This window comes from Bartonella sp. CL266QHHD, assembly GCF_042195355.1.
In the GTDB taxonomy this organism is placed as follows: Bacteria; Pseudomonadota; Alphaproteobacteria; order Rhizobiales; family Rhizobiaceae; genus Bartonella.
Genome location: NZ_JBHIOD010000068.1, coordinates 1 through 115,343, shown reverse-complemented (window position 1 = coordinate 115,343; position 115,343 = coordinate 1). Strand labels below are relative to the sequence as shown.

Sequence of the window (115,343 nt, the reverse complement as noted above, 5' to 3'; positions counted from 1 at the left end):
AGCATATATTATACTTCTTGATGTTGTTTTTTCACTTTTTAAAAACTCATTGGACCTCGTGCAAATGGGTTTGGCCGTCCTCTTTTCCCTGGTCTTCTTTTAGGATAATGATCTCTTTTTTTACCAGAATGTAACACAGGTACTAACTTAGCTGCTGTTATGCATTCGCTGTTATTTGTGCAAGAAAGTTCTATCTGAAAAACTTCAGATAATAACTTGCGAAGCTGTTCAGCAGAAAAAAGACCTATTGGAGGAACAGCCGAAGATGCTCTCTGTATAAGGTTTTGAGACGCTAAAAAACTTGCACCTTGAGCCATAGAGATTGAAGCAAAAGTAGCAAAAGCTGTAATAAAATATTTTATATTCATAAATTTAACCTCATCAAATATTCATAATGGATTTTATCTAGTACCTTCATTGCAAATTTCTAGAGAAAAATAATATGTTTATAGATAAAAAGTGAAAATCCTTAAAAATAAAGCTTTGGAGCATTTTGCTTTTAAAATAAAAGCAAATTGCCCTGCTCTGCCAACATAGAAATTACTTATTGAGTAATAAATAAAGGCACGAAGTATCGTCTGAAAATAATAAACTATACGAACTTCATATAATATACTGATTTATAATGATAATTTAGCGTTATTCATATTGACTGAGAACCCTAAACATCATAAGATTCTCTCATTCAAAATCTTTTTCATGTTGAATCAATTAAAACCATTTGTTTGCACGTTATAAGTTGGAAGAGCTGTGTGGATAAAAAACACTAAAAAGACTAAAATGTCTCTTATGAACCGTGCCAAGGGCTACACAACATTGGGAGTTGGCAAAGTGGTGTGATGGTAGCAGCTTGTTACTCCGTAAGCGTAAAAATGGGAGTGCTCAATGAATTTTATATCATATTTTTGGGGGCTTTATCGTTATACCATTCATAAGCGCCGCCGTAAAATGGATTTGGGTGCCGGTTTCTTTAAAAAAGCACATGAATTAGCAACACAAATATATTCCGTTTAGGGCGTTCTGTTTTACACGAAGAACGTAAATCCATTAAAAACATGAGGCAATGCGTAATCTCTATTATTTAACAGACATTGCTTTAAATACTTTTGAAAGTCGTAAAGCCGAATTAAAAATGATGGTAAAGATGAGTTTTGGTTTTTACATTTACACATTCATATTCTCCCCCAATTAGGCTGTATACCGGTTGCAGAGATTTAAGTCTTCCAACCTACCGTATGTTTTCAGCCTCTCCTCAAAATTGCTTTGTTTCAAATAAAAGCTGTTACAAAAATAAAAAATATGAATTCGCAAAAGTACTTTTATTACCTAAACTTCAAATGAAATAGCACTTAAGAATTTATTATAATTCTTATCAGAAAAGATGAGAGGATAAAATGTCCATAATGTACAAGCATTTTGTCCTCTCACATCAATAATTAACTCCATTAAAAGCCAATTTTAAAGTTAGCTATGCGCAAAAATATCAACTTCCGCCCATCCTAAAAGATCAAGCCTAGCTCTCATAGGCAAAAATTGAAAGCATGCCTTGGCAACATTTTCTCGCTCTTCACGTCTTAAACGTTCTTCAAATATAACCTTTAAACGATGCAAATATAACACATCCGACGCAGCATATTCAATTTGCGCCTGTGATAACGTTTCTGCCGCCCAATCCGAAGATTGTTGCTGTTTAGAAATATTCACATTCAGCAATTCATTACAAATTTCTTTCAAGCCATGACGATCCGTGTAAGTACGCGTGAGTTTCGAAGCAATCTTTGTACAAAAAATAGCCTCTGGCATAACACCAAATGTATGTGCTAAAATAGCAAGATCAAAACGCCCAAAATGGAATATTTTTACGACTGCTTTATCTTTAAGAAGCTTGACCAAATTAGGTGCATTCTTTTGTCCTTTAGCAATCTGTATAATATCGGCAGTACCATCTCCAGAAGAAAGCTGAACAACGCATAAACGATCACGATGGGGTTGTAATCCTAAAGTTTCGGTATCAATCGCAACAGCATCAGTTTGATAATTATCTAAGTTTGGTAAATCACCTTGATGAACACGAATCTCAGCCATTTACCCTCCTATTTGCTAAAGCTGCAAGAATACGCGCCCAAGACCGCTGCCCCTTATGAAATGATTTTAAATTATACTTTTCATTAGGCGAATGAATACGGTCATCAGCCAGTCCAAAACCAACCAAAAGAGTTTCCATGCCAAGAATTGACCGAAAATCTGCTACAATTGGGATCGAGCCCCCCATGGCTGTCAAGACAGCAGGCACTTCCCACTCTTGTGATAAGGCATCCTTCGCCTCCTTGATAAAAGATGAATCATCAGAAATCTGAAGTGCCGGAGAAGAACCGTGATTCTTAAACTCAACCTTACAATCAGCAGGAATTGAGCTACGTACATAATCACGCAACGCTTGGCGTATTTTCTCTGGATCTTGCTTATGCACCAAACGACACGATACTTTTGCACTCGCTTGAGAAGCAATAACCGTTTTCATCCCTTCCCCTTCATAGCCGCCACTAATACCATTAATTTCCATGGTAGGACGTGCCCATACAAGCTCTAAAATGCTCCGCCCTTTTTCACCAGCTGGAACGGAAAGTCCTATAGGACCAAGAAAATTTTCAGCAGTACAATTAAGCGCATTCCATGATTGTAAAATATGTGGAGGTGTTTCTTCTACTCCATCATAAAAGCCAGGAAGTGTTGCCCTATTATTTTCATCGTGAAGTCCTGCTAAGATTTTCGTTAAAATACGAATGGGATTAGCTGCTACTCCTCCAAAATAACCAGAATGCAAATCACGATTAGCTGCTGTGATAATAATCTCTTCTGCCATAATTCCCCGAAGAGAAAGAGCAATAGATGGAGTATTCGCATCCCACATTGACGTGTCACAAACCAATGCATAATCTGCCTTAAGTTCATCTGTATTTGCTTTTAAAAAAGGAATAAGGGAAGGAGAAGCACTCTCTTCCTCGCCTTCACATAAAATAGTAACTTTAATGGGTAGCTGCCCTGTTTCTTTCTTAAATGCACGACATGCTTCAATAAAAGTCATCAACTGACCTTTGTCATCTGAAGCTCCACGAGCACAAATAACTTTCTCTCCATCTCTCTCTTTTAAAGAAGGTGTAAATGGATCATCCTCCCATAAACTCAATGGATCAACAGGTTGAACATCATAATGTCCGTAAAACAACACATGCAAACAATCATCTGAAGGTCCAGGATGATGCCCAACAACCATTGGATGCCCCAGTGTATCACGGCGTGAAGCCTCAAAACCGATGCTTTTTAAATCCTCTACTAACCAATCAGCTGCTTTACGACATGCATCCTTGTAAGCCGAGTCTGTAGAAATCGATTGAAAACGTAAAAGAGAAAAAAGGCGTTCAAGGCTCTTCTCTATATTTCCATCAAGATGTGTTAGTACTTTATTCAGCATAAAAAAAACCTTTCAAGCCTTGTGTAATTATATTATAGATACGATGACTTTAAGCCTCTTGTAAGATTTTGCAAGACGCCTTATTCATTTTTGACATTGTGAGCAGTAAAAACTTGAACGTCCAGCCTGTAAAATGCGCATAATAGGCGCTCCACATTCCAAACATTGCTTGCCTTCTCGTCCATAAACTGAAAAAGCATGCTGAAAATAACCAAGTGAACCATCTATATGCATATAATCACGTAAAGAAGAGCCACCAGACAAAATGGCTTCAGAAATCACATTGCGTATATTTTGTGCTAAAGAATCTGCAAATTCACGTGCCCGTGCCGTTTGTGATGCCAATGTAAATGCACCACGTTGTGGAGACAAACGACTCCGCCAAAGTGCTTCGCAAACATAAATATTCCCAAGACCTGCAACAATAGACTGATCAAGTAAAACACCCTTGAGAGACATTTTTTTATTAACAAAAGCCTTTTGTAAATAACGACCAGAAAACGAATTACTCATAGGTTCAAGACCTAGCTTATTTAAAAGTGGATGTTCATAAAGCTTATCCGTATCGACTAAAAGCATAAACCCAAAGCGACGCACATCATTATAAATAAGACGATAAACGTCACCATTCTTTGTCTGAATATCCATGACAAAATGATCATGCTTAACCAATTTACTTGTCGTTGAAAAAACTGTTCTTAAAAGATCATTCTCTATACGCCATGAACCAGACATTCCTAAATGGCTTAAAATCGTTTCATTCTGAGAAAGATGAAATAATAAATATTTTGCACGCCGACCAAGTTCTATAATTGTTCTGCCAATAAGGCGCTCAGAAAAAGCCTCAGGAAAAGGAAAGCGCAAATCTCTACGATTAAGTTTGACAGATACTATCTTTGCATCAGTTACAACGGACTCAAGTCCACGACGAACTGTCTCTACTTCAGGAAGCTCAGGCATTACTCTTCTTTAATAATTATACACTTTCCAATCGTATCTCTGATAAATTGACTTCTTCCCACCCCCCTCAAAGAACGAAGACTTCCTCTACATCTACTAAACAAATTCTTGATGAGTGGATTTTACTTGGATTCCTACTCATGTGAATCATTTAACTAAATGCTTTATGGACAAACCCTGCCTTGAATATATACCACACACTCTAAAATACTTAACGTATCAATGAGGCTTACATCCCACCCCACCTCAAATGACCGTGTTTTATGGTAACAAAATTAAGCCCATTCACCCTTACGAAATACAGGAACTCTTACACCATCTTGGGTAATGCCATCTATGTCAATTTCGCCAGAACCAATCATCCAGTCAATATGAATGACACTTTTATTCCCACCACGTGCTGCAATCTCTTCTGACGTCAATGATGCCCCATCTAAAAAGCATTTGGAATAACACTGACCTAAAGCAATATGACATGCAGCATTTTCATCAAATAAGGTATTATAAAAAAGGAGGCCACTCTTAGAAATTGGTGAAGAATGGGGCACAAGGGCAACTTCGCCCAACCGGCTTGCACCCTCATCACTTTGCAAAACCTGCTGTAAAACTTCTTGGCCTGTTGATGCACGAGCCTCAACAATACGCCCTGCGTCAAAACGTACTTCAATATTATCAACCAGAGTTCCTTGATAGGAAAGGGGCTTTGTTGAGCGAACGAAACCTTCAACCTTATGAGCATGAGGAGTCGTGAAAACTTCTTCTGTCGGAATATTCGGATTGCAAATAACACCATTTTGAGCAACAGATGCACCGCCATGCCATTCATGATCATCTGCCAAACCAACCGTCAAATCAGTTCCTGGCCCTGTAAAGTGTAAGGCAGAAAAACGCTGCTCATTAAGCCAAGATGACCGTTTTTTCAAATGTGCATTATGGACAGTCCACGCCTGTACCGGATCTTCTTCTGTAACACGTGAAGCAGAAAAAATTGCATCAGCTAATTTTTTAATCGCCTCATTAAGCGATAAAGAAGGAAACATTGCCTCAGCCCATCCTGCTGTTGGATAAGCAACAATCGACCAATTCATAGCAAAATTTGATATTTGCTTGAGTGCCGGCTGATAAGCTATTGAAGTGGCTTTATTTAAACGTGAAACCTTATCAAAATCCTGATTAGAAAGGAGCAAAGGATTATCCCCAACAATCGCTAAACGCGCTGCCCCATTTTCAAAAGCCTTCGCCATTCCCTCATAAAGCCAAGAAGGAGCACAATCAAAACTAGCTGTATGGGCATTTTCAAACCGTGTAAGCGATAATATATCATCACTAAAAATTGGTGTAATGACACCAGCACCAACCTTATAAGCATGATATGCAATACGCCGAACAAAAGGTAACGCTGAAACTGGAGCAGTTAAAACAAGATCCTGCCCCTCTTGTAAATTCAACCCCACTTTCACTGTAATTTCTGCAAGACGATTAAGCATTTCAGGCAAAATCGTCTCATGAATATCAAAGTACATTACCAATACCCTTCTTTAAATAGAATGCGTTCTTTATGTTGTCATATTATAAATTGTTTTTCAGATCCTTTGAGTTCGCTTTCTCTATGTATATTTATGCGTATCATTATCGCTAAAATTCACTTAATTCATAAACCGCAATGGGTATATCATCCTTCTTTGGTCATGAAAAACTTACTAGTTCCTGTGTCGTTTTTCTAACATTGCAACAATTGCATTTAACTGATCAGATGAAGGTAAAGCCATAATCGTTTTATTTTCCTCTTTCCTAGCTAGATGTTGAGGTGCATAGGCAGGGATAGGAACTTTATCAAGCTGTACCATAGCAAAAGGCGCTGGATGTGACGTCTTGGATTGTGCTACTTCTGTCGAATGAGATGTACTTTTCTCTGCCTTTACTCCCCTACTCTCTAAGCCTTCATCTATAAAGCTTGGCGCATGACCAGAACGTTCTTGAGCAAAAGCATAAGCAACATCATAAGGGCGATTATTTGTAGGAACTTGAAGTGCCCCATCACTTGATCGTTTTTCATAAAAAGCATTTCCCCCTGCAACCTGAACATAATGCATGTTTTTATACGGAAAAGACAAACCAGCGGTATGAAAAAACTTAGCGTGTTTAACTTTCTTATCTCGTTCACCCCGTAAAACGGCATCAGCTGCCTCTCTTACACGAGCAACAGATGCTTTCTCCGTCATAGGACGCGTTAAAACACCAGGAGCAAATTGCCTATATTGACCAACAACACCACAAATCGTCTTAGGATAGGCGGTTGAATTAACACGATTCATAACAACCGTCCCAACGGCAATCATTCCTTCACGGCTTGTGCGATTTGATTCAAAATACATCGCTCGCATAAGACATTGACGCTCTGTCAATGGATATGTAACCGTTTTTGTCTTATTATTATTTATTTTTCCAGTATCTAAATGATTTGAAGCACACCCCACAACAACTAACGGCGCTACACAACAGGTAACAAATACATTCCAACGATTTTTTTTCATCTTATGCAACACATTCCTATAATCTCTGAGATATTCAAGTCTTGAAATGAGCTTTAAATGTATCTCTCAATAAAGTACATAGCTAATTGTTACCACTCAGCAAAATTTTAATACAAGAGGTAATCAAAAAGTATCTATGCAAAATAAAAAATAAAAAACTCTTAATTTACAGATCGATATTGTTATTCTTCATGGTTCAATATAGGCTATAATAACCCATACGTTTCAATTATAGTAAAATAACGCTATCCATTTCTTCTACATACGAAAAATAATACAGATACCCCCTTTAATATAAAATTTTAACAAAATGATCTGAAAGGAAATTCCCCTAGAAAACTCCCCTCCGGCCACAATACGAGTGATGATATCATCTAATATACAAATATGTCAAACCAAGAGTTAGCAATCTGCCACGCTTCTCTGAAAAAACTCTTTGTTGCTTCTTTGTGCTTTTCCATAAGACGGTTATCTTATTCTTTCTATAGCTGCACTGTAAGAAAATACTCACATATCTACAAACTTATTTTATACATATAAGAAAAATTTTAATCTATTTTCTTCTCACCTACTCCAACTTTATAAGTAAGGTCATCGCGAGGACGATCAGAGGACATATGGTAACCCGTTATGATATAATGCAGCATTTCAGCAATATTAGTAACATGATCACCAATTCGTTCAATATTCTTTAAACAAAACAGTAAGTGCGTACAAACCGTAATATTGCGCATATCTTCCATCATATACGTCAAAAGTTCACGAAAAAGAGAAGTATACAAAGCATCAATCTTCTCATCACGCTCACGCACCGCGTCAACACGCTCTAATAGGCGACTCGTATAAGCATTTAAGACTTCTTTTAATTGATTGAGTGCTAAAGCTGTAATTGTTTCAAGCCCATGATAAACAGAAGCAGATTGTCGTATTTCTGAAAGTGCAACCGTCCTTTTAGCAATGTTTTTGGCCATATCCCCAATCCGCTCAAGATCAGAAGAAATACGAATGGCTCCAATAATTTCACGCAAATCGACAGCCATCGGTTGGCGTTTGCAAATAATAGCAACCGCTTTTTCATCAATGTCACGTTCTGCTTCATCTAAAAATACATCATCGGCAATCACTGTCGTTGCAAGTTGAAGATCACTACACACAACCGATGCGACAGAACGTTCAATCATCCTTTCTGCATGGCTCCCCATTTCTATAATCCTTGCTCTTAAATATTTTAGTTCTGCATCATAAGAACGGACAGTATGGTTCATAGACATATCTTACACTCCTCAATTCACCTATCCAAAACGCCCCGTAATATAATCTTGTGTCCGTTGCTCTTTTGGTGAGGTAAAGATCATTTCAGTCGCACCAACTTCTACCAAATGCCCTAAATGAAACATAGCCGTATATTGAGAAACACGTGCAGCCTGTTGCATAGAATGCGTTACGATAACAATTGTATAATTTTGCCGTAATGCATCGATAAGCTCTTCAATCCGTGCTGTCGCAATAGGATCAAGAGCTGAACAAGGCTCATCCATCAAAATAACTTCAGGACTAACCGCAATAGCACGTGCAATACACAAACGCTGTTGTTGTCCCCCTGATAAACTTGTTCCAAGATCATGAAGACGGTCTTTTACTTCTTCAAACAAACCTGCCTGCCTCAAACTCTTTTCAACGACATCATGCAATTCAGAGCGCGTTTTTACTAAACCATGAATGCGTGGACCATACGCAACATTCTCAAATATAGATTTTGGAAAAGGACTGGGCTTTTGAAAAACCATTCCAACACGAGCGCGCAATTCTACAACATCAATCCGTGTGTCATAAATATTCTCCCCATCTAAGGTAATAAGACCGGTTGTTTTAGCGCCTTCAATCGTATCATTCATACGGTTAAAACAACGCAAAAAAGTCGACTTTCCGCATCCTGATGGACCAATCAAAGCAGTTACTTGATGTTCAGGAATATCAAGTGTAATACCGTGGAGTGCTTCTTTGTCTCCATAAGAAACCTTCACATCCTCACCACGCATTTTAATCTTCATTACAAAAATTCACCTTACAAAAATCTTATCAAAGTTGTTATTTTATTAAAATTACTGGCGGCGTTCAAATCGTCGTCGTAAAAAAACCGCAGAAATATTCATGATCGCAAGAAAAATCATCAATACAATAATAGCACCTGATGTCTTTTCAACAAAAGCACGCTCTGCTTCCCCCGCCCACATAAAAATTTGAACAGGCAAAGCCGTTGCTGGATCCATGGGGGTCGTAGGAATATTAACAACAAAAGCAACCATTCCAATCAAAAGCAAAGGAGCTGTTTCACCCAAAGCCTGAGCAACTCCAATAATTGTGCCTGTCAAAATGCCAGGCGCTGCTAAAGGAACAACATGATGAAAAATCATTTGTGTTTTTGATGCTCCCAGTCCTAAAGCTGCTGCACGAATAGAGAGAGGAACAGCACGCAGAGCAGAACGTGTTGCAATAATGATCGTGGGAAGAGTCATGAGCGCTAAAACAAGACCACCAACAAAGGAGGCTGAACGTGGTAATCCTAAAAAATTAACAAAAAAAGAGAGTCCTAAAAGACCAAACACAATCGAAGGAACAGCTGCAAGATTATTGATATTAACCTCTATAAAATCTGTAAATTTATTTTTGCGTGCATATTCTTCCAAATAAAGAGCCGTTGCTATGCCTATTGGAAGTGAAACTAATAAAACGATGCCTATCATATAAAGAGAACCAATAATCGCAACACCTAATCCCGCAGTCTCAGGACGACTTGAAGCGCCAAATGTAAAAAAACCAATATTAAATGTTTTATGAAGCGTACCATCATGCGCTAAACGTTTTATCCATTCCACTTGTCGATTAGAAACTTTACGGTTTTTTTCTGCTACACGCAGATCAATCTGTCCCTTATAAGCAGAATCAATATCCGCAGATGCCAAAACTTTAACTTTTTGCATTGTGCCAATCAATTTTGGATTCTTTGTCACCATTTCACGTAGTTGAACGCGGACACCATTTGAAAACATACGGTTAACGTCCCGAAGAGAGGCTCGATCATTTTGATTGATATTAAGTTTCTTCGCTAAAGCATTGCGTACAAGAAGTGGATAATTCGCCGTCATGAGAACTTGTGGTTTTGTTTTACGTTGACCACTTGGATCGATGATCTTTTCATCCAAATAAATCGACAATGTCATTTCACTTTGAAAAAAAGCTGTATAACCCTGACTAATGATAGACCATAAAAGCGCAAATAAAAAAAACAAACCAATAAAAATGGCAATCAAACCATAGGCACGAAAACGACGTTCAGCCCAATATCGACGCTTGAGACTAATATTGCGACGAGGAAAAAAATCTTCATTCATTCATATTGTTCCCGATATTTACGCACAATATAAAGAGCCAGAATATTCATCAAAAGTGTCATAACAAAAAGCGTCATCCCTAAGGCAAAAGCCACCAGAGTTTGTGGAGAATTAAACTCAAAATCACCGGTCAATTGATTAACAATCTTAACAGTCATCGTAGTCATTGCTTCGAAAGGATTGAGTGTTAAGTTTGCTGCAACACCTGCCGCCAAAACCACAATCATTGTTTCTCCAATTGCACGCGATGCCGTCAACAAAATAGCCCCCATAATCCCTGGAAGCGCTGCTGGTATAACAACTTTTTTAATTGTTTCAGATTGTGTTGCGCCTAAACCATAAGAACCTTCACGTAAAATGCGTGGAACAGCCGTAATAACATCATCCGATAAAGAGGAAACAAAAGGTATCAACATAATTCCCATCACAACTCCAGCGGTCAAAACACTTTGTGCCATAATAAAACCAACCCCACCTGAGAGAGAAACAGAAAGATCACGTAAAAATGGTCCTACAACCTTCAAAGCAAAAAAACCATAAACAATGGTTGGGATGCCAGCAAGAACTTCCAATAATGGTTTTACAATTGCTCGCAATCGCGCAGAAGCATACTCAGCCATATAAAGAGCTGAAAATAGTCCTATAGGTACAGCAAAAAGCATGGCAACAAATGCAATATAAAGCGTACCAGCAAGAAGCGGTATTAAACCAAATTGTCCTACTTCATCGCCTGAACCGCTCGCGGAAAAACGTGGATCCCAAACTGTTCCTAAAAAGAAATTTGAAAAGGATACAGACTGAAAAAAGCTTACTGTCTGAAAAAGCATAGAAAGCGCAATGGCTATTGTTGTCAAGACTGCAACAATAGATGCACAAATCAATCCAATAATAATAAAAGATTCAACCTTATTACGCGCACGTTGATGAGGCGCAATTTGCATCATTCCACAGATAAAACCAAAGGACGCAATAGCAAAAAGGAAAACATAACCTATAAATTTAAGCTTTTCAGAAGAAAATACCCACGACTGTGCTATTTTGAACACATCATCCGATGCTTCATCGGGTAAAATCCATCCCTTCGCGAGTAATTGTGCCTGCACTTCCTTATAGGAAGCGCTAGAAAGATTCCCCTCAAAACGATGAATCTTTTTGACGAGACTTCGAAGTGTCTCCCAAAGTAGATCGTGATTTACAGGCTCTGTTACATGCGCACTATACGCCTCAAGCTCTCGAGAGGCATTATATTCTAAATAAATTGTACTCCCAGCATCCCAAACAATTAAAAAAATAAAAGCTGGAATAACAGTAATCAAAAATGTCCACCAGCCATAATAATACGCACGAGAATGCATTTTATGTTGTCTGTATTCAAGAATGCGTGCTCGCATATAAGAAATACAAAAACCACAAAATCCAAAAATCAATAATAACAAAATAATAAAGGAAATGCGCATTTTATCTTTCAGTTTTTATAAAAAAATAGCATCCAAATTTCCTATCCCAGAAATCCAACAATTTTTCCCTGCAAATTATTTCAATGTCATTACTCGACCAGCAGAAAAATCAGAACGCTGTGCTTGACGCTCCTTTTCAGGAGAAACAATCAAACCATATTCAGCCAAAGGACCCTCTGGACCAATCATTTGATCAGAAAGAAAAAAGTCAACATACTCTCGCAAACCTGAAATAATACCTAAATGTGCTTTCTTAATATAGAAAAAAAGCGGACGAGAAACCGGATATTGTCCACTAGAAATCGTCTCAACTGTTGGCGCAAAACCGTTAATATCGGCAACTTTTAGTTTATCAGCATTATTTTGATAAAAAGACAAACCAAAAATACCAACCCCTGTTTTATTAGAAGTTAGACGCGCAAATGTTTCAGAATAATCACCATCAATATCAACCGCTTTTCCATCCTTACGTACCGCAATACAAGCAGTGTGTATCTCCTTATCATCCATTCCTAAAGACTTCATCACTTCAACTGCCCCACTCTCTTTACACCCCTTAGTAAGTAATTTTTCCTCAAAAACTTCACGTGTCCCATGCTTCTCCCCAGGAATATACGCTGCTATCGTCCAATCAGGAAGAGCACTATTGACTGCACTCCATTTCAAAACATTATTCGGTTGCAACTTTCCGTCTATAATAATTCGAGCAGCAAGGGCTTTATAAACATCTACTGGCTGTAATTTCCAATCAGGTCCCTTAATATCAGTTGCAAAAACAATGCCATCATACCCAATACGTATTTCCTCAACATCTTTTACACCAGCATCAAAACAAGACTGTAATTCACTCGGTTTCATTGCTCGCGAAGCATTAACAATATCAACAGTGTTCTCCCCAATACCACGGCAGAATTCCTTAATACCAGCTCCTGTTCCACCCGATTCGATAACAGGAACCTTAAAATGAGGATAAATTTCTCCAAATGTTTCAGCAACAATCTTTTGATAAGGTAAAACTGTAGATGAACCAGTAATCTGTATTTGATCGCGCGCATTGCCTCCATTTGCTGACAGCAGTAGCGCAAAAAACAATCCCACTCCAATTGATAATACTCTGTTCATCTATAAGCTCCCTAAAAATTGAGGATAAAGCCTCTTAATTTATATCATACGGTCATTCTAGTTCACATTTGCAACATAACAAATATAAAAAACAACATGGATCATTTTTTAAAACCATGTTTTTGTCCTCTGTCAAATAAATTCATTTGAACGCTTGAACTCAATAACATCCCAAAACAAATGAGCAACATCTGTACCGCAGAAGCGTTTAATTTCACGAATTCCCGTAGGAGACGTCACATTAATTTCTGTTATATAATCTCCAATCACATCAATCCCCACAAAAAGAAGACCTCGTTCCTTTAAAGCTGGACCAATGCGTTCACAAATCTCATAATCACGTTTTGTTAACTCAACATTTTCCGCGCGGCCTCCAACATGCATATTAGAGCGCACATCTGTTTCTGTCGGAATTCGATTAATAGCTCCAACAGGTGTACCATCAAGCAAAATAATCCTTTTATCTCCTTTTCGTACTGCCTCTAAATAGCGCTGAACAATAAAAGGTTCGTGATAAATTTCTGCAAACATTTCCAACAATGATGCTAAATTGCGATCATCTTGTTTTAAATAAAAAATACCAGCGCCCCCATTTCCATAAAGTGGTTTAACAATAATATCGCCAAATGTCTCTCTAAAAGCTGTTATTTCTTCAATATCTTTGGTAATTAATGTTTCTGGCATCAGATCAGAAAATTCAGTCACAAAAATTTTTTCTGGACTGTTGCGTACCCATGCCGGATCATTCACAACGAGTGTTTTAGGATGAATACGTTCTAACAAATGAGTCGTTGTGATATAATTGAGATCAAAAGGTGGATCTTGGCGTAAAAGAACCACATCCATATCTGTTAATTCCGTGCGAACAGGCTTTTCTAATTTATAGTGGCTTCCCTCTTTATCATGTACAATCAATGGCTCTAGTCGTGCAATCACACAACCATCATACAGAGATAAACGATCTGGTGTATAATGGAAGAGAGAGTGTCCACGTTCTTGTGCTGCTAAAGCGAGTGCAAATGTCGTATCTCCTTGAATCCGAACTGTTGAAATATGATCCATCTGAATGGCAATTTTCATAAATAAATCCTCCCTATCCTAAAAGCAGACTGGTCTAAGCATCATAAACTTAGTAAACAATAAAAGAACTATGACAAGAGAAAATTTATGACAAAAGAAACAGATACAAAATTAAACAACAAAGAAATCGAACGCTATGCACGCCACATCATTTTGCCTGAAATTGGTGGTGCAGGGCAACAAAAGCTAAAAACAGCACGTGTTCTTGTTGTGGGCGCTGGTGGTCTTGGTGCTCCTGTCTTAACCTATTTGGCTGCCGTAGGTGTTGGAACCCTTGGAATTGTCGATAACGACATCGTTTCACTTTCCAATTTACAACGCCAAGTTATTCATAAAACAAATGCAATAAACAAAAGCAAAACAGACAGTGCCGAAACCACTATAAAAGCAATAAATCCCCATGTTGTAGTTGAAAAACACACCCTACGCTTAGATAAAAGTAATGTGGATAAACTGCTCAATGCTTACCACATCATTGTTGATGGAAGTGATAATTTTACGACACGCTATCTTCTTGCTGATCACGCTGCCCAATGCAAAAAACCCTTAATAAGTGGTGCTGTAGAACGTTTTAATGGCTCATTAACCGTCCTTATGCCGTATAAAGACAATAATCCTCACTATCGCGATTTATTTCCCACCCCTCCAGCTCACGGGACTATCCCAACATGCGCTGAAACTGGAATAATCGGTGTTTTACCTGGCGTTATTGGGACCCTACAAGCAATGGAAGTTATTAAAATGATCACAAACATCGGAGAGCCATTAGTAGGAAAGATTCTTCTCTATAATGGATTATTAGCGCAATTTAATATTATTACTTATAAACGCTCAAATTATAAAGAAAATGCCGTAGCTCTTAAGAATCTTGGAGAATCATGATTATGTTCTCTCTTCCACTAATTTTTAGCACTCTCGCAATATGTATTAAAATACTAATATTTTATCGCAAGTCATCAAAACATTGTAACCAATGAAACCTATTAAATTTATCACAAATATGGAAAACCTTTTGTGAAAAAATAATTCTCTATAATGGATTATCAGCATAATTTCATGTCATCGTCTATAAATGGACAGAGACTCGTGGGAACGTAGCTGCTATCAGTATTCTTGTGTAAAAAATTTTCGACGTAGATAAAAATACAATCAGCAGAACTCTATTCAACTATTTTACTATTCACACATAAAAATTGTTTCACATGAAAGTGCTTACTTCAAACCATAACCTATAAATAAATAATCTAAGTCACATTTTAGTGATTGATACTATAGAAGGTCAATGATCTGTCCGTACATCTCTAACCTCAAGAGAAAACGTCTATTCATCAAGCATCATAAAATGCAGCTTAGGATTATTGCACGTATAAGAACAATCAATTGTCTCTGATACATGGAAATTGATGTAAAAGTACATGGGGATTGATGTGCATAGAAGGATTAAGATAAACCTCATGGAGAGCTTTAATTACATAATTATCGCATTCAGAAGCAGAAAGTTGCGGCTCATGAATTGATAATCCTTCAGCAATAATTTCACAGACAAGTATATGTAGAAAAAGTGAAGCAAACAAATCTTGAAAACCAATCTGCAGATGACAGCGTAAAGAGTGCATTTTTATAAAAGAGCTCTTTTTATAAAACCGTGAAACTAAAATTACAAAAAGTCAGACTTCTTTCTAAAATTAACATCTATGGTATAAGTTAATTTGGCTCGTTCGCTTTATTATTATCCATTGGTAAAGGAACAGGATGATCGGATAAACTGCGTAAATAAAGCAAAAGATCGGCACGATCTTGATCATTTTTAATTCCACGAAAAGACATAATGGTCCCAGGAAAAGCTTCACGTGGAGAATGTAAATAACGATCTAACGTTACAAAATCCCATTTTTGATCAGAATGAGCACGTAATGCCCGTGAATAAGCAAAACCTGCTGCTGATGCCAAAGGGCGGTTAACAATCTCCCAGAGGACTGGACCAACACGCCCTGCTTCATTGCGTCCAGATGTGTGGCATATGGCACATTGGCGAAAAACTTTACGGCCATTTTCAAAATTGCCTTGTTGAAGGCGGCTATTTAGTGATAGGGAAACATCAGGTGCTTTTTGTTTTTCTTGAAATATATCATTCTTGGCAACTGTATGATGATATTGGACTGATGTAGGATGATCGTAAATTATATTGCTGAGTGTGGAAATCCCCACAACAGCGACCAGCACACATAAACAAGCACAAATAAAATAAATAAATCTCCGGCGATTCATAAAAACTCAAATGTTCACGGTTTCATTACCATTTTTAGTCTAAGCTTTTTCTTTATAACACACAACATCATAAATGCATCACAGATGACATTTGGAATCTTACAATGGCTCTTAAACCAATTATTCTTATTCCTGCCCGTATAGGCTCAACCCGTCTTCCTCAAAAAGCTCTCGCTGAAATTGGCGGAAAACCGATGATTGTTCATGTCGCAGAACAAGCCAAAAAAGCTGGAATAGGACGTACAATCGTTGCAACAGATCATAATGATATCGCTAAAGCTGTTGCAGATTATGGACATGAATATATCATAACACGAGGTGATCATAAGTCTGGATCTGATCGTATTTATGAAGCTTTAATGCGCATTGATCCGGAACAACGTTATAATGCCATTTTAAATGTACAAGGTGACTTACCAACAATAATGCCTCGTGAAATCATTCGTGCGCTACGCCCTTTAGAAAATAGCTTTACTGATATTGCAACCTTGGGTGCCAAAATCATTGAAGAAAATGAAACAAGAGATCCCAATGTTGTCAAAATCATTGGTACACCGCTTTCTCAAAATCGCCTTCGTGCTCTTTATTTTACGCGCGCCACAGCACCCTATGGAGACGGTCCTCTTTATCACCATATTGGAATATACGCCTATAGGCGCGAAGCACTTGAGAAATTTGTATCATTCAAACCCTCACCACTTGAGAAACGTGAAAAACTTGAACAATTACGTGCATTAGAAAACAACATGCGTATTGATGTGGAAATAGTCGATACAATTCCCTTAGGTGTAGACACACAACATGATCTCGATAGAGTTTGTGAGATTTTAGCATGAAAATACTTAAAAAAACCAATAAAATTTCTTTCCAAGGAGAATACGGCGCTAATTCCCATATTGCTTGCTCCAATATGTTCCCCAATATGGATGCTGTTCCCTCTGCTACTTTCGAAGACGCCCTTAATTTAGTGGAAAGCGGGAAAGCTGATCTTGCTATGATCCCTATTGAAAATACCCTTGCGGGACGCGTTGCAGACATTCATCATCTTTTACCGCAGTCATCTCTTTATATTATTGATGAATATTTTTTACCTATCCATTTTCAACTCATGGTTTTACCCGGCGTTACACATGACGAAATTAAAACTGTCCACAGCCATACGCATGCCCTTGCACAATGCCGAAAAATCATACGAAACAACGGTTGGAAACCTGTTGTTTCTGCTGACACCGCTGGAGCTGCAAAATTTATTAAAAAAAATGCTAAACGTTCACAGGCTGCCTTAGCACCTTTAATCGCAGCAGAACTCTATGGACTTGATATTCTTGAAAGAGATGTTGAAGATAACCCTCATAATATTACCCGTTTTGTCATCCTTTCACGCTCCAAACGACATGTCCCCAAACCTCAAAATGGCGAAAAAATCATCACCAGTCTTCTTTTTCGAGTGCGCAATGTCCCCGCTGCTCTCTATAAAGCTATGGGAGGATTTGCAACGAATGGTATCAATATGACAAAATTAGAAAGCTATCAAATTGGTGGAAATTTCAATGCAACACAATTCTTTGTTGATATTGAAGGGCATCCTGAAGACCCGATGATGAAACTTGCCTTAGAAGAATTATCTTTCTTTTCTGCAGAACTGCGTATTATCGGTACTTATCCAGCACAAAACGATCGAACATCGTATATATAAAAGCAATTAGGCTGCTATCATTCTTTGCTGATATCAAAGAGCATCGTAAAAATTTCATAATGCAACGTATCTTGAAAGAGCTCGGTTTTTTTCTACTCAACACCCTTCATAAACACTGAAGAAGAAAAAACGGCTCATAAAAGAATATATAAATTATTTCCATAATATTTTTTCACAAATTATATCATGATAAAAAGCACTTCAACTTGTATAAAAACCAGTGTAAAAAAACACAGTAACCAAAAATAAAAACGCTTGTACCATCTATTTCCCTTTATATATTCAAAGAGAGCTTCTTGAGAAAAGTCATTTCCTCTGACAATATTCCAATAAAGATAACGAACTTCTAAATTAGCTCTCAAAACAATTCAAATTATTATACATAATAGAGCATTCAAATCTCTTAGATTAATGTCATTCTAAACATGGTTTAAAGCTAGAAAATGCAACTTAGCCCTGATTTTAGCGTTAAGTTTGAGCTTTTATCTTTATAAAAATTGATTTATGATTCACCTCACTTTAGAAAAAGGAGAGGATAATGAAAAAAATCTTCATGCAAGGATTATTAGCCGCAAATATTCTCGCCTACTCTAGTGGTGCGTTTGCTGGCTTTGGTGAGAGAAAATGGAATTTTGGGCTGGATGAAAGTGTTGTGATCATCCCATCCGATACAATCCATCAAGGAGCTGAATACTCTTGTAGTATCTTTGAACCAAAGAAAGTATCCTTTACTTTATCGTACTCTACCCCTTCTGATTTAAACAAATTGAGAATTGCTGTTGATGATGAAAAGAAAATAACCCATGATAAAGAAAAGAAGATCTTTATCCTAAAAAATATAAAATCTCTTCATATAAGTTTTCCTTCGTCAGGACATTATATTTTTAAAAATATTACGAAGAAAAAAGTTGTTGGAACAAATTGTGACACAGGAGATTATGATTAACAATATTTCTATAACATCTAAATTTTAGTAGATTTATTTTTTTTCAGTTATTTTTTTCAAAATACAGCATAATGAGCCATTAAAACTTATCGCTGAAGAGGTGTTTTTATCCTAATATGGCAAACCTTAAGTTGCTCATAAGGTTAGATATTAAGGAACTTTTACGAAAACTAAAAGACTAAATTTAAATTGTTCTGTATTTTCTACTATCAGAGCTATTTTTTTAATAAGAATATGCTTCTCTCTTCGCAACTGCTTCATTTTAAGTGATATAAAGCACATCGTACCCAAATCACTTAGATAAACGGAAAAGTAAAATTTGCTCTACAGATGCATTCCTCACTGCACTTTAAGTCATACTCATTCAGCTTTTTATAAAAATTATCTCGCTTTTCCCTCCTTATTAAAGAATATATTATTTGAAACTATAAAATGTCGCTTACTATCGAATAAGAACCATTTTTATGCTTATAAAATCAGTATCCCCTTATTTCTATAGCGTTGAATGTTGCATCTTCTCTTGTATGAGTACAGCCCCTTAAAAAATATATGAAATCTTTTCTCAAATAATGAAACTTCATATATTGACCCACCTTGTGATGAACATCAATGTTTTTTAATTAAAAGAACAAGCACGCAAAAAAAGAGCGATAACATCTATTCAGTATTTATATATTTATATTATGTTAAAAGAAAAAATATTACATATTTTATATTCTCATTCACTATAGAAATGAGGTGGTACTCTTATAAGATACTGGCTTATCATTATACGACTTTGATTTTCTTATACTGAATTAAAACCACGAATAAAGTAAGATCCTCCCATCTTAAATCTCATATTAAATCCATTAAAATCGTTTCTTTGAAAGTTACAAATGGGATTGGTGTGTGAGTAAAAACGATTAAAAAAAGGAATAAAAATGCTTCTTATAAAGCCTCTCAAGTACAAGGGATCGCAACATTGGGAGTTGTTAAATAGCATGAGGGCTAAAATTTATACTTTGTATTAAGCATAAAGAGGGTAGCGCAACTATAGATTTATAACTCAAGGGAAGCATGTATACTATTTATGAGTGGCGTTTGAAATATAGTTAAGAGTATTGAGCAATCGCTCTTTAAAAAGCCTATGAATGTACAACATTAAATATATTCTGTTTGGGATGTTCTGTTTTGTGTGAGATGAGAAACACCATTAAAGCAATATTTTATAATTCTTTAAATAGCACTCTTCCCCCTGACTTTCGAATGTTAGCCAATTACATGATCTATCTGCTTTATTTGCTTCTTTGACTATTGTAAATTTTTGATGATTCAATTTCGTAGTTTTAGAACAGATGTATCTATCCTAAAACTCTTACATGTTTCAGCGAATGAGAATAATTATACATTCAGACTATCTTAAGCGAAAAAATATTTTCATACCAAATAAATATGAAGAGCTACTGCTATAAAAACTGGTAAATCCACAATCTCTTTGTTGTTTATATGTCAATAAATTAAACGCAAAGGAAAATTCTTCGTCGTTCTTAGGATATTTTTCGTTTCTGATCTTGATTTTTCATTCCAAATCGACAATATGAGCTTGGGAGGTTGGTGGTGGACGAACTACTCGCCAACTGGGTCAGGTCTGGAAAGAAGCAGCCCCAACGAGTTCTGGTACGGGTCATCGTTCCAACCTCCTATTTTGCTGAAGAAATTATTTTTTATGCTGTCTTTTAGCGAGGTATTTTTAATCTTCAGAGCAGCATTTGTATGCAGCAAATAAAGGGGTTTTGTTATTTTTAAACAAATTGTCCCATAAATAATTTGATTAAGAAAAAATCCTTTTATATGAGACTACAGTATTGATCTATGCTTTTGTATTATCAAAATGTACGCATAAAGAACTTCGAAGTTGGAAATACTCATGGAAAATTTACCGGTAGAAACAGCCTATCGTGTTCTTGCTCGTAAATATCGACCAAAAAACTTCTCTGACCTCATTGGTCAGGAAGCTATGGTGCGTACTCTCACCAACGCCTTTGAAAAAGGTCGTATTGCACAAGCGTGGATGTTAACAGGGATTCGTGGCGTAGGTAAAACCACAACAGCACGTATTTTGGCACGTGCGCTTAATTATAAAACAAAAGATATTGATCAACCAACAACCGTATTGGACTCTCTTGGAGAACATTGCACACAAATTATCGAAGGACGCCATATTGATGTTATAGAAATGGATGCCGCTTCTCATACGGGCATTGATGATATTCGTGAAATTATTGAACAAATACGCTATCGTCCTGTTTCTGCACGCTATAAGGTTTATATTATAGATGAAGTACATATGCTCTCAACACAAGCCTTTAATGGTTTATTGAAAACTCTTGAAGAACCACCGTCCCATGTGAAATTTATTTTTGCCACAACAGAAATTCGCAAAGTTCCTATTACAATTCTTTCGCGTTGCCAACGTTTTGATTTGCGACGTATTGAATCAAAAGCTTTGAGTGCACATTTGCGTCAAATTGCGAAATATGAAAAGGTAGAAGTAGAAGATCAAGCACTCTCTATGATTGCCCGTGCTGCAGAAGGATCAGCACGTGATGCATTATCCATTTTTGATCAAGCAATCGCCCATAGCAATGGCAATGTTAATGCTATTGCGGTGCGTACAATGTTAGGATTAGCGGATCAAGCACGTATCATTGATCTTTTTGAATTTATTATGAAGGGCGATGTTGTCAATGCGTTACATGAATTACGCAGTCAATATGAAGCAGGTGCTGATCCTCTTACTATATTGACAGAACTAGCCGATTTTAATCATCTGGTCACACGTTTACGTTTTACACCAGAAATAGTGGAAGATTTCTCTCTAACTGAAGAACAACGTTTAAGAAGTTTAGACTTTTCAAAAAAACTTTCCGTTCCTATTTTATCCCGAAACTGGCAAATGTTACTCAAAGGTTTACAGGAAGTTAATCAAACTGCACGTCCTCTTCAAGCCGCTGAAATGCTTTTAATTCGTCTTGCTCACACGGCTGACTTACCAACTCTTGATGAGGCTTTAAAAAAGCTTACGCAAGAAAAAACGCCTCTCACACTGGTTAAAAACTCTTCTCATCAAGAATCTACAAATGCAAATAATATAACAAAAGAAACAATGGTCGGAGCCCATGCTTCCTCGAGCGTTTCAAATACATTACCCGATCAATCAGATTTAAAAAGCTCTTTGAAAAACCAATTAGATCATTCCTTACAACCGGAAAATTTAGTTAAAAATCAAAACTATGACAAAATCAACGCCCAAGAAGTAACAGAAATTCTAGAAACTTCTCCATCTACTGATCTTTCTGAAAAGATTGTAAATTTATCGCATTCTGTCACGCAAACAACAGAAAAGATTACTGAACCTAAAACTCTCGTGATTAATTCTTTGCACGATATTGTTCAATTAGCCGAACAGCATAATGACACTCCTTTCAAACTCCTTATTAAAGAATTTGTTCATCCTGTTTCTTTTGAAGCTGGGCATATTACCTTAAGACTTTCTGAAAATACCCCACAATTTCTTGCTCATGATATAGAAAAAAAGATATCTCAATGGACAGAAAAACGCTGGACAATAACTTTTGTTAATGAAGGAGGTGGCCCAACCTTACAGGAGGAAAGTATAGCGATTCAAAAGACTCTTTTTTCTAATGCAGAAACAGATCCTGATATTGCGAAAATCCTCAATCATTTCCCAGAAGCAAAAATTGTCGATATTCGACTCAATAAAGAAGAAAATGATCTTGATTTACTCTCCAATACCTTTAAAAATGCTGATATTTTTAAAAATAAAAATGATATCAATGATGAATAAGGATACCTATTCCTATGCGTGAAATGATGAGCATGATGAAAAAAGCCAAAGAAATGCAAGAAAAAATGCAGAAGATTCAGGAGGAAATAGCTAATCTGCAAGCTGTGGGCACTGCAGGGGGTGGTCTCGTCAATATCACTTTAAGTGGCAAAAATATTATAACAGCAATTCAAATTGATCCTTCATTACTCAAACCTGAGGAAGGTGAAATTCTTGAAGATCTCATTATGGCAGCTTATAATGAAGCAAGAACAAAAATCGAAGTTGCAATAGAAGAAAAAACCAAAAGTATAACGGCAGGGCTACCACTCCCATCAGGTTTCAAGCTTCCATTTTAATGAAACGGTTTTTTCCCGTGAGACAAAAATATGTCTAAATACATTGCAGGACCTGAGATTGAACGTCTCATTCAGATTTTATCACGGTTACCAGGTCTTGGTCCACGTTCAGCGCGTCGTGCTGCGCTTCATCTTATCAAAAAAAAGGAGACATTGCTGGAGCCTTTGGGAGCGGCTATACAAGCAGCTATCGAAAAAGTCGGTATTTGTTCTGTTTGTGGAAATGTCGATACCATTGATCCTTGTTCAATTTGTACAGATTTGCGCCGCGATGATACAACAATCATCGTTGTTGAGGATATTGCTGATCTGTGGGCCCTTGAGCGCGCAAAAACTTTAGCCGCACGTTATCATGTGTTGGGTGGACGACTCTCCCCCTTAGATGGAATAGGTCCTGACGAACTCAACATTGCCACCTTAATACAGCGTGTTGTACAAAACCCTATTACGGAGATTATTCTTGCTGTCAATGCGACTGTCGAAGGTCAAACAACTGCTCACTATATCACTGATCAGCTTTCTAATTTTCCAGTTAAAATTACGCGACTTGCTCATGGTGTTCCTGTAGGAGGTGAGCTTGATTATCTTGATGATGGAACTTTAGCAGCAGCTGTACAAGCAAGAACAAATCTTTAAAACTTTTTCTTCTTAACCTTTAGCTCTTTAATGACGGGGGAATATTAAAATGATCAAGAAAAATCTCTCACTTTTAAACGACTTTGGTCCTGGTATTTTAGTATGTTTACTCATATCAGCCTTAGCTTATGGCTTAGAAGTTGTAGAAAAACAGTTTTTCACGGAAGCGTGGCTTGAAAGCCTTGTTTTGGCAATTCTTCTAGGATCAATTATCCGTAGTTGTTTTTCTTTGCCAACATATTTTCAAAAAGGTATCACCTTTTGTGCAAAAACACTTCTCGAAATTGCTATCGTTCTTCTAGGAGCAAGCATTAGCATTAACGCAGTCCTTTCAGCTGGCTGGAATTTGCTTGCTAGTATCATATTCGTGATATTCGTAACGATTATCCTGAGCTTTGCCATCGGCCGACTTTTCGGGCTTTCTACACATTTGGCAATGCTGGTCGCTTGTGGGAATGCTATTTGTGGCAATTCAGCTATTGTCGCCGTTGCACCTGTTATAAAAGCAAAACATGACGATGTAGCCGCGTCAATTGCCTTCACTGCTCTTTTAGGAATTCTTATTATTTTATTTCTACCCTTTTTACATCCATCTCTGAATTTGTCATTTAGCCAATATGGTGTGCTTGCTGGCATGGTTGTGTATGCTGTACCACAGGTTTTAGCAGCAACAGCACCTATCTCTTTTCTAAGTGTTCAAATTGCAACAATTGTCAAATTAGTACGGGTTCTCATGTTAGGCCCTGTTATTTTTACTCTATCAATCATTTATCGCCGATCAGCAGAAACACGCTTGCGTTTACATACCCTCGTCCCATGGTTTATCATTGGCTTTATTATCATGATGCTTGTTCGCTCAAGTGGTCTTATCCCTGAAAAGGCTATCAATCCCATCAAATTTATTGCCCAGTTGTTTACTGTTATCTCAATGGCTGCACTAGGATTAGGTGTTGATATCCGATCACTAAAAAAAGCAGGATGGCGCGTCATTTTGGCTTCAACCTGCTCCATAATTATTCTCGGTATTTGTAGCCTTATTATGATACAATTGAATGATTTAAATCATATAACATTTTAAAATGTGCATTGATTATTATTTTTCAACGTAGTATGCAATCAACCCAAAGTCCTCATTATTATTAAAATCAGTTCTTTCATAAACCAGAAAAAGTTCTAAAATATTGCTCATTATTCTATACAAAAAATTGAAAGAGCTGATATTTAAGTGAAAACTGTCAATTTTGCTTTTCAGTCCATAATGATTTGCAACGGGGTAGTATCAAAATACGTAACTCATACAAAACAATACCATTTCTTTCATCTGCTCTCATTACGCTGAGGTTTTTATACAAAGACTGATAAAATATATTCTTATTTGGAAAAAATGTGAGGTCATGACTTTTCCTCTTTTAAATTACTTTTACTTACTATGTGATACAAGTGGCATCAACGTACTATTTGATAGCTTAAAAGTTGTGACAACCCTTACATTTAAATGATTCGTGAAAGGAGTTTTGATTCATACGCTAACTCCGCTTGTAATATACAAGCTAATAAATTTAATTGTTTCACCATAAGTAAATTTAAAATAAGAGAATCTTACAATACTCAAGGTACTCATTCAAAAAGTGAAATAATAAGGATTAAATTAACATCTCGTTCTATCTCATAAAAAGATATTGTTGCTTATTGGCACTAGTAACTTTCTTACAAATGAAATATACGATAATGAAAAGATTAAAAATACAGCAGGACTTTTATTTATCGTTTTATTCAACTAAAATATTTTTATGCTTATCCTTGCTATAGATACTGCTTCAATTTATTGTGCTGTTGCGCTTATTCGTCATAAATCTGTTATTGCGCGTATCAATGAACGCATGAACAAAGGACATGCCGAAAAAATTATTGGGCAGATTACACAAATAATGAAACAAGCCAATATGACGCTTGATCAAGTTGAGCGTATTGCTGTCAATATTGGACCTGGATCATTTACTGGTGTACGTGTCGGTGTTGCAACAGCACGCGCTTTGGCATTAGCACTTGAAATACCAGCTGTTGGAGTGAGTGCTCTTGAAGCGTTAGCAGCACAAGTCATAAACAGTAAAAGTACAGTATCGGCAATTACTGTTGTCATTGAAGCAGGGAGAGGAATGTTCTACCATCAAAATTTTCATAATGATCTCACACCTTTGGGAGAGCCGGGATTAAAAACAATTGAAAATATCCTCGAAAATTTGCCCAAAAAAACCCGACTGACTGGCCCAGCTGCTGATGTCGTTATGGAACATATTAAAAACCATAAAATACACGAAAAAATTGTCCTAGAAAAAATCCCCTGCGAAGCGGCCGATATTGTAAACTATGCTTATCTTGCTGCAAACAAACAATCAAAAAATTCGCCTCGCCCACTCTATCTACGCAGCGCTGATGCAAAACAACAAACCAATTTTGCTTTGCCACAAAAAAAATAATGCCCAAATTTTCATTGACAAAAAAGATTTTTGGAATTGCTCCGCTACAAGTTAATGATAGTGCTTCTCTTCATCAAATTCATCAACATTGTTTTACCCCTTCTTGGGAAAAACAAGCTTTTGATAATTTCTTAACAGATCACTCTATCTTCGGATACAAAGTTTTTCTCATTGATCGCTCTGATCAAATTTTAGGCTTTTGCCTATGCCGTCTCATCCTTGATGAAGCAGAAATCATCACAATTGCTGTTCATCCTCATTATCGTCAACAAGGAATTGGTACCTTTCTTATCGATCGTACAGTTCACCATCTTCACGACAAGGGCGCTATAAAATTATTCTTGGAAGTAGAAGCCACAAATCTTTCTGCTTTGAACCTTTATCAACGCTTTGAATTTCAAAAAATTTCTGAACGTCTTGCCTACTACGCGTCAAAAAATGGTCGTGGTGATGCAATTATCATGCAAAAAACTTTTAAGCAAATAGATTGAGATTTGTGTAAAAAACATTTACACATGCGCTATGAATAAAGTAAATCCTAAAAATACCCCTCCTGTTGCTCCTAAAAAGGTTTTTATCAAAACCTATGGATGTCAAATGAATGTTTATGATAGCCAACGGATGACTGATAGCCTCAGTTCGCAAGGCTATGTGACAACACAAATTCCCAATGATGCCGATCTTATTCTTGTTAATACCTGTCATATTCGTGAAAAAGCAGCAGAAAAACTTTATTCTGATCTTGGTCGTTTGCGCGTTATGCGTCAAGAGCGCACACCTGATAAACCCCTGATGGTTGGTGTAACAGGTTGTGTTGCACAAGCTGAGGGAAGTGAAATCTTGCGCCGTGCTCCAACAGTGGATCTTGTTATTGGTCCGCAAATGTATCATCGCTTGCCAGAATTGTTAGAAAAAGCAAAACAAGGAAAAAAAATTATCGAAACAGACTATGCTGTTGAAGATAAATTTGCTCATTTGCCGCCCCATAATAAACATGCGGTAAGAAAACGAGGTGTTAGCGCATTTTTAACAGTACAGGAAGGTTGCGATAAATTTTGCACTTTTTGTGTTGTTCCTTACACACGCGGTGCTGAAATATCACGGTCTGTCGAGCAAATTACCGAGGAAGCCCGCCAACTCATCGAAGCGGGTGTCAAAGAAATTACGCTGCTTGGACAAAATGTCAATGGTTGGCATGGACAAAGTGCTGATGGCAAAACTTGGCGTCTTGGCGATCTTCTTTATCATCTTGCAAAACTCAATGGTTTAAAGCGTTTGCGTTACACAACCAGCCACCCACGTGATATGGATGATAGCCTTATTGCCGCGCATCGAGATCTTGATATGTTAATGCCTTACCTCCATCTTCCTGTTCAATCAGGTTCAGATCGCATCTTAAAAGCCATGAATAGACAACACAAAAGCTCTCATTATCTTCATCTTATCGAAAAAATTCGAAACGCACGGCCAGATATTGCCTTTTCAGGCGATTTTATTGTAGGGTTTCCAGGAGAAACAGATGAAGACTTTGAAGAAACCATTAAACTTATTCAACAAGTACAGTACAGTTCAGCTTATTCTTTTAAATATTCCCCCCGTCCTGGAACAGTGGGAGCCACAATGAAAAATCATGTTGATGAATCTGTAAAAGATTCCCGACTTCAACATTTACAAGCCCTTCTCCTTGAGCAACAAAATGCGTTTTTGCGTTCTAAAATTGATCAAAAAACGAACGTTCTCATCGAAAAACCTGGACGTCACTCAGGGCAAATGGTAGGGCGTTCCCCTTGGCTTTTACCTGTTGTTGTCGATACAGAAGCCTCTACAGGTAGCGTGATAGAAATTCATATTAAAAATGCCAGCTCAAACAGTTTTGTTGGTGAAGTGACAAATAGATAAACATGCCTCTAACACCTTGTTCAAAAATAAATATTTTTGAAAACTCTTTTATTTTAAAAGAAAATGATTACATCTAAAGCGTGCACTTTTTGTAAAAATTGTCTTTTATAAAGTTTACTTAACAAAATGTGCAATATTTATGTAGATATGGAGAATAGGCTGAAAGCTTCAACCGAAAAAATAAAGCGTATTAAAGAAAAAGTAAATATGTCCCTTGAAAAGGCTGATACCTTGAAACAAACAAGCGCTTCAGATGTGAGCCAAGTTGTTTTGATTTTCGAAAATAATAAATATGCAAAAGCAGTTTTTGGTAAATTTGACGAAAATCTCGCTTATATCGAAAAAAAACTCGAACTTAGTATTCATCCGCGTGGTAATGAAGTCTTAATCCGTGGAAATATTTCTGTTATAAAACATGCGCAATATGTATTGCAGCAGCTTTATGAACGTGCCAAAACACATCAAGAGCTCACTTTATCAGATATAAAAGGAGCGATTGCTATGGTAAATATACCAAAGAAGCAGAAAGAAGACACAATAACACACAAATCTGCAACGAAACGTATACCAGCACGGTTGAGTACCCATAAAAAAATAATTCATGCAAGAACTCCAACACAAGACGCTTACATAAGCGCTATGGAGCATACTGAACTTGTGTTTGGTGTAGGACCAGCAGGAACAGGAAAAACGTATCTTGCTGTTGCTCATGCTGCAATGCTTCTAGAACGTGGTATCATTGAGCGAATTATTCTCTCACGTCCAGCTGTTGAAGCTGGAGAACATCTTGGTTTTCTTCCCGGTGATCTCAAAGAAAAAGTCGACCCATATTTACGACCACTTTATGATGCTCTTTATGATATGATGCCCGCTGAAAAAATAGAACGCATTTTAGCTTCTGGTGTCATAGAAATTGCTCCTCTCGCCTTTATGCGCGGACGAACACTTGCCCATGCTGCTGTTATTCTTGATGAGGCACAAAATACTACCCCCATGCAAATGAAGATGTTCCTCACACGTCTTGGAGAAGGAACGCGTATGATTGTTACCGGTGACGTAAGCCAAATTGATTTGCCTACAGGGCAAAAATCAGGTCTCATTGAAGCAATTCGCATTCTTTCAAATGTAGAAAATATTGCAATTGTGCATTTTGATGAAAAAGATGTTGTACGCCACCCACTTGTTGCTGCTATCGTTCGTGCTTATGATCGTGATTCCGAAATACAAAATAAAAAAAAATCATTCGCATGCGATGCATTAAAAAATGAATTTGATTCGTCATGATTATTATTGATATAATGATTAAAAGCGCAGGGTGGAATGATGAGAAAATGCTTTATAATATCACTGAAAAAGCATTAATGGCGACTATGCATCATGTTTCATTGGAAAATGTTGTAAGCGAGATTAGCCTGCTTTTTACGGATGATGAACATATGGCACAAATCAATGCACAATGGCGCAACAAAAACAAATCCACTAATGTATTATCCTTTCCTGCTTTTCCACTTAAAGCTGGAAATCAACCTGGTCCCATGCTCGGTGATATTATTATTGCCCGAGAAACTGTTGTTTTCGAAGCAGAGAACGAAGGAAAAACATTTCAAGATCATTTAACGCATATGATTGTTCATGGTATCTTACATCTGCTTGGTTATGACCATGAAACTGATGATGAAGCATATAAAATGGAAAAGCTCGAAAGAGAAATTCTTCAAAAGCTTTCCATAAAAGATCCTTACGCATAATTGTCTATCAATGATAAAATTTAACTTTTAAAATCAATATTACCAGCATACCATTTAAAGCCTCTTATTTATCTGTTATAAAAAGAAAGTCTAAAAGATTTCAAAACCATGGCAAACAAAATAAATGCACAAAATAATAGTCAAGCATCTTCTAATAATGAAAAAGACCCCTCTCAACAGACGAATCATACAGAGAAATATTCCCTGATGAATCATTTATTTTCATTCTTACGGGGTCGTAATTGTGCATCTACGTCACTGCGCGATGATCTTACCGTTGCACTCACGACTAACAATGAAAAAGATACCGCCCTCTTCTCACCTGAAGAACGTACTATGCTGCATAACATTTTACGCTTACGTGAAGCACGCGTGGATGATGTTATGATACCTCGTTCTGAAATCGAAGCATTAGAAATAAACACCTCTCTTGGAGAAACCCTTCAATGTTTTGCAAAAATTGGTCATTCTCGTATACCCGTTTATGCTGAAACTTTAGATGATCCGCGCGGCATGATCCATATCCGCGATATTCTTAACTACATCACTCGCTTTATTATCAACCCAACAAAAACCGAACAAAAATCCGATTTGCTTCAATTAAACCATACAGACTTGCATACTCCAATCGGTGAATTGGATTTGATCCGAACAGTTCTCTTTGTTCCCAGTTCTATGCTTGCGAGCAAATTATTAACACGGATGCAAACTACACGAACTCAAATGGCTTTAGTTATTGATGAACATGGAGGAACAGATGGTCTCGTTTCAATGGAAGATATTGTTGAGTTAGTCGTTGGGGATATCGAAGATGAACATGATAATGTCGACAATGCTATCGTACGTGAACCAAATAATAAATGGCTCGTTGATGCAAGAACTGAACTAGAAGATGTGGAGAAAGCTCTTGGTCCTGATTTTATCGTAGGGGAATATGGTGATGAAGTTGATACTATTGGTGGTTTGATCGTCTCCATTCTTGATCGCATTCCTGCTAAAGGTGAAATTGTCGAAGCTGTACCTGGCTATAGATTTCGTATTTTAGAAGCTGATAAACGCCGGATTAAACGATTGCGCATTTTTCGCATTCCCAAAAATGAGAATCTTGAGAACAATGCCATCCCTAAAGAATAGTCCAGCGTTTTTAAACAATTTCATCGTTTTTTTGTTCTCTGTTACAGGCTGGAAGCGCCAAGCATGGATATTTCTGTGTGGTGCTCTTACTTCTTTTGCACTTCCACCCTTTTATTTAACACCTCTTTGCTTTTTAACTTTCCCTCTCTTTATTGTTTTACTTGACTCAATACGGGCCACCAAAAACAATAAAAAACATTTTTTTACTTACGCTTTAAGCTGTGGAACCTTTGGTTTTAGTTATTTTATTTGCGGCCTTTGGTGGCTATGCAATGCTTTGTTAACAGATCCAGATTCTTTTGGTTGGGCAGTCCCATTAGCCATTTTATTCCCTCCACTCTACCTTTCTCTTTATTGGTTTTTTTCTGGTTTCATTGTCGGTTTATTATGGACAAAAGGAATAGCACGCTTTTTTGTTTTAGCCTTTGCATTAGGATTATCCGAGTGGTTGCGTGCGTTTTTATTCACAGGATTTCCATGGAATTCTCTTGGCTATACAGCCATGCCAACCCCAATGTTCATGCAATCTGATGCAATCGTAGGACTTTACGGAATGAATATTCTTGCTGTATTAGCCTACAGTTTGCCAACTGTTTTATTAACGAATGAAAAAAAGAAAGTGGCACTTTCTCTTTGCTTATCACTTATATTCATTCACTGTGGTTTTGGGTTTTATCGTCTTCATACTATAGAAAACACAGCTGAAGATCAAAAAAGTGCTTATTGGGTGCGTATTGTTCAACCGTCCATCCAACAAAATATAAAATTGCGTGATAATACACGAGAAGCTATGTTGGAAGCGCATATGAAGCTAAGTGCAACACCAACAACCGATCAAAATTCAGAACCCGATTTTATCGTATGGCCGGAAGCTTCCGTTCCTTACCTTCTTTATGATAACTCATCTATCACAATGCGCATTGCCTCTCTTTTAAAACCTAAACAATGGGCTATTATCGGAGCAATACGCGCCAGCAATGATCTACCTCATTCCCAAACACAATATTTTAATACAATTGCAGTCATTAATGCTCAAGGTAATATTTTAAATACCTCTGATAAACTTCATTTGGTTCCTTTTGGTGAGTATCTTCCTTATCAGAATTTATTGAAAAAAATTGGATTGCGTACCCTTGCCGATAATATTGGTGGATATAGTACTGCAAGTGTGCGCAAAATTGTTACAATGCCAAACGGATTTTCTTATCTACCCTTAATTTGTTATGAAGCAATATTTCCCCATGAAATGACTTTTCAAGGCTCCCCGCCTCAAGCAATTATTAATATTACAAATGATGCATGGTTTGGTGTAACACCTGGACCCTATCAACATCTTCAACAAGCACAGCTTCGTGCCGTTGAACTGGGAATCCCCCTCATACGGGCAGCTAATAATGGCATATCAGCTGTTATTGATTCTTATGGACGAATCGTTGTAGCTCTTCGACAAAATGCTGTGGGCATTATTGATTCACAAGTTCCATCATCCATTACCCCTATAGGAAGCAATGAATACAGAACTTTCTCTACTTTTATCTTATTCATCCTTATGCTATTGTGTCGTGTTGGTTTTGGTTCTACAAAACAGCTTAAATGATTCAAGTGCCCTTTGTACGGCATTATGTTGCGTGTACCAGTAGTATTGGGAAAAAATATTACATATTGTTTTAATTATATGATAAATCAGCTTCGCATAAATATGATGTTGATTTAGAAGAAAAGTGCTGGAAATAAAGAGTTGCATTATGACCGAAACTAGAAAAAAACCTGACCCTATAGATATCTATGTTGGAACTCGTATCCGTTTACGTCGTAATATTTTAGGACTCACTCAAGAGAAACTAGGTGAAAAATTAGGAATTACTTTTCAGCAAATCCAAAAATATGAAAAAGGAACAAACCGTATTGGTGCCAGTCGTCTTCAAGCGATAGCAGAAATTATGGATGTTCCTGTTTCTTACTTTTTTGATAAAGGTATTACCTCCCAACAAGTAGAGGGTTTTGCCGAAAGTGATCACAATTTTATAGACTTTTGTTCTAGCAGCGAAGGGATTCAGCTCATGCGCGCTTTTACAAATATATCTGATGCTAAAGTGCGTCGAAAAATTATTGACTTGGCAAAAGCACTTTCTGAGGAAGATGTGACAAATAAGTTATAAATTAAAATTATATCTTTTCTCTTTTATTCATATAAATTTGCATTGACGATTTGCTACAGAATTAGCAAATGGTAGCGACTTTAGTAAGCAATTAATTAAATCGTTGGTTTTCTTTTTTGAAGGAGTTCCTATGCCGCATCAAGATTATCTTTTTACGAGCGAATCGGTATCGGAAGGACATCCTGATAAAATTTGTGATCGTATTTCCGATGAAATCGTTGATATGATCTATAAAGAAGCTGAAAAGACTGGTACTGATCCATGGTTAGTACGCGTTGCCTGTGAAACGCTCGTCAGTGTCAACCGTGTTGTTATCGCTGGTGAAGTACGTGTTCCCGATACGCTATTAAAAAAAGATAAAAATAAAGAATTCATCTACGATGAAACTAGCTTTCCACTCATTAATCCTACACGTTTTCGTACAGCAGCGCGCCGTGCTATTCGTACCATTGGCTATGAACAAGCAGGATTCCATTGGAAAACTGTTAAAATTGATGTTCTTTTGCGCCCCCAATCAGCTGATATAGCAAGAGGGGTTGATAATGCTACGGATCGGCACGGTGAAGAAGGAGCAGGTGATCAAGGCATCATGTTTGGATATGCTTGCCGTGAAACACCTGATCTCATGCCTGCACCAATTTATTATGCGCATAAAATTCTCAAACTTCTTGCCGCAGCCCGACATAAAGGAGAGGGAGAAACTGGAAAATTAGGACCAGATGCTAAAAGCCAAATAACCATACGCTATAAAAATGGAAAACCAATAGAGGTCACATCCATCGTTCTTTCAACGCAGCACCTTGATGAAAGCTGGGATTCCAATAAAGTACGTACAGTGGTTGAGCCTTACATTCGCCAAGCTTTACATGACATTCCCATTGCAGCTCAATGCAGTTGGTATATTAACCCAACAGGAAAATTTGTTATTGGAGGCCCTCAAAGCGATGCCGGATTAACGGGACGCAAAATTATTGTGGATACTTACGGAGGTGCAGCACCCCATGGAGGCGGTGCTTTTTCAGGAAAAGATACAACAAAAGTTGATCGTTCTGCTGCCTATGCGGCACGCTATCTGGCTAAGAATATTGTTGCTGCTCATTTAGCAGAGAGATGCACCATTCAACTCTCCTATGCAATTGGTATTGCACAACCTTTATCTATTTATCTTAATCTTCATGGAACAGGAAAAGTCGATGAAAAAGTTATTGAAGCAGCCATCCGCAAAATAATGGACCTTTCACCTACCGGCATTCGAAAACATCTTGACCTCAATAAACCTATTTATGCAAAAACAGCTGCCTATGGTCACTTTGGTCGTAAACCAAAAAACGATGGTTCGTTTTCATGGGAAAAAACTGATCTCGTGAAAACGCTTCAAACAATGATCCAAATCCCATGATTAAACATAATATACGTAAGAGTGAAGCATTTTTTGGACGCCGACAAGGAAAACAACTTCGAAACAGTCAGCTTACACGTATAAAAATGCTTCTCCCCAATTTTAATATTGATTTAAATGTTCCTCCTCCTTCAAACCTTACATCCTTATTTTCAAGCAAAGTAAGAGAAATTCGACTTGAAATCGGCTTTGGTGGAGGTGAACATTTACTTCATGAAATGGAATATTTTCCAAAAACTGGTTTTATCGGCGTCGAGCCCTTTATCAATGGCATGGCAAAAATATTGTTGTCTCTTGAACAGCATCAAAACCATCAAAATCGTCTTCGCCTCTATAATGATGATGCTACACGCCTCCTTGATTGGCTCCCTGATAACTCGCTTGATGGAATAGACCTCTTCTATCCTGATCCTTGGCCGAAAAAGAAACACTGGAAACGACGTTTCATCAACATAAAAAATCTTAACCGTTTTGCTCGTGTTCTTAAAATAGGGAAATTTTTTCGCTTTGCTAGCGATATAGACAGTTATGTAAACTGGACTTTGTACCATTGTGCACAACATGATCACTTTGAATGGAAAGCAGAAAGCCCTCAAGACTGGAAACTCCCTTATCCACTATGGAGTGGAACCCGCTATGAAGCAAAAGCTTTACGCGAAGGACGAACGCCTGCCTATCTTACCTTTATCAAGAAATAAATGATCAAGCGCTTTTCTCATAAACAACTTGAAAAATTTTGAATTTAAGAGTATCAATAGTTAAATTCTTGGTCTTATGATGAAGAGTGGGCCGTTGGACCCGCTCTTTTTTAATATCATAAAACTGATGAAAACAACTTGGATAAAATGTATGAACGAAGCTGAAAAAATAAGCAATCTTGACGAACCGCGCTTGTTTGAAGAAGAGGGTATCGAAGCACAGGTTGCTGCTCTTGTCATACCACTACTTAAACCTTTAGGTTTTCGTTTGGTTCGTGTAAAACTCCTTGGTCAAAATGGTTTAACACTTCAAATTATGGTTGAACGTGCCGATGGTTCTATGACCATAGAAGATTGTGAAACTGTTAGTCGAACTGTTTCCCCACTCCTTGATGTCCAAAATGTTATTGAACGCAAATATCATTTAGAAATCTCATCACCTGGAATTGATCGTCCATTGGTAAGAAAATCTGATTTTTTTCATTGGCAAGGGCATCTTGCAAAAATTGAAACAAAAATAATAATTGATGGGCGCCGAAAATTTCGCGGGACACTTACAAATATCACGCAAGATGGATTTATTTTAAACACCGATAAAGCTGCTTATGGAGAAGCCATGTATACCCCTATTTCCTTTTGTGATATCATAAATGCACATTTAGTGCTTACCGATGAGCTTATTCGCGATGCATTGAAACAAAATAAAGATTTAAGTCAACAATTCATTGCCGAAGAGAACGCTAACGACTCTATACAGACGCTCAATTTCAAAAAATAATATCACAGGGGAATACCCATCGTGTGGCACAAAGAAGGAGAAAATTGATGGCTACAAGCGCTAACAGGCTTGAGATTCTGCAAATTGCAGATGCTGTTGCACGTGAAAAGTCAATCGACCGTGAAATTGTCATTTCTGCGATGGCTGATGCTATTCAAAAAGCAGCACGTTCTCGTTATGGTCAAGAAACCAATATCCGTGCTGAAATCAATTCTAAAACAGGTGAAATTAAATTACAGCGCCTGCTTAAAATCGTTGATGTCGTTGAAGACTATACAACGGAAATTACTTTGTCTGATGCTCTCAAACATCAAGCAGAAGCAAAAATTGGTGATTTTTTTGCTGATCTTTTACCTCCTATGGATTTTGGACGTATCGCAGCACAATCTGCTAAACAGGTTATTGTACAAAAAGTACGCGACGCAGAGCGTGATCAGCAATATGAGGAATTCAAAAATAAAGTTGGTGAAATTATTTCTGGTACAGTTAAGCGTGTGGAATATGGTAACGTCATCGTTGATCTAGGGCGCGGTGAAGCTATTGTGCGCCGTGATGAATTAATTCCTCGTGAATCATTCCGCTATGGAGATCGCATTCGTGCTTTTGTCAATGATGTACACCGTGAAACGCGTGGGCCGCAAATCTTCCTTTCACGCACACATCCCCAATTTATGGTAAAACTTTTCACTATGGAAGTGCCAGAAATTTATGATGGTATTATAGAAATCAAATCTGTAGCTCGTGATCCAGGTTCACGGGCTAAAATCGCCGTTGTTTCACGCGATGGTTCCATTGATCCTGTTGGAGCATGCGTTGGAATGCGAGGAAGTCGTGTACAAGCTGTTGTTGCTGAATTACAAGGCGAAAAAATTGATATTATTCCTTGGTCGCCTGATGCGGCAACATTTGTCGTTAATGCACTGCAACCTGCTGAAGTTTCTAAAATTATCCTTGATGAAGATGCTGAACGGATTGAAGTTATTGTGCCAGATGATCAACTTAGCCTTGCTATTGGACGACGTGGGCAAAATGTTCGCTTGGCTTCACAGCTAACAGGATGGAACATTGATATTTTAACGGAAAAGGAAGAATCTGAAAATCGTCAAAAAGAATTTACTGAACGGAGTAAATTGTTTATGGAAGCCTTAGAGGTTGACGAAATGATCGGACAGGTTATGGCATCAGAGGGTTTTTCTTCTATTGAAGAAATCGCCTATATTGATCTTGAAGAAATCGCTTCTATTGATGGTTTTGACCATGATACCGCCGCTGAAATCCAAAGTCGTGCCCGTGAATATCTTGATCATCAAGAAAAAGAACTTGATGAAAAACGCAAAAAGCTCGGAGTTTCTGACGAATTGCGAACACTTCCTGGAATGACAAGTGCTATGTTGGTTGCTGTAGGTGAGGATGGTGTAAAAACAATAGAAGACTTTGCTGGCTATGCCGTTGATGATTTAGCTGGTTGGAGAGAACGCAAAGAAGGTCAAACACAGAATTTTTCTGGTATTTTAACCCCTTTTGACATTACACGCGCAGATGCAGAAGCTATGGTTTTAGCCGCACGTGTACAAGCAGGCTGGATAGACCAAGCTGATCTTGTTACAGAAAATCCTGTAGAAGATGAAAATTCTACAGAAAATGAAAAAATAGATGATTTGGATGTGGATACACTTTAAATGAATGAACGGACTTGCATTGTGACCCGAAAAAATGCTTCAGCACAAACGCTGATCCGTTTTGTTATTGGTCCCAATAACCAAATTGTTCCTGATCTTAAAGCGAATTTACCAGGGCGTGGTGTTTGGATTTCCGCCCATCACGCTGTTATTGAGAAAGCAATAAAACAGAAAGCTTTTCATAAAAATTTTAAAACAGATGTTGAGGTTGCACCAAATCTTGTGCATGTTATTGATACGCTTTTACTAAAAGCCGCTCTTTCAAGCCTTTCCATGGCACGAAAAGCGGGAGCAATTGTTATGGGAGCAACAAAGGTTGACGCTGCTATCCGCTCTGGTAAAGTTATTCTTGTACTTCATGCTAAAGAAACAACAGAAGATGGGAAACGAAAAATTGCACAGGCCATCCATTCAATACAACAACAAACAAATCGGACTATAAAAACCATATCTTTATTTACAAGTGATGAAATGCGAGTGGCTTTTGGCTCTAATCCTGTAATGCACGCGGCCTTACTGGACACAAAGGCTGCTGAAGGATTTCTCAAAACGACATGTAAATTGATCAGCTATCGTGACGACAAGCATAGTAAGTCTAGTGAGATGACGGCACAAGCCGTGAAGGAAGTACAATGAGTGAAAATAACAACGACAAAACAACCGTCAAGAAGACACTAACTCTCAAGAGGTCTGTCTTGGAAACGAGCACGGTTAAACAAAATTTTAGTCATGGCCGTACGAAGGCTGTCGTTGTCGAAACCAAACGGCGTAAAATTACGCGACCTGATGAAAAAGCTGAAACCCTACAGCCCATTACAAAGCCGCATGTGGCCCCCCAGCGTTCTAAACCGCGTTTTGAGGGAAAAAAGCCTCAAGAATCTGTGGCCAAAAGCAATCTTTCATCAACTGAAATGGAAGCGAGACTTCGCGCGTTAGAAGAAGCACATATCCAAGAAAGAATAACGCGAGAACAAGCCGAAGAAGAAGCAAGACGCGCTAAAGAGCGTGAAGAAATTTTACAGCAAGAAAGTAAAGAAAAAGAAATACATCTCCAACAAGAAGAAGAAATATCACCAGTACAGACTCCACCTGTTCCCCCTCTCATTGAACAGACAGATATTCCTATTGCGCCTAAAAACACAACCGTGATTGAAAAACGCAAAATAGATGACAATAAAGAGGAAGAACGGCATAGTCGACGTGCTAATCCTGCTAAATCAGAAATACGTGTACCAAAAGTTGTCAAAGGAGCTGATGAGCGGCGGCGCGGAAAGCTAACTCTGAATAGTGCACTGGATGAAGAAGGAAACGCACGTGGGCGCTCAATGGCTGCAATGCGGCGTAGACAGGAAAAGTTTAAGCGTGCACAAAATCAAGAACCAAGAGAAAAAATTTCTCGCGAAGTTGTTCTTCCTGAAACGATTACCATTCAAGAGCTCGCACAACGTATGACGGAGCGTTCTGTTGATGTGATTAAATTCTTGATGAAACAAGGACAAATGATGAAACCTGGCGATGTTATTGATGCAGATGTTGCCGAACTCATCGCTGTTGAATTTGGCCATACTGTTAAACGTGTTTTAGAATCTGACGTAGAAGAAGGTATCTTTAATATAAAAGATAATCCTCAAAACATGCAGCAGCGTCCCCCTGTTGTAACCATTATGGGCCATGTTGACCACGGAAAAACTTCTCTTTTGGATGCTATTCGTAAAGCAAATGTTGTTTCTGGCGAAGCAGGAGGTATTACGCAGCATATTGGTGCCTATCAAGTAGAACAAAACGGTCAAAAAATTACCTTTATTGATACACCTGGTCATGCTGCATTTACGGCTATGCGTGCACGTGGAGCTCGTGTTACTGATATTGCTGTTCTCGTTGTAGCCGCTGATGATAGTGTTATGCCCCAAACGATTGAATCAATCAATCATGCGAAAGTCGCTGGTGTACCTATCATTGTTGCTATCAACAAAATTGATAAACCAGCTGCGAATGCACAAAAAGTACGTACAGAACTTCTACAACATGAAGTGTTTGTTGAAACTATGGGCGGTGAAACTTTGGACGTTGAAGTTTCTGCTAAAACTGGTCAAAATCTTGATAAACTTCTCGAAGCTATCCTTCTTCAGGCTGAAATGCTTGATCTGAAAGCAGATCCTCAACGAACTGCAGAGGGCGTTATCATTGAAGCCAAATTGGATCGCGGACGTGGATCTGTTGCAACAGTTCTTGTTCAAAAAGGTACATTACACCCTTCTGATATTATAGTTGCCGGAAATGAATGGGGTCGTGTGCGTGCTTTGATTGACGACCATGGCCGCCATGTCAAAGAAGCCGTTCCCTCTACACCGATTGAAATTTTAGGAATGCAAGGAACACCACAAGCCGGAGACCGTTTTGCTGTTGTCACACATGAAGCAAAAGCACGTGAAATTTCTGAATATCGTCAACGATTAGCACGTGATAAAGCTGTTGCGCGGCAAACTGGTTCGCGTGGTTCTCTTGAACAGATGATGACAAAATTGCAAACGACTGGTGTTAAGGAGTTTTCTCTTATTATAAAAGGGGATGTGCAAGGATCAATTGAAGCAATTGCTTCAGCATTGGAAAAACTCGGAAATGATGAGGTTCGTGCGCGTATTGTACATTCTGGTGCTGGCGGAATTACCGAAAGTGATATTTCTCTTGCGGAAGCTTCTAACTCTGCTGTAATTGGCTTTAATGTTCGAGCCAATAAGCAGGCACGTGATTTTGCTAAAACACAAGGAATTGAAATTCGTTATTATAACATCATTTATGATCTTGTTGACGATATCAAAGCTGCCATGTCTGGATTACTCTCACCAGAACAGCGTGAAACTTTCCTTGGTAATGCTGAAATTCTAGAAGTCTTTAACATTACAAAAATTGGAAAAGTTGCAGGATGTCGTGTTACAGAAGGTAAAATAGAACGAGGAGCCGGTGTTCGCCTTATCCGCGATAATATCGTTATTCACGAAGGAAAGCTGAAAACACTCAAACGCTTTAAAGATGAAGTCAGTGAAGTGCAAAGTGGTCAAGAATGTGGAATAGCCTTTGAAAATTATGACGACATGCGCGCAGGAGACATCATTGAGACCTTCCGTATCGAACATATTAATCGCACATTATAAAATAATCCAATAACCTTATTCTGTTATAAAATGAGAAAAAGTTATTAGATTTTATACACAATATCTTTTTTTCCTTATCTAAATGGTCAAAAAAAGAGATCTTGTAGCAAGGATAAAACTTTGATGAAAAATGCAGGACCATCACAACGGCAACTTAGAGTAGCAGAGCAAGTACGTCATGCAATAGCGCATATATTACAGCGTGATATTTTGCTTGATGATATCTTAAAAGATATTGTTATTTCTGTCTCTGAAGTACGCATGTCACCAGATTTAAAAATTGCTACTTGCTTTGTATCACCTCTCAGCACTCTTAAAAATGCTTCTCATACCGATGTTGTTGATACCCTCAATAAACATAGTCGTTTTCTCCGTGGAGAAATCAGTCATGCGTTGCGACAAATGAAATATATGCCAGAACTGCGTTTCCGACTTGATAATAGTTTTGATAATTTTTCAAAAATTGATGCTCTCCTTCGCTCGCCTGAGGTTGCACGCGATCTTCACCATAGTGATACAGATGAGGATTAAAGATATGGCGCGGCAACACAAGAAAAAAGGGCGTCCTGTTTCTGGCTGGGTCATATTTGATAAACCAAAAGGAATGAAATCAACAGAAGCTGTCTCACAAATCAAATGGCTCTTTCATGCTCAAAAGGCAGGACATGCGGGTACACTTGATCCTCTTGCTTCTGGTCTCCTTCCTATTGCATTGGGCGAAGCAACCAAAACCGTTCCTTACGTGATGCAAGGCAAAAAAACTTACCGTTTTCATATTGCTTGGGGGCAAGAGCGCTCAACAGATGATCTAGAAGGAGAAATAACGAAAACTTCTCTCATACGTCCAACACAAGAAGAAATACTTGCTCTTCTTCCTCAATATACGGGTATTATTTTGCAAACACCTCCACAATTTTCAGCAATCAAAATTGCTGGAAATCGTGCCTATGATTTAGCGCGTGAAGGGGAAGTTGTTGAAATTCCGCCCCGTGAAGTGGAAATAGAAACTTTCAAGTTATTAGAAATGCCTACTAAAGAGCATTCTGTCTTTGAAATAACCTGCGGAAAAGGAACTTATGTGCGCTCTTTAGCACGCGATATGGGACGTGATCTCGGTTGCTATGGGCATATTGCTGATTTAAGACGTATTGCCGTCGCACCTTTTGATGAAGAAGATCTCATTACATGGGAGGAACTAAAAGCGGCCATTCCGCCAAATAAAAATACTACAGATGAAAATAATCGTTCTTTTGAAAAAAACTTCTCAACACTCGATGAGCTCTTAATTGACACAAGTGCCGCATTAGATTGCCTCCCTCACTATATCCTTAATGAAACTCAAGCACAGAGAATTATCAAGGGTCATTCTATCCTCTTGAATCATCACAAAGTACCTCTTGATGAAGAGGAAATTTGTGTCCTCTATAAGGAACAACTTCTTGCTATTGGCATTCTCGACAAAGGTCTATTTAAACCAAAGCGGATTTTCACAATTTAATCGATTCTTTTCCACAACCACCTTTTGCGAAAAGATATTTTTCTCTATCAATTAAGAAAAATATGGTGCTTTTCATTGTCTATATTTACCGTATTCATATCAAAATTTAAGTCAGTGCTATAAGCTAACACCACCACACACTTTTTCCTCTTAATGTCGCAATAATCCTTGCATTTGAAGGGATTCATAAGAGGCTTTTTATTTCTTTTTCAATCATTTTTACTCACACTTTAGCCCTCGTTTGTAATGTGCAAGCGAAGATGTGGACTGATTTACTCTAAATAGATTTGAAACGAGAAAAGCTTAAGACTTTCAGAACTATCACTCAACATGAAAAATGGTAAATAACCGTTATAAATCAATTCATTAACTATTGAAGCAGCAATTTTTTGTTATGATTAAGCTAACAAGTTGATCGAAATAATATTAACATATTTAATATTTACAAAAACTGTTTTAACCCTAAGGGAGATGATCAGAGGAAACTTTTAAAAGCATCTCATTGGCTTGAGGTATTGTTTGGCGTTCAATCATGCGGTGCACTCTTATACCGTTAGGAGCACAATTTAAATGACGCAGACGCTTATTGACTTCTGCATCTGCTTTTGTACGACGATGATTATGGCGTAAATAATCTACCCATGTTGGCATATGATAAGCCTCTGTCCAATATTCAGGTCTTTCAAGATCTCGTAAAAGGACCCACTGACGCGCACCATCACGTAATCGAATATGGCGTCGACGCGTCATCACTTTGAGAAACTCTTCGAGTTCATTTTCATGAATTTGGTAATCAATCATTATCATGATCGGGCCACTTCTTGCTTTGAGGTCGAGTAATAATTCCGGCTCTCTAAAATGATCAAGAGGATTTAAATCTATCTGAGGAATTTCTTGAATTCTAAATTTTACCCCTGCAAGAGCACCAAAAATCAAGAATAAAGAACAAACGCTCAAAGCAATTGTTGGAGAATAACCATCAGCTAAACCTCCCCAGATTGCACTTCCAATAGCCATCCCCCCGGCAGTTGCCGTTTGATAAAGAGCTAAAGAACGTGCAACAACCCAGCGTGGTGTAGAGAGTTGTACAGATGTATTAAACAATGATAAGGCCAAAACCCAACATAACCCTGCAGGAAATAAAGCAATATGGCTTATAATCAGTGAACGGCTGATTCCCAATAAAAAGCAAGAAAAGGCGAAACCAATAAATGCACTTGCAATAATTGTTTCTGAACGAAAATGATGCCGTACAACTGCATTAATAATACCTGCTGTCATGGCTCCTAACCCAAAACAACCGAGCAATGTACCATAAAGAAGGGCACTTCCTCCAAGAACTTTATGCGCAACAATTGGCAAAAGTGCTAAAATAGAAGTTGCTCCTATACCAAAAAGGAACGCTCGAACCATAATACTTAAGAGATTAGGTGACATCGCAACATAACGCAAACCATCTGAGACAGCTCCTAACAGCCTTTCTCGTGGCAATGAGTTGTTTTCATAATTCGACTTCCAGAAAAACAACGCACCAATAAGAGGAATATAGCTTATAGCATTAAACAAAAAAGCAGCCGATGCCCCTAAAGTTGCAATGATGGCACCACCAATCGCAGGACCAACACTCCGCATCAAATTAAAGCCGACACTATTCAAACTAACAGCAGCAGGAATATTTTCCCTGCTCACAATATCTCCTATCGTTGCTTGCCAAGAAGGATTATAAAAAGCTGTGCCACATCCAATCAAAAACGTAAAACATAACAAAAGCCAAGGTGTTAGAAATCCCATATAGGCTAAAACAGATAAACTCATCGATATGACCATCATCATAATCTGTACACACAACATAATTTGACGCCGATTAAAATTATCAGCTAATGCCCCTGCCATCAAAGAAAACATAACAAGTGGTAATGTTGTGGCACTTTGAACGAGCCCAACCATGGAATGCGAAGAACTAATCAACGCCATTAACCACCCTGCTCCAACAGCTTGTATCAGCCCCCCTAAACTAGAAATAAGAGTAGATGACCATAAATTTCGAAATACCGAATTACGAAAAAGTTTTAATGTTGAAATGCTCTGCATCTTTTCCCTCCAACGCTATTTATCACTTTTGTTACCACTCACACACACTCATAATCTTTGTATCAAAAGGATGCATAATTGTTTAAAACACTTCTCATAAAACTCTATTTAAATCAATATTTCAAAACAAAAGCTTTTATTTAAAGAAAGACTTCAAAATGCTGTCAAGGACTAGTATTTTAACCTTCTTTCCTATATAAGAACGAAATTAGGTAAGAGTCTTCGACTTTTCCTGTTTTCTCACAGACCCTAGCTGAACGACATCTCGGCTATGGGTGACTTTATGTTTCTTCGTTTTTGGAAAGGATAATACGATGTCGATTACAGCTGAACGTAAACAAGCTCTTGTCGCAGAATACGCAAACAAAGTTGGTGATACAGGATCACCAGAAGTACAGATTGCTGTACTTTCTGAACGTATTTCTAATTTAACAAACCACTTTAAATCTCACAAAAAGGATAATCATTCTCGTCGAGGTCTTTTGAAGATGGTGTCTCAACGCCGGCGTCTTCTTGATTATCTTAAAGGAGTTGACCAAAATCGTTATCAGACACTTATAAAGAAGTTAGGTTTACGTCGCTAAAAGAAAAATGGAGGTGGTATTTAAAAAAACCACCCATTTTTTCAATGTGTTGCTTTTAATTAAAAATTTTAAAAACTGATAAGTTATTATGGGATAGGACTGCTCATCGTTTCACATTTAATGCGATTTACTTCTCTCTTCTCGCAACAAAGGAAGTAATTTGTTGTCCACCCCAAAACTTGCAAATATGCTGCGCACAACCAGAATGTAAGCAATCAAAGATTTAAACACTGGTCATTAAGGATAAAAAATGTTCAAAACGCACAAGATAGAAATTGAATGGGCTGGGCGTCCTCTCACCCTTGAGACAGGGAAAATAGCGCGTCAAGCTGATGGTGCAGTGATTGCTACCTATGGAGAAACTATTGTCTTAGCAACCGTTGTATCGGCCAAAAACCCAAAACCAGACCAGGACTTTTTTCCACTCACTGTTAATTATCAAGAAAAATTCTATGCTGTTGGTAGAATACCTGGGGGCTATTTAAAACGTGAAAGTCGACCAAGTGAAAATGAAACTTTGGTTTCACGTTTGATTGATCGCCCAATTCGTCCCCTTTTCGTTGAGGGATATAAAAATGATACACAAGTTATTGTTTCCGTTATACAGCATGATCTCGAAAACAATCCCGATATCCTTGCGATGATTGCATCTTCTGCCGCATTGACCCTGTCAGGTGTTCCTTTCATGGGACCTATAGCTGGTGCACGCGTTGGCTATTGTAATGGACAATATGTTCTTAATCCTCATATCGATGAAATGCCTGAATCAAAACTTGATCTTGTTGTTGCTGGAACAGAAAGTGCTGTTTTGATGGTTGAATCAGAAGCACAAGAATTACCGGAAGATATCATGTTGGGGGCCGTGATGTTTGGTCACCAAGGCCTTCAACCTGTCCTTGATGCCATTATAAAGCTTGCTGAAGTTGCTGCAAAAGATCCTCGTGATTTTGTTCCTGAAGATCTTTCTGAACTTGAAAAAGCGATGCAGAAAATGGCAGAACAGGATATACGAAAGGCTTACACAATTACTGATAAGCAAGAACGTTATGCTGCAATTGATGCACTAAAGACAGAAATCCTCAATAAATTTATGCCAGAAACAGAAAAAGACTGTCAATTTAGTACAGATCAAATTGCAACCGTATTTAAACAGTTGCAAGCAAAAATTGTTCGTGGGAACATTCTTGATACCCAAAAGCGGATTGATGGACGCAATCTTTCTACCGTGCGCCCTATCCAATCAGAAGTAAGTATTTTACCCCGCACACATGGATCAGCACTCTTTACCCGTGGAGAAACACAAGCTATTGTCGTTGCAACGCTAGGAACTGGTGAAGATGAACAATATGTTGATTCCTTAACGGGAATGTATAAGGAAACATTCCTTCTCCATTACAATTTCCCACCATTTTCAGTGGGTGAAACGGGACGCCTTGGTTCTCCTGGTCGTCGTGAAATTGGACATGGTAAATTGGCATGGCGGGCAATTCACCCCATGTTGCCAACGAAAGAATCTTTTCCTTATACCATTCGTGCTGTCTCAGAAATCACTGAATCCAATGGCTCTTCTTCTATGGCAACGGTTTGTGGAACCTCACTTGCTCTTATGGATGCTGGTGTTCCTCTAGCACGCCCTGTTGCTGGTATTGCTATGGGCTTGATTAAAGAAGGAGAACGCTTTGCTGTTCTTTCTGATATTTTAGGGGATGAAGATCATCTTGGAGATATGGATTTTAAAGTCGCAGGAACAGAAAATGGTATTACTGCCTTGCAAATGGATATCAAAATTGATGGTATTACCGAAGAGATTATGAAAATCGCGCTTGAACAAGCCAAAGGAGGCCGAATTCATATCCTTAATGAGATGGCGAAAGCTTTAACCAGTGCACGTGCTGAGCTGAGTGAATTTTCTCCACGAATCGAAGTTATGAATATTTCTGTCGATAAAATCCGTGATGTTATCGGCTCTGGTGGTAAAGTTATTCGGGAAATCGTGGAACAAACTGGAGCAAAAATTAATATTGAAGATGATGGTACCATTAAAATTGCTTCTGCTGATGCTAAAACCATTGAAGCGGCAAAACGCTGGATCCATTCTATTGTCGATGAGCCTGAAGTTGGTGCTATCTACCAAGGAACAGTTGTAAAAACTGCAGAATTTGGTGCATTTATAAACTTCTTTGGTTCTCGTGATGGACTCGTTCATATCTCTCAGCTTGCATCAGAACGCGTCAGCAAAACAACCGATATTGTAAAAGAAGGTGACAAAGTTTGGGTTAAATTAATGGGCTTTGATGAGCGTGGAAAAGTTCGGTTATCAATGAAGGTCGTTGATCAAACAACCGGAAAGGAAATCACCGGTGATAAAGCGATGAATGAAGAAAAGTGCGTGGATGAAAAAAAACAACCTGAAAATAAGCGCCGCCGTAAGAAAAAAGAAGAGTAAGTTTTTCTTCTTATCGTATCATGAAATGCCATCCCAATATTGGAGTGGCATTTTTTTCTTTGAAAGAGTCATATGTGTTATTATTTTTGCCTTTTGAAAATCATGAACTCCCGTATCCTGATCCAAACCAGTGTTGGCTAAGTTTTGGTTTAACAGAAATCCCAACTCAAGAATGGGCACAAAATTTAAGAGTTATTACGCCTTGGCGACCAGATTTTTTAAAATTTGTCGATACTCAATTTCACTGCTCTCCTCAAATAGATAAAACCTTCAGCTATGATGGTGCATTTTTACATTTGAGCAAATATCGTGGTTTGAACCAAAATTGTTTTCTTGATTTATTAGAATGCGTTAAACCCAATGGATGGATTGTAATCAGTGGGAATAAAACTGCTGGTGCTGCTTCAATGATGAAATGGGTCAAAACAATTGTTCCCATCACCAATAAATTATCTAAAAATCATGGTCTTGTATTTTGGTTGCAAGTTCCTCAACAAATTGAGAGACATAACATTGCGCAATTGCGCTCACCACCGCTCACTTTTGGTAAATTTCAAACCGCTTCTGGTATGTTCTCACACGGACGTATTGATCCAGGATCTGCTGCGCTTGCGTCTTATATGTTCAAAGTTATTTCTGGAAAAACGGCTGATTTTGGTGCTGGATGGGGCTATCTTTCTCACGTTGCACTTGAAAGAAGTGAAAAACTCACCGCTCTAGACCTTTATGAAGCCGACTACAACGCTTTGAGAGCAGCAAAACGGCACCTTAAATCCATAACAGCTCCTTTTCCAATTCATTTTTATTGGCATGACCTTGTACATGAACCTATCACAAATCTATATGACACAATCATTTCAAATCCACCGTTTCACACACAACAAACGACAGATGTTTCATTAGGAAAAAATTTTATTATAAATGCTGCAAAGTGCTTAAAACCAAGCGGCAGTCTGCTTTTTGTTGCAAACCGCCACCTGCCTTATGAAACATTATTAAAAAATATTTTCCGCACAGTGTTGATACATGAACAAGCCCATGGTTTCAAAATTATCGAAGCGCGCAGATAAACAAAACAAGCAATAACTTTCAAAGAATAAAACGGGAAAGATCGATATCAGCAGCAAGCTCGCCAATAGATTTTCTTACGTAAGCAGCATCAATTTTAAACGATGTTCCAGCTTTATCTGGCGCCGTAAAAGAAATCTCATCCAAAACGCGCTCCATCACTGTTTGCAAACGACGTGCCCCTATATTTTCAATCCTTGCATTTAAATCTACAGCAATATCTGCTAAAGCATCAATTGCATCATCGGTAATTTCCAAATGAACCTCTTCCGTTGCCATAAGAGCAATATATTGTTTAATCAAACTGGCTTCTGGTTCTGTTAGAATGCGTCGTAAATCTTCCCTTGTTAAAGGATTGAGCTCCACACGGATGGGCAAACGTCCTTGAAGTTCGGGTAATAAATCAGATGGCTTGGAAACATGAAATGCACCTGAGGCAATAAAAAGAATATGATCTGTTTTGATTTGCCCATATTTTGTAGCAATTGTTGTTCCTTCCACCAAAGGCAAAAGATCACGTTGAACGCCCTCACGCGAAATCGCAGCACTGGCTCCACCGTCTCGAGTTGCAATTTTATCAATCTCATCAATAAAAACAATACCATCATTTTCAGCAACACGAAGCGCCTCTTGAATAATTTGCTCCTGATCAAGGAGTTTTTCAGATTCATCATCAATGAGCGGTTTAAAAGAATCCTTTACCGTCGTCTTACGGACTTTTGTACGACTGCCCATTTTGCCCAAAATATCTGATAAATTCATAATACCCATTTGTGCCCCAGGCATACCAGGAATATCAAAGGTTGAAGCACTATTGCTATTATTATCGGCGACTTCAATTTCAATCTCTTTCTCATCCAGCTCACCTTCACGCAATTTTTTACGAAAACTATCACGGGTAGCAGGACTTGCTGTTTTACCAACAAGGGCGTCTAAAACGCGCTCTTCAGCATTCACGTGAGCCTTTTCTTTTATTTCATCTCGTTTCTTTTCACGTACAAGAGAAATGGCAATTTCAACAAGATCTCGAATAATTTGCTCAACATCACGTCCCACATAACCAACTTCAGTAAATTTCGTCGCTTCTACTTTAACGAAGGGTGCTCCAGAAAGTTTTGCTAATCGACGTGCGATTCCTGTTTTACCAACACCTGTTGGCCCTATCATTAAAATATTTTTTGGCATAACTTCTTCACGCATCGGCTCATCAAGCTGTTGCCTACGCCACCGATTGCGCAATGCAATAGCTACAGAGCGTTTGGCATCATTTTGGCCAATAATAAAACGATCAAGTTCAGAAACAGTCTCACGAGGGGAAAATACAACACACATTTAAATAGCTTTCTCTAAAGAAGATAATTCTGCATCCAATGTTTCAATCGTAAAATGATCATTGGTGTAAACACAAATTTTAGCGGCAATAGCCATAGCTTTACGAGCAATAGTTTCTGCATCCAAATCCAAATCCATGAGTGCACGCGCTGCTGAAAGAGCAAAATTTCCTCCAGAGCCAATTGCCATAACCCCATCTTCTGGTTCTAAGACATCACCAAGCCCTGTTAAAGCCAAAGTTACTTTCTTATCAGCCACGAGCATCATTGCTTCGAGACGACGCAAATAGCGATCTGTTCGCCAATCTTTTGCAAGTTCTACACAGGCACGCATAAGCTGATCAGGATATTGTTCAAGCTTTGTTTCCAATCTCTCCAGTAATGTAAAAGCATCTGCCGTAGCACCTGCAAAACCAGCAATAACCACTCCGTTCTTTCCAAGACGACGCACTTTACGTGCATTGCCTTTCATAATTGTCTGTCCAAGAGAGACCTGACCATCACCGGCCATCACGACTTTTCCACCTTTTCGTACCGTAATAATTGTTGTACCATACATTATGTCTGGCTTATGTTCTGTCATAAGGAAACTCCTTAATATTAACTTTACTTTTTAATATTGATTTCTTTTCATACAATGTAAAACTCAATTACTATTGTCCTATTTAAGAACATATACAGCAAAACACAATGATTCAGCATAACTCAATTTGTTGAAAATGGAAAAATGATATCATTGTTGTCAATGTAAATTACTGCTAAATAGCTTTATATAAACAGTTTGTGCTTTTTAGAGGAAAATTATGAAAAAAATAGCCATAGGGACCTTAGGTGGAACAATTGCAATGACTGCTGATAGTTTTGGTCACATGCAACCGACTTTAACTTCAGATAACCTTATAAAAAGTGTTCCTGATTTAAATAACGTTGCTGATATTCATGCACAAACATTAATGCAAATACCAAGTGGATCTTTATCGTTTCAAATGCTTTTTGAAATAATTAAGTGGGCAAAACAACAAATAAACGCTGGTGCAGAAGGTATTGTTTTAACACAAGGGACTGATACTCTGGAAGAAACAGCTTTTTTTCTTTCTCTTTATTGGAAGGAGGCTGAACCACTCATCATAACCGGCGCTATGCGCATGCCTCATGAAGCAGGCGCGGATGGCCCCGCAAACATTTTAGCAGCCACTCGTGTCGCAGCAGCCACACAAAGTCGTAACAGGGGCGTTCTCGTTGTCATAAATGATGCAATTCATTCACCTTATTGGCTCTATAAAAGCCATACCGTCAAAGTCGAAACATTTCAATCAGGTCTTGCAGGTGTTTTAGGAACTATTTTAGAGGGAAAACTTATTTATTTCAATGATCGAAAATTTTTTCCGACAACGTTTGATCTTCCCCAAAATCATGATCATCAAATTGCACTCCTCTATTCCTCTTTATCATCTGGTGCACAATTAATGAAACTATGCCTTGAAAGTGGGTATTATGCTGGAGTTGTTATTGCTGGTTTTGGTGCGGGGCACTGTAGTTTTCAAGAAGCAGACCTTGTACAACAATATGCACAAAAAATACCAATCATTATTGCTAGTCGTTGTTGTAATGGCTCAACAACTCGTATAACTTATGGCTATAAAGGCTCCGAAATCGATATGATTGCTTCTGGTGCTCTCATGTCTGGTTATTTATCAGCCGTAAAAGCGCGTCTACTTTTATGGGCTTTTTTGGCGCAAGGGCACGCATTAGCACAAATCCGTGCAAACTGGAATGACTGGACTATAAGTTAATGAAAAATGATCTATTATCTTAAAAGAAGAGAGCATGCAAAACAAAATTTATTTGAAAATAAAGCCGCTCTTCTGTCTGCTCTTAATCAATTGCTGCTGCAAAAAAATCTCGACAAATACAAATGATTGATACAACTATACAAAAAATTAATCAGAAAGATAATCTGGTCAAATCTGTTTCTGACCGATATTCACCCTATCGTGTTTTTACTGCACAAGAATGGTCAGAGTTTCGTGAAGACACACCTCTTACTTTGACTTTTGATGAAATTAAGCGTTTACGCTCTATTGATGATCCTATCGATCTTAAAGAAGTCCAACGCATTTATCTTTCTTTATCGCGTCTGTTATCATGCCATGTTGAAGCAGTACAGGAACTTTTCCACAAACGTCAGCAGTTTCTCCATCAAGAAGAGAGTAGAAAAACGCCCTTTATTATTGGAATTGCTGGTTCTGTAGCTGTAGGAAAATCAACCACGGCTCGCATTCTTCAAGAACTGTTGAAACGTTGGACATCTAGTCTTAAAGTTGATCTAATCACAACGGATGGTTTTCTCTATCCTAACGCAATCTTACAGCAAAAAAATCGTATGAATCGTAAAGGATTTCCTGATTCCTATGACATTAAAAAGCTGCTGTGCTTTCTTTCGGCTATAAAAGCAGGTATCGGAAATGTCCGTGCCCCACTTTACTCACATATGACCTATGATGTTCTAGAAAATCAGACAATTACCATCGATCGTCCTGATATTTTAATTGTTGAAGGTATTAATGTATTACAGGTCAGTGATCTTCCTAAAGATGGAAAAGCTATTCCTTTCGTATCAGATTTTTTTGATTTTTCAATCTATGTCGATGCCGAAACAGAAGTCATTCGTCACTGGTATTTGGAGCGCTTTAAACGTTTGCGTAAAACAACTTTTCAAAATCCTGAATCCTATTTTCATCGTTATGCCCACCTCAATGAAAAAGAAGCCTCAAAAATCGCTGAGGATCTTTGGCAAACGATTAATTTAAAAAATTTACAGGAAAATATATTGCCAACACGACCACGGTCCAATCTCATTCTACGAAAGGGAAAAAATCATTTGGTCGAATATGTCGCACTTAGACGACTATAAGGATCTCATAACTATGCAGCACCACCACATTCATTTTACCTCAACGCGTATCGATAACAGTTGCCCTATCATCTTGGTAAACCAAAGAAATCTTGCTAACTTATCACTTGATGCGTCAACAACAGCATGGATAAAAGTTAATGACTTTACTGGAAAAGCGGGACAAATACTCTTTGTTCCTCACGAAACGGGGCATTTAAAAAAAGTTTTATTTGGAATTGGCAATAATAGCGATCCTTTTATCACAGGAGTTCTTGCTCAAAAACTTCCTGCTGGTCAATGGCATTTAGAAGGTACAACCTCTGATGAAATAAATACCTATCTTGGATTAGCATTCGGTAGCTATCAATTTAATCGCTATCGTCAAAATTCTTCTTTCAAATCATTATCCATCCATGTCAATGAGGCCGTTGATCTTAATGAACTCCAACGAATTTATGAAGCTGTCTTTTTCGTCCGTGATCTCATTAATATTCCAGCCAATGATATGACCCCTGATGCTCTCGAAAAAGAAGCTCGAAAACTAGGAAAAACCTACGGTGCTCACATCAAAAGTATTTGTGGAGATGATCTCTTAACCCATAACTTTCCGATGATTCATGCTGTAGGACGAGCAGGCAGCACTGCACCACGACTGATTGAGTTACTCTGGGGGAAAGAACATCATCCTAAAATAACGTTGGTGGGCAAAGGCGTAACTTTTGATACTGGAGGACTCGATATTAAATCAGCCAATAACATGTTGCTTATGAAAAAAGACATGGGGGGTGGAGCAAACGTTTTGGGATTGGCTAAACTTATCATGGATGCAAAATTGCCTTTCCGTCTACGTATTTTGATTCCAGCTGTAGAAAATGCAATTTCTGCGAATGCTTACCGACCAAGTGATATCCTCAGAAGTCGTAAAGGTTTAAGTGTTGAAGTAGGTAATACAGATGCTGAAGGGCGTCTTGTCCTTGCCGATGCACTCGCCTATGGTGATGAAGAAAGTCCACAATTCATGCTTTGTATGGCTACTTTAACAGGGGCAGCGCGTATAGCATTAGGACCAGATCTTCCCGCATTTTATTGTAATGATTCAATATGGGCACAACAAATTTCTGAATCTGCTCACGCTGTCTTTGATCCTCTTTGGCAAATGCCCCTTTGGAAACCTTACCAAGAAATGTTATCATCACCAATTGCTGATCTTAACAATGTAACTGGAAATAGCTTTGCTGGTTCTATAACAGCTGCTTTATTTCTTAATTCTTTTGTTGAAAAAGCTGAACATTTTGCGCATTTTGACCTTTATGGATGGATTCCAAAAGAAAAACCAGGATACCCTATTGGTGGATCAGCACAAACTATTCGTGCCCTTTATAATATTTTTAAAAATGAAGTTTGACACACAATATTCAAAAAAATAGACAATTTTGCAGCTTAAAGAATAATTGGTCTTACACAGTGTTCTTAGTTTTGTTTGAGGATAAAAATCTTACCAATACAGCTTTCATGAGTTTGTTTAAAGGTAAGAAGTAACAAAATGGAAAGCAAAAAGATGATCTCTAAAGACCCAAGACTTCATGCATTCAGAGATGATCTAGCAGATCAACGTCTTGAAACAGAAATTACAGCTCAGCGCTTTGTTCAAGGTGAAAAAAGACGTGTTAATACAGCGGTCGCTGGACTTTTTAAAGAAAATAGTAAAAAAAGTGAAAGACAAACAGAATGCTTATTCGGAGAAGAACTTCTCATTTTTGAACAAGGGGAAACAATGTCGTGGGGACAATCACTCAAAGATGGTTATGTTGGTTATATTGATACAAAAGTTCTTTGTACATCAATCATAAAACAAACACATGTGGTTTCAGTACCACGTACATTTAAATATTTACACGCTGACTTACGTGGACCAATAGTGTCCCCTTTATCTATGGGAAGCAAAGTCAGTGTTGTTGATGAAATTGAAGTCCGTGACACAATGTATTCTATTCTTGAAAATGGAACAGCAATCATTACGAGCCATCTCAGCCCCATTGGACGCGTATATGAAGATTATGTCACAGTTGCAGAAACCTTTATCCGTACACCTTATCTTTGGGGTGGTGTCAGCGGTTTTGGAATTGATTGTTCGGGACTCATTCAGCTCTCTATGATGATGACCGATCAAATAGTTTTACGTGATACCGATATGCAGCAAGAAACTATAGGCAGTCCTCTTACAGATACTGATAAACTTCAACGAGGCGATTTAATTTTTTGGAAAGATCATGTTGCTATTATGGTCGATCACGCAAATATTATTCACGCAAATGGTTTTTCTATGGACGTTATGATTGAGCCATTGGAAAAATCAATTACGCGTATCGCTAAAAAAAATCAATATCCCATCGCAAAACGCCGTCCAATTCAAGAAACTTCATACATGCCTCCTATAAAAAATTAATTGAATGTTTTATTATACAATATATTGATTTATAAGGATAATTATCCATCATTCACTCTACGTCAAGCATTCTAAATATCGTAAAATTTTTTATTTCAAATCTGTTTTTATGTTGGATCAATCAAAGCCGCTTGTCTGTTCATCACAAGCGTAATTGATGTATAAGTAAAAATGATTATGAAAAGAAAAATATTCCTTCTGAATGCCCTCAAATGCCAAGAGCTATCGTAATATTGGGACCAGCTTACTTCTTCATAAGCGTAAAGATAGTGGCGCTCAATAGATTTTACATTATTTCCATAGGGGCTTTAACGTTATATCATTCCGGGCACCGTCGCGAAATGGGCTTTGGAGCATTGCGAGGTGCCTCTTTTAAAAAAGCTCGTGAATATGCAACACAATGCCATTCTACATTACGTAAAGAACGTACCCCTCTTAATCAAAAGCAACATTTTTTGAAATTTTTCCTATTATCGATATCTCATGAAATAAATACCCCTTATACCTCTCAGTGCACCCAAACCCATCTCACAATGATACACGTGAAAAGTATAACATACATTGTCTACCACTATCTTTATACTTATGAATCGTGTAAAGACATCATTATACACTTTGCCAATTCTCAATGTTGCGATAACCCTTGGCTATTGGAGAGTGTTCTTTCAGCACGTATTTTATTTCTTTCTTAAATAATTTTATCCACATAACCCTCCCCGCTTGGAACGTGCAAAAGAATGGTTTTGATTAATTTAACATAAAACAGATTTGAAATGAGAAAGTTTTTTACGACTCTGGACTTCCCCATTCAACATAAAAAATTATAAATTATCATTTTAAATCAATATATTGAATTATATTTTCTTCTTATAACACATTAAAGAAGATGATTTTTCAATACCTGAACCAATGGTTTATCAGCATCAGGCATAGAGTATTTATCAAGATCATTAATAAAAACCCATTCTAAATTTTGCCCCTCTCGTCCTTGCGCAACACCCTCATAATGGTCACAAAGATACAATGGCATTAAGAGATGAAATGTTTTATAGTTATGACTTGCAAATGTTAAAGGGTGTAAATTATTTGGTTGAACATAAATACCAAGCTCTTCCTCTAATTCACGAATCAATGATGCTTCCGGAGTTTCACCTTGCTCAACCTTGCCACCAGGAAACTCCCATAAACCAGCCAGTGATTTTCCTTCAGGACGCTGTGTAAGCAAAACACGATTATTCTGATCGAACAATGCGCATGCAACAACAAGAAGAATAGAACTTTTCATACACATATCACTCCCCAATAGGGAACATAAAAATAACTGACTTTCCTATCATATCCCCTCTGCTCCTAAAAGAGCTCACATACCCCATTTGCTCTGAAAAATAATAAGCTGTTAAATATAAAGTGCATCCATTAACTTCTGTAATCGCTATTGATCATAACGTACTCTTTTGTTAAATCGCAAGACCAAACCGTCGCCGTGCTCTTACCCAAACCGATATCAACACGAATTGTGATGTGTTTACCTTGCATATAAGCACCTATTGTCTCTTCACAATACTCAGGATCTCGTACGCCATTCACGGCCACACGATGCTCACCAAACCAAATCGTCAATAGATCACGATCGACTTCAACACCGGCCTTCCCAACTGCCATAACGACCCGCCCCCAATTCGCATCTTCACCGGCAATAGCCGTTTTTACGAGCGGTGAATTTGCAATTGATAAAGCAATAGTTTTAGCTGCATTGTTTGTTGTAGCGCCCATCACATTAACCTCAATTAAATGACGAGCACCTTCACCATCACAAACAACTTGTAGTGCAAGTTCATGCAGAAGTGCACTCAATTGTTTCACAAAAACCCTATAACGCGGATCAGATTTACTTGTAAGACATGGAAAATGTTCTTTTCCTGTCGCAAACAACATAAGCGTATCTGAAGTTGAGGTATCGCTATCAACAGTAATTGAATTGAAAGAACCCTCAACTGCCTCTGATAACATGGATTGGAGTGCATCCGAAGAAATAGTCGCATCACTAACCACAAATGACAGCATTGTCGCCATATCTGGTGCAATCATACCAGAACCTTTTGCAATTCCATTAATGGTAACACGCTCTCCCCCACAGTCAAAAGTGCGCGTCGCAAGTTTTGGAAATGTGTCCGTTGTCATTATGGCTTTTGCAGCTTCCAACCAATTGCCCTCTTCTGCTGTCTCTGCCATACTTGGTAAAAGATTGACAATACCCGATGCATCCATTGGCTCACCAATAACACCCGTAGAAGCTATAAAAATTTCATCTTCTCTAACCTTTAAAGCGTTCGCTGCTGCACAAATAATTGCATCGGTTGTGTGCTTTCCTTTGCTTCCTGTAAAAGCATTTGCATTTCCAGAATTCACAACAACGCCCCTCGCAACCCCATGAGGAAGCGATGCACGACAATGCTCTACAGGGGCAGATGGACATTTTGAACGAGTAAAAACACCGGCCACACTCACTGGCTTATCGAATATGATGAAAAGAAGATCTGTACGATCTTTATATTTAATCCCAGCTTCAGCTGTTGCTATCCGTACACCAGATAATGGAGAAAGCTCTTGGATCTTTTGAGGCGACAAAGGAGAGATTTTCAAAACCACAATATGCTTTCTATAAAAAAATGAAATGATTGCAGATCAATAACCTCTCATAGAAAACTGCTAGGCTTTTTGAACAAAACTAACCTAGCAAATTATCTATTAAAGAGGCTATCTACTTATTTTTCCTAGCTATTCCGTATCTTCTTCATCTGATGTCTCATCGGGAAGTAGCGTCCCATTTTGATGAAGCGATTCCATGATTTTTGTAACATTAGGATCAGGGTATTTCACATCTATCTTGCTACGCAAATCAACAATCAGTTCTTGATAGCGCTTTTTTATTAGCTGTGTCCGCAACATCTCTTTAACATCATCAAATGCAGGCGGTTGTTTTACACGACGATCTTCTAATTTAATAATATGCCAACCAAAAGGACTTTCAACGGGTTGTTTTGTGTATTCGCCAACTTTCAAACCAAATGCGGCATCTTCAAAAGGCTTGACCATTTGACCATGGCTAAAATAACCAAGATCACCCCCAACGGCAGCAGAACCATCTGTTGAACTTTTCTTTGCAATCTCTTCAAAATTTTCGCCTTTATTTAAATGCTTAATGATAGCTTCTGCTTCTTTTCTCGTTTTGACCAAAATATGACGCGCTTTAACCTCATCCTCTTTAGGTAAAGCAGCAACTTCTTGCTTATAAAGAGCTTCCAAATCAGTATCCGATATTTTATCAACAATCTCCTGTTTAAAATAAAGCTGTTGAAGAACATTGTCACGCATGACTGCCATACGTTTATCGTAAGCTTCTGTCTTATCAAGACCCTTGCTTCTTGCTGCTTTTGCGAGTGCCTGCATATCTAAATAAGCTTTTAAAACCATCATACGGCGTTGTTCATCAGGAAAACGTGCTAAATTAGGATTTATTTCAAGCGCTAAATCATCCAATTGGCCTGCTGTAATATTTTTCCCATCAATAACCGCCATAACATGAGAAGGAGAAACGGCTTTTTCAGAAGCTTTCTCTAAAGTCTTTAAATCACTCGACGATGAATTCAAACCTTCTTGAGCACTCACCCCTAAACTTGTACTTGCCAATAAAGTTGATGCTAAAAAAAGCGTGATAAAGTTAAATTTCATAAATATACTCCTTAAAAATGAAGGCAGGTTCAAGATTCCAATTTTCTTTACCATAACACTTTAATCTTTAAACATAGAGAAATAAATTAGTAATTTTATTTTAAAAAAGTATAAAATCATCCTTTTATCTCAGTTTCTCCAATCCTATCTAATGCAGATGAAAAACATGATAATAGAGAAAAATGACATATTGTATCTTAAATTACTTTGTATTGTATCAGTTAAATAGCATACTTAAAGTTGACATAAAGCGCTTAGCCTCTTATCTCTACTTTACAATTAGAGTGAAAAATTGCACACCAGCAAGTATAATGGTACCATCTGCATTTCATGATGTCTCCAATGATATCAGACAACTTGAAGGAAATGTAGAGTATGGGGAGAGCATATGAATTTCCCAACAAGAGTGACAACAATTAAAAGAAAGGGCCAGAGATGGTCAGTTTAGGTGTTTTTGCCCGTAAGTTTTTTGGTTCAGCTCATGAGCGACATCTCAAAGCACTCCGCCAAAAAGTTGCACAAATTAATGCTTTGGAAGAACAATTCGTAAAATTAAGTGATGAGCAGCTTTGCCAAAAAACAGATGCCTTTCGTAAACGTCTTAGTGAAGGTGAAAGTGTTGATTTGCTCTTACCAGAAGCTTTCGCGACTGTTCGTGAAGCCGCAAAACGTGTTTATGACATGCGTCCTTTTGACGTACAACTTATTGGTGGAATGGTCCTTCACGATTGCGGCATAGCTGAAATGCGTACTGGTGAAGGTAAAACCTTAATGGCAACTCTACCAATTTATCTCAATGCATTGGAAGGTAAAGGCGTTCATGTTGTGACAGTAAACGATTATCTCGCCAGTCGTGATGCTGAAACAATGGGAAAAATTTTTAGTTTTCTAGGGCTTACAACAGGCGTGATTCTTCATGATCTTGATAGTGATGCCCGCCGAGAGGCCTATGCATGCGACATCACCTATGCCACAAATAATGAACTAGGTTTTGATTATTTGCGTGATAATATGGCCTTCGATCGTAGTCAAATGGTCCAACGTGGACATCATTACGCAATTGTCGATGAAGTTGATTCGATTCTTATTGATGAAGCCCGTACCCCCCTTATTATTTCTGGTCCTCTAGAAGATCGTACTGACTTCTATAACCTTATTGATACATTTATTCCTGCCTTAACTCCAGAAGACTATGAAATAGACGAAAAACAAAAAACAACGACCTTTACCGAAGTTGGTACTGAAAAAATTGAAAAAATGCTCGAACAAGCTGGGCATCTTAAAGGTGAGAGTCTTTATGACATAGAAAATGTCGCTATCGTTCATCATGTCAATAATGCTCTAAAAGCTCATAAACTGTTTGCTCGCGATAAAGATTACATTGTTCGCAATGATGAAATCGTTATTATTGACGAATTTACAGGGCGAATGATGCCTGGGCGGCGTTATTCTGAAGGACTTCATCAAGCGTTAGAAGCTAAAGAGCATGTTGCTATTCAACCAGAAAACCAGACACTTGCTTCCATCACTTTCCAAAATTACTTCCGTATGTATAGGAAATTATCTGGCATGACTGGAACTGCAACAACAGAAGCCGAAGAATTCAGAAATATTTATGGTCTTGACGTTGTCGAAATCCCTACAAATTTGCCAATACAACGTATTGATGAAGATGATGAGATTTATCGAACAGCAGAAGAGAAATATCGGGCAATTGTGCGTGATATCCGTCAAGCGCACGAAAAAGAACAGCCTATTCTTGTTGGAACAACCTCTATTGAAAAGTCAGAACAATTGGCAGAGCGTTTGCGAAAAGAAGGCATTACCGATTTTAGAGTCTTAAATGCTCGCTATCACGAACAAGAAGCATATATCATTGCGCAAGCAGGCGTTCCTAGAGCTCTCACCATTGCAACCAACATGGCAGGACGCGGTACGGATATACAGCTTGGTGGTAATGTTGAAATGCGCATCCGACAAGAGTTACAGGATATCCCCGAAGGTCCAGAGCGGACAGCTAAAATTGAAGAAATAAAAAAAGATGTTCAGAAGCTTAAAGAAAAAGCTTTAGCGGCTGGAGGGCTTTACGTTATCGCTACTGAACGTCATGAAAGCCGTCGTATTGATAACCAGCTTCGTGGACGTTCTGGTCGCCAAGGCGATCCTGGTCGCTCAAAATTCTTTCTCTCTCTTCAAGATGATCTTATGCGTATCTTTGGCTCTAACCGTATGGATGGTATGCTGCAAAAACTTGGATTGAAAGAAAATGAAGCTATTATCCATCCATGGATTAATAAAGCCCTTGAAAAAGCACAAAAAAAGGTCGAAGCACGAAACTTTGAAATTCGTAAAAATCTGCTAAAATATGATGATGTCATGAATGATCAACGCAAGGTTATTTTTGAACAGCGTATGGAGGTCATGAACGCAGATGATTTATCAGAAATGATCCTTGAAATGCGCAATGAAGTCGTAGAGGATCTCGTAGAGGCTTATATTCCATCAGGGACATATTCTGAAAAATGGGATGCAAAAACTCTTGAAGAAGAGCTTCAACAACTCTTTAATCTTGAGCTTCCAGTGGAAGAATGGGCAAAAGAAGATGGAATTGCCGAGGAGCAAATTCTAGAGCGTGTATCAGATGCTGTTACAAAACTTGAAAATGAGCGTACTGAACGATATTCTCCAGAAGTTATGGCTTATTTTCACAAAGCAGTATTGCTCGAAACTATTGACACGTTATGGCGTGAACATCTGGTGAGTTTAGACCATTTGCGTTCTGTTGTTGGTTTTCGTGGTTATGCGCAGCGGGATCCGCTCAATGAATATAAGACAGAATCATTTGAACTCTTTCAAAGTATGTTGAGAAATTTGCGCCGAATTGTCACTTCTAAGCTTATGCGCTTTGAAATCATTCAACACCCCACAGAACCGACCATACCTGAGCAAACTGATGCTGCTTCTTCTGTCTTTAATGATCAAAGTCAAGAAAATGCTCCCACCTTATCGGCACGATCACAAGAAAATAGATTTGTTAATCCACAAGATCGTGACCCTAACGATATAACCACATGGGGAAAAGTTGGACGTAATGAGCGTTGTCCTTGCGGTTCAGAGAAAAAATACAAACACTGTCATGGAGCCTTTATTTGAAAAGCAAATTATGCAAATGAATAAAAAGCGAAATTATGAGCAAGAATTGCGCACCGCTGGTTTAAGAGTAACACGTCAACGACGAGTTATTCTTGATATTTTGACTGATACAAATGATCATCCCAATGCATTTGAAATTTTTCAGCGTGCAAACAAAATAGATTCGAATATTTCACTCTCAACTGTTTATCGAACCATGAAAATATTAGAAGGAAATGGAACAATTCATCGCCATAGCTTTAGTGGTGGTCCATCTCGTTTTGAGCAAGCAGATGGGCAACATCATGATCATCTCATTGATATAGAAACAGGACAAGTCATCGAGTTTCATTCTGATGTTATTGAAAAGCTACAAGAGGAAATTGCAAAATCTCTTGGCTATGATATTATTCATCACCGCCTTGAACTTTACGGAAAAAAAAACTCTTAAAAAAGTGATCATATATCATTAGATAAAAGACCTCAGGCAAATCAAATTTTATAAAAATTTACCTTTAAAATATAATAGTTTTCATTGGCAAAAAAAAAGAATTGCTTTATTACCCCTCTTTGTATGATGCTATACGGTAATTCATTGCCAATATTATAACAAAAAATCATTGCAACAAAATATTATAAAAAATTGTATTATAAAAAATTAGGCCAATATTATCATGGTTTCCTTGCCACAAGATCGTATGAGACAGCTTGAAAAGCGCTTTGAAATAATTGAAAGCCAAATGACGACGAATCCAAATGCTGAAACATATGTCAAATTAGCTTCTGAATATGCAGAACTACAACCCGTTATTGCCTCTATACGCGCATTAAATGCTCTTTACGAAGAGATTACAGAATTAGAAACGATTATCAACGATAAACAAACAGATATAGAGATGCGTAATCTTGCCCAAGAAGAGCTACCATCGTTATATAAAAAAGTAGAGCAATTTGAAAAAGAACTCCAGATTCTGCTTTTGCCTAAAGATGTTGCTGATGAAAAAAACGCTATTGTTGAAATTCGTGCAGGAACGGGTGGATCAGAAGCAGCACTTTTTTCCGGTGATCTTTTCCGCATGTATGAACGTTATGCCCATGCTCACCATTGGAAAGTAGAAGTTATTTCACTTAGTGAGGGGGAAGTTGGCGGATATAAAGAGATTATTGCTACCATTTCAGGAAAAGGTGTCTTTTCTAAATTGAAATATGAATCAGGGGTTCATCGTGTGCAACGCATCCCTGAAACAGAAACAGGTGGACGTATCCATACATCTGCTGCTACCGTTGCTGTGCTTCCAGAAGCTGAAGATATTGATATTGATATTCGTCCTGAAGATATTCGTATCGACACAATGCGTGCATCCGGAGCAGGAGGACAGCATGTTAATACAACGGATTCAGCTGTTCGTATCACGCATATTCCAACAGGAATTATGGTCGTACAAGCAGAAAAATCACAACATCAAAACCGAGCAAGAGCCCTTCAAATTTTACGGGCACGCTTATTCGATATCGAACGACAAAAAGCGGAAAGTGAACGTTCAGCTTCTCGTAAAAGCCAAGTTGGTTCTGGTGATCGCTCAGAACGTATTCGTACCTATAATTTTCCACAAGGACGTGTCACGGATCACCGTATTAATCTAACCTTGTATAAGCTTGATCGCATTCTAGAGGGAGATCTTGATGAGCTTCTTCATGCACTCATCTCAGATCATCAAACAACACTGCTGATGGAAATGGATAATAATTGAGCAAATATTCTTTCAAGAATGTCATCCAACAAATGCAAGAAAAATTGCGCACGAAAGGAATTGCTGAAGCCGATCTCGATGCGAAAATACTCGTTGAATGGATAACAGGAATAAATGCTGCTGAAAGAATTTCTAAACCAGATATGCATCTATCTTCTGAGCATATTATACAAATAGAACAAGCTTTACAACGGCGTATTGCAGGCGAACCCGTTTACCGTATTATAGGAGCACGAGAATTTTATGGTATATCTTTTACATTGTCTCAAGAGACGTTAGAACCTCGCCCTGATACAGAAACGCTGATAGATCTTGTTCTCCCTTTTCTCCAAAAACAGGTCGAAAATTCGAGAAAAACAACATTCCTTGATATGGGAACAGGAAGTGGCGCCATTGCTATTGCACTCCTTAAACAAATTCCCCAATCCTATGCGGTGGCAGTCGATATTTCTGAAGATGCCCTTAGAACAGCAAAAAAAAATGCAAAAAATGCTGAAGTAGCACACCGCTTCACACCTCTTCTTAGCGACTGGTTTGTTTCTGTCGCAGATCGCTTTGATTTTATTGTTTCCAATCCACCTTATATTCCCGCAAAAGATATCAAAAAACTTGCAAAAGAAGTGCGCTTACATGACCCATTGCGCGCTCTGATAGGAGGAGAAGATGGACTTGATTTTTATCGAAAACTCGCCCATGAAGCAGCCAACTACTTAAAAGAAAACGGCTATATCGCTGTTGAAATTGGTTTCTCTCAAGAAAATGAAGTCTGCAATTTGTTCGAAAAAAATGGTTTTCAATGTTTAGAAGTGCGCAAAGATCTAAGTGGAATACCCCGCGCACTTCTATTTGCATGCAAACATTAAAATTCCCAATCATCATCCGTGGTAGCAACCGCCTTGCCGATGACATAAGAAGAACCTGCCCCTGAAAAAAAGTCGTGATTTTCGTCAGAGTTTGGTGATAAAGCTGCCAAAATAGCGGGATTAACACGACAAACCTCAGGGGGGAAAAGAGCTTCAAAACCTAAATTCATTAAAGCCTTGTTTGCATTATAATGAAGAAAAATTTTAACATCTTCTGTCAATCCAAGCGCATCATAAAGATCTTCAGTATATTTGCACTCAATGTTATAAAGATCAAAGAGCAGGTTAAAAGCAAAATCTTTAATTTCTTGTCTTTTGGCTTCATCAAGCTTTGCAAAGCCCAATTGGAATTTATAACCTATATAATAACCATGGACTGCTTCATCACGAATGATTAGTCGAATGAGGTCTGCTGTATTGGTCAACTTAGCGCGACTGGCCCAATACATGGGCAAATAAAAACCAGAATAAAATAAAAAGCTTTCCAGCAAAGTCGAAGCAATTTTTTTCTTAAGTGGATCATTTGCTTCATAACGCTCAAGTACTAATCTAGCCTTTTTCTGCAAATGAATATTTTCTTCTGACCATCTAAACGCGTCATCAACTTCTACCGTCGAACAAAGGGTTGAAAAAATAGAGGAATAAGAACGTGCATGAACCGCTTCCATGAAGGCAATATTCGTCAAAACTGCCTCCTCATGCTCTGTTATCGCATCAGCCAGAAGCGAAATGGCCCCTACAGTGTTTTGAATTGTATCTAAAAGCGTTAGTCCTGTAAAAACACGAATTGTCAATTTACGTTCTTCATCCGTTAAGCTTGACCATGAGGGAATGTCATTGGAAAGTGGAACCTTCTCAGGTAACCAAAAATTCCCAGTTAAGCGATTCCATACTTCAAGATCCTTCTCATCATGTAATCTATTCCAATTAACAGCGCACACAACAGGATTTTTGGTTGTAATCTTTGTCATATGATGATCTCCTATAAACTGCAAGAAACACAGCCATCAACTTCCGTTCCACTTAATGCTACTTGCCGTAACCGTACATAGTAAATACTCTTGATACCCTTTTTCCAAGCATAAATTTGTGCGCGGTTAATATCACGTGTGGTCGCTGTATCAGGAAAAAATAATGTTAATGAAAGACCTTGATCAACATGCTGTGTTGCAGCAGCATAGGTATCTATAATTTTTTCAGGGCCAATCTCATAAGCATCTTGGTAAAAATTCAAATTCGTATTATCCATATAAGGAGCGGGATAATAAACGCGTCCAATTTTTCCCTCTTTGCGAATTTCAATTTTTGAAGCAATTGGATGAATAGAAGAAGTGGCATGATTAATATAGGAAATAGATCCCGTAGGTGGAACTGCCTGCAAATTGCGGTTATAAAGCCCATACTCAATAACTAATTTTTTGAGTTCCTGCCAATCCTTTTGATCTGGGATAACAATATTATTCCGTGCAAAAAGCTCTTGCACAAGCGCAAATTGCGGTTTCCATTCTTTTTCAATATATTTTTCGAAAAAACTTCCATCTGCATAAGCTGATTTTTCAAACCCTGCAAACATTTCTTGACGTTCGTGCGCAATTAAATTGGAAGCCCGTATGGCATGATATGTCACAATATAAAAATAGATATTGGTAAAATCAATCGCTTCTGGAGACCCATAATAGATCTGCTCACGCGCTAGAAACCCATGCAAATTCATTTGTCCCAAACCAATCGCATGACTTTCAGCATTGCCTTTCGCAATGGAAGGCACACAGGCAATATTGCTCATATCCGAAACAGCAGTAAGAGCACGAACAGCAGATTCCACGGTCTGTCCAAAATTAGGACTTTCCATTGCTTTGGCAATATTCATGGATCCAAGATTACAGGATATATCACTTCCAATCGTGCGATAAGTTAAATCTGTCTCCAGTTCACTCGCCTCACTCACCTGCAAAATTTCTGAACATAAATTGCTCATACTTATGCGCCCAGCTATCGGATTCGATCGATTAGCAGTATCCTCAAATAAAATATAGGGATAACCGGACTCAAATTGAATTTCCGCTAATGTCTGGAAAAAAACGCGTGCACTTATTTTCTTTTTACGAATCTTTGCATTATCAACAAAAGAACGATAATGCTCCGTTAAAGAAATATCGCTAAAAGGCTTACCTGTCACACGCTCGATATCATACGATGAGAAGAGATACATATCCTCATTATTCCGTGCAAGCTCAAAAGTAATATCAGGAATAACGACACCAAGCGAAAGCGTTTTAATTCTAACTTTTTCATCAGCATTTTCACGCTTTGTATCCAAAAATTTCATAATATCTAAATGATGAGCATGCAAATAAACAGCTCCAGCCCCCTGTCGTGCCCCAAGCTGATTGGCATAAGAAAAAGAATCTTCCAAGAGTTTCATCACCGGTAAAACACCTGAGGACTGATTTTCTATTTGCTTAATTGGTGCCCCTGCTTCCCGCAAATTCGTTAAACAAAGCGCCACACCTCCACCACGTTTTGAAAGCTGCAAAGCCGAATTAACCGCACGACCTATCGATTCCATATTATCTTCAACACGTAGCAAAAAACACGAAACCAATTCACCTCGTTGTTTTTTCCCAGCATTTAAAAATGTCGGTGTTGCCGGTTGAAAACGTCCTGTAATAATTTCATCCACAAAATTTTCAGCAAGAGCTTTATTCCCTTGTGCCAAATATAAAGCTACAAGACAGACGCGATCTTCATAACGTTCAAGATAACGTTTCCCATCAAAAGTCTTCAGTGTATAGCTGGTATAATACTTAAATGCGCCTAAAAAGGTAGGAAAACGAAACTTAAATGCATAAGCACGTTTAAAAAGTTTTTTAATAAAAGAAAAATCATAAAGCTCAAATAAAGCTTTTTCATAATAACCTTCTTCTATTAAGTAATCTATTTTTTCCTTCAGGTTATGAAAAAAAACTGTATTTTGATTAACATGCTGAAGAAAATATTGCCGTGCGGCAAGCCGATCCATATCAAATTGAATATGACCATTTTCATCATAAAGATTAAGCATTGCATTCAGCGCATGATAATCAGTAATCTGATCCGATTTCTGCGATTGTCCTATACCAATTGTTTCCAAAATATTTCCAATCCCTTTTTTACATAAATAACGTCTTCATCAGTTCCACGCAGCTCAAAACGATAAAGGCAAGGTACACAACATTTTTCAGCAATAATTTTACTTGCTAAATTATAATAGCGACCAAAATTACGATTCCCACCGCCAATAACACCACAAATTAATTTTCGGTTCTCAGCTTCATTAAGAAACTGGACAACGGCTTTCGGCACTGCCCCTCTTCCTTCACCATCTGCATATGTAGGAACAACCAGTACATAAGGTTCACCAACCAATGCAGAAGGCTTTCTTTTATCAATTTTGAAGAGTCGTTGACCAAGCTGCGAGACAAAATGCTGTGTATTACCCGTTGCACTCGAATAATAAACAATAAGCCCCATTAAGCACAAAGACCACTAATCATATCTGGTCTAAAACCAGACCAATGATTTTCACCACAAACAACGACAGGAACCTGACGATACCCCAGAGATTGAACAAAACTGTATGCTTGTTCATCACAGGAAATATCAACAACACGATAACGAATGCCTTTTGCATCAAAAGCGCGGCGTGTAGCATCACATTGGACACAAGATGGTTTACTATAAATAGTGATCGACATTTTCTTCAACTTTCACAATTCCAAACAATCAACCCTCAAAGGTCAATCTAATAATTTTATAGGTACTCAAGAATAACAAAAAATAGAAATTGTACGCAAAGCATGTGGTTATTTTTCAAATAGTACACAGCTTCCTGAATATAACAGAATTCCTCATCAAATAACTTCAAAGACTATGATGAGAATAAGAGATTATTCTACAACTTAAATGGCAAAGTCCCCTAGTTATAAAACAATCTTTTGCTTGCATTACAATTCCCTCCTGCTGTCTAAAAAACTAACGTTCTAAACTACCGTTTTCCAAGAGCTCTGTTTTACTCTTTTACGGCAAAAATCAATTACAAAAATGAAAGGGAATCCTTCCAAAAGAGATCCTTCAGCAAAAATACTGTTATACCCTTGGTCAATAAACTCTTTACAATAATGGAAATAACTTAGATACCAAACGAAACACACTAACACCCTCTCTTGTGCTTATTTAGAATCACCAATCATTTTGATACTATATATAGTATATACTCTCTCTCTTTCGTCAAGGTGAATTCAATTATTATTTTTAATTTTCCACGATCTTCCCACTAAAATTTTCAGTACTCAAAACTATGTAATAATATAACATTTTGTTGACAAACGTTATATTATTACATAGTTTCCAAAATAATAAGCAACGATGGTAAAAAATATGGATCTGCTCTTCAATAAGACAACATTAGGCTATAGGAATAGAATAGCAATAAAGAACTTTTCAGCAAAGTTAAAAGCTGGTTCATTGGTCGCAATAACAGGTGATAATGGCGCTGGAAAATCGACACTGCTAAAAGCCATCGCCGGATTGATTAAACCTCTTAAGGGAAAAATTATAAAACAAAAAAAAAGTCGCATTGCTTATCTTGCTCAGCAATGTGATATAGATCAAACATTTCCAATTGATGTGAAAACGCTTGTAAAAACAGGACTGTGGTCTTTTTGTGGATTATGGAAAAATCAACGCCCTTATGATTCTAAGATTCAAAATGCGCTTAAAATGGTTGGGCTTACAGAACTCGCACCCCGTTCACTTGAAACATTATCAGGCGGGCAATTACAACGCGCTCTTTTTGCACGTATCATTGTGCAAGATGCCAATATTATTTTGCTTGATGAACCTTTCAATGGTGTAGATCATAGTACCCAAAAAGACCTTCTTGCACTGATCACATACTGGCAACAGCAAGGACGCACAATTCTCACCGCACTCCATAACCCTCTCATCGTGCAAGAATTTTTCCCCCAAATGATTCAAATTGATCAACAAAACGCCTTTTATGGAGAAACAACACAGTTTTTAAACAACACCATTCATCACGTTATGCCACCTCTCTCATCCAATTCTTTCCCTGTTAGCGCACAAAAACAAAATCTTCCCATCAATGATCCTCTCTTTCTTAGGTTATAAGACGTGTATGCATTTTTTCTTGCCCCCTTTGTTGATTTCCAATTTATGCAAAACGCCCTTATCGGTTCTATTTTCCTGTCTATTAGCGCTTGTCCTGTTGGTGTGTTTTTGATGCTCCGTGGAATGAGCTTGACAGGAGATGCTATCTCTCATGCCATTCTTCCTGGTGTTGCAACTGCTTTTCTGATTTGTGGTTTTTCCCTCATATCTATGACACTTGGTGGCATCTTCGCTGGTCTTATTGTTGCTTTAGCAACCATTTTGATTTCACGAAACAGCTTTCAGAAAGAAGATGCATCCATGACCGTCTTTTATCTTATTGCACTCGCGGCAGGTGTCATTATTATCTCACTGAAAGACTCAACAATTGAGCTGCTTCATCTCTTATTCGGATCGGTTCTTGCACTTGATGCACAAGCCCTTTGGTTAATCGCTACTATAATGCTGATTACACTATGCAGCCTTTGTATTTTTTGGCGTGCACTCGTTTTAGAAAGCTTTGACCCCCTCTTTTTTAAATCACTCTCTCCATTGAGTAAATATATTCATATTTCATTGCTTGGACTTGTGGTGTTGAATCTGGTTGGAGGCTTTCAATCACTAGGAACATTACTCTCCGTTGGCATTATGATGATTCCAGCCATTACAGCCCGTTTTTGGTTTTCACGGCTAGGCCCTATTTGCGCGCTTTCCACTCTTTTTGGAATCATTTCTAGCGTATGTGGTCTTCTGCTTTCTTTTCATCTTTCACTTCCCTCCGGCCCTGCTATCATCATTGCCGCAGGGTTTATTTATCTTGTTTCCTGTTTGATAAGTCCACGTGGCTTTATTGTAACATGGTTTCCCCACCTCTTTTATACCTCCTCACTTTAAGGAAAAAAATGTGCCTAAGTTTGCTCAAAAATTTGCTCTTCTTGGAGCTTTATTGCTTGCCCTTTCTCCATTTTCTGCTTCTGCACACAATAAAATCAAAGTTGTTGCGAGCTTTTCTATTCTCGCAGATCTCGTCAAAAATGTAGGAGACAACCATATCTCTATGACCACTTTTGTAGGTCCCAATGCGAATACCCACACTTATGAACCTACCCCCCATGATGCTCAAGCTCTTAGAAATGCTCAAATTATTTTCATCAACGGGCTTCATTTAGAAGGATTTATTGATCGCCTCATTACAGCAAGTGGTACAAAAGCACTTCTTGTCGAAGTTAGCGCTAACATTCCCTCCCTCAAAATGAAAAATCAAGAACATAATGCCCATCACCACCACAGCGTTATTGATCCACACGCTTGGCAAACCATTCCCAATGTCAAAATCTATGTGAAAAATATCGCTGCTGCTTTTTGTAAAATCGATCCACAATCCTGCACCAGCTACAAAAAAAATGCCGAAACCTACATTCAAAAACTTAAAATAGCACAAGATACCCTGAAAACAAAAATTGCTACCATTCCTAAAGATAAACGTATCATTATCACATCTCATGACGCCTTTGGCTATTTTGCCAAGGAATATGGTTTTACTATCCTTGCCCCTCAAAGTGCTTCAACAGAAGCTGAAGCATCCGCAGCCGATGTTGCTAAACTTATCAAACAAATTAAAGCGAATAAAGCAGCTGCACTATTCGTTGAAAATATCTCTAATCCCCGTCTCATAAAACAGATTGCAAAAGAAACAGGTTTGACAATTGGTGGAACACTTTATTCTGATGCATTGTCAAACAAAAATGGTCCAGCAGCAACTTATCTCGATATGATGGAACATAATGTGAATACCATCATTGATGCCATCACAAAACATTAAGATCTTCTACAAAAGAGATAAAAAAGAGTTCATAAAATCATAAGTCTATGATTTTATTACTAATGATGCCCAACATCTATAATTGATAACATTGATATGAAATAAAGTGACTTTTACAGAGAAATTTATATTCTATAGATTCTAAGATAGATAAAGTAAGTGGATTTATTACCTCATGGTGCCCAAACCATCAGCAGTAGCACTCTACTTTTCAATGATTCTTTTACAATAACTCTCGACACTTGAAACGATTCATAAGAAGCATTTGGTGTCTCTTTCTTAAAATATTTTTATCTATCCAACTCCATTTATAACATGCAAATGGGATTAGCGTATGAATAAAAACCACTTGAAGAAAAAATGCCTCTTCTAAAGAGTCTCAACACAATAATTGTTGCAATGTTGGAGACTGAAAGAGAGTATGATGATGTCCCCAGCTTGCACTTTTATAAGCATAAAGATGGCGATACACTATGGATTTTATGTTATACCACTCATAAAAGACTGCGTGAAAAAATAGTTGGAACAACCTTGCAAGATATTTTTTAAAACAAGTGCGTGAATTGGCAACCCAATAGCCTTCTGTTTAGGTATTCTGTTTTGTATGAGAGGTGCAATTCTATTCAAAGAACGTAATAAAAAAATGTGTTCAGCAATGCGTAATCTCCATTATGTAAGAGACATTGGCTCAGATTTTTTTTTGAAAATCGCAATACTAAATTAAAAGATGAGGCTAAGGATAGAAACTATTTTTTATCTTGATGCTTTCATATTCTCCCTAAATTAAGCTGTCTCCTCATTTTAGAAATTACATAAGAAGACAAGCTTATTCCACTCTGACATACAAAAACTGAATACAGCACCGAACCGTCTTCATATTTGTCTCAAACATACTGCTGTATAAAGTTTAGGTTGATTTATAAGCAAAAAAAAAGCACGCGCTTTATAAGAAAGTAATATCATAAAACCATTAATAGACTGGCAATATATTGAAAAAATATACCAGATTTTATAAAATGCTTTGCAAAACAATAATATAACTGTCTTTGTCTCTGCTGATTCTTATAGGTGTTCGCACCAATCCCTTATGTTATATTCATAAAGATCTGTTTTAGGATGATCTATAGGCAATTTTTAACTCAAGACTATAGAAAGATCGATGAGATGTTACAGATGTGTTTCATCTGCTTTTATCGTTAACAGTCATGAAAATTCTAAAACAAGCACGCCTTCTATATCTCAGTGATTTTTTTGCAACTTATCAGATACCCTCGCTGAGAATTGCATAGTGATTTACATGAGAAAAAATAAACTTGTAGCATGCGCGCATAGGTTTCTCTCTAATTTATGTGATTGGTAGAAAAAACAAATGCTTCTTATAGGAGCTCTGAAACCATTTTAGATCATATGGTCAGCGGTAAAATAGAATGCGCCTATTCTCGTACAGACTATTTAGAACAGCGTCGTATTTTGTGGATCAAATAGACTTCTTATGTTAGGGATCAAAGCTAAGATATGGGGTGCATCCTCCCTTATCTGTGACGCATTTTTTCTCTCTATTTCTCTCATTTACTTTTTATAAGATACATAAATTATTACATAAAGAAACATATGATAATATGTTGTTTTTTATAATGAAAATGATGTTTGAAAATAATATTCTTCTTACAGACCGTGAAACCGCAAAATTTTTTCATATAAATGTTTTGACATTCTCAGCGCCATGGGACAATGGATCATTACCAAAACTATTAAAATTTTGTTTTTAATCCCGCCGGTTACAACCTGATTTTGTAAATGTAATCGAGAAAGTCAAAAAGCAACATTATCATGACGCAGCATAAAAGAGAGTCGTGTCACATCAATTAATGCTTACTTATTATTTGTGCGCTTTCCTGTGTTTTTATTAAAAGTATGAAAATTCTGATGAGCAACTGTGAAACTTAGTTTTTGACCATAGTCGTGTGTCAAGCGTTCTTTTATTTCAATCGTAAAGATGATACCATTCCAACGCGTTAAAACATGGCAACCTGTTCCAATAGGCTTGATAAGCTCAATTTTTGTGTGAAAGACTGGTCCTTTATCTGGATGTTCGCCCAATAAGATTATTTCAGGTCTGAATGCTAAAAGATCAGTTTCTTCGCCATAAGTAAATGAATGCCCTAAATGTTGTTCTAAGACATGGCGATCAAGAAAATTCATAGGAGGAGAACCAATAAAATCAGCAACAAATGTTGTTGCTGGAGTATCGTAAATTTCCATTGGTGTTCCAATTTGCTCGATAGCTCCTTTATTCAAAACGACTATTCTATCAGCTAATGTCATAGCTTCTAGTTGATCATGGGTAACATAGAGGCTCGTTGTTCCTAATGAACGCTGTAGTGTTTTTATTTCAATACACATTTGCGCCCGTAATTTTGCATCAAGATTTGAAAGAGGTTCATCAAAGAGAAAAACACGGGGTTGACGTACAATCACACGCCCCATTGCAACACGCTGGCGTTGTCCTCCTGATAATTGTCGTGGTTTACGATCAAGAAATGGTTCTATCTCCAAAAGCTTTGCAGCATGTGCGATACGTTTTTTAATTTCTTCTTTAGGGGTTTTACGATTTTTAAGACCATATTCTAAATTTCCACGAACTGTCATATGGGGATAAAGGGCATAATTTTGAAAAACCATAGCGATATCACGATCAGCTGGTTCACGATCATTGATACATTCGTTATCAATGCATAATTCACCTGAGGTAACTTGTTCAAGTCCTGCTATAATACGTAATAAGGTCGATTTTCCGCACCCTGAAGGACCGACAAGAACAAGAAGTTCTTTATCGGCAACAGTTAAGTTTAAATCATCAATGACCAGAATGCCGTTGTCATACTGTTTTTTTATATTTGATAACTGGATTATGGCCACAATTACTTCTCCGTTTCAATAAGGCCTTTGATAAAAAGCCGCTGCATGAAGATAACAACAAGAACAGGGGGAACCATGGCAACAACCGATACTGCCATGAGTATATTCCATTGAGGATCATGTTGAAGTGATTCGACAATAAGCTGTTTTAAAATAATAAGGATCGTTTGATGATTTTGATCCGTTGTGATGATAAGAGGCCAGAGATATTGTATCCATCCATAAATGAACATAATGATAAATAAAGCAGCGATATTGCTTTTACTAAGAGGAAGAAGGATATCCTTAAAAAATTTAACTGGACCCGCACCATCAACACGTGCCGCCTCTAAGAGTTCATCTGGAACAGTCAAAAAAAACTGGCGAAATAAAAATGTAGCGGTTGCAGATGCAATAAGTGGAATAATCATTCCACTGTAGGTGTTAACCATCCCCAATTTTGCAACAATCTCATAGGTTGGAAGAATACGAACTTCGACAGGGAGCATCAATGTAACAAAAATAAGAACAAAAGCAGTTTTTCGGAAGGGAAAGCGCATGTAAATAATTGCATAAGCAGACAAAAGTGAAATAATAATTTTTCCAATACTAATCCCAAGAGCCATAATGAATGAATTCATTAAGAGTGGCCAGAGGTTGGGCAAACCTAGCCGTGCAAGGCCATCACCAAAGATTGTTTTATAATTTTCCAGAGCGTATTTCCCAGGCAAAAGAGGGAGTGTTCCTGAGTTAAATGCTGCTGAACTATGAGTTGATGCAATGATAGCAACATAAACTGGAAAGCAAATAATGATAATACCAACAATGAGAGTAATATGGGTTAGAAATTTCAAAACAGGGCGATTTTCAACCATAATTTGTTTCCTAATATTGTACACGGCGCTCAATCCAGCGAAACTGGATAAACGTTAAGACAATAACCATCAACATCAATATTGTTGATTGTGCTGCTGATGCACCGATTATTTGATTTCTAAAGCCATCGTCATATACTTTATAGACGAGTATGCTCGTTGCACGCGCAGGACCTCCAGAAGTTGTATTATCAATAATACCAAAAGTATCAAACATAACATAATTGACATTGACAATAAGAAGGAAAAACGTCGTTGGTGAAATTTGCGGGAAGACCACTGTCCAAAATCGTTTAAAAGGACCAGCACCATCAATGGCGGCTGCTTCTATTTGAGAACGCGGAACAGACTGAAGACCTGTAAGAAAAAAGAGAAAATTGTAAGAAATTTGTTTCCAACTAGCCGCAATGACAATAAGAATCATTGCTTGAGTGCCATTAATACGATAATTCCATAGCACTCCTATTTTCTCGAGAAGAAAAGGCATAATTCCGATGGTGGGATGAAAGATAAACAGCCATAATATACCTGCCAATACTGGAGCAACAGCATAGGGCCAAAGCAAAAGCATTGTATAAGCCTTTTTTGCACGGATGACACGATCAACACAGACAGCTAAGAGAAGTGATATTGTCATTGAAGCGACAGTAACTGAGATGGAAAATACTGCGGTTGTAAGAAGCGATTGCCGATAAGTAGGATCAGAAAGAACGGTTAGATAATTCTCAAAACCAATAAAGGTTGTTGTAAAGCCAAAAGGGTCTTCACGCTCAAAAGATGATTTTATTGCTTGAGCAGCAGGCCAAAAGAAAAACAAAAAAGTCACAAAAAGCTGAGGAAAAAGCAGTCCATAAGAAAGTAGATTATTTTTAAAATATGCATGTTTTTCTTGCATTCGTAGGGCTCTTTAAATGTAGAGACTTTAAAAAGGTAAACAAAAAGGACTCAACTGTTTTTGTTGAGTCTTTAATGTTTAACAATAAAACGAAATTAATGATTAGATCTTTCAAATTCACGCAAGAGTTTATTTCCACGTTCAACGGTCTCATCTAAACCATCTTTCGGCGTTTTTGAACCACTAAGAACAGCTTCCAACTCTTGATCAAGAATGGCACGGATTTGTGGTAAATTACCAAATCTTATCCCTTTTGAGTTAACTGTTGGTGGATTAAGATTAATCTGTTTGATAGCTATATCCGCACCTGGCGTTTTTTCATAGAAATGTTGTTTTTTACTCAATTCATAAGTCGTTTTTGTGGTTGGAAGATAACCTGTCTCCTGATGCCATTTTGCTTGATTTTCTGTTTTCGAAAGAAATTTAAGAAAAGCGGCTGCCCCTGCATATTCCTTTGGGGTATGGCCCTTAAACGCCCAAATAGAAGCTCCCCCAATAACTGAATTTTGTGGTGCTCCTTCTGTATCCTTATAGTACGGTAGCATACCAACCCCCACATTAAACTGAGCTTCAGAAACAATTCCAGCATGTGATCCTGAAGATTGCATAAAAATTGCACAATTTTGTGCCATAAACATTGGTGTTGAATCTAATGCACCTGCTGGACCACCATAGCGGAAAATACCTTGATCAGACCACTTTTTCAGGTCAGTCCACATACGCACTTGTAAAGGTCCATTAAATGTAAGTTCTGAATCAAGTCCTTTAAAGCCATTTTCCTTTGTTCCAAACGGAACATTATGCAACGCTGAAAAATTTTCTATACCAATCCATTGAGCGGCATAAGCCATTGTAAAACCACAAGTTGCTGCTTTAGTCTCAAGAATTTTTTTGGAAAAGTTTTCTATATCTTGCCACGTTTTAGGAGGCTGTTCTGGATCAAGCCCTGCTTTTTTAAAGATATCTTTGTTATAATAAAGGATGGGTGTTGAAATATTGAATGGCATAGAAACCATACGCCCCTGTTCATCGGAGTAATAACCACTAATAGCAGGGAAATAATCTGTAGGATCAAATTCTTGTTTTGTATCAGCCATAAGTTGATAAAATGGGTAGATTGCGCCTTTTGCAGCCATCATAGTTCCAGTACCAACGTCATAAATTTGGGCAAGTACTGGCTGTTTCTTTCCACGAAATGCTGCAATAAGTGAAATCAACCCCTCTTCATATTCACCGCGATATGAAGAAACAACTTTATACTCAGATTGACTTGCATTAAAATCGTTAATGAGACTTTCAGTTTGCTTTCCTAATTCACCACTCATAGAATGCCAAAAGCTGATTTTTGTCTGCGCAAAACTTGCTGTTATTCCCGCTGTGGACATTATGATAGCAACCGTGGCCGCTATGGAAAGATAAAAACGACTCATGGTTCACCCTTTCTGAAGTGATGGAATACAAACTACCCCTAAATTTATAGTATTACACATGAACATGCTATGACAGTTTTATTTCAGAAACATATTCTCTCATTTAAACAGGAACCACCAAAAGGTCAAATGAATTTGTTTAAATTTATTCATTTTCTTTTATAAGCATTCTTATGTATTAACGAAGAGACAAATAAAACTTTTCTTAAAATTAAAAATCATTTTGAGCGCTTAATAGTCTCTTTCCCTGTAACAAGATCACGCCCCTCACGCAAAACAAAATGACAATGTATGACCAATTTCCATGCTGTTAAAAAATCTTTCAATACATCTACATTTCGTGATAGCTCCTATAATATAAGCCATAAAGCCTCTCCACTAAAGTATATAAGACTTTTTGTATACCATCACTTTTACACTTCATAAAAGTGCAAAACGACATCATCATGTGAGACCCTAATGCTTCAACAAATCTTGCATTTAAAATACGTTAAATGAATATTTTTATTCTTTTCTCAATCATTTTTTATCCACACACCAACCCTGCTTGTAATGTGCAAACGAATGATTTGAATTGATTCATTGTAAAAAGACTTGAAATAAGAGAAACTCACATATTAAAGACTCTTATTCACATGAATAAACCATTAATTATCATTATAAATCAATGTATTATTGTTATATATTAGATAATTTTATTCTTTTATTACGCTAGCTTTATGAAAATATATAGTTCCTTTTGTGTTGATGTGTTTTTTACCTTTGTGCACGCAATTGCAATGCGAGATCAGGTTGATCTGTCGTAATGTAATGTACAGGCATATCAAGCCAATGTGATAACCGAGCTTTTCCATTAATTGTCCATACCCCTACAGTAAAACCAGCCTCAAGAGCTGATTCAATAAAGTTCTGTGAAACAATGGAGCCATCTAAACTTAGATCAGAATAACCTAATTGCTTCCATTCAGAAAAATGACGGTACATATCACCTTCAAAATTATCAACACATGGACCAGATGGTATTCCTGCTTCAATAAAAGGACGAAGGATAAAAGGATCAAAACTAATTGCAGAAACCCGTTCTAATAAATTTCGGCTTTTTATTAGTGCAAGCGCTTTTTGGGATAATATTGTTTCACGCTCCACTTCACCACATGTTTTGATTTCAAGATGCAATGCAACATTCGTTGGTGCTAAAAGATCAAGCACTTCTTCTAATAAGGGAGGTGCTTCTTGGCTTCCTTTCACGCAGAGTTGTTTGCGTGTTTCATTATCAATGTCGTGAATATACCCCTTTTTCCCAACCAATTGGTCTAAACGGAAGTCGTGAAAGACAACCACTTCACCGCTTTTCAGCAAATGAACGTCGCATTCAACTTCATCAACACCTAACGCTATAGCATTATTAAATGCTGAAAGGGTATTTTCAGGATAAAGATGAGCTCCTCCACGGTGTGCAACAATTTTTTTCTCAGACATGCAAAATCCCACACTTCTCAATTTTAAACGATATTGACGTACAGATTGTCAGATAAAGGCTTATTCTTCATTTCAATTATTCCCATTCAATAGTACCAGGAGGCTTTGAGGTTACATCATATACAACACGATTAATCCCTCTAACTTCGTTAATAATACGTGCTGCTGTCTTACTTAAAAATGCCATATCATAGGGATAAAAATCAGCGGTCATTCCATCTACAGATGTGACAGCGCGAAGAGCACAAACAAATTCATAAGTGCGATCATCCCCCATAACACCAACAGTTTGAACTGGAAGAAGAACAGCAAAAGCTTGCCAAATTTCATCATAAAGACCGGCCTTACGGATTTCCTCAAGATAAATAGCATCTGCTTCGCGTAAAATTTCTAATTTTTCACGTGTTACAGCACCTGGACACCGAATTGCAAGGCCGGGACCTGGAAAAGGATGGCGACCAATAAACTGCTCCGGTAGCCCTAACTCTCGTCCTAGCGAGCGAACCTCATCCTTAAAGAGCTCACGTAACGGTTCTACAAGTTTCATCTTCATCTGTTCTGGTAGCCCACCCACATTATGATGGCTTTTAATGGTTACCGTTTCACCAATAGCAGACACACTCTCAATAACATCTGGATAAAGTGTTCCTTGTGCTAAAAACTCTGCACCTCCTATTTTTTTCGTTTCTTCTTCAAAAACTTCAATAAAAAGGCGACCAATTGTTTTGCGTTTTTTTTCTGGATCTGTCTCACCTTTTAAAGCATTAAGAAACACATCAGCAGCATTAACGTGAATAAGCTCTATATTATAGTGATCACGAAAGAGCGTGAGAACTTCTTCAGCTTCATTCTTGCGCATCAGCCCATGGTCTACCAAAATACATGTCAGTTGATCTCCTATAGCTTCATGAAGGAGTACCGCTACAACAGATGAATCCACTCCCCCTGAAAGACCACAAATCACACGACTTTTCCCAACTTTTTGTCGTATCGTAGCAATTGCCTGCTCACGATAAGAAGCCATTGACCAATTGCCTGTAATAGCAGAGATCTTATGAACAAAATTTTGCAAAAGTTTTGTACCATCCGGTGTATGGATAACTTCAGGATGAAACTGTACCGCATAAAAATGTCTTTTTTCATCCGCAATAGCCGCATAGGGAGCTCCTTTTGAGGTTCCTATGACACGAAAACCTTCTGGTAAAGCTGCCACACGGTCACCATGGCTCATCCATACTTGATAACGAGAACCTTTTTTCCACACTCCATCAAAAAGGGCACTCTCTTCTTGCACTTCCAAAAAAGCACGCCCAAATTCACGCTCATGCCCAACTTCAACCTTTCCTCCAAGCTGAACACACATGACTTGTTCACCATAGCAAATACCCAGAATCGGAATACCCGCCTCAAAAATTTCCATTGGAGCACGCGGAGAGCCCTCATCAATAACGGAATAAGGACTCCCTGATAAAATAATAGCTTTAGGATTTATGCGGCGCACAACTTCTAAAGCCAATTGAAAAGGAGCAATTTCACAATATACCCCCATTGCTCGTACCCGTCGTGCAATAAGTTGTGTAACTTGTGAACCAAAGTCAATAATAAGAACAGTGTCTGGATGTGATATGCTCATAGAAAACCAATCAACAATTGTAAAAGAAAACTCATGAGAGTTATGATTTAATCTTTCTCTTTTCACAAGCCTGTTTTCTTAAGAAAAAGATTATTCTCGTAAAGTTTATGATAAAAAGTGCAAAAATATGGATCAATGTTTTTTTTGCAACACAGATAAAAAGAACCCATCTGTTTGTGTTGTGGCTGGCGACAAAGTAAGTCCATAATTTGAAAAAACTGGTTGCACAGGAGAAAAACTAAAATGTTTCTGCCAAAGCGCTGGCATATCTATTGGAGAAAAATGAGAATGTTGTTGAAGGAAATGGGAAATTTGTTCCTCATTTTCATCTGTAAAAAGAGAACAGGTAATATAGATTAGGCGCCCATTTGGCTTAAGATAAGCTATCGCTTCATTCAAAATAGCCCTCTGTTCTGTTTGGCGTTGTTTCACCTGTTCTAATGTTAAACGCCATTTCGCATCTGGACGACGACGCCATATTCCTGTCCCACTACATGGTGCATCTAGTAGAACTCTATCCATCTGGCCTATTAATGGCTTCAATTCTTCTTTTTGTGCTCGTGTTTGTACATTACGAACACCAGCGCGTCGAAGACGATCAAAAATAGGAGCTAAGCGCGCTTTATCGGAATCATAAGCATAAATTTGTCCACGATTGTTCATATCGGAAGCTAAAGCTAATGTTTTGCCCCCAGCACCTGCACAATAATCTAATACCTGCATGCTCTCTTGCGCGTCCACAAGGTGAGCAACAATTTGAGATCCTAAATCCTGTATTTCAAAGTGTCCTTTTTGAAAAGCTTGTTCCACTTGAACATTGGGATGACGATTAAACTTTTCAATCGGTGCAATTCTTAAAGCTTGCCCAAACCATGGAAAAGATTTAAGTTTGGTTTTTGCTAATTCTTTCAGCACCTTTTCTGGTGTTGCCTTTAGGTTATTTACCCGTAGATCTAAAGAAGGACGCGTTGCTAACGCAGCCGCTTCAGTGATCCAATTATCACCAAATAAAGGACGCAGATGCGCTTGACACCATTGTGGAATATCACCACGAATATAGTCTGGAGCATCCACTAATTGCTGACCTTGCCACGATTTACGCTGCTTAGCCCCTAATAACTGTGGTGCAAACCGATCTTCTGCCAACTCACCGTCAATTTGCTCCAGCGTCATTTTTCCATAATCTAATAAGGCACCAAAAACGATATCTCGGATATCATCACTCTCCATACGCCATTGTAAAGAATAACGTCGTCTTAAAACATCATAAACGATTGTACCAATAGCTGCGCGATCACCTGCTCCAGCAAAGCGATGAGAAAGCCCCCAATCCTTTAAAGCTGCTCCTACTGGGCGATGCTTCATTTCTATCTCTTTGAGAACATCTATTGCTGCTTGCAAACGCCCACCTAATCGCATTCATTTCTCCCAATTAAAATAATAAAATTTTAAATCATCTAAAAAAATAATATTATCGTCTTCTTGCCAATGGAACCTTCTCAAAGCCATAAAAAATTTACACTCAATATTAAAATGATCTGATCATACTTTTTTATAAAATCAAATTTAGAGTATCTAGATTTTTCCTTTCATCTTCTGCCCATTCGCTTTTTATCCTTCTACCTCTTATGCTAAAAGATACGTAGCCATCCATAAAGAACTTATTTCCGCCATGCATTACGAAAAAATCAAATATCTCCCATCTTTGTACGGCTATCCTGCTGAAAAAATAGAAAAAGTCTTCTCATAAAATTAAACAATTTCATCTTACGTTCAACAAAAAATTAACTTTTTAGAAAATGCTTGGAACCACTATTTGGCATGACCGTTTTTACTCTAATGGCAACTGCCAGACAATTTAAAAGGAGAAAATAATGACTTATAATAATGGAAAAACAACTTCGTCTAAAAGCCGTCATAATACAATGCCCTCAAACAACGGAAAGAAATCCATCCAAAGTGATCAGACAAACACTCGCCAACGTGCGTCAAAGACTGGACGGAAGACAACAAAAAGTTAATTCTAATTTTATATAACTTATTTCATATAGTCTTAACAGAAAGAATTAGAGTTTTGACCTCTAATTCTTTCCTTTTTGGGATTATTACACCAAATTACAAACAGAAAAAAGCGCAGTCTCTCTTTCTTATTCTCGGAAGATTTTATATTTATGCAATATGACATTAGGATCTTGTATCTTTAAACTGGCCCACGATAATTTGGACTCTCTCGTGTGATAGAAACATCATGCGTATGACTTTCATGGAGTCCCGCATTCGTAATACGTACAAACGTTGCTTTTTCACGAAACTCTACAAGATCTTTTGCTCCAACATACCCCATCGAAGCACGAAGTCCACCAGCAAGCTGATGTAGAACTGATGCTATAGGACCTTTATAAGCCACCTGCCCCTCTACACCCTCAGGAACCAACTTAAGTTCATCACGAACATCATCTTGAAAATAGCGATCTGCCGATCCTCGTGCCATAGCACCAACAGATCCCATGCCGCGATAAGCTTTAAAGGATCGTCCTTGATATAGATAAACTTCACCAGGGCTTTCTTCTGTACCCGCTAAAAGAGAGCCAATCATAGCAGCACAAGCCCCACCTGCTAAGGCTTTAGCAAAATCACCCGAAGCTTTTATCCCCCCATCAGCAATAACGGGAATACCGACCTTATCAGCAATTTCTGCCGCACTCATAATGGCTGCAAGCTGAGGAACACCAACACCTGCAACAATTCGCGTTGTGCAAATAGAACCAGGACCAATACCAACTTTTATAGCATCCGCACCACTGTCAATCAAAGCCTGTGTTGCTTGCGGAGTTGCGACATTACCAGCAATAATGGCTGGAGAAAACGTCATTTTTTTAATACGCTCAACTGTGTCTAATACACGCTGAGAATGTCCATGTGCAGTATCAATCACTAGAATATCAACACCTGCATCAATTAATCGTTCAGCCCGCTCAAACCCATCGTCCCCTACACTACTTGCAGCTGCAACACGCAAGCGACCTTGCGAATCTTTGGCAGCGTTTGGATTTAATTTTGCTTTTTCAATATCCTTAACTGTTATCAGTCCGACACAACGATTCTGTTCATCCACAACTAATAATTTTTCAATACGATGATGGTGTAAAAGATACTTTGCTTCATTGAGTTGAACATTTTCACGCACTGTGATTAAATTTTCATGCGTCATTAATTCATAAATTTTTTGTTTGGGATCCGATGCAAAACGCACATCCCTATTTGTCAAAATGCCAACAAGCCGTCCAGCAGTTTCACCTTTAGCACCATTTTCAACAACCGGAATACCGGAAATACCATGAGAGCGCATCAAAGATTTTGCTTCTTCAAGTGTTGCATCTGGTCCAATGGTGACTGGATTAACAACCATACCAGATTCAAACTTTTTTACTTGGCGGACCTCTTCTGCCTGCTCTGCAGGAGACATATTACGATGAATAACCCCAAGACCACCAGCTTGAGCCATCGCAATAGCCAAACGCGATTCTGTTACCGTATCCATTGCCGCAGAAAGCAATGGCAAATTGAGCTTAATATCCGCTGCAATGCGCGTACTGAGATCCACTTGACTAGGCATAACAAGAGAATGACTGGGTTGTAAAAGTACATCATCAAAAGTCAGTGCCAATGCACCTGTCCCCGTTTCAACAATCTTTGCCATAGCAAAATTCCTTTTATAATAAAACACCGCAAGGAGCTTTAAAATACAACTGCGGTTCTCATACATGGTAGATTGGCAAAAAATTATGCCATGCTACAAACAAAATGAAAAGAAAAATAAAATATTTTTTTAAGTGTGGTTTATAAAAATTTACAATTGTGATTCAATAGGTAACCAACTTATTATTTTTGCAAATGCGCGACGCCAAAAATTGCTTTCTGGATCATAGTCAATGCTATATTTTTTTTCATTTTCAATAAAATCCCAATAAATACGATTATTATCACCAAGACGCAGATGATAGCTCATTTCCCCTGTGGTTTCTTCAGAAAACAACAAATCTAATCTTGCTGTAATGGGAGCACATTCAAAAAGAATGCCCATTTCTGTATTTAATGATGCTGATCTTGGATCAAAATTTAAAGATCCAATAAAAGCTGTTTTACGATCAATTAAAAAAGCTTTGGCATGTAAACTTGCCTTACTCGATCGAAACAATCGTAACCCATGAGTATTGCCTTCCGCTTTTAATTCATAAAGATTAACACCACTTTTCAACAATGCCTTACGATACGGTACATAACCACCATGCACTAATGCTACATCAGTAGCTGCTAAAGAATTTGTCAGAATTTTGACATCAACACCCTTTGAAACCAAATTACTAAAATTCTGCGTGCCAACCTTACCAGGAACAAAATAAGGTGACGTAATCTGAACCGTTTTTTGGGCATTTCCAATAACCTTTGAAAGTGCCTTCATAAGCCAATTGCTTGCTTTTTTACGCAATGCTTTTTCTGGAGGGTCAGAAAGAACAACAACTTTGTCTGCTAAAAATAACCGCTTTCCTGTTTGGATAAAACAATTAAAGTTAATGTGCTCTTTGACATAATCTAAATAAACTTTTGCAACCTTGGAATCACGAAACTTTCGTAATTTATCTTTCCAATAGCTAAGATCACTTGCGCTTTTAGGAACAACCAAAGTATGAATTGGCAAAACAACAGCACTATTCCAAAAATCATCAAAGATACTTTCTACCTTTTTAACAGAGGGACCGATTAACATCAAATCTAAATCTCGAAAATGGGATTCTTTACCAGCATCAAAATAAGAATCTGCAAGATTACGTCCTCCTACAAAAGCGACCCTGCCATCAACAATAAAAGCTTTATTATGCATTCTACGTGTTACGGTAATTGCCCGTAATATAATTTCTAAACCACGGCGTAAACCACCTTTACGAGATCGCCCTGGATTAAACATTCTCACCTCAATATGAGGATGTTTATCTAGCGCAATATAAGCTGGATCACGTGCCTGAGCATTAATATCATCCAAAAGAAGCCGTACCCGAACACCCCGATCTGCTGCCTCAACTATTTCACTTAATAATAGGCGCCCCGTTAAATCATCGTCCCAAATATAATACATCAGATCAAGGCTACGCCCAGCCTCTGCAGCTCCTATTGCACGAACACAAAACGCATCCAAATTGCTGATAATGAGGGAAAGGGCATCTTTATCAATCCCCAATCCATTTTCTTCCTCAGCTAATTGACTGACGATACGATCAAGCTTAGTTTCATCTTTCTGAATAGGTAACGCATAAGAACACTGCCCCCTAGCATTTTTCACAAAACGCCCATAGGTGTAGATTGCCAACATAGATGCAATAAAAAAAAAGAGGACAAAACCAATAACAATCTGTAAAAGAGTCAAAGAGGATAAACTTTCTATTTTAAACTATCACATCATCCGTAATGCAAACGATAACACTAATCACTTTATCTTAATCGTATAGCAGATAAAATGCCACTTCTTGCTTAAGAGAGTATAAATTTAATATTGATGATACAAAAATTTTAGCGGTAGTATTTAAAAGTTTTTAAAAATGCTTCTCTGTTTTAATAAATGTAAACTTAACTAAAATTGTATAAATTGAAACAAACGATTAAAATAATCACATAAAATTTATATTTGATTTAAATCTACAAAATCATCCTCTATAGATAAATTTTACAATAAATAATTGTTTTCTTAAGCTTCCCCCACGAACTTTATCAAAATCCACTCTATTTTTTTGAAACTCATGCTTGTCATGAAGAGAAATTTGTTATGAATTTTACTTTCGTTCTTGATTTCTTATTGCTCTCAATTCTTCCATTTTTCTATAAAGTGTAGAGCGACCAATATGAAGGCGGCGCGCAATCTCACTCATATGTCCTTTATAATGTTTAATCGCTTTCTCTATAATATCATGTTCCATCTCTGCAAAAGTACGCACATGCCCATCAGTATTCAAAAATTTTATCGATTCTTGTTCATTATCTTCTTGTATATTACCCTCAATGATATTGGGAACATTCATTAATGAATTTCCCATTAATTGCGGAAAATCTCGAACAGTTAATAACGGTCCTTCACTGAGTAAAATCGCACGAAATAAAAAGGTTTCAAGCTCATTTCTATTGCCAGGCCAATCATACTGCATAAGCAAGGAAAGAGCAGAGCCTGCTAAACCATGGACATGTGATCGCCCTGTTTCTGTGATAATGCGATCAATCAAACGTTGTGTAATCTCTGGAAAATCATCCCTTAATTCTCGTAAAGCAGGGACGCTAATAGACAAGTGAGAAAATTGTTCAAACAAACTATGCAAAAAAAAGTTCTCATTAACCAAGTCCTTTAAACGCGATGTTGAAATAGCAATGATCCGAAAAGGGAAAAATCCTCCTTTTGTATCCCTTTCCCTCTCTTTAAGGTAATGAGCAAACCGTTTTTGCTGTATGGGCTCAAGTCGATCAATATCACAAAGGCAAAGTGTCCCTTTTTCAAGAGAAGAAACCAATGGTAGGAATTCTTTAAACCACTGCTGATTTTCTTCTTCTGGATCAACGATGGCTGAACATTGAAAGCGAACAAAAACACCCTCCGAAAATAATCCCTCATGATGAATAATCCGAGCTAATGTCTCACGTCCTGTTCCAGCTTCCCCCTCTATCAAAAGATTCTGTAAAGAAGTTGCTGCTTGTCTCGATTGTTCTAACACTATCTGCATAGCTCTACTTTTTACGCAAAGATCAGAAAACCGTAAATGATTCTCTTTTTTTCGCCGAATATCTCGAACCTCATGCTCCAAGGCAGAAATAAGAGCAAGAATATCCAAAGTAACTCTTACGCGTAATAATGTTACTGGATGGATCCAATAATCAATAGCTCCAGCTGTTAAAGCTTTCTGGAGTAAATGCTGATTCTCTTGTTGTGCTATAACGACAATAGGAACAGAAACACCAGCAACTCTAATCATTTTAATCAAATCGCTCACACTCAAATCACTCATAACGACATCAAGGAGTGCAAGCACAATGTTTTTACGCCTGTGTAAAAGATCAATCGTACGGAGACCATTTTCTGCTTCAATGACACGATAACCAAAACCTCTCAGCATAGCAGAAAGTTCTATACGTCTTCCATAATCTTCACTCGCAACAAGAATGGGACCAACCATAATGTCAATAATCTCCTTTGAGACTACTCAGCAGCTTAATATCAAAATTGTTGTAAACCATAAGAAATATTTCACCTCTTGTGTTTCACTTACGAACTTCATCAAGCTATCAATTAAATACAACATTAAGGCATTTTTTTCCATTTTTTTGCTTTTTCATTGATTTTCATTAAATTTTTCATATTGACTCATGGGGTAATTTAATAATGTTATAGAAACTCGAGAGCAAATAATCTAAATAGAGTGCAATAAATGAAACATACCTTTCATATTTTATGTCTTACAATCACCGCCTTGCTGTTAAGTGCCTGTAAATTTTCGCAATATTATAATTCAAATATGCCAACTGGAATTGATGGGAAATGGGTTGATGAGAATGGTATTATTTCTTCTTTCCACAATGGTGTTTTTGAAACGCGTGCAGCAGATACAGAAGAAAAACTATCAGAAGGGGCATATAATTATCTCAATGCCCAAAATATAGAAATTGAAATACGCTCTATTCTCCGTGGAACAATTTCTAGAGTCAATTGTACAATGTCCTATGACGCCACACAACTTCTCTGCACCTCACATACAGGAGCACAGTTTTTCCTTAAGCGGAAATCTTAAACAAAGTACAAGGGAAACCTCTCTTAAGAACAGAGGGAGCACACACATTAAGCAGGAGGCGATCCGTTCTCCTCCTGATAGAAAATCCTCTCTAAAATACGCAAAGAGGCTGGTATAATCTTTACCCTGAGAGTTTTCTAAACATTATGAAATGCGTAAAATAATCATTTTCTTCCACAAAATATCAGTAAAGCCACCTCACAATAAAATTGTAACTTTGTATCCTGCAATCTATTTCAACCTAAAATAACATTTTATTTGATAAGGAAGCTTAATCTAAGCAGCGCCAATGCGCAAAAGATCATGAAAATGGACAATTCCTATCGGTTTTTTATCTTCAACCACGAAAAATGCACCAATCTGATGATCATTAATAAAAGCTGTTGCTGCACCAACAAGTGTATTTGGCTTTACAACTTTAGGAGCTTTGGTCATCACCTCGTCAACATTAAATTTTGATAAATTAAAATGAATGTTACGTGCAAGGTCGCCATCAGTTACAATTCCGATTAGTTCACCTTCTTGATTCACAACACCAACACAACCAAAATGTTTTTCCACCAAAACATTCATCGCTTCAGTCATAGATGTTCCCTGCATTACCAAAGGAATATTATCACCCTCATGCATAATATCACACACGTATTTAAGGCTTGCACCAAGAGAACCACCAGGATGATATATTTTGAAATCCGTTGCGGTAAAACCACGCATTTCTAAAAGAGAAACCGCTAATGCATCTCCCATTGCCAATTGCATAATTGTTGAAGTTGTAGGGGCTAAACCATGGGGGCAAGCCTCTTCTATCTTTGGTAATAATAGCACAATATCAGCTTGTCGTCCTAACACAGAGTGCTTACTTGATGTCATCGCAATAAGGGGAATACGAAAACGCGCCGCATAACTCATAATACCACTTAACTCTTGAGTTTCACCAGACCATGATAAAGCAAGAATAACATCATCAGATCCAATCATACCAAGATCACCATGATTGGCTTCTGCAGCGTGAACAAAAAAGGCAGGTGTTCCAGTTGAGGCTAAGGTTGCTGCAATTTTTGTCCCTATATGACCACTTTTTCCAAGACCAGTAATGACCACATGTCCACGAGCATTTCTAATAGTTTGAACAGCCGCTTCAAAAGAAGAAGAAAGACTTTCCAGAAGAGCTTTTTCAAGGGCTTCAAGCCCCTGCTTTTCACTGGCAAGTGTTTTAAGCGCTGATACAACAGCACCCTGCAAAGCCATATGAGGAGACGGTATTATCATAATCAAATTCGATCAATAAAATTAAGTGAGAGATCTATATTATTTTTCAACATTAATGGTTTCCAGTAAATTTTTCAATGAGGCAGAAACGTGGCTGTGCATATCAGCGCGTGCCAAAGAAAATGCAACGTTGGCTTCAATAAAACCAGCTTTAGAACCGCAATCAAAAGTGCGCCCTTTTACTTGCAAACCCCAAAAATCTTGCTCATTTGAAAGCCGTATCATAGCATCTGTTAATTGAATTTCATTTCCTGTTCCCCGTTCTTGAGTAGAAAGAATATTAAAAATTTCTGGCTGCAAAATATAACGTCCATTGATGTACAAATTTGATGGTGCCGTTCCTTGTACTGGTTTCTCTACCATTTTTGTGATTTCAAAACCATTTGCAATCTGTTTGCCTTTCCCAACAATACCATATTTATGTGTTTCTCTAGGATCGCATTCCTGAACTGCTATAATATTTCCCCCACCCACCTTTTCATAAAGGCTCATCATTTCAGAAAGACAGCCCTTTTTCGCCTGTATCAACATATCGGGTAATAATAAAGCAAAAGGTTCCCCTGCAACTAATTCACGCGCACACCAAAGAGCATGCCCTAATCCCAAAGGTTGCTGTTGCCGAGTGAAAGAAGTTGACCCTGGTAATGGCTGTAAACGGTATAAGTGTGCAAGATCTTCTTTCTTTCCACATTCAGCAAGTGTCGTGTATAATTCAACTTGCGCATCAAAATAATCCTCAATGACTGCTTTGTTACGTCCAGTCACAAAAATAAAATGCTCAATACCAGCTTCCCTCGCCTCATCCACAACATATTGAATAACAGGTTTATCAACAACTGTTAGCATTTCTTTAGGAATCGTTTTTGTCGCAGGAAGGAAACGCGTCCCAAGACCTGCAACTGGGAATACTGCTTTCCGGATTTTACGCACACTCACCCTCCTCAATGAATTCATATAACTTTTTTGTTTTATTTATCATATGTTTTTACGAAATGGTAAAAAAGATATCTTATTGTTTTGATTATCATTATAATGGGCAATTAAAATGTAAAAAGAGTCTGAGAATTTATTGAAAGGATTAAAACGAATTATTTATTTCAGTTTTTTCCTCTTCTTGATCATATTATCGATTAAACTAAATACAAAATAAAGTTATTGCACATCTAATGAATTGAATATTAATGGGGATTTCAAAATGCAAAAAACAGAATTGAAGAATCTCTTTTTAGAGAAGTCAATAACTTGGAGAACTCTTTTCACTGTCTCTGCCGTTATTTTTTCTGCTTTTTTTATGTTTTTTATATCCCTTTCATATGCTGATAGCGGATTTAAACACTGGATTAAAGAATTTAAAAAAATAGCTATTGCTCACAATATTACCCCTTCTACGTTTCATATGGCGTTTAAAGGTGTTAATGCCATTGATCCAGAAGTTCTAAAAAGCGCCGCATACCAACCGGAATTTGTTGCTCCTTCATGGAACTATTTCGATAATCGTGTCCATGATACTGCAATTGAGGAAGGACGACGCCAAACTCAAAAATGGAACAAATGGCTTCTTCAAATTGAAAAACGTTTTGGTGTTGATCGCAATATTCTGCTTGCTATTTGGTCAATGGAAAGCAACTATGGGAAGGTTTTAGCCAATAAAAGTGTAATGCGTGATACCATTCGCTCTCTTGCAACTTTAGCCTATGCTGATAAAAAACGTGCAAAATATGCATATACACAGCTGATTGCTGCTATGAAAATTCTACAAAGTGGCGAAATTAAACGCTCTCAACTCACTGGATCTTGGGCCGGTGCATTGGGGCATACACAATTTATTCCAAGTAGTTATCTCGCCTATGCAGTTGATATGGACCAAGATGGACGGCGTGATATCTGGAACTCTGTTCCAGATGCTCTGGCTACTGCTGCTAACCTTCTCCACAAAAATGGCTGGCAACCTAATCTTATTTGGGGAGTAGAGGTAAAAGTGCCGCAGGGGAAAAACCTTCCTGAAGGCTGGTATTCCTTTGAACAATGGAAAAAATTAGGTGTAAAACACGCAAATGGGCACCCTCTTCCTACATCAGCTGAACAAGCAATATTAAAATATCCAGATGGAGCAAAAGGACCTATATTTTTAGTCACAAAAAATTTCTTTGTTCTGAAACATTATAATAATGCAGATCGTTATGCGTTTGCTGTTGGCCTTCTTGCTGATCGCATTGCTGGACATCCTGGATTGGTAAATGATTGGCAAAGACCTTTTCAACCTCTTACTTTCCAGGAATGTAAAGAACTACAATCTCGCTTAAGTGCACTGGGCTATTATAAAGGGAATGTTGATGGAAAAATCGGAACAGCTTCTCGCAAAGCAATTAAAGCTTTTCAACTGCGTCACGGTCTAAAAGCAAATGGATATCCATCATCTCAAGTGCTTTTTCTCCTTCGCAAACAATAAGGGAGACTAAATTTTTGTCTTCTTTTCGCCTGATATACTTGACATTATTGCTGTTTTCACTTTCTATTGTGGGGATCTTACAGCCATCCCCAAGTAAAGCAACGAACTTCTTCAAATGGTTGTCACAACAAAACAAACAGACACAGCAGCCACCGCAAATTATAGAACAAAAAATAGACAAGCCGCAAAAAAAGATCGTAACACAAAAAAACATACAAAAGCTAAAAAATGAGAATGCAAAGCGCATTCTTGTCATAGGGGATTTTGCAGCTTCTGCTGTTGCCGATGCACTTAAGAAGTCTTTTATAAATAATAGCGATATCGTTATCATGAACAACACAATACCAGCTTCCGGCTTAGTTCGAACGGATTATTATTCTTGGCAAGGCAATATTTCTAAACTCATTGATCAAAATAATCCCGATGTTATTATCATGATGATCGGTGCAAATGATAATCAACCCATCACAGACTCTCATAACATGATTAACACAGATCAGTCAGAATGGATGCGCATCTACAAACAAAGAATTATCGAAATTGCTGAAAGTCTTCATGCCTCTGGAAAACCATGGATATGGATAGGTCAACCTTCTTTTGAAAATGATCTTTTGACACAAAAAATAAAAATTTTTAATGCGCTCTATAAACAAGAAACAGAAACAGCAGGAGGGTATTTTCTCGATATCTGGAGCGGCTTTAGTGATGAGACAGGAAATTTTTCTTTTTCAGGCTATGATATTAATGGGAAAATAACCAAATTACGCACCAATAATGGCATGCATTTCACCCCTGAAGGAAAGAAAAAACTTGCCTCTTATTTAGAAAAGCCATTGAAAAATATTTTAAATTTTTATGCCTTTTCTCATGGAAATCCTTACTCAACCGATCAAGCTATTCAAAAACTTATACAAGAATCAGAGAATCAAGAGCGGAGTAAAATTATGCGTCAGCTTCCAATGAGCCTCGATGATATGGCACAACAAAACACTCACCTTTTAGGCAAAAGAAAGTCAAGTTTTATAAAAAAATTATGGTTTCCACCAAATGGGCATCAAAAAGATCGAGCTGATGATTTTTCTTTCCCATAATGTCTATTTAAAATACAAAATCTGTTTTCCTCTATAAACAAAAAGCGAATAAGATAAAAAACTCTGTTTACAGAGCTATAATGAAGAGGAAATTTGCATAACTCGCAACTGCACCTTTCGAATAATATGAAAACGGCATGGTGTTAACCATACCGTTATATCTTATAGTCCACGTTTGTTAATCATTGCCTCTGGTAAAGGCATCCGTCCCCGAAAAGCTTTATAAAGCTCCTCTGGATCACGACTTCCTCCAGCGGAGTAAATACAACGCTTTAAAAGATCAGCGAGCTCTGAATTAAAAACATCTCCCGTTTCTTCAAAAGCCTGAAAAGCATCTGCATCAAGAACTTCCGACCACATATAAGAATAGTAACCAGATGCATAACCATCCCCTGCAAACACATGCATAAAATGTGGGGGACGATGACGCATAATAATTGTGTCAGGCATTTGCAGCTTTTCTAATTCTTGGCGTTCAAACACTGTTGGATCAGTGACTGTTTCGCCTTGATGAAAAGCCATATCCACTAAAGCTGATGAGATAAATTCAACGGCAGAAAATCCTGCATTAAATGTCTGTGCTACTAAAACTTTATCTATCAACTCTTGTGGCATAGGATGGCCTGTTTTTGTATGTATAGCATAAGATTTTAATATCTCTGGCACGGTTAACCAATGTTCGTAAAGTTGAGAAGGTAGCTCAACAAAATCACGTGCAACAGATGTTCCCGACACAGATGGCCATGTGACATCAGAAAGCAAACCATGCAATGCATGTCCAAATTCGTGGAAAAGCGTACGTGCATCATCAAGTGATAAAAGAGCAACTTCTCCTTTGGGCGGTTTAGCAAAATTACAAACATTGTAGATAATAGGCTTTTGTCCGCCATCCAATTTATGTTGTGATTGCAAACTACTCATCCACGCACCGGAGCGTTTTGAAGAACGCGCAAAATAATCACCAATAAAATGCCCAAGTAGACTTCCATCAGACTTTTTTACTTCCCACAAACGTGCATCAGGATGCCAAAGTGTAACAGCGTTTTTTTCTTCAAATGTAATGCCAAAGAGTTTTTCTGCTACCCTAAAAGCCGCTTTAATCATACGATCAAGCTGAAAATAATATTTAATCTCCGCGCTATCGAAAGAAAGTTTTTCAGTGCGAAGTTTTTCAGCATAATAACGCCAATCCCAAGCAGCTAAAGATTCATTGCAGCCCTGATTGTTGGCAAAATTTTGTAAGTCAATTTGCTCAGTAGAAGCTTTCGCTCTTGCGCGCTCCCATACAGGCATAAGCAAATCCATAACGGAATCAACACTTTTAGCCATAGTATTATCGAGCTTCAAATCTGCGAAAGATTTATATCCCAATAATTTAGCCTGCTCATCTCGAAGCGCAACAATCTCTACAATAATTGTTTTATTATCATTCTTGTTATTATTTTCACCACGTTTAGCCCAAGCTTGGAATGCAACCTCACGCAAATCACGACGATCAGAGAATTTTAAAAAAGGTTCAACAATCGAACGTGCTAGTGTTAATGCATACGCTTCTTCATTGCCTCTTTCACACGCAATTTCCTTCATTGAAGCAATGAGATCTTGCGGTAAACCAGATAAGTCTGTTTGTTTTAAAAATAGAATCCATTCAGCTTCATCATTTAAGACATTTTGTCCAAAAGTAGCATTTAAAAAAGCAAGTCTTTCATTAATTTCCAAAAGCCGTTTCTTAGCTTTTTCATCGAGTTTTGCCCCATGACAAACAAACTTTTTCCACCATAATTCAAGAACACGTGTTGTTTCACTCTCAAATATGCCCAGCTGCGACTGTTTATAAAGCACATCTATTTTCGCAAATATCCGCGCATCCATCATCATTTTTGAAGAATAACGAGAAAGTTTTACAACGAACTCTTGCTCTAGCTGTTGAATTAATACATTCGTATGAGCACTGGTGCGTAAGAAAAATATTGAACAGACACGATCAAGCGCTTTGCCGCAAAGCTCAAAAGGCTGTAAAAAATTCTCAAGCGTTGGTGGTTCTTGCACCATCGCAATCGCCTCTAGTTCTTCTTCGGCTTCTTGAAGAGCCTGTTCAAAAGCGGGTTTAAAATCTTCATCACTTATAGAAGAAAAATCAGGAAGACATGAAAATCCCTTCCACTCCAGCACTGCTTCTTTTGCCATAATACTTTATGTCTCCATTATAAATTTAAACTGTAACAATTATCTTTACGATACAAATTGATAACATACTAAAACTATCTCGTGAGTTTCAAAACTACCTTTCAAAACGCTATTGAATAAAAAACCTGAAAATCGCAAAGTTCTTTCATTTTAAACCATATTATATTGAAGCAATAAAGATTATTCGCTCACACATCACAATAGAATTGCATATTAACAAAAACACTTGGAGAAAGGCATAATCTCCACTCTTTACAAAATATTGCTGTAGATTCTTTTGAAAATCACAAAACTGCATTAAAGAAATGATGGTAAAAATCAGAACTGATTTTTACATTTACGCTTTTATATTATCCTCAAATTAAGCTGTATTCTCGTTTTAGTGATTCAGAAACTTGTTTATAACTTATAATTCACCCTTGACTTTACTTCAAATATTAACAATTGGGAATATAGCTGGGGAGTTTTTTTTAAATCTTCCATAAACTTTTGTTTTTATCTCATCTATTATCTAGATTTATAACTCTCCAACTCTTCAGGAGGTACTTTATCATGACTGAAATCAAAACGGCCTTCGACTTCAAAAATTTTTCTCCTGAAGCTCTTGCTGAAAAGTTAAAGAACCAGCATTTTGCAGACTCTATTGATATCATAAATGACCTCGATAGCATGGAACGTGTAACTATTCTTAGTCTTCTGCCTCTTGATTATGTTATCGAACTTTTTGATAAACCAGAGCTTGAGCAACCTGCTGCCATCCTAGAACTTCTCCCTATAAATCGTGCTGTTGAAATTCTTGATGGCATGTCTGCCGATGCTGCTGCAGACGTCTTTCAAGAAATGGATAAAGAAACCCGCACACGACTTTATGCCTTGCTTAACCCCTTAACGCGCGCTGAACTTAAAAAACTCACCAGTTATCCTGACCATACAGCAGGGGCACTGATGACAACAGAATTTATAGCCGTTCCTTCAAACTGGACCATACAAAAAACTTTGGATCACATCCGTGAGGTCGAGCGAACACGTGAAACAGTTTATACCAGCTATGTAATTGACCCTAAAACAGGTACTCTTCTAAAAGCTGTTTCCCTGCGTAACCTTATTCTTGCCTCACCTGATGAACTAATTCTTAATGTCCCTACCCATGACTCGCCCATTACAATATCGCCCTTCACACATCATGAAGATATCGCACGCCTTTTCCAGCGCCATGATCTTCTCTCTGTGCCTGTAGTTGATGAAAGTAACCATGTCATTGGCATTGTAACCGTTGATGACGTGCTTGATACTATGGTCGATGAGATGAATGAAGATGCCTATAAATTTGGGGGTATGGAAGCGCTTAATAAGCCCTATATGCAAATTAAGTTTCCTGAAATGATGAAAAAACGTGGCGGATGGCTCGCTTTACTCTTTATCGGTGAAATGCTGACAGCAAGCGCTATGCAACATTTCGAAACAGAACTCGAAAAAGCGATTATTCTTACACTGTTCATACCTCTCATTATGAGCTCAGGAGGAAATTCCGGCTCACAGGCTACATCCCTTATTATCCGTGCATTGGCTTTACGTGAACTCACGTTGAAAGACTGGTGGAAAGTGATCATTCGTGAAATTCCAACAGGACTATCCCTTGGTCTCTTACTAGGAATTATTGGTGTTACGCGCATTGCTCTTTGGCAAAAACTGGGTATCTACGACTATGGACAACATTGGATTGCTATTTCGACAACAGTGGGTACAGCTTTAGTTGGAATCGTTACCTTTGGTTCTCTTTCTGGATCTATGTTGCCTTTTATTCTTAAAGGTTTAAAATTTGATCCAGCAAGTGCTTCTGCTCCTTTTGTGGCAACTTTAGTAGATGTCATGGGCATTATAATCTATTTTTCTGTAGCTTCCCTCATTTTGTCAGGAACTCTTCTTTAAACATGTAAAGTAAAAACTCTTACTTATGGAAAGATCTTGTCATGTAACCTAAGATTCTTTCCATAAGAAAATAAGCTTTATTATTTATTTTCTAGCGCACCGCTCCATAGATAATTTATTATTTTTTTTGAATAACAGCTCCGAATAACGTAAATTTACCTCATCATAAAGCTTCTCATATTAAATCGATTAAAGTCATCTTCTTGCCAGTCACAAACGAGATCGGTGTATGGCTAAAAACTATTCAAGAAAAAAATAAAATACTTCTTATATCTTCTTTCTCGTAGCAAAAACTGGCGCAATATTGACAGCTGAGAAAGAATGATAATGATAATGCTCAACAGTTTTATATTTTTTCACAAAGGCGTTAATAGTATACTATTCGCGTATATTATATCATTTATGAGCCTATCATGGAATGGATGTAGTATACGTTAAGCAATCTCTCTTAAGTACATGAATATGCAACAACAAGTATATTCTGTTTAAAGTGTTCTGTTTGGCATGAAAAGCATGCTCCTATTAGAGAATACGATTAACAAAAGTGTGAGGGGCAAAGCACTATCTCCATGGTTTAAAAGATATTACTTTAGATGCCTTTGAAAGCATAAATTGGATTAACGGCAAAGATGGAAATTTTCTTTGGATGCCTTCATATTCTTTCTAAATAAGACTGTATTCCGGGTTCATAAATAAATCAAACAGATATAACTCTTGCCCCAATCTGGCATACAAAAGCTAGAACTTCTTATAAAATTCTTAATCATCTCAATATTTACCTCAAATACACGGTTGCATTAGATCTGGATTTTGATTGACAAGTTATAGAATAAGAAAAAGCTTTATTTAGAATAAGAATGTTGTACAGTTGTCAATAAATTGGCTATGGATTGAGAGATATTCCGGATTTTTATTAATCTCTTTGCAAAACAACAACAATAATATGGCTACCTTTATACTTACTTACTCTTACAAGAGCTCATATAAACTCCTTGTGTCATATTGATAGAAATCAAGTTGACGGTGATTTTTTGGATAATTCTTAGCTCGAGAATAGAACATACGCACTATAAAAATCCTTTTACGAAGCTCCAGCAATTGAAGCTTAATAGAGCCTTAAAGACTTGGATAAATAGTTTTGTCATAAAAATATTACCTCCATCTTCCAAAACTATAAAAAAACATGTAAAAGGTTTTTTAATAGTCAGGCAAAGAATGTAAAGACTTTGCCTCAAATGAAATTTCATTAAACGAAAAGAAGAAAATTTATGCAATTGCGTAACATTGCCATCATTGCCCACGTTGACCATGGGAAAACAACGCTTGTAGACGGACTTCTCAAGCAATCAGGAAACTTCCGTGATAATCAGCGTACAAGCGAACGTATGATGGATTCAAACGATATTGAGAAAGAACGCGGAATTACAATCCTAGCGAAAGTGACATCTGTTGTTTGGAAAGATACTCGAATTAATATTGTTGATACACCAGGACACGCCGACTTTGGTGGAGAAGTTGAACGCATTCTCAATATGGTTGATGGAGCCATTGTACTTGTTGATGCTGCTGAAGGACCAATGCCACAAACAAAATTTGTCGTTGGCAAAGCATTGAAAGTAGGATTGCGCCCTATTGTTGCTATTAATAAAATTGACCGACCGGATGCACGCGTTGATGAAGTCATTAATGAGGTTTTTGACCTTTTCGCTGCTCTTGATGCAACCGATGAACAGCTTGATTTTCCTATTCTTTATGGATCTGGACGCGATGGATGGATGGCTGAAGCCCCTGAAGGACCAAAAGATCATGGATTAGGTCCTTTATTTGATCTTGTGACGCAGCATGTCCCTTCTCCTAGTGTAGCAGAGGGACCGTTTCGCATGATTGGAACTATTCTTGAAGCGGATCCGTTTTTGGGACGAATTATTACAGGGCGGATTCATTCTGGCTGTCTAAAACCCAATCAAAATGTCAAAGTTCTTGGACAAGATGGAAAACTTTTAGAAACTGGGCGTATTTCAAAAATTTTAGCGTTTCGTGGTTTAGAACGGCAACCTATTGAAGAAGGAAGTGCTGGTGATATTGTTGCGATTGCAGGTCTGCAAAAAGGTACCGTAGCTGATACTTTCTGTGATCCTACTGTCAATGAACCCCTTACTGCCCAACCAATTGATCCTCCTACTGTTACTATGAGTTTTCTCGTCAACGATAGTCCGCTTGCTGGAACTGAAGGCGATAAAGTAACAAGTCGTGTCATTCGTGACCGATTGTTAAAAGAAGCAGAAGGCAATGTCGCTCTTAAAATTGAAGAATCAGCCGATAAAGATTCTTTCTACGTTTCAGGACGAGGAGAATTACAGCTTGCAGTTCTCATTGAAAATATGCGCCGTGAAGGATTTGAACTTAGTGTTTCACGCCCACGTGTTGTTATGCAAAAAGATGAAAATGGAATAACTCTTGAGCCAATCGAAGAAGTTGTTATCGATGTTGATGAAGAATATTCCGGTACTGTTGTACAAAAAATGTCTGAACGTAAAGGCGAAATGGTGGAATTACGTCCTTCTGGAGGTAATCGTGTCCGCCTTGTCTTTTATGCACCAACCCGAGGACTCATTGGTTATCAATCTGAACTTTTAACGGACACACGTGGTACAGCAATTATGAATCGCCTTTTCCATGCTTATGAACCTTATAAAGGAGACATTACTGGTCGTGTTAATGGTGTTATGATTTCAAATGACAACGGTGAATCTGTCGCTTATGCTCTTTTTAATCTTGAAGATCGTGGTCCTATGATCATCGATGCGGGTGTGAAAGTCTATCAAGGTATGATTATTGGCATCCACTCACGAGATAATGACTTAGAAGTCAATGTCTTAAAAGGGAAAAAACTCACCAATATGCGCGCTTCTGGAAAAGATGAGGCCGTAAAGTTAACGCCTCCCATTAAAATGACATTAGAACGTGCCTTATCGTGGATACAAGATGATGAACTTGTGGAGGTAACCCCTAAAAATATTCGTCTCCGCAAACTCTATCTTGATCCTAATGAACGTAAACGTTTTGAAAAAACACGTGCATCAATTTCAAGTTAATTTCATAATCTCTTTGGTAAAATATTTATAAAATATTTAATTGTATTGAGCCTCACTATATTCCAGAAAGGATGTCTCTATGAATATTAAGGAAATACCCGTAGGCAAAAATCCACCAGAAGATATTAACGTTATTGTGGAAGTCTCCCTTGGTGGGCAACCAATAAAATATGAGATGGATAAAAAGTCTGGTGCATTATTTGTTGACCGTTTTCTTCATACATCAATGGTTTATCCTGGAAATTACGGTTTTGTCCCTCATACGCTTTCAGATGATGGTGATCCTATTGATGTCCTTATCTGTAATACCCGTCCACTTATGCCTGGTTGTGTTATCAATGTTCGCCCCATCGGAGCTCTAATGATGGAAGATGATGGTGGTAAAGATGAAAAAATTATTGCCATTCCCACTACAAAATTAACAAAACGCTATATCAATATTCATGACTATACAGATCTACCCGAGATTACACTCAAACAAATTGAACATTTCTTCAAGCATTACAAAGATCTGGAACCTGGAAAATGGGCTAAAATTGAAGGATGGCGTGATAAAAACTTTGCGCATGAATTAATTAAGCAAGCTGTTGAGCGCAATAAAAAAATATAACGATTTTAATAAAATAAAGCCTATTTAAAAATAGGCTTTATTCTTTATTTTTTCTACGAGATGCAATCTCTAAAGGATTGCCATATCTGCTTTAGCTCTTCTAAATGTGTTGAAAAGTAAAGTTGTTTGTAGCGAGATATTGCACCGTTTTTCAGAGAAATAGAAGAAGATGGTATTCTCCATTGCTTCGCAAGAAATTTAATGAGAGCTTTATTCGCTTTTCCATCTTCAGGAACAGCACGAAGGCGTATAACCAGATATTGTTTTTCACCATCCCTACATTCAACCCCTATTATTTTGTCAACGGATGATTTTGGAATGAGATATACAAACAAAATCAAGTTATTTTTATCAACTTGATAAAACATGTATTCGCCTCAAGTAATATTTCTATAAATACATGTTTGCGTAAACGCGCCACATGAAAGTACGAATAAAATAAATAATAATGAACACTACAATAGGTGAAATATCAATTGTTCCCAAATTTGGTAAAATTTGCCGGATACGGCTTAAAACGGGATTTGTAAGACGATATAGAAAGCTTCCTATCAAAACAACAAAGCGATTGCGCGAATTTATGATATTAAAGACATAAAGCCAAGAAAAAATGACACTAGCGATTAAAATATCAATATAAATCTCAAAAATCAAATCAATCGTTCGAAGCAATGCATAAATCATGCGTCATCCCTTTCAATCAAGGAAACAGAAGAGCGTATAGAAAACCTTCATTAAAGCAGGTCTGTGTATCAAAAAATGGTTTTATATTTCAATACTCTTTTTTCTTGAATAAAAACCAGATATCTAAATTCTTCATCTCTCTATTTAATGACGATGCAGTTAGAAAACAAATATCAAAATTAAAAATAGAACATACAATAGAAGAAACGGCAAAAAATCTGAATATCCCTTATAGGATTAATCTTAAATCTCATCGTCTTAATTATTAATATATAAAAAACAAACAAACTAAAAACGGCCTTTTAAAGGCCGCTTTTAGTTTTAAAATTATTTCTGCAAAGCAGTCAAACGATTAAGAGCACTGCTAAAACCATCTAGCTGAACAAATAAATCATTCAAAGCTGGTTCACCTGCAGCAGCAATTGTCATCGCCAACTTTAACTGTTTTCCAGAACGTAAAGCTGCTACGTGATTTTTGTCAAAAACGACAGGAACCACACAACCTGCTGGTACACAAGTCCGGATACCGGTTTCGATAACAGCTTTTCCCTCATCAACTTGTAAACGAACAGGCTTAGAAACCAAAATGCCAAAAGGAACTGTTAAATTACCAGATACAACACCCTCAGCATCGAGAGTAAGGCCCATAGCCACAACAACACGCCCCTGCTCATTCACTTCTTGACGGTGCATAAAACAAATTCTTTTCCCTTCTTGTATACCACAGTTAATAGTCCACAAACCGTAGGTTTCAGTCAAAGAAGAAGCTCCATTTGGCAATGTCGCTGCCGCATCTTTTGATGCAGGAGGTTTTGAACTTGTTGCAAATGCAACAGATGAAATACTCAAGAGAGTAAAAACTATAAGTAAATTAAATAACTTTTTCATTTTATATTCCTGTTCTTTACATAAAAGAGAAACATGTTTATTATTTATTATAATATAAAGCATCTTAATAAAAAAAGCTTTCTCGTAATCATATAGCTTTTATAATGGTCTAAGGCTACCTCGAAATTCGCTGACAACTTTCGTATAAACGTGCTTTTTAAAAGAAACAGCAATCAACGGAAGGGTTTCTAGATCAATCCATTTCCATTGATCGAATTCCGCTTTATTGCCATCTGGTGGCGGATTAATCGCAATTTCAGAAAGCTTTCCTGTAAACTGGAAAGCAAACCATTTTTGTATTTGCCCACGATATTTATTTGTTAATGTGCACCCAATAAGTTCTTGTGGAAAATCATAATGGAACCAATTTTGTGCTTCTTTAATCAACTTCACAGATCGAATACCCGTTTCTTCATAAAGTTCACGATATGCTGCATCTAATGGTTTTTCATCTTCATCAATCCCTCCTTGAGGAAGCTGCCAACGATGAGATATTTCAATATCTGCATGAATGGGCATCATTAAACGACGCCCAACCCACACTTTACCGTCATGATTAAAGATAACAATCCCAACACATTTGCGATATGGAAGAACCTTCAAATTAATACCTGCATCCATTTAATATTCCTCAAAATCGCAAGCTATAGATATCAATTCTCACTTTAACACATCCTTATTGGGATCTGGTGGAAATGCTGCATTTGCCATTTCACCTCGTAACAATTTATAAGCCTCATTCAACTGGATATCATCTTTAGGGTCTTTGGGAACAAAAGCAGCTGAACCAGATCCTTTATTACTCTCTCGTTTTCCTTTGATATGTCCTTTTAATGCAGACTCACCAACTTTTACATCATAACCCTTATATTTTTCAGGGAGTGGTTGCTCTACAATAATATCAGGCGTGATCCCTGTTCCTTGAATAGAAGTGCCAGATGGCGTGTAATAAAGTGCTGTTGTTAAGCGTAAAGCCCCATTTTCACCCAAAGGAATAATTGTTTGAACAGATCCTTTACCAAAAGACTGCGTCCCTAAAATTGTTGCACGACGATGATCTTGTAATGCACCCGCAACAATTTCAGAAGCACTTGCCGAACCACCATTAATAAGGACAATGAGCGGTTTTCCATTGATGACATCACCTGGCTTCGCATCAAATCTTGTCACATCACTCTTTTTGCGCCCACGAGTCGACACAATTTCACCTTTATTGAGAAAAGCACTCGAAACATTAACAGCTTGATCTAAAAGCCCACCCGGATTAAGCCGCAAATCAAGGACGTAACCTTTTAGCTTATCTTCAGGAATTTTAGATTGGATATCTTTAATTGCCGCCAGAAGATTATTCAATGTCTGCTCAGAAAACTGGATAACTCTTAAATATCCAATATCACCCTCAACCCGATATTTCACCGCTTTTACTTTGATAATATCACGAACAATCTTCACTTCAAATGGCTTATCAACACCAGAACGAATAATTGTTAAGGTAATTGGTGTTCCAGGAGCACCTCGCATCTTATTAACAGCTTCATTCAATGTTTGACCATTCGTTTGTACATCATCAATTTTTGAAATAAGGTCTCCTGCTAGAATACCTGCTTTTGAAGCGGGAGTATCATCCATTGGTGAAACAACTTTAATTAAGTTTTTTTCCATAGTGACCTCAATACCAAGACCTCCGAACTCTCCTTTCGTAGAATCCCGCATATCCTTGGCTTCTTCAGCATTCAAATAAGATGAATGAGGGTCCAGTGATGTGAGCATGCCATTGATAGCATTTTCAATAAGCTTTTTATCATCTGGAACTGTAACGTATTGCATACGCACACGCTCAAAAACATCGCCAAATATAGCTAGCTTTTTATATGCATTATCTTCATTATTCGCAGCAACAGACTGCACCATAATCATTGAACAGGCGCCGAGCAATACCCCAGCGACCAAAAGAATAACTTTACGAATCATTTTGGCTCCTTCTTATTTTTTCAGTCTGCCACCAAGGAGTTGGATTTACAGGTTTTCCCTGCTTTCTAAACTCAATGTAAAGCATTGGAGAAGTTTTTCCTATATCCAATGCAACACTGTTTGAAATAAATTGCATCTCCATTATACCCAGAGGCTCACCTGAAAGAACAAATTGCCCCTGTTTTACATTAATTCTCGACATTCCAGTAAGAATGATATGATAACCATTTCCAACATTGAGAATGATTAACTGTCCATAAGAACGAAATGGCCCTGCAAAAGCAACAAAAGCATCCACAGGTGATATAACAACAGCTCCTGCCTCTGTTTCTATCGTTTCACCAAAGCGCGTAATCTGCGAACTTTTGTTAGAGTGATGTATTCTTTTTCCTGAAACAGGAAAAAGTAAAGAACCTTTTCGGCTTTCAAAATTGGACTGTTCTAACAATTGCAAACTTTTCCGTACCTGTACTGATGCATCAGAGTTAAGTTTTGACTGACGATCGAGCTCTAAAATCAATTCTTCCAAAGACTGCGCTTTTTTAGCAAGAGCAATATTTTTTTGTTGCTGTTCTGTAAGTTCTTTTTCTGATTTTTTTTGTAGTTTGTTTTTTTGGTCTAATAAAAGCTCTAGACGTTTTCGCTGCTCTGCTTGATTTTGCAGTTTTGTCTTTAATGCCTTATATTCCGTAGTAATGGAATTACTCAAATTGGTCAACTCCTTGAGTTTTTCTGTTAAATCTCGTGTTTTCTCCTGCATCTGAGGAATAACAGTACCTAATAAAACAGAACTACGTATAGAAGCCAACGCGTCCTCTGGCTGTATCATAAGAGCAGGAGGCGGATTCAATCCCATACGCTCCAAAATTGCAAGAACTTCCGCAAATTCAGCACGACGATTTTTTAAACTTTGATAGACTTGTACCCGCTTTTCTATCATTTTTTTAAGCTTTTCTTCCCTTTTAGCAATATCATCTGCTACTATACGTTCTTCTTTAGCCGCCTTTATGAGTGCATCACTCAAAACACGTTGATCTTTTTTTAAATGCTCAACTTGATGCATAAGAAAAGCAACACGCTCACGCGAAAGTGAAATATTTTGGCGAATTTCTCCTAATTCTTTATGTACTTCCGTACTCCTCATTGTATCTTCCGCGTGCGATACAGAAAAGCAAAAAAACATACTCAAGAGCAGAATGACAAATATGACGCACTCCTCATATAAATATAGCATCTTTCTATGAAGAAGCTTTTTCATTTGCAAAAACCATGACACCTCATCGTATACATTAGAGATGCTTTAAATGGTGTCAGCTAAAACAATATTAATAAACATATAAATAAGTGCTAAAAATTGCACAAAAATATTAAAAACGATGATACGGATGGTTATTTTCAATTGTTACAGCGCGGTAAAGTTGTTCTGTAAGAAGAATACGTGCAATTTGATGTGGCCACGTCATCAAACCAAAAGATAAAAGAAAATCAGCACGCTTCTTTATTTGTTCATTATGCCCATCAGGTCCTCCCAAAGCAATGACGACATCTCGAATGCCCTCATCACGATAACACCTCAATTTTTCAGAAAAAGAAATTGACGAAATCGATTCTCCACGCTCATCTAACACAATTAATCGACATTTTTCAGGTAAAAATTCAATAAGTTTTCTCCCCTCTTCCTCCATACGTTGACAAACTGTGTGAGCACGACTTTCTGGTATCTCTTGTAACTTTTTTAAATGAAAGCCTACATCTCCAGAAATTTTAGAAAAACGATCCAAATAATGCTGAACTAATTTTTGCTCCGCCCCACTTTTCATACGACCAACCGCAAAAATAGAAATTTGCATTTTAATGATCTCCGAAGAGAAGCAAAGCCGTATCGTTTAAATCCGGCGTCATCCATATTTTTTCTAAATTATAAAAAAGACGAATTTCTGGACGAAAAAGATGAGTGATAATATCACCTGTATCAATCAATACCCAGTCACCTCCAGCAAGCCCTTCTACACGCGCAAGCCCCTGCCCACTATCTTTCCAAGTATGTAATAAATGATCAGCAACAGACGATACATGACGCTGCGAATTTGCTGAAGCTATGACCATATAATCAGCCAAAGATGACTTCCCTCGAATATCAATAGCAACAATATCTTCTGCTTTTGTATCTTCTAAACTCTTGAGAATAACTTCAAGACTCTCACTAACAGAAAAAACTTTTTTTTCTTTTGAAGGCATAATATCGTAAGAGTGTTTGTGTGCAACGTTTTTCAGATCAATATCCTTTCTTATCGTTGTGGAATCTAAAAAAGAGACTTCTCTAAAGAGAAGCAGAATCTTATGAAATGTTCAAGAAAAATCATTCTTCTTCAAACGAAGGTTTGTTGAAGATTGAAAAGATAAAGGTCCATGCAAATAAGTCCAAACTGGTGGCTTGATAAAAGGTAATCGCTTACTTTCTCTCTCATCCAAACGAAAACGGCGATAAATATGTGCCATAGGAGAAGAAAGTGCTGACCGATTGCCTAAAGGACGATCAATAATCGCAATAGGAAGCATAGAGACGATATCATGCCATCGATACCATTGATGTATCGTCGCAAAACTATCTGCCCCCATAATCCATACAAAATTTACGCCACTGTAATGGGTAAGAATATGAAAAATCGTATCTACTGATACTTTGCTCCCTATAGCCTGTTCAAAACCTGTTAAGCGAATTTTTGGATGGTCAATAAGTTTAAAACTTAATTGCATTCTCTCCTCTAAAGAGGGCAACTGTGTACAATCCTTTAAAGGATTTCTTGGAGTGATCATCCACCATAACTGATCAAGATGCAAACGCCGAATGGCAATTTTTGCAACAAGAAGATGCCCCGCATGCGGTGGATTAAAGGAACCACCAAAAAGACCCACAACATTAGATCTTTCAACATGTGGCATACAATTTTTCCATGGAAAAAATGATGTTCTCAAGCTCTAACCTGACCATTTCCTTTAACGTGATATTGAAATGATGTTAGCTGTTCAACACCTATGGGACCACGTGCATGCATTTTTCCTGTTGCGATACCAATTTCCATTCCAAAACCAAATTCACCTCCATCAGCAAATTGTGTAGATGCATTGTGTAATAAAATAGCTGAATCTAAATGATTAAAAAAATTCTTCACCACTTCCAAATCCTCAGCAATAATCGATTCCGTATGTCCTGATGAATAACGCTTAATATGAGAAATGGCTCCCTCAACACCCTCAACCGTTTTAACAGAAAGAATAGCATCAAGATATTCATGCGACCAATCTTCTTCAGAAGCTAATTTGACATCTGGCATAAGAAAAACAATATCTTCTGTGGCACGAATTTCACACCCCTTTTCCTGTAAAGCAGTTAAAACAGGAAGAAATTTTTTTAATGCTTGGCCGTCAATGAGAACTGTCTCAACAGCACCGCATATCCCTGTTCGCCGCAGCTTTGCATTTAAAACAATATTGCGTGCCATATCTAAATCTGCCGATTTATCAATATAAATATGACAAAGTCCCTCCAAATGAGCAAAAATTGGAACACGTGCATCAGACTGAACACGAGCAACAAGGCTCTTTCCACCACGTGGTACGATCACATCAATCGCTCCATCCAATCCTTTGAGCATTTCCCCAACGACAGCACGATCTGTCGTTCCAACCATTTGGATAGCATCTTTGGGTAAACCAGAGCGCTCTAAACCTTGTACCAAAGCTAAATGAAGAGCATGAGAAGAATGAAAGCTATCCGAACCACCGCGCAAAATCGCAGCATTACCTGCTTTTAAGCACAAAGAACTCGCATCAATTGTAACATTGGGACGACTTTCATAAATAATGCCAATCACACCAAGAGGTGTTCGTACACGACTTATATGAAGCCCATTTGGACGCGTCCATTCATCCATCACTTGTCCAACAGGATCAGATAAACGAGCAACTTGGCGAACACTGTCTATCATTGCACGTAAACGCAAATCATCTAATTTTAGCCGATCAATCATTGCAGCTTTCAAATTATTCTGAGCAGCATTCTCTAAATCTTGACAATTCGCCCGTAAAATTTCATCTGACTGAGCCTCTAGACTTAAAGCGATCATTTCTAATGCATTGTTCTTTTGCTCAGAAGAAGCAACAGCTAACGCTGCAGCGGCATAGCGTGCTTTTTGTCCCATATCTTTCATTTGTTCTTCTAAAGTCATCGTAACATCCACTCTGCCAAAACAATAAAAACAAAAGTAACTTTTTTAAACAGTATTGGTCAAGCAACGTACAATCATATCATTACGATGCACCATAGCAGAGCGCGCCTCATACCCAAGAATAGCTTCGATTTCTTCACTTTTATGTCCTATAATGCGTACAGCCTCATCTTTGTCATAGCTTACAAGTCCACGCGCAATCTCAACTCCATCTGTACCAACAATTGCAACCGTATCCCCACGCTGGAAATTTCCCTCAACGCCAATAACCCCTGCAGCTAATAATGATTTTCCTGATTCAAGAGCCCTAATGGCTCCTTGATCAATCGTCAAAACACCAGATGGATCTAAATGACCAGAAATCCATGTTTTCCAAGCATTGACAGATTTCTTACTTGCCGCAAAAAAACTCTTGCGTTCACCTTTGTCAATTGCAGCAAGAGGATTCATACGCTTGCCTGAGGTGATAATCATCGCCGTTCCAGCAGCATTAGCTATTTTTCCGGCTTCAAGCTTAGTCTTCATTCCTCCCCGTGAAAACTCTGAAGCAGCAACATCTGCCATTTTTTCGATATCATGCGTAATGGATGCAACAAAAGGTATAAATTCAGCCGTAGGATCACTATGGGGAGACTTTGTATAAAGACCATCAATATCGGATAAAAGTATTAAAAGATCTGCCCTCACCATTGTTGCCACACGTGCAGCTAAACGATCATTATCACCATAACGAATTTCAGTTGTTGCAACAGTATCATTCTCATTAATAACAGGCACAGCTCCCAAATATAAAAGCGTCTCAATCGTTGCACGTGCATTGAGATAACGCCTTCGCTCCTCCGTATCAAATAAAGTGAGCAAAATTTGGCCTGTTTTGAGCCCATGTTGAGCAAGCGCATCACCATAGGTTTTTGCTAACTCAATTTGCCCCAAAGCAGCACATGCTTGGCTTTCTTCCAATTTCAAAGCCCCCTTAGGAAGCTGTAGCAATGTCCTTCCTAAAGCAATAGCACCTGAAGACACCAATAATATCTCTACGCCTCCTTTGTGTAATTCAACAACATCATTGATCAAGCTTTTAAGCCATTCAACCCGTAAACCTGCCTGAGGATCAACCAAAAGGGCAGATCCAATCTTGACCACAATACGTTTATAGTGTGTAAGTTTTTGCGATCCAACAGCCATCTCAATCAACCTTGCTATCCCCACTGATCTCCTCTTTGCGTGACATTTCAATAATATGTGCACCAGCACGCAGCACATTTTCTAAACCTTCGCGGCTAACCGCAGAAAACATCATAACTGGTTGATCCGCTGCTCTTTGCAAAGCTTCCCGTTTAGCTTCACGCTCTTCAATTGTCAGAGTATCTATCTGGCTTAAAGCAACAATTTCAGTTTTATCACTTAGATTATTTCCATATGCCTCAAGTTCATGACGCACAATTTGATATGCTTTTGCTACATCTTCTTCTTGAGAAGAAATTAGATGAAGCAGTACGCGACAACGTTCCACATGTCCTAAAAAACGATCTCCAATTCCCACACCTTCATGCGCTCCTTCAATTAATCCTGGAATATCAGCCAAAACAAATTCACGACCATCAATACGTACAACACCAAGATGAGGATGTAGAGTGGTAAAAGGATAATCTGCAACTTTTGGTTTTGCAGCCGTTACAGAAGCTAAAAAAGTTGATTTTCCAGCATTTGGTAAACCAACAAGCCCCGCATCAGCAATTAACTTCAAACGAAGCCATATTGCACGCTCTTCTCCAGCCAAACCTGGATTTGCACGACGCGGTGCCCGATTTGTCGATGTTGTAAAGTGAAGATTGCCAAAACCGCCATTCCCTCCTTTTGCAAGGCGATAGCGCTGTCCCACTTCCGTTAAATCACATATTAACGTTGTATTATCTTCTTCAAAAATTTGCGTCCCAACCGGAACTTTAAGGATGACATCATTACCCTTTTCACCCGTCATATTACGCCCCTTGCCATGCCCCCCTGTTTTTGCTTTAAAATGCTGTTGGTAGCGATAATCAATCAGCGTGTTAAGCCCATCAACAACAAGAGCCCAAACATCACCACCCCGTCCTCCATTCCCCCCATCAGGTCCCCCAAATTCTATGAATTTTTCACGACGAAATGATACTGCTCCAGAACCTCCATTACCAGAACGAATATAAACTTTAGCTTGATCAAGAAATTTCATTGGAAACACTCACTGAGGAATCAATCTCTTTACCTCTATAGGCAATACATTAGTTTTACCAGTTTTTCATCATTGATAACAGAAAAACTGTCACTATCGCCGATAACTCTTTGAGAAAAAAATCATCACATCTAAATAGGTTAAGTAAAGTTAAGTCTTCTTAAAAGAAGGCGCTATTCTTGTATTTTTGTTTTTCCCTTAAATTCAAGTGCTAGAAGATAAAGCTCTACTGATTCTGATCGGCTTGCGGGTGGTTTAACATGATAGACTTTTTTAAAATGCTGTTTTAGTATCGTAAGAAGAGTGTTTTCTGCTCCTCCTTGAAAAGCCTTTGCTAAAAAATGTCCCCCAGGCTTAAGAACCGAAAGAGCAAAATCAGCCGCAACTTCACATAAATAAATCGTTCTTAAATGATCCGTCTGACGATGACCTGTTGTTGGCGCTGCCATATCAGAAAGAACCACATCCGGTTTTGTCCCTAAAGTTTCAATTAATTTCTGCGGTGCATCTGTATGCAAAAAATCCATTTCCAACATGGCAACTCTAGGTAATGGATCAACATGTAAATAATCAATACCAACAACGCTAGGATCCTCATCACTTGACCCTACTATACGCTCAACCACCTGACACCAGCCCCCAGGTGCTGCTCCTAGATCAATAACCTTTTGACCTTTTTTCAAAAACCTATAGCGCTCATTAATTTCAATGAGTTTATAAGCCGCACGCGAACGATACCCATCTACTTTTGATTGATGGACATAAGGATCATTCAGATGCCTCTCTAACCATCGTCGTGATGAAGCTTTAATGGTTCCTGCTTTCTTTTTTACGCGCTGATATAATTCATGTGACCCTGAACCTCCATAGCCACCTCTCGGTGTTTTTGTTGTTTTTTTCATCGTTATTCATTGTCTCCATATTTAATTCTCTAACGCTTGAAATCTCTGCTCTTTCTACGACGACACCATACCCCATCGCGTAACATTAGCTCTATCAAAATTCCTTCCCTTAATCCACGATCAGCAACTCTTAAACGCTGACTTGGCCAAACTTCCCGAATAACATCTAAAATTGCACAACCAGCTAAAACTAAATCTGCTCTCTCGCGCCCAATAAAAGGACTTATGACACGTTTTTCTATATCCCATGATAATAGACGTTGTGTCATAAGTGTAATGTCTGCATCCTTCATCCAAATGCCATCCACTTTTTTCCTATCATAACGCTCTAAATTAAGATACATTCCTGCTAAAGTCGTAACTGTACCAGAGGTTCCCAAAAGATGAAACTTCGAACCTTGTGCTAACTCTCCTAATTTATGACGATCTGAAAAATTATTTAATAACCCTCGCACATAGCTTTTCATTTTTTCAAAATCGTCTAAGCTAATATCATTCCCTCCAAAACGTTCAGCAAGCGTAACAACACCAACAGGAAGAGAAGTCCAAGCGATAATTTGTCTAGCTAAACGAAAAGAACGCTTTTGAGAAACATCAAGTAGCACAATTTCTGATGACCCTCCTCCAATATCAAAAAGCACAATTGCGTCAGTATTTGGTTCAACAAGTGTACTACACCCTGTAACAGCAAAACGCGCTTCTGTTCGCCGATCAACAATTTCCAATTCAAGACCTGTCTCCTCCAAAACACGCTGAATAAAATGTCTACCATTTTCTGCAGAACGACAAGCTTCCGTTGCAATCAAGCGATAACGCTTAATATGCCTTTGTTTTAGCTTTAAATGACAAATCTTTAATGCCTCAATCGCACGATCCATAGCTTGTGTATTAAGAAAACCGTTATTTATTAAACCTTCTCCCAATCGTACAATACGAGAAAAAGCATCAACAACACGAAAATATCCAGGTTTACTGGGAGATGCGATAAGAAGACGACAATTATTTGTTCCGAGATCAAGTGCCGCATAAAGAGGTGGAGATTTTACTGGATGGAACCGTCGAAGAAAAGGTGCTTTGAGTTTTTTTGTTTTTTGAGCACCTATCATTATCTGATTATGAAACTCAAAAGCTGCCTCAGATTGAACAAAAACCTGTTTCTGTTCATAATGTTTTTTTCTCTGTTGTCTCTTTATATCAACAAGGACAGAGTATGCCTCTGTTCGTGACAATGCAGAAAGATTATTTGTATTACTACTGCACTGATCATACAACTGATCTGCTTTGGTATCGTATATTTCTCCTCGCTTTAACTCTTTTGAACCATAATTTAACGGGGTCATGTCCCTTATCCCTTGAGCGTTCCCCCAATAAATAAACGCGAAAACTCTTCTGCTCATTCCTAAATAAAGCAATAATGCAGCATCAAATGATATATACAAGAAATCATTCTTTCTTTTTCTATCATTAAAATTTTCTACACTAACATCATTCAGATTTTTGTATAATCTTTCGGTTGTTTCCGTGAAATCATGCATCTCTTTATGAACTTAAAACTATAAATTAATCGTTTACGTTCACATCAATTTTTATAAATTATGCTCTTTTCTTGATACCATTTACACGGAGCACACATCTATTGTAACAAACCTACACTATCATACTATTTGCTGACTTTTAAGGTTACAACAACCTATACATTAGTATGGTTTATAAGAAAAAAATTTTTTTTCGTTATCCACACACAAACCACGTTTGTTATATGCAATGAAATGGCTTTGATTATGCTGGAATAAAAGTTCCGTAGTACTACAAAATGCAATTACAATAGCTGTTATTTCGTGAATACCAATAAAAACTATCGTTCAAAAAAACTCTAGAATTATAAAATTTATCTGAAAAATATTAATGCTTAATCAGACCGCATTAAAAATCCATTTGAAGCTTAAAAAAAGAATTTAGTCTACTCATTATTGTAAGGAAGAAATCGAGTATTTCTAATCTTTTTTACTTTTAATAACTAACGAAATCACTCTTTAAGCATTATAGGAAACACTAACTTGATTTTCTATTACATATAAAGAACTTACTGTGACTTTATATTCATAAAACTCTCACTCTTTCCAATAAATCACCTCGATATCATATTATATAAAACTTCTTACTTATCTGACCTTATAATTTACACTCAAAAATATAATACAACAATTTATGGAAAAATGACTCTTGTTAAAAATACTCGATGGATTCTAAGGACGGAAAGAATTAAGTGCCGCATTTAACCCTTTAAATGGTACAGTAAAAGAAAATACCTTACCTTCTTTAGTTTTATAGGAAATACGTACCTTATTGTTCTGCTCTATTTGTTTAGTCAAAACCGGACCTACAGGTGATTGTGCCAAACAAACCGTTTCATTACATTGCGTATAATTAATAAGAACAGGTTTTTTAACATCTTTTACAAACATTTGAATCGGAACATTTATATCAGAATTTGGCAATGTTCGAAAAAGCATCACTGCTTGACCACTTGTCGTAGAAACAAGAGACCAACTAAAAATGGTATTTCCTTCTTGATCATGAACCGTCTGTGTCACATTACATATACCTTGCTTATGTTTAAGCTTTTGTTTTTCGTCACAAATCAAAGTCCAATCATAAAATTGCATAATAATTCGACGTGTTTCGCCAGGTTCTCCCTTAGGTATCGATAAGTGCGGTGGATGCACTGTATAAATATTATTATTCTCGTTGGCAAAGCTTTCGCTCTTGCCTATTAAGGCAAGAGCAAACAGCAGAACCTTTACTAACATACTTCTCGTTTTTACAATAACAGCCATTTTTTCTATTATCATCTCAACCTCAGAGTAATTCCAGCGCCTATTCCCCAATGACCTCCAGCACTTGTCACAGATACATTCGAGCGAATATTTCCATCTTCAGATGTATAACCAGCACCAAGAGCAAGTGCAGATTGACTGCGCCATAAACCACTCCCAAATGAAACACTTAAAGATCCTGGTATATCATAGTAACGTAAGTTGGACACCGCTAGACCAATAGCAGCAGCTTGTCTTGCTTCTTTCCGAACATCCTGAATAGCATAATTCAA

Annotated in this window: 96 protein-coding genes, 1 other RNA gene and 2 pseudogenes; 47 read left to right on the top strand and 52 right to left on the bottom strand. The window is 37.7% G+C overall.

The features are described 5' to 3' along the window. Nucleotides 1-38: 38 nt before the first annotated feature. Complete coding sequence (locus ACFIK7_RS09780; protein ID WP_375660868.1) at nt 39-368, bottom strand: hypothetical protein; 330 nt, start codon at nt 366-368, stop codon at nt 39-41. A 412-nt stretch (nt 369-780) separates the two neighbouring features. Here ACFIK7_RS09780 and ACFIK7_RS09775 point away from each other — a divergent pair. Further along, nucleotides 781-1,215, top strand: a pseudogene (locus ACFIK7_RS09775) (integrase); the annotation flags it as partial. A gap of 249 nt (nt 1,216-1,464) precedes the next feature. Here ACFIK7_RS09775 and ACFIK7_RS09770 read toward each other — a convergent pair. The 11 genes from ACFIK7_RS09770 to gshB form a co-directional block, all read right to left on the bottom strand. Next, nucleotides 1,465-2,085, bottom strand: a complete 621-nt coding sequence (locus ACFIK7_RS09770; protein ID WP_273790559.1) for a ribonuclease D — start codon at nt 2,083-2,085, stop codon at nt 1,465-1,467. Then, on the bottom strand, nt 2,078-3,472 hold the full coding sequence (locus ACFIK7_RS09765) for a M20/M25/M40 family metallo-hydrolase (RefSeq protein ID WP_375663291.1): 1,395 nt from the start codon (nt 3,470-3,472) through the stop codon (nt 2,078-2,080). Before ACFIK7_RS09765 ends, ACFIK7_RS09770 begins: the two co-directional genes overlap by 8 nt. 84 nt (nt 3,473-3,556) lie before the next feature. Beyond that, complete coding sequence (gene mutM / locus ACFIK7_RS09760; protein ID WP_375643403.1) at nt 3,557-4,432, bottom strand: bifunctional DNA-formamidopyrimidine glycosylase/DNA-(apurinic or apyrimidinic site) lyase; 876 nt, start codon at nt 4,430-4,432, stop codon at nt 3,557-3,559. A gap of 275 nt (nt 4,433-4,707) precedes the next feature. Beyond that, a complete protein-coding gene (locus ACFIK7_RS09755; RefSeq protein ID WP_375637607.1) occupies nt 4,708-5,955 on the bottom strand; it encodes an aminopeptidase in 1,248 nt (415 codons plus the stop codon). Nucleotides 5,956-6,132: 177 nt separating this feature from the next. After that, complete coding sequence (locus tag ACFIK7_RS09750; protein WP_375663290.1) at nt 6,133-6,966, bottom strand: cell wall hydrolase; 834 nt, start codon at nt 6,964-6,966, stop codon at nt 6,133-6,135. A 548-nt stretch (nt 6,967-7,514) separates the two neighbouring features. After that, nucleotides 7,515-8,237, bottom strand: a complete 723-nt coding sequence (phoU, locus tag ACFIK7_RS09745; protein WP_273790564.1) for a phosphate signaling complex protein PhoU — start codon at nt 8,235-8,237, stop codon at nt 7,515-7,517. Nucleotides 8,238-8,258: 21 nt separating this feature from the next. Beyond that, nucleotides 8,259-9,017 (bottom strand): phosphate ABC transporter ATP-binding protein PstB, encoded by a 759-nt coding sequence (gene pstB, locus ACFIK7_RS09740; RefSeq protein ID WP_273790565.1) that lies wholly within the window; start codon nt 9,015-9,017, stop codon nt 8,259-8,261. A 51-nt stretch (nt 9,018-9,068) separates the two neighbouring features. Next, the gene (gene pstA, locus ACFIK7_RS09735; protein ID WP_273790566.1) at nt 9,069-10,358 is read right to left on the bottom strand and encodes a phosphate ABC transporter permease PstA; all 1,290 of its coding nucleotides are present in this window, start codon (nt 10,356-10,358) and stop codon (nt 9,069-9,071) included. Continuing rightward, the gene (gene pstC / locus ACFIK7_RS09730) at nt 10,355-11,815 is read right to left on the bottom strand and encodes a phosphate ABC transporter permease subunit PstC (RefSeq protein ID WP_273790567.1); all 1,461 of its coding nucleotides are present in this window, start codon (nt 11,813-11,815) and stop codon (nt 10,355-10,357) included. Before pstC ends, pstA begins: the two co-directional genes overlap by 4 nt. 75 nt (nt 11,816-11,890) lie before the next feature. After that, nucleotides 11,891-12,937, bottom strand: a complete 1,047-nt coding sequence (locus ACFIK7_RS09725) for a substrate-binding domain-containing protein (protein ID WP_375631060.1) — start codon at nt 12,935-12,937, stop codon at nt 11,891-11,893. Between the two features lie 132 nt (nt 12,938-13,069). After that, nucleotides 13,070-14,017: a glutathione synthase gene (gene gshB, locus ACFIK7_RS09720; RefSeq protein ID WP_375657907.1), complete on the bottom strand. Its 948-nt coding sequence runs from the start codon at nt 14,015-14,017 to the stop codon at nt 13,070-13,072. A gap of 87 nt (nt 14,018-14,104) precedes the next feature. On the opposite strand from gshB, the gene ACFIK7_RS09715 reads away from it, so the two are divergent. Next, the gene (locus ACFIK7_RS09715) at nt 14,105-14,899 is read left to right on the top strand and encodes a molybdopterin-synthase adenylyltransferase MoeB (protein ID WP_375663289.1); all 795 of its coding nucleotides are present in this window, start codon (nt 14,105-14,107) and stop codon (nt 14,897-14,899) included. An 822-nt stretch (nt 14,900-15,721) separates the two neighbouring features. Here ACFIK7_RS09715 and ACFIK7_RS09710 read toward each other — a convergent pair. Beyond that, nucleotides 15,722-16,285 carry a c-type cytochrome gene (locus ACFIK7_RS09710; RefSeq protein ID WP_375632302.1) on the bottom strand — a complete coding sequence of 188 codons (564 nt, stop codon included), beginning with the start codon at nt 16,283-16,285 and terminating at the stop codon, nt 15,722-15,724. 104 nt (nt 16,286-16,389) lie between these two features. Here ACFIK7_RS09710 and ACFIK7_RS09705 point away from each other — a divergent pair, with 104 nt between their 5' ends. The 24 genes from ACFIK7_RS09705 (at nt 16,390) to truB (ending at nt 42,372) form a co-directional block, all read left to right on the top strand. Continuing rightward, nucleotides 16,390-17,121 carry a 3-deoxy-manno-octulosonate cytidylyltransferase gene (locus tag ACFIK7_RS09705; protein ID WP_375657910.1) on the top strand — a complete coding sequence of 244 codons (732 nt, stop codon included), beginning with the start codon at nt 16,390-16,392 and terminating at the stop codon, nt 17,119-17,121. Continuing rightward, the gene (locus ACFIK7_RS09700; RefSeq protein WP_273790573.1) at nt 17,118-17,981 is read left to right on the top strand and encodes a prephenate dehydratase; all 864 of its coding nucleotides are present in this window, start codon (nt 17,118-17,120) and stop codon (nt 17,979-17,981) included. Before ACFIK7_RS09705 ends, ACFIK7_RS09700 begins: the two co-directional genes overlap by 4 nt. Before the next feature lie 538 nt (nt 17,982-18,519). Next, the gene (locus ACFIK7_RS09695) at nt 18,520-18,927 is read left to right on the top strand and encodes a hypothetical protein (RefSeq protein ID WP_375613320.1); all 408 of its coding nucleotides are present in this window, start codon (nt 18,520-18,522) and stop codon (nt 18,925-18,927) included. Between the two features lie 1,588 nt (nt 18,928-20,515). Continuing rightward, an RNA gene (gene ffs, locus ACFIK7_RS09690) (signal recognition particle sRNA small type) lies at nt 20,516-20,613 on the top strand. A gap of 223 nt (nt 20,614-20,836) precedes the next feature. Next, nucleotides 20,837-22,777 (top strand): DNA polymerase III subunit gamma/tau, encoded by a 1,941-nt coding sequence (locus ACFIK7_RS09685; protein WP_273790575.1) that lies wholly within the window; start codon nt 20,837-20,839, stop codon nt 22,775-22,777. Between the two features lie 14 nt (nt 22,778-22,791). Further along, on the top strand, nt 22,792-23,115 hold the full coding sequence (locus tag ACFIK7_RS09680; protein WP_375643396.1) for a YbaB/EbfC family nucleoid-associated protein: 324 nt from the start codon (nt 22,792-22,794) through the stop codon (nt 23,113-23,115). Nucleotides 23,116-23,145: 30 nt separating this feature from the next. Next, complete coding sequence (gene recR / locus ACFIK7_RS09675) at nt 23,146-23,751, top strand: recombination mediator RecR (RefSeq protein ID WP_273790577.1); 606 nt, start codon at nt 23,146-23,148, stop codon at nt 23,749-23,751. A gap of 49 nt (nt 23,752-23,800) precedes the next feature. Next, a complete protein-coding gene (locus tag ACFIK7_RS09670; RefSeq protein ID WP_273790578.1) occupies nt 23,801-24,829 on the top strand; it encodes a YeiH family protein in 1,029 nt (342 codons plus the stop codon). Nucleotides 24,830-25,541: 712 nt separating this feature from the next. Beyond that, nucleotides 25,542-26,228: a tRNA (adenosine(37)-N6)-threonylcarbamoyltransferase complex dimerization subunit type 1 TsaB gene (gene tsaB / locus ACFIK7_RS09665; protein ID WP_375638366.1), complete on the top strand. Its 687-nt coding sequence runs from the start codon at nt 25,542-25,544 to the stop codon at nt 26,226-26,228. Further along, on the top strand, nt 26,228-26,719 hold the full coding sequence (rimI, locus tag ACFIK7_RS09660; protein ID WP_273790580.1) for a ribosomal protein S18-alanine N-acetyltransferase: 492 nt from the start codon (nt 26,228-26,230) through the stop codon (nt 26,717-26,719). Before tsaB ends, rimI begins: the two co-directional genes overlap by 1 nt. 31 nt (nt 26,720-26,750) lie before the next feature. After that, nucleotides 26,751-28,127, top strand: a complete 1,377-nt coding sequence (miaB, locus tag ACFIK7_RS09655; RefSeq protein ID WP_375631070.1) for a tRNA (N6-isopentenyl adenosine(37)-C2)-methylthiotransferase MiaB — start codon at nt 26,751-26,753, stop codon at nt 28,125-28,127. 159 nt (nt 28,128-28,286) lie between these two features. Further along, nucleotides 28,287-29,411 (top strand): PhoH family protein, encoded by a 1,125-nt coding sequence (locus ACFIK7_RS09650; protein ID WP_375637610.1) that lies wholly within the window; start codon nt 28,287-28,289, stop codon nt 29,409-29,411. Then, on the top strand, nt 29,408-29,875 hold the full coding sequence (gene ybeY / locus ACFIK7_RS09645) for an rRNA maturation RNase YbeY (RefSeq protein WP_375631071.1): 468 nt from the start codon (nt 29,408-29,410) through the stop codon (nt 29,873-29,875). The genes ACFIK7_RS09650 and ybeY overlap by 4 nt, the downstream gene beginning before the upstream one ends. Before the next feature lie 108 nt (nt 29,876-29,983). Continuing rightward, the gene (locus tag ACFIK7_RS09640; RefSeq protein ID WP_273790583.1) at nt 29,984-31,009 is read left to right on the top strand and encodes a hemolysin family protein; all 1,026 of its coding nucleotides are present in this window, start codon (nt 29,984-29,986) and stop codon (nt 31,007-31,009) included. Next, nucleotides 30,972-32,606 (top strand): apolipoprotein N-acyltransferase, encoded by a 1,635-nt coding sequence (gene lnt, locus ACFIK7_RS09635; protein WP_375663288.1) that lies wholly within the window; start codon nt 30,972-30,974, stop codon nt 32,604-32,606. The genes ACFIK7_RS09640 and lnt overlap by 38 nt, the downstream gene beginning before the upstream one ends. A 148-nt stretch (nt 32,607-32,754) precedes the next feature. Beyond that, complete coding sequence (locus tag ACFIK7_RS09630; protein ID WP_273790585.1) at nt 32,755-33,168, top strand: helix-turn-helix domain-containing protein; 414 nt, start codon at nt 32,755-32,757, stop codon at nt 33,166-33,168. 130 nt (nt 33,169-33,298) lie between these two features. Beyond that, entirely contained in the window at nt 33,299-34,567 is a 1,269-nt protein-coding gene (gene metK / locus ACFIK7_RS09625; protein WP_273790586.1) for a methionine adenosyltransferase, read from the top strand. Next, entirely contained in the window at nt 34,564-35,265 is a 702-nt protein-coding gene (locus tag ACFIK7_RS09620; protein ID WP_375631073.1) for a tRNA (guanine(46)-N(7))-methyltransferase TrmB, read from the top strand. The genes metK and ACFIK7_RS09620 overlap by 4 nt, the downstream gene beginning before the upstream one ends. A 127-nt stretch (nt 35,266-35,392) precedes the next feature. Continuing rightward, complete coding sequence (gene rimP / locus ACFIK7_RS09615; RefSeq protein WP_273790647.1) at nt 35,393-36,043, top strand: ribosome maturation factor RimP; 651 nt, start codon at nt 35,393-35,395, stop codon at nt 36,041-36,043. 47 nt (nt 36,044-36,090) lie between these two features. Next, on the top strand, nt 36,091-37,722 hold the full coding sequence (nusA, locus tag ACFIK7_RS09610) for a transcription termination factor NusA (protein ID WP_375631074.1): 1,632 nt from the start codon (nt 36,091-36,093) through the stop codon (nt 37,720-37,722). Further along, nucleotides 37,723-38,358, top strand: a complete 636-nt coding sequence (locus tag ACFIK7_RS09605; protein WP_375631075.1) for an RNA-binding protein — start codon at nt 37,723-37,725, stop codon at nt 38,356-38,358. Beyond that, nucleotides 38,355-40,874 carry a translation initiation factor IF-2 gene (infB, locus tag ACFIK7_RS09600; protein ID WP_273790590.1) on the top strand — a complete coding sequence of 840 codons (2,520 nt, stop codon included), beginning with the start codon at nt 38,355-38,357 and terminating at the stop codon, nt 40,872-40,874. Before ACFIK7_RS09605 ends, infB begins: the two co-directional genes overlap by 4 nt. A gap of 123 nt (nt 40,875-40,997) precedes the next feature. Beyond that, a complete protein-coding gene (rbfA, locus tag ACFIK7_RS09595) occupies nt 40,998-41,405 on the top strand; it encodes a 30S ribosome-binding factor RbfA (protein ID WP_375613309.1) in 408 nt (135 codons plus the stop codon). A gap of 4 nt (nt 41,406-41,409) precedes the next feature. Further along, complete coding sequence (gene truB / locus ACFIK7_RS09590; RefSeq protein WP_375663287.1) at nt 41,410-42,372, top strand: tRNA pseudouridine(55) synthase TruB; 963 nt, start codon at nt 41,410-41,412, stop codon at nt 42,370-42,372. Between the two features lie 462 nt (nt 42,373-42,834). Here truB and ACFIK7_RS09585 read toward each other — a convergent pair whose 3' ends face one another. Next, nucleotides 42,835-44,463: an MFS transporter gene (locus ACFIK7_RS09585; protein ID WP_375663286.1), complete on the bottom strand. Its 1,629-nt coding sequence runs from the start codon at nt 44,461-44,463 to the stop codon at nt 42,835-42,837. Nucleotides 44,464-44,777: 314 nt separating this feature from the next. Between ACFIK7_RS09585 and rpsO the strand changes: the two genes are divergently transcribed. From rpsO to ACFIK7_RS09570, 3 genes are all read left to right on the top strand, one after another. Beyond that, a complete protein-coding gene (rpsO, locus tag ACFIK7_RS09580; protein WP_005774142.1) occupies nt 44,778-45,047 on the top strand; it encodes a 30S ribosomal protein S15 in 270 nt (89 codons plus the stop codon). A 250-nt stretch (nt 45,048-45,297) separates the two neighbouring features. Next, on the top strand, nt 45,298-47,493 hold the full coding sequence (pnp, locus tag ACFIK7_RS09575) for a polyribonucleotide nucleotidyltransferase (RefSeq protein WP_375663285.1): 2,196 nt from the start codon (nt 45,298-45,300) through the stop codon (nt 47,491-47,493). Between the two features lie 74 nt (nt 47,494-47,567). Beyond that, nucleotides 47,568-48,563, top strand: coding sequence for a class I SAM-dependent methyltransferase (locus ACFIK7_RS09570; RefSeq protein ID WP_375663284.1), 996 nt, complete (start codon nt 47,568-47,570; stop codon nt 48,561-48,563). Nucleotides 48,564-48,582: 19 nt separating this feature from the next. Here ACFIK7_RS09570 and hslU read toward each other — a convergent pair whose 3' ends face one another. Both hslU and hslV read right to left on the bottom strand, forming a co-directional pair. Next, a complete protein-coding gene (gene hslU, locus ACFIK7_RS09565; RefSeq protein ID WP_375631079.1) occupies nt 48,583-49,893 on the bottom strand; it encodes an ATP-dependent protease ATPase subunit HslU in 1,311 nt (436 codons plus the stop codon). Continuing rightward, on the bottom strand, nt 49,894-50,475 hold the full coding sequence (gene hslV / locus ACFIK7_RS09560; RefSeq protein ID WP_012754621.1) for an ATP-dependent protease subunit HslV: 582 nt from the start codon (nt 50,473-50,475) through the stop codon (nt 49,894-49,896). Nucleotides 50,476-50,695: 220 nt separating this feature from the next. Between hslV and ACFIK7_RS09555 the strand changes: the two genes are divergently transcribed. The 4 genes from ACFIK7_RS09555 to ACFIK7_RS09540 all read left to right on the top strand — a co-directional run bounded on the left by ACFIK7_RS09555 (nt 50,696) and on the right by ACFIK7_RS09540 (nt 55,234). Beyond that, entirely contained in the window at nt 50,696-51,685 is a 990-nt protein-coding gene (locus ACFIK7_RS09555) for an asparaginase (RefSeq protein WP_375631080.1), read from the top strand. A 122-nt stretch (nt 51,686-51,807) separates the two neighbouring features. Then, nucleotides 51,808-52,806: a type I pantothenate kinase gene (gene coaA / locus ACFIK7_RS09550; protein WP_273790598.1), complete on the top strand. Its 999-nt coding sequence runs from the start codon at nt 51,808-51,810 to the stop codon at nt 52,804-52,806. Nucleotides 52,807-52,819: 13 nt separating this feature from the next. Next, a complete protein-coding gene (locus tag ACFIK7_RS09545) occupies nt 52,820-54,193 on the top strand; it encodes a M17 family metallopeptidase (protein ID WP_375663283.1) in 1,374 nt (457 codons plus the stop codon). A gap of 153 nt (nt 54,194-54,346) precedes the next feature. After that, entirely contained in the window at nt 54,347-55,234 is an 888-nt protein-coding gene (locus ACFIK7_RS09540) for an NlpC/P60 family protein (RefSeq protein WP_375663297.1), read from the top strand. 877 nt (nt 55,235-56,111) lie between these two features. On the opposite strand, the gene mutT is transcribed toward ACFIK7_RS09540, so the two are convergent. From mutT to ACFIK7_RS09525, 3 genes are all read right to left on the bottom strand, one after another. Continuing rightward, nucleotides 56,112-56,525: an 8-oxo-dGTP diphosphatase MutT gene (mutT, locus tag ACFIK7_RS09535; protein ID WP_375631082.1), complete on the bottom strand. Its 414-nt coding sequence runs from the start codon at nt 56,523-56,525 to the stop codon at nt 56,112-56,114. 125 nt (nt 56,526-56,650) lie between these two features. Then, the gene (gene argJ, locus ACFIK7_RS09530) at nt 56,651-57,883 is read right to left on the bottom strand and encodes a bifunctional glutamate N-acetyltransferase/amino-acid acetyltransferase ArgJ (protein ID WP_273790600.1); all 1,233 of its coding nucleotides are present in this window, start codon (nt 57,881-57,883) and stop codon (nt 56,651-56,653) included. A gap of 129 nt (nt 57,884-58,012) precedes the next feature. Beyond that, the gene (locus ACFIK7_RS09525; RefSeq protein WP_273790601.1) at nt 58,013-58,966 is read right to left on the bottom strand and encodes a peptidylprolyl isomerase; all 954 of its coding nucleotides are present in this window, start codon (nt 58,964-58,966) and stop codon (nt 58,013-58,015) included. 435 nt (nt 58,967-59,401) lie between these two features. Here ACFIK7_RS09525 and secA point away from each other — a divergent pair, with 435 nt between their 5' ends. The 4 genes from secA (at nt 59,402) to prmC (ending at nt 64,712) form a co-directional block, all read left to right on the top strand. Then, complete coding sequence (gene secA, locus ACFIK7_RS09520) at nt 59,402-62,119, top strand: preprotein translocase subunit SecA (protein WP_375631084.1); 2,718 nt, start codon at nt 59,402-59,404, stop codon at nt 62,117-62,119. Next, nucleotides 62,058-62,549, top strand: a complete 492-nt coding sequence (locus ACFIK7_RS09515; RefSeq protein WP_273790603.1) for a Fur family transcriptional regulator — start codon at nt 62,058-62,060, stop codon at nt 62,547-62,549. The genes secA and ACFIK7_RS09515 overlap by 62 nt, the downstream gene beginning before the upstream one ends. Before the next feature lie 223 nt (nt 62,550-62,772). Further along, on the top strand, nt 62,773-63,849 hold the full coding sequence (gene prfA / locus ACFIK7_RS09510; protein WP_375631085.1) for a peptide chain release factor 1: 1,077 nt from the start codon (nt 62,773-62,775) through the stop codon (nt 63,847-63,849). Next, entirely contained in the window at nt 63,846-64,712 is an 867-nt protein-coding gene (prmC, locus tag ACFIK7_RS09505) for a peptide chain release factor N(5)-glutamine methyltransferase (protein WP_375663282.1), read from the top strand. Before prfA ends, prmC begins: the two co-directional genes overlap by 4 nt. Here the strand turns inward: prmC and nrdF are convergent. From nrdF to nrdH, 4 genes are read right to left on the bottom strand one after another with little or no spacing between them, the layout of a single operon-like run. Then, nucleotides 64,709-65,683 (bottom strand): class 1b ribonucleoside-diphosphate reductase subunit beta, encoded by a 975-nt coding sequence (nrdF, locus tag ACFIK7_RS09500; RefSeq protein ID WP_273722534.1) that lies wholly within the window; start codon nt 65,681-65,683, stop codon nt 64,709-64,711. The genes prmC and nrdF overlap by 4 nt on opposite strands. 11 nt (nt 65,684-65,694) lie before the next feature. Next, nucleotides 65,695-67,845 (bottom strand): class 1b ribonucleoside-diphosphate reductase subunit alpha, encoded by a 2,151-nt coding sequence (gene nrdE / locus ACFIK7_RS09495; RefSeq protein ID WP_375654446.1) that lies wholly within the window; start codon nt 67,843-67,845, stop codon nt 65,695-65,697. Next, nucleotides 67,827-68,225, bottom strand: coding sequence for a class Ib ribonucleoside-diphosphate reductase assembly flavoprotein NrdI (gene nrdI, locus ACFIK7_RS09490; protein ID WP_273790607.1), 399 nt, complete (start codon nt 68,223-68,225; stop codon nt 67,827-67,829). Before nrdI ends, nrdE begins: the two co-directional genes overlap by 19 nt. Then, nucleotides 68,225-68,449 (bottom strand): glutaredoxin-like protein NrdH, encoded by a 225-nt coding sequence (gene nrdH, locus ACFIK7_RS09485; RefSeq protein ID WP_273790608.1) that lies wholly within the window; start codon nt 68,447-68,449, stop codon nt 68,225-68,227. Before nrdH ends, nrdI begins: the two co-directional genes overlap by 1 nt. Nucleotides 68,450-69,131: 682 nt before the next feature. On the opposite strand from nrdH, the gene ACFIK7_RS09480 reads away from it, so the two are divergent. The 4 genes and pseudogenes from ACFIK7_RS09480 to ACFIK7_RS09465 all read left to right on the top strand — a co-directional run bounded on the left by ACFIK7_RS09480 (nt 69,132) and on the right by ACFIK7_RS09465 (nt 73,529). Further along, nucleotides 69,132-69,884: an ABC transporter ATP-binding protein gene (locus ACFIK7_RS09480; RefSeq protein ID WP_273790609.1), complete on the top strand. Its 753-nt coding sequence runs from the start codon at nt 69,132-69,134 to the stop codon at nt 69,882-69,884. Nucleotides 69,885-69,887: 3 nt separating this feature from the next. Further along, the gene (locus ACFIK7_RS09475) at nt 69,888-70,757 is read left to right on the top strand and encodes a metal ABC transporter permease (RefSeq protein ID WP_375631086.1); all 870 of its coding nucleotides are present in this window, start codon (nt 69,888-69,890) and stop codon (nt 70,755-70,757) included. A gap of 10 nt (nt 70,758-70,767) precedes the next feature. Further along, nucleotides 70,768-71,685, top strand: coding sequence for a metal ABC transporter solute-binding protein, Zn/Mn family (locus ACFIK7_RS09470; RefSeq protein WP_375631087.1), 918 nt, complete (start codon nt 70,768-70,770; stop codon nt 71,683-71,685). A 1,643-nt stretch (nt 71,686-73,328) separates the two neighbouring features. Further along, a pseudogene (locus tag ACFIK7_RS09465) lies at nt 73,329-73,529 on the top strand (DNA-binding protein). Between the two features lie 28 nt (nt 73,530-73,557). Here ACFIK7_RS09465 and ACFIK7_RS09460 read toward each other — a convergent pair. The 10 genes from ACFIK7_RS09460 to ACFIK7_RS09415 all read right to left on the bottom strand — a co-directional run bounded on the left by ACFIK7_RS09460 (nt 73,558) and on the right by ACFIK7_RS09415 (nt 88,106). Further along, on the bottom strand, nt 73,558-74,604 hold the full coding sequence (locus tag ACFIK7_RS09460; RefSeq protein WP_375637594.1) for a sn-glycerol-3-phosphate import ATP-binding protein UgpC: 1,047 nt from the start codon (nt 74,602-74,604) through the stop codon (nt 73,558-73,560). Nucleotides 74,605-74,606: 2 nt separating this feature from the next. After that, entirely contained in the window at nt 74,607-75,458 is an 852-nt protein-coding gene (ugpE, locus tag ACFIK7_RS09455; protein WP_375637593.1) for a sn-glycerol-3-phosphate ABC transporter permease UgpE, read from the bottom strand. Between the two features lie 10 nt (nt 75,459-75,468). After that, nucleotides 75,469-76,353 carry a sn-glycerol-3-phosphate ABC transporter permease UgpA gene (gene ugpA / locus ACFIK7_RS09450; RefSeq protein WP_375643385.1) on the bottom strand — a complete coding sequence of 295 codons (885 nt, stop codon included), beginning with the start codon at nt 76,351-76,353 and terminating at the stop codon, nt 75,469-75,471. Between the two features lie 95 nt (nt 76,354-76,448). After that, nucleotides 76,449-77,783 carry a sn-glycerol-3-phosphate ABC transporter substrate-binding protein UgpB gene (ugpB, locus tag ACFIK7_RS09445; protein ID WP_375631091.1) on the bottom strand — a complete coding sequence of 445 codons (1,335 nt, stop codon included), beginning with the start codon at nt 77,781-77,783 and terminating at the stop codon, nt 76,449-76,451. Between the two features lie 756 nt (nt 77,784-78,539). After that, nucleotides 78,540-79,262: a glycerophosphodiester phosphodiesterase family protein gene (locus tag ACFIK7_RS09440; RefSeq protein WP_273790616.1), complete on the bottom strand. Its 723-nt coding sequence runs from the start codon at nt 79,260-79,262 to the stop codon at nt 78,540-78,542. A gap of 76 nt (nt 79,263-79,338) precedes the next feature. Continuing rightward, entirely contained in the window at nt 79,339-80,895 is a 1,557-nt protein-coding gene (guaA, locus tag ACFIK7_RS09435; RefSeq protein WP_375663296.1) for a glutamine-hydrolyzing GMP synthase, read from the bottom strand. Nucleotides 80,896-81,027: 132 nt separating this feature from the next. Further along, a complete protein-coding gene (locus tag ACFIK7_RS09430; RefSeq protein WP_273790617.1) occupies nt 81,028-82,314 on the bottom strand; it encodes an RsmB/NOP family class I SAM-dependent RNA methyltransferase in 1,287 nt (428 codons plus the stop codon). 781 nt (nt 82,315-83,095) lie between these two features. After that, nucleotides 83,096-84,595 (bottom strand): IMP dehydrogenase, encoded by a 1,500-nt coding sequence (gene guaB, locus ACFIK7_RS09425; protein ID WP_375663281.1) that lies wholly within the window; start codon nt 84,593-84,595, stop codon nt 83,096-83,098. A 150-nt stretch (nt 84,596-84,745) separates the two neighbouring features. Continuing rightward, complete coding sequence (locus tag ACFIK7_RS09420; RefSeq protein WP_375631093.1) at nt 84,746-86,317, bottom strand: phospholipase D family protein; 1,572 nt, start codon at nt 86,315-86,317, stop codon at nt 84,746-84,748. A 403-nt stretch (nt 86,318-86,720) separates the two neighbouring features. After that, nucleotides 86,721-88,106 (bottom strand): sigma-54-dependent transcriptional regulator, encoded by a 1,386-nt coding sequence (locus ACFIK7_RS09415; protein WP_375631094.1) that lies wholly within the window; start codon nt 88,104-88,106, stop codon nt 86,721-86,723. 252 nt (nt 88,107-88,358) lie between these two features. Between ACFIK7_RS09415 and ACFIK7_RS09410 the strand changes: the two genes are divergently transcribed. After that, nucleotides 88,359-88,718 carry a hypothetical protein gene (locus ACFIK7_RS09410; RefSeq protein WP_375631095.1) on the top strand — a complete coding sequence of 120 codons (360 nt, stop codon included), beginning with the start codon at nt 88,359-88,361 and terminating at the stop codon, nt 88,716-88,718. A 276-nt stretch (nt 88,719-88,994) separates the two neighbouring features. Here the strand turns inward: ACFIK7_RS09410 and ACFIK7_RS09405 are convergent, their stop codons facing one another. Both ACFIK7_RS09405 and ACFIK7_RS09400 read right to left on the bottom strand, forming a co-directional pair. After that, nucleotides 88,995-89,987: an SIS domain-containing protein gene (locus tag ACFIK7_RS09405; RefSeq protein WP_273790622.1), complete on the bottom strand. Its 993-nt coding sequence runs from the start codon at nt 89,985-89,987 to the stop codon at nt 88,995-88,997. Between the two features lie 39 nt (nt 89,988-90,026). Next, the gene (locus ACFIK7_RS09400) at nt 90,027-90,917 is read right to left on the bottom strand and encodes a UTP--glucose-1-phosphate uridylyltransferase (protein WP_375631096.1); all 891 of its coding nucleotides are present in this window, start codon (nt 90,915-90,917) and stop codon (nt 90,027-90,029) included. Nucleotides 90,918-91,182: 265 nt separating this feature from the next. On the opposite strand from ACFIK7_RS09400, the gene ACFIK7_RS09395 reads away from it, so the two are divergent. Together ACFIK7_RS09395 and ACFIK7_RS09390 are read left to right on the top strand one after the other, a co-directional pair. Continuing rightward, nucleotides 91,183-92,436, top strand: coding sequence for a lytic murein transglycosylase (locus tag ACFIK7_RS09395; protein ID WP_375663280.1), 1,254 nt, complete (start codon nt 91,183-91,185; stop codon nt 92,434-92,436). Nucleotides 92,437-92,450: 14 nt separating this feature from the next. Continuing rightward, nucleotides 92,451-93,527: an SGNH family hydrolase gene (locus ACFIK7_RS09390; RefSeq protein ID WP_375663279.1), complete on the top strand. Its 1,077-nt coding sequence runs from the start codon at nt 92,451-92,453 to the stop codon at nt 93,525-93,527. A gap of 162 nt (nt 93,528-93,689) precedes the next feature. Here the strand turns inward: ACFIK7_RS09390 and ACFIK7_RS09385 are convergent, their stop codons facing one another. Further along, nucleotides 93,690-95,714, bottom strand: coding sequence for a M3 family metallopeptidase (locus ACFIK7_RS09385; RefSeq protein WP_375657921.1), 2,025 nt, complete (start codon nt 95,712-95,714; stop codon nt 93,690-93,692). Between the two features lie 552 nt (nt 95,715-96,266). On the opposite strand from ACFIK7_RS09385, the gene mgtE reads away from it, so the two are divergent. The 3 genes from mgtE (at nt 96,267) to ppa (ending at nt 101,348) form a co-directional block, all read left to right on the top strand. After that, nucleotides 96,267-97,643: a magnesium transporter gene (mgtE, locus tag ACFIK7_RS09380; RefSeq protein WP_273790627.1), complete on the top strand. Its 1,377-nt coding sequence runs from the start codon at nt 96,267-96,269 to the stop codon at nt 97,641-97,643. Nucleotides 97,644-98,911: 1,268 nt separating this feature from the next. Beyond that, nucleotides 98,912-100,738, top strand: a complete 1,827-nt coding sequence (gene typA, locus ACFIK7_RS09375) for a translational GTPase TypA (RefSeq protein ID WP_375663278.1) — start codon at nt 98,912-98,914, stop codon at nt 100,736-100,738. A gap of 79 nt (nt 100,739-100,817) precedes the next feature. Next, on the top strand, nt 100,818-101,348 hold the full coding sequence (gene ppa, locus ACFIK7_RS09370) for an inorganic diphosphatase (protein ID WP_273790629.1): 531 nt from the start codon (nt 100,818-100,820) through the stop codon (nt 101,346-101,348). Between the two features lie 53 nt (nt 101,349-101,401). On the opposite strand, the gene ACFIK7_RS09365 is transcribed toward ppa, so the two are convergent. The 16 genes from ACFIK7_RS09365 to ACFIK7_RS09290 all read right to left on the bottom strand — a co-directional run. Next, entirely contained in the window at nt 101,402-101,716 is a 315-nt protein-coding gene (locus tag ACFIK7_RS09365; RefSeq protein WP_375625575.1) for a DUF167 domain-containing protein, read from the bottom strand. A gap of 22 nt (nt 101,717-101,738) precedes the next feature. Beyond that, nucleotides 101,739-102,032 carry a YggT family protein gene (locus ACFIK7_RS09360; protein ID WP_375663277.1) on the bottom strand — a complete coding sequence of 98 codons (294 nt, stop codon included), beginning with the start codon at nt 102,030-102,032 and terminating at the stop codon, nt 101,739-101,741. Nucleotides 102,033-102,359: 327 nt separating this feature from the next. After that, entirely contained in the window at nt 102,360-102,920 is a 561-nt protein-coding gene (locus tag ACFIK7_RS09355; RefSeq protein WP_273790632.1) for an invasion associated locus B family protein, read from the bottom strand. Between the two features lie 99 nt (nt 102,921-103,019). After that, nucleotides 103,020-103,541, bottom strand: coding sequence for an RNA pyrophosphohydrolase (locus ACFIK7_RS09350; protein WP_273790633.1), 522 nt, complete (start codon nt 103,539-103,541; stop codon nt 103,020-103,022). Nucleotides 103,542-103,580: 39 nt separating this feature from the next. Continuing rightward, nucleotides 103,581-104,891: a S41 family peptidase gene (locus tag ACFIK7_RS09345; protein WP_273790634.1), complete on the bottom strand. Its 1,311-nt coding sequence runs from the start codon at nt 104,889-104,891 to the stop codon at nt 103,581-103,583. After that, a complete protein-coding gene (locus tag ACFIK7_RS09340; protein WP_375663295.1) occupies nt 104,881-106,125 on the bottom strand; it encodes a murein hydrolase activator EnvC family protein in 1,245 nt (414 codons plus the stop codon). Before ACFIK7_RS09340 ends, ACFIK7_RS09345 begins: the two co-directional genes overlap by 11 nt. A 133-nt stretch (nt 106,126-106,258) precedes the next feature. Then, nucleotides 106,259-106,741 carry a 23S rRNA (pseudouridine(1915)-N(3))-methyltransferase RlmH gene (gene rlmH, locus ACFIK7_RS09335; RefSeq protein WP_375631100.1) on the bottom strand — a complete coding sequence of 161 codons (483 nt, stop codon included), beginning with the start codon at nt 106,739-106,741 and terminating at the stop codon, nt 106,259-106,261. A gap of 1 nt (nt 106,742) precedes the next feature. Then, nucleotides 106,743-107,129, bottom strand: a complete 387-nt coding sequence (gene rsfS, locus ACFIK7_RS09330; protein ID WP_273790636.1) for a ribosome silencing factor — start codon at nt 107,127-107,129, stop codon at nt 106,743-106,745. Between the two features lie 111 nt (nt 107,130-107,240). Next, entirely contained in the window at nt 107,241-107,834 is a 594-nt protein-coding gene (locus ACFIK7_RS09325; protein ID WP_375663276.1) for a nicotinate-nucleotide adenylyltransferase, read from the bottom strand. Nucleotides 107,835-107,863: 29 nt separating this feature from the next. Then, on the bottom strand, nt 107,864-109,120 hold the full coding sequence (locus tag ACFIK7_RS09320) for a glutamate-5-semialdehyde dehydrogenase (RefSeq protein WP_375663275.1): 1,257 nt from the start codon (nt 109,118-109,120) through the stop codon (nt 107,864-107,866). 45 nt (nt 109,121-109,165) lie between these two features. Further along, nucleotides 109,166-110,305 carry a glutamate 5-kinase gene (proB, locus tag ACFIK7_RS09315; RefSeq protein WP_375631102.1) on the bottom strand — a complete coding sequence of 380 codons (1,140 nt, stop codon included), beginning with the start codon at nt 110,303-110,305 and terminating at the stop codon, nt 109,166-109,168. 1 nt (nt 110,306) lies between these two features. Further along, nucleotides 110,307-111,332 (bottom strand): GTPase ObgE, encoded by a 1,026-nt coding sequence (gene obgE / locus ACFIK7_RS09310; protein ID WP_273790640.1) that lies wholly within the window; start codon nt 111,330-111,332, stop codon nt 110,307-110,309. 173 nt (nt 111,333-111,505) lie between these two features. After that, nucleotides 111,506-112,234 carry an RlmE family RNA methyltransferase gene (locus ACFIK7_RS09305; RefSeq protein WP_375629986.1) on the bottom strand — a complete coding sequence of 243 codons (729 nt, stop codon included), beginning with the start codon at nt 112,232-112,234 and terminating at the stop codon, nt 111,506-111,508. A 29-nt stretch (nt 112,235-112,263) separates the two neighbouring features. Beyond that, the gene (locus tag ACFIK7_RS09300) at nt 112,264-113,574 is read right to left on the bottom strand and encodes a Ppx/GppA phosphatase family protein (RefSeq protein WP_375643371.1); all 1,311 of its coding nucleotides are present in this window, start codon (nt 113,572-113,574) and stop codon (nt 112,264-112,266) included. A gap of 906 nt (nt 113,575-114,480) precedes the next feature. Beyond that, nucleotides 114,481-115,086 (bottom strand): invasion associated locus B family protein, encoded by a 606-nt coding sequence (locus ACFIK7_RS09295; RefSeq protein ID WP_273790643.1) that lies wholly within the window; start codon nt 115,084-115,086, stop codon nt 114,481-114,483. After that, the coding region (locus ACFIK7_RS09290; protein ID WP_375663274.1) for a YadA-like family protein at nt 115,083-115,343 on the bottom strand (261 nt) is incomplete at its 5' end. The genes ACFIK7_RS09295 and ACFIK7_RS09290, both read right to left, overlap by 4 nt.

What these genes read in the sequence shown, in the direction of transcription:
- ACFIK7_RS09780 (WP_375660868.1), bottom strand. Translation starts at nt 368, where the DNA reads ATGAATATAAAATATTTTATTACAGCTTTTGCTACTTTTGCTTCAATC.
- ACFIK7_RS09770 (WP_273790559.1), bottom strand. Translation starts at nt 2,085, where the DNA reads ATGGCTGAGATTCGTGTTCATCAAGGTGATTTACCAAACTTAGATAAT.
- ACFIK7_RS09765 (WP_375663291.1), bottom strand. Translation starts at nt 3,472, where the DNA reads ATGCTGAATAAAGTACTAACACATCTTGATGGAAATATAGAGAAGAGC.
- mutM (WP_375643403.1), bottom strand. Translation starts at nt 4,432, where the DNA reads ATGCCTGAGCTTCCTGAAGTAGAGACAGTTCGTCGTGGACTTGAGTCC.
- ACFIK7_RS09755 (WP_375637607.1), bottom strand. Translation starts at nt 5,955, where the DNA reads ATGTACTTTGATATTCATGAGACGATTTTGCCTGAAATGCTTAATCGT.
- ACFIK7_RS09750 (WP_375663290.1), bottom strand. Translation starts at nt 6,966, where the DNA reads ATGAAAAAAAATCGTTGGAATGTATTTGTTACCTGTTGTGTAGCGCCG.
- phoU (WP_273790564.1), bottom strand. Translation starts at nt 8,237, where the DNA reads ATGTCTATGAACCATACTGTCCGTTCTTATGATGCAGAACTAAAATAT.
- pstB (WP_273790565.1), bottom strand. Translation starts at nt 9,017, where the DNA reads ATGAAGATTAAAATGCGTGGTGAGGATGTGAAGGTTTCTTATGGAGAC.
- pstA (WP_273790566.1), bottom strand. Translation starts at nt 10,358, where the DNA reads ATGAATGAAGATTTTTTTCCTCGTCGCAATATTAGTCTCAAGCGTCGA.
- pstC (WP_273790567.1), bottom strand. Translation starts at nt 11,815, where the DNA reads ATGCGCATTTCCTTTATTATTTTGTTATTATTGATTTTTGGATTTTGT.
- ACFIK7_RS09725 (WP_375631060.1), bottom strand. Translation starts at nt 12,937, where the DNA reads ATGAACAGAGTATTATCAATTGGAGTGGGATTGTTTTTTGCGCTACTG.
- gshB (WP_375657907.1), bottom strand. Translation starts at nt 14,017, where the DNA reads ATGAAAATTGCCATTCAGATGGATCATATTTCAACAGTTCGGATTCAA.
- ACFIK7_RS09715 (WP_375663289.1), top strand. Translation starts at nt 14,105, where the DNA reads ATGACAAAAGAAACAGATACAAAATTAAACAACAAAGAAATCGAACGC.
- ACFIK7_RS09710 (WP_375632302.1), bottom strand. Translation starts at nt 16,285, where the DNA reads ATGAATCGCCGGAGATTTATTTATTTTATTTGTGCTTGTTTATGTGTG.
- ACFIK7_RS09705 (WP_375657910.1), top strand. Translation starts at nt 16,390, where the DNA reads ATGGCTCTTAAACCAATTATTCTTATTCCTGCCCGTATAGGCTCAACC.
- ACFIK7_RS09700 (WP_273790573.1), top strand. Translation starts at nt 17,118, where the DNA reads ATGAAAATACTTAAAAAAACCAATAAAATTTCTTTCCAAGGAGAATAC.
- ACFIK7_RS09695 (WP_375613320.1), top strand. Translation starts at nt 18,520, where the DNA reads ATGAAAAAAATCTTCATGCAAGGATTATTAGCCGCAAATATTCTCGCC.
- ACFIK7_RS09685 (WP_273790575.1), top strand. Translation starts at nt 20,837, where the DNA reads ATGGAAAATTTACCGGTAGAAACAGCCTATCGTGTTCTTGCTCGTAAA.
- ACFIK7_RS09680 (WP_375643396.1), top strand. Translation starts at nt 22,792, where the DNA reads ATGCGTGAAATGATGAGCATGATGAAAAAAGCCAAAGAAATGCAAGAA.
- recR (WP_273790577.1), top strand. Translation starts at nt 23,146, where the DNA reads ATGTCTAAATACATTGCAGGACCTGAGATTGAACGTCTCATTCAGATT.
- ACFIK7_RS09670 (WP_273790578.1), top strand. Translation starts at nt 23,801, where the DNA reads ATGATCAAGAAAAATCTCTCACTTTTAAACGACTTTGGTCCTGGTATT.
- tsaB (WP_375638366.1), top strand. Translation starts at nt 25,542, where the DNA reads ATGCTTATCCTTGCTATAGATACTGCTTCAATTTATTGTGCTGTTGCG.
- rimI (WP_273790580.1), top strand. Translation starts at nt 26,228, where the DNA reads ATGCCCAAATTTTCATTGACAAAAAAGATTTTTGGAATTGCTCCGCTA.
- miaB (WP_375631070.1), top strand. Translation starts at nt 26,751, where the DNA reads ATGAATAAAGTAAATCCTAAAAATACCCCTCCTGTTGCTCCTAAAAAG.
- ybeY (WP_375631071.1), top strand. Translation starts at nt 29,408, where the DNA reads ATGATTATTATTGATATAATGATTAAAAGCGCAGGGTGGAATGATGAG.
- ACFIK7_RS09640 (WP_273790583.1), top strand. Translation starts at nt 29,984, where the DNA reads ATGGCAAACAAAATAAATGCACAAAATAATAGTCAAGCATCTTCTAAT.
- lnt (WP_375663288.1), top strand. Translation starts at nt 30,972, where the DNA reads ATGAGAATCTTGAGAACAATGCCATCCCTAAAGAATAGTCCAGCGTTT.
- ACFIK7_RS09630 (WP_273790585.1), top strand. Translation starts at nt 32,755, where the DNA reads ATGACCGAAACTAGAAAAAAACCTGACCCTATAGATATCTATGTTGGA.
- metK (WP_273790586.1), top strand. Translation starts at nt 33,299, where the DNA reads ATGCCGCATCAAGATTATCTTTTTACGAGCGAATCGGTATCGGAAGGA.
- ACFIK7_RS09620 (WP_375631073.1), top strand. Translation starts at nt 34,564, where the DNA reads ATGATTAAACATAATATACGTAAGAGTGAAGCATTTTTTGGACGCCGA.
- rimP (WP_273790647.1), top strand. Translation starts at nt 35,393, where the DNA reads ATGAAAACAACTTGGATAAAATGTATGAACGAAGCTGAAAAAATAAGC.
- nusA (WP_375631074.1), top strand. Translation starts at nt 36,091, where the DNA reads ATGGCTACAAGCGCTAACAGGCTTGAGATTCTGCAAATTGCAGATGCT.
- ACFIK7_RS09605 (WP_375631075.1), top strand. Translation starts at nt 37,723, where the DNA reads ATGAATGAACGGACTTGCATTGTGACCCGAAAAAATGCTTCAGCACAA.
- infB (WP_273790590.1), top strand. Translation starts at nt 38,355, where the DNA reads ATGAGTGAAAATAACAACGACAAAACAACCGTCAAGAAGACACTAACT.
- rbfA (WP_375613309.1), top strand. Translation starts at nt 40,998, where the DNA reads ATGAAAAATGCAGGACCATCACAACGGCAACTTAGAGTAGCAGAGCAA.
- truB (WP_375663287.1), top strand. Translation starts at nt 41,410, where the DNA reads ATGGCGCGGCAACACAAGAAAAAAGGGCGTCCTGTTTCTGGCTGGGTC.
- ACFIK7_RS09585 (WP_375663286.1), bottom strand. Translation starts at nt 44,463, where the DNA reads ATGCAGAGCATTTCAACATTAAAACTTTTTCGTAATTCGGTATTTCGA.
- rpsO (WP_005774142.1), top strand. Translation starts at nt 44,778, where the DNA reads ATGTCGATTACAGCTGAACGTAAACAAGCTCTTGTCGCAGAATACGCA.
- pnp (WP_375663285.1), top strand. Translation starts at nt 45,298, where the DNA reads ATGTTCAAAACGCACAAGATAGAAATTGAATGGGCTGGGCGTCCTCTC.
- hslU (WP_375631079.1), bottom strand. Translation starts at nt 49,893, where the DNA reads ATGTGTGTTGTATTTTCCCCTCGTGAGACTGTTTCTGAACTTGATCGT.
- hslV (WP_012754621.1), bottom strand. Translation starts at nt 50,475, where the DNA reads ATGACAGAACATAAGCCAGACATAATGTATGGTACAACAATTATTACG.
- ACFIK7_RS09555 (WP_375631080.1), top strand. Translation starts at nt 50,696, where the DNA reads ATGAAAAAAATAGCCATAGGGACCTTAGGTGGAACAATTGCAATGACT.
- coaA (WP_273790598.1), top strand. Translation starts at nt 51,808, where the DNA reads ATGATTGATACAACTATACAAAAAATTAATCAGAAAGATAATCTGGTC.
- ACFIK7_RS09545 (WP_375663283.1), top strand. Translation starts at nt 52,820, where the DNA reads ATGCAGCACCACCACATTCATTTTACCTCAACGCGTATCGATAACAGT.
- ACFIK7_RS09540 (WP_375663297.1), top strand. Translation starts at nt 54,347, where the DNA reads ATGATCTCTAAAGACCCAAGACTTCATGCATTCAGAGATGATCTAGCA.
- mutT (WP_375631082.1), bottom strand. Translation starts at nt 56,525, where the DNA reads ATGTGTATGAAAAGTTCTATTCTTCTTGTTGTTGCATGCGCATTGTTC.
- ACFIK7_RS09525 (WP_273790601.1), bottom strand. Translation starts at nt 58,966, where the DNA reads ATGAAATTTAACTTTATCACGCTTTTTTTAGCATCAACTTTATTGGCA.
- secA (WP_375631084.1), top strand. Translation starts at nt 59,402, where the DNA reads ATGGTCAGTTTAGGTGTTTTTGCCCGTAAGTTTTTTGGTTCAGCTCAT.
- ACFIK7_RS09515 (WP_273790603.1), top strand. Translation starts at nt 62,058, where the DNA reads ATGAGCGTTGTCCTTGCGGTTCAGAGAAAAAATACAAACACTGTCATG.
- prfA (WP_375631085.1), top strand. Translation starts at nt 62,773, where the DNA reads ATGGTTTCCTTGCCACAAGATCGTATGAGACAGCTTGAAAAGCGCTTT.
- nrdF (WP_273722534.1), bottom strand. Translation starts at nt 65,683, where the DNA reads ATGACAAAGATTACAACCAAAAATCCTGTTGTGTGCGCTGTTAATTGG.
- nrdI (WP_273790607.1), bottom strand. Translation starts at nt 68,225, where the DNA reads ATGGGGCTTATTGTTTATTATTCGAGTGCAACGGGTAATACACAGCAT.
- nrdH (WP_273790608.1), bottom strand. Translation starts at nt 68,449, where the DNA reads ATGTCGATCACTATTTATAGTAAACCATCTTGTGTCCAATGTGATGCT.
- ACFIK7_RS09480 (WP_273790609.1), top strand. Translation starts at nt 69,132, where the DNA reads ATGGATCTGCTCTTCAATAAGACAACATTAGGCTATAGGAATAGAATA.
- ugpE (WP_375637593.1), bottom strand. Translation starts at nt 75,458, where the DNA reads ATGGTTGAAAATCGCCCTGTTTTGAAATTTCTAACCCATATTACTCTC.
- ugpA (WP_375643385.1), bottom strand. Translation starts at nt 76,353, where the DNA reads ATGCAAGAAAAACATGCATATTTTAAAAATAATCTACTTTCTTATGGA.
- ugpB (WP_375631091.1), bottom strand. Translation starts at nt 77,783, where the DNA reads ATGAGTCGTTTTTATCTTTCCATAGCGGCCACGGTTGCTATCATAATG.
- ACFIK7_RS09440 (WP_273790616.1), bottom strand. Translation starts at nt 79,262, where the DNA reads ATGTCTGAGAAAAAAATTGTTGCACACCGTGGAGGAGCTCATCTTTAT.
- guaA (WP_375663296.1), bottom strand. Translation starts at nt 80,895, where the DNA reads ATGAGCATATCACATCCAGACACTGTTCTTATTATTGACTTTGGTTCA.
- ACFIK7_RS09430 (WP_273790617.1), bottom strand. Translation starts at nt 82,314, where the DNA reads ATGCGATTAGGTGGGCGTTTGCAAGCAGCAATAGATGTTCTCAAAGAG.
- guaB (WP_375663281.1), bottom strand. Translation starts at nt 84,595, where the DNA reads ATGGCAAAGATTGTTGAAACGGGGACAGGTGCATTGGCACTGACTTTT.
- ACFIK7_RS09415 (WP_375631094.1), bottom strand. Translation starts at nt 88,106, where the DNA reads ATGGTTGGTCCCATTCTTGTTGCGAGTGAAGATTATGGAAGACGTATA.
- ACFIK7_RS09410 (WP_375631095.1), top strand. Translation starts at nt 88,359, where the DNA reads ATGAAACATACCTTTCATATTTTATGTCTTACAATCACCGCCTTGCTG.
- ACFIK7_RS09405 (WP_273790622.1), bottom strand. Translation starts at nt 89,987, where the DNA reads ATGATAATACCGTCTCCTCATATGGCTTTGCAGGGTGCTGTTGTATCA.
- ACFIK7_RS09395 (WP_375663280.1), top strand. Translation starts at nt 91,183, where the DNA reads ATGCAAAAAACAGAATTGAAGAATCTCTTTTTAGAGAAGTCAATAACT.
- ACFIK7_RS09385 (WP_375657921.1), bottom strand. Translation starts at nt 95,714, where the DNA reads ATGGCAAAAGAAGCAGTGCTGGAGTGGAAGGGATTTTCATGTCTTCCT.
- mgtE (WP_273790627.1), top strand. Translation starts at nt 96,267, where the DNA reads ATGACTGAAATCAAAACGGCCTTCGACTTCAAAAATTTTTCTCCTGAA.
- typA (WP_375663278.1), top strand. Translation starts at nt 98,912, where the DNA reads ATGCAATTGCGTAACATTGCCATCATTGCCCACGTTGACCATGGGAAA.
- ppa (WP_273790629.1), top strand. Translation starts at nt 100,818, where the DNA reads ATGAATATTAAGGAAATACCCGTAGGCAAAAATCCACCAGAAGATATT.
- ACFIK7_RS09365 (WP_375625575.1), bottom strand. Translation starts at nt 101,716, where the DNA reads ATGTTTTATCAAGTTGATAAAAATAACTTGATTTTGTTTGTATATCTC.
- ACFIK7_RS09360 (WP_375663277.1), bottom strand. Translation starts at nt 102,032, where the DNA reads ATGATTTATGCATTGCTTCGAACGATTGATTTGATTTTTGAGATTTAT.
- ACFIK7_RS09355 (WP_273790632.1), bottom strand. Translation starts at nt 102,920, where the DNA reads ATGAAAAAGTTATTTAATTTACTTATAGTTTTTACTCTCTTGAGTATT.
- ACFIK7_RS09350 (WP_273790633.1), bottom strand. Translation starts at nt 103,541, where the DNA reads ATGGATGCAGGTATTAATTTGAAGGTTCTTCCATATCGCAAATGTGTT.
- ACFIK7_RS09345 (WP_273790634.1), bottom strand. Translation starts at nt 104,891, where the DNA reads ATGATTCGTAAAGTTATTCTTTTGGTCGCTGGGGTATTGCTCGGCGCC.
- ACFIK7_RS09340 (WP_375663295.1), bottom strand. Translation starts at nt 106,125, where the DNA reads ATGCTATATTTATATGAGGAGTGCGTCATATTTGTCATTCTGCTCTTG.
- rlmH (WP_375631100.1), bottom strand. Translation starts at nt 106,741, where the DNA reads ATGCAAATTTCTATTTTTGCGGTTGGTCGTATGAAAAGTGGGGCGGAG.
- rsfS (WP_273790636.1), bottom strand. Translation starts at nt 107,129, where the DNA reads ATGCCTTCAAAAGAAAAAAAAGTTTTTTCTGTTAGTGAGAGTCTTGAA.
- ACFIK7_RS09325 (WP_375663276.1), bottom strand. Translation starts at nt 107,834, where the DNA reads ATGCCACATGTTGAAAGATCTAATGTTGTGGGTCTTTTTGGTGGTTCC.
- ACFIK7_RS09320 (WP_375663275.1), bottom strand. Translation starts at nt 109,120, where the DNA reads ATGACTTTAGAAGAACAAATGAAAGATATGGGACAAAAAGCACGCTAT.
- proB (WP_375631102.1), bottom strand. Translation starts at nt 110,305, where the DNA reads ATGGCTGTTGGATCGCAAAAACTTACACACTATAAACGTATTGTGGTC.
- obgE (WP_273790640.1), bottom strand. Translation starts at nt 111,332, where the DNA reads ATGAAATTTCTTGATCAAGCTAAAGTTTATATTCGTTCTGGTAATGGA.
- ACFIK7_RS09305 (WP_375629986.1), bottom strand. Translation starts at nt 112,234, where the DNA reads ATGAAAAAAACAACAAAAACACCGAGAGGTGGCTATGGAGGTTCAGGG.
- ACFIK7_RS09300 (WP_375643371.1), bottom strand. Translation starts at nt 113,574, where the DNA reads ATGACCCCGTTAAATTATGGTTCAAAAGAGTTAAAGCGAGGAGAAATA.
- ACFIK7_RS09295 (WP_273790643.1), bottom strand. Translation starts at nt 115,086, where the DNA reads ATGATAATAGAAAAAATGGCTGTTATTGTAAAAACGAGAAGTATGTTA.